At 71.1% G+C, this 113,630-nt stretch carries 100 protein-coding genes (2 of these 100 only partly in view); 52 read left to right on the forward strand and 48 right to left on the reverse strand.

Annotated elements, in window-relative coordinates; all coding sequences use genetic code 11:
• Positions 1 to 467, forward strand: partial view of a glycosyltransferase gene (locus ACXDC7_RS03235; RefSeq protein ID WP_179444850.1) — the 3' portion only. 757 nt of this gene lie to the left of the window's left edge; 467 of the gene's 1,224 nt are visible here — the last part of the coding sequence; the start codon falls outside the window, past its left edge; its stop codon occupies positions 465 to 467.
• An 18-nt stretch (positions 468 to 485) separates the two neighbouring features.
• Here ACXDC7_RS03235 and ACXDC7_RS03240 read toward each other — a convergent pair whose 3' ends face one another.
• Positions 486 to 806 (reverse strand): hypothetical protein, encoded by a 321-nt coding sequence (locus ACXDC7_RS03240; RefSeq protein WP_459221162.1) that lies wholly within the window; start codon positions 804 to 806, stop codon positions 486 to 488.
• A 128-nt stretch (positions 807 to 934) separates the two neighbouring features.
• On the opposite strand from ACXDC7_RS03240, the gene ACXDC7_RS03245 reads away from it, so the two are divergent.
• Positions 935 to 1,480 carry a mismatch-specific DNA-glycosylase gene (locus tag ACXDC7_RS03245; RefSeq protein ID WP_459221163.1) on the forward strand — a complete coding sequence of 182 codons (546 nt, stop codon included), beginning with the start codon at positions 935 to 937 and terminating at the stop codon, positions 1,478 to 1,480.
• Here the strand turns inward: ACXDC7_RS03245 and ACXDC7_RS03250 are convergent.
• Both ACXDC7_RS03250 and ACXDC7_RS03255 read right to left on the reverse strand, forming a co-directional pair.
• Complete coding sequence (locus ACXDC7_RS03250; RefSeq protein ID WP_459221164.1) at positions 1,464 to 2,537, reverse strand: SLC13 family permease; 1,074 nt, start codon at positions 2,535 to 2,537, stop codon at positions 1,464 to 1,466. The genes ACXDC7_RS03245 and ACXDC7_RS03250 overlap by 17 nt on opposite strands.
• A gap of 9 nt (positions 2,538 to 2,546) precedes the next feature.
• Positions 2,547 to 3,452 (reverse strand): LysR family transcriptional regulator, encoded by a 906-nt coding sequence (locus tag ACXDC7_RS03255; RefSeq protein WP_459221165.1) that lies wholly within the window; start codon positions 3,450 to 3,452, stop codon positions 2,547 to 2,549.
• An 85-nt stretch (positions 3,453 to 3,537) separates the two neighbouring features.
• Between ACXDC7_RS03255 and ACXDC7_RS03260 the strand changes: the two genes are divergently transcribed.
• Positions 3,538 to 4,641, forward strand: coding sequence for a TDT family transporter (locus ACXDC7_RS03260; protein WP_459221166.1), 1,104 nt, complete (start codon positions 3,538 to 3,540; stop codon positions 4,639 to 4,641).
• Positions 4,642 to 4,657: 16 nt separating this feature from the next.
• On the opposite strand, the gene ACXDC7_RS03265 is transcribed toward ACXDC7_RS03260, so the two are convergent.
• From ACXDC7_RS03265 to ACXDC7_RS03290, 6 genes are all read right to left on the reverse strand, one after another.
• Positions 4,658 to 5,953 carry an aspartate aminotransferase family protein gene (locus ACXDC7_RS03265; RefSeq protein WP_459221167.1) on the reverse strand — a complete coding sequence of 432 codons (1,296 nt, stop codon included), beginning with the start codon at positions 5,951 to 5,953 and terminating at the stop codon, positions 4,658 to 4,660.
• A 108-nt stretch (positions 5,954 to 6,061) separates the two neighbouring features.
• Positions 6,062 to 7,543, reverse strand: a complete 1,482-nt coding sequence (locus tag ACXDC7_RS03270) for a serine hydrolase domain-containing protein (RefSeq protein WP_459221168.1) — start codon at positions 7,541 to 7,543, stop codon at positions 6,062 to 6,064.
• A gap of 11 nt (positions 7,544 to 7,554) precedes the next feature.
• Positions 7,555 to 9,177, reverse strand: a complete 1,623-nt coding sequence (locus ACXDC7_RS03275; protein WP_459221169.1) for a thiamine pyrophosphate-dependent enzyme — start codon at positions 9,175 to 9,177, stop codon at positions 7,555 to 7,557.
• Positions 9,174 to 12,179, reverse strand: coding sequence for a S41 family peptidase (locus ACXDC7_RS03280; protein WP_459221170.1), 3,006 nt, complete (start codon positions 12,177 to 12,179; stop codon positions 9,174 to 9,176). Before ACXDC7_RS03280 ends, ACXDC7_RS03275 begins: the two co-directional genes overlap by 4 nt.
• The gene (locus tag ACXDC7_RS03285; protein WP_459221171.1) at positions 12,176 to 12,922 is read right to left on the reverse strand and encodes an ATP-binding cassette domain-containing protein; all 747 of its coding nucleotides are present in this window, start codon (positions 12,920 to 12,922) and stop codon (positions 12,176 to 12,178) included. Before ACXDC7_RS03285 ends, ACXDC7_RS03280 begins: the two co-directional genes overlap by 4 nt.
• Before the next feature lie 7 nt (positions 12,923 to 12,929).
• Entirely contained in the window at positions 12,930 to 14,504 is a 1,575-nt protein-coding gene (locus ACXDC7_RS03290; RefSeq protein WP_459221172.1) for an ABC transporter substrate-binding protein, read from the reverse strand.
• A 177-nt stretch (positions 14,505 to 14,681) separates the two neighbouring features.
• Between ACXDC7_RS03290 and ACXDC7_RS03295 the strand changes: the two genes are divergently transcribed.
• Genes ACXDC7_RS03295 through ACXDC7_RS03310 form a run of 4 tightly spaced genes read left to right on the forward strand, consistent with a single transcriptional unit; the run spans position 14,682 to position 20,990 of the window.
• Positions 14,682 to 16,679: an alpha/beta hydrolase family protein gene (locus ACXDC7_RS03295; RefSeq protein ID WP_459221173.1), complete on the forward strand. Its 1,998-nt coding sequence runs from the start codon at positions 14,682 to 14,684 to the stop codon at positions 16,677 to 16,679.
• Positions 16,676 to 18,082 (forward strand): aminotransferase class V-fold PLP-dependent enzyme, encoded by a 1,407-nt coding sequence (locus tag ACXDC7_RS03300; protein ID WP_459221174.1) that lies wholly within the window; start codon positions 16,676 to 16,678, stop codon positions 18,080 to 18,082. The genes ACXDC7_RS03295 and ACXDC7_RS03300 overlap by 4 nt, the downstream gene beginning before the upstream one ends.
• Entirely contained in the window at positions 18,079 to 19,098 is a 1,020-nt protein-coding gene (locus ACXDC7_RS03305; RefSeq protein WP_179444839.1) for an ABC transporter permease, read from the forward strand. The genes ACXDC7_RS03300 and ACXDC7_RS03305 overlap by 4 nt, the downstream gene beginning before the upstream one ends.
• Positions 19,095 to 20,990: a dipeptide/oligopeptide/nickel ABC transporter permease/ATP-binding protein gene (locus ACXDC7_RS03310; protein WP_459221175.1), complete on the forward strand. Its 1,896-nt coding sequence runs from the start codon at positions 19,095 to 19,097 to the stop codon at positions 20,988 to 20,990. The genes ACXDC7_RS03305 and ACXDC7_RS03310 overlap by 4 nt, the downstream gene beginning before the upstream one ends.
• On the opposite strand, the gene ACXDC7_RS03315 is transcribed toward ACXDC7_RS03310, so the two are convergent.
• On the reverse strand, positions 20,902 to 22,557 hold the full coding sequence (locus ACXDC7_RS03315; protein ID WP_459221176.1) for a PucR family transcriptional regulator: 1,656 nt from the start codon (positions 22,555 to 22,557) through the stop codon (positions 20,902 to 20,904). The genes ACXDC7_RS03310 and ACXDC7_RS03315 overlap by 89 nt on opposite strands.
• Before the next feature lie 170 nt (positions 22,558 to 22,727).
• On the opposite strand from ACXDC7_RS03315, the gene menC reads away from it, so the two are divergent.
• The 3 genes from menC to ACXDC7_RS03330 are packed head-to-tail and all read left to right on the forward strand — an operon-like array spanning position 22,728 to position 26,256.
• A complete protein-coding gene (gene menC / locus ACXDC7_RS03320) occupies positions 22,728 to 23,828 on the forward strand; it encodes an o-succinylbenzoate synthase (RefSeq protein ID WP_459221177.1) in 1,101 nt (366 codons plus the stop codon).
• Positions 23,825 to 25,144: a hypothetical protein gene (locus ACXDC7_RS03325; RefSeq protein ID WP_459221178.1), complete on the forward strand. Its 1,320-nt coding sequence runs from the start codon at positions 23,825 to 23,827 to the stop codon at positions 25,142 to 25,144. The genes menC and ACXDC7_RS03325 overlap by 4 nt, the downstream gene beginning before the upstream one ends.
• Before the next feature lie 5 nt (positions 25,145 to 25,149).
• Complete coding sequence (locus ACXDC7_RS03330; RefSeq protein WP_459221179.1) at positions 25,150 to 26,256, forward strand: amidohydrolase family protein; 1,107 nt, start codon at positions 25,150 to 25,152, stop codon at positions 26,254 to 26,256.
• Position 26,257: 1 nt separating this feature from the next.
• Here the strand turns inward: ACXDC7_RS03330 and ACXDC7_RS03335 are convergent, their stop codons facing one another.
• The 15 genes from ACXDC7_RS03335 to ACXDC7_RS03405 all read right to left on the reverse strand — a co-directional run bounded on the left by ACXDC7_RS03335 (position 26,258) and on the right by ACXDC7_RS03405 (position 44,853).
• The gene (locus ACXDC7_RS03335) at positions 26,258 to 26,968 is read right to left on the reverse strand and encodes a response regulator (RefSeq protein ID WP_459221180.1); all 711 of its coding nucleotides are present in this window, start codon (positions 26,966 to 26,968) and stop codon (positions 26,258 to 26,260) included.
• Positions 26,965 to 29,466 carry a DUF4118 domain-containing protein gene (locus ACXDC7_RS03340; protein WP_459221181.1) on the reverse strand — a complete coding sequence of 834 codons (2,502 nt, stop codon included), beginning with the start codon at positions 29,464 to 29,466 and terminating at the stop codon, positions 26,965 to 26,967. Before ACXDC7_RS03340 ends, ACXDC7_RS03335 begins: the two co-directional genes overlap by 4 nt.
• Before the next feature lie 11 nt (positions 29,467 to 29,477).
• On the reverse strand, positions 29,478 to 30,062 hold the full coding sequence (gene kdpC, locus ACXDC7_RS03345) for a potassium-transporting ATPase subunit KdpC (protein ID WP_459222797.1): 585 nt from the start codon (positions 30,060 to 30,062) through the stop codon (positions 29,478 to 29,480).
• 19 nt (positions 30,063 to 30,081) lie between these two features.
• A complete protein-coding gene (gene kdpB / locus ACXDC7_RS03350) occupies positions 30,082 to 32,202 on the reverse strand; it encodes a potassium-transporting ATPase subunit KdpB (protein ID WP_459221182.1) in 2,121 nt (706 codons plus the stop codon).
• Positions 32,199 to 33,860: a potassium-transporting ATPase subunit KdpA gene (kdpA, locus tag ACXDC7_RS03355; protein ID WP_459221183.1), complete on the reverse strand. Its 1,662-nt coding sequence runs from the start codon at positions 33,858 to 33,860 to the stop codon at positions 32,199 to 32,201. Before kdpA ends, kdpB begins: the two co-directional genes overlap by 4 nt.
• 9 nt (positions 33,861 to 33,869) lie before the next feature.
• The gene (locus tag ACXDC7_RS03360; protein ID WP_459221184.1) at positions 33,870 to 33,971 is read right to left on the reverse strand and encodes a potassium-transporting ATPase subunit F; all 102 of its coding nucleotides are present in this window, start codon (positions 33,969 to 33,971) and stop codon (positions 33,870 to 33,872) included.
• A gap of 196 nt (positions 33,972 to 34,167) precedes the next feature.
• Entirely contained in the window at positions 34,168 to 35,127 is a 960-nt protein-coding gene (locus ACXDC7_RS03365) for an ABC transporter substrate-binding protein (RefSeq protein ID WP_459221185.1), read from the reverse strand.
• A 62-nt stretch (positions 35,128 to 35,189) separates the two neighbouring features.
• Complete coding sequence (locus ACXDC7_RS03370) at positions 35,190 to 36,083, reverse strand: hypothetical protein (RefSeq protein ID WP_459221186.1); 894 nt, start codon at positions 36,081 to 36,083, stop codon at positions 35,190 to 35,192.
• 18 nt (positions 36,084 to 36,101) lie between these two features.
• Positions 36,102 to 37,811, reverse strand: coding sequence for an FAD-binding oxidoreductase (locus ACXDC7_RS03375; protein WP_459221187.1), 1,710 nt, complete (start codon positions 37,809 to 37,811; stop codon positions 36,102 to 36,104).
• Positions 37,808 to 38,599 carry a 1-acyl-sn-glycerol-3-phosphate acyltransferase gene (locus tag ACXDC7_RS03380; RefSeq protein WP_179444825.1) on the reverse strand — a complete coding sequence of 264 codons (792 nt, stop codon included), beginning with the start codon at positions 38,597 to 38,599 and terminating at the stop codon, positions 37,808 to 37,810. Before ACXDC7_RS03380 ends, ACXDC7_RS03375 begins: the two co-directional genes overlap by 4 nt.
• Before the next feature lie 64 nt (positions 38,600 to 38,663).
• Positions 38,664 to 39,446: an SDR family NAD(P)-dependent oxidoreductase gene (locus ACXDC7_RS03385; RefSeq protein ID WP_343045889.1), complete on the reverse strand. Its 783-nt coding sequence runs from the start codon at positions 39,444 to 39,446 to the stop codon at positions 38,664 to 38,666.
• A 9-nt stretch (positions 39,447 to 39,455) separates the two neighbouring features.
• Positions 39,456 to 40,190, reverse strand: coding sequence for a VOC family protein (locus ACXDC7_RS03390; protein ID WP_459221188.1), 735 nt, complete (start codon positions 40,188 to 40,190; stop codon positions 39,456 to 39,458).
• Positions 40,191 to 40,859: 669 nt separating this feature from the next.
• Positions 40,860 to 43,676: a helix-turn-helix transcriptional regulator gene (locus ACXDC7_RS03395; RefSeq protein WP_459221189.1), complete on the reverse strand. Its 2,817-nt coding sequence runs from the start codon at positions 43,674 to 43,676 to the stop codon at positions 40,860 to 40,862.
• A gap of 5 nt (positions 43,677 to 43,681) precedes the next feature.
• On the reverse strand, positions 43,682 to 43,957 hold the full coding sequence (locus ACXDC7_RS03400) for a hypothetical protein (RefSeq protein ID WP_459221190.1): 276 nt from the start codon (positions 43,955 to 43,957) through the stop codon (positions 43,682 to 43,684).
• A gap of 101 nt (positions 43,958 to 44,058) precedes the next feature.
• Positions 44,059 to 44,853, reverse strand: coding sequence for a deoxyribonuclease IV (locus ACXDC7_RS03405; RefSeq protein WP_459221191.1), 795 nt, complete (start codon positions 44,851 to 44,853; stop codon positions 44,059 to 44,061).
• Between the two features lie 107 nt (positions 44,854 to 44,960).
• Here ACXDC7_RS03405 and ACXDC7_RS03410 point away from each other — a divergent pair, with 107 nt between their 5' ends.
• Positions 44,961 to 45,383, forward strand: coding sequence for an organic hydroperoxide resistance protein (locus ACXDC7_RS03410; protein ID WP_459221192.1), 423 nt, complete (start codon positions 44,961 to 44,963; stop codon positions 45,381 to 45,383).
• Positions 45,384 to 45,507: 124 nt separating this feature from the next.
• Here the strand turns inward: ACXDC7_RS03410 and ACXDC7_RS03415 are convergent, their stop codons facing one another.
• Complete coding sequence (locus tag ACXDC7_RS03415; protein ID WP_459221193.1) at positions 45,508 to 46,104, reverse strand: DUF998 domain-containing protein; 597 nt, start codon at positions 46,102 to 46,104, stop codon at positions 45,508 to 45,510.
• A gap of 69 nt (positions 46,105 to 46,173) precedes the next feature.
• Here ACXDC7_RS03415 and ACXDC7_RS03420 point away from each other — a divergent pair, with 69 nt between their 5' ends.
• Entirely contained in the window at positions 46,174 to 46,542 is a 369-nt protein-coding gene (locus ACXDC7_RS03420) for a MerR family DNA-binding protein (protein WP_179444818.1), read from the forward strand.
• Positions 46,543 to 46,582: 40 nt separating this feature from the next.
• Positions 46,583 to 47,863, forward strand: coding sequence for an MFS transporter (locus ACXDC7_RS03425; RefSeq protein ID WP_459221194.1), 1,281 nt, complete (start codon positions 46,583 to 46,585; stop codon positions 47,861 to 47,863).
• On the opposite strand, the gene ACXDC7_RS03430 is transcribed toward ACXDC7_RS03425, so the two are convergent.
• Entirely contained in the window at positions 47,848 to 48,018 is a 171-nt protein-coding gene (locus tag ACXDC7_RS03430) for a hypothetical protein (RefSeq protein ID WP_459221195.1), read from the reverse strand. The two genes, ACXDC7_RS03425 and ACXDC7_RS03430, sit on opposite strands and share 16 nt — an antisense overlap.
• 112 nt (positions 48,019 to 48,130) lie before the next feature.
• Between ACXDC7_RS03430 and ACXDC7_RS03435 the strand changes: the two genes are divergently transcribed.
• Together ACXDC7_RS03435 and ACXDC7_RS03440 are read left to right on the forward strand one after the other, a co-directional pair.
• Positions 48,131 to 49,534, forward strand: a complete 1,404-nt coding sequence (locus ACXDC7_RS03435; RefSeq protein WP_459221196.1) for a sigma 54-interacting transcriptional regulator — start codon at positions 48,131 to 48,133, stop codon at positions 49,532 to 49,534.
• 2 nt (positions 49,535 to 49,536) lie between these two features.
• Positions 49,537 to 51,570: a hypothetical protein gene (locus tag ACXDC7_RS03440; protein ID WP_459221197.1), complete on the forward strand. Its 2,034-nt coding sequence runs from the start codon at positions 49,537 to 49,539 to the stop codon at positions 51,568 to 51,570.
• A 13-nt stretch (positions 51,571 to 51,583) separates the two neighbouring features.
• Here ACXDC7_RS03440 and ACXDC7_RS03445 read toward each other — a convergent pair whose 3' ends face one another.
• Positions 51,584 to 53,215 (reverse strand): acyl-CoA dehydrogenase family protein, encoded by a 1,632-nt coding sequence (locus ACXDC7_RS03445; protein ID WP_459221198.1) that lies wholly within the window; start codon positions 53,213 to 53,215, stop codon positions 51,584 to 51,586.
• Between the two features lie 111 nt (positions 53,216 to 53,326).
• Between ACXDC7_RS03445 and ACXDC7_RS03450 the strand changes: the two genes are divergently transcribed.
• A complete protein-coding gene (locus tag ACXDC7_RS03450; protein WP_179446482.1) occupies positions 53,327 to 53,875 on the forward strand; it encodes an N-acetylmuramoyl-L-alanine amidase in 549 nt (182 codons plus the stop codon).
• Here ACXDC7_RS03450 and ACXDC7_RS03455 read toward each other — a convergent pair whose 3' ends face one another.
• Both ACXDC7_RS03455 and ACXDC7_RS03460 read right to left on the reverse strand, forming a co-directional pair.
• A complete protein-coding gene (locus ACXDC7_RS03455) occupies positions 53,876 to 54,415 on the reverse strand; it encodes a dihydrofolate reductase family protein (protein WP_246292585.1) in 540 nt (179 codons plus the stop codon).
• Entirely contained in the window at positions 54,412 to 55,335 is a 924-nt protein-coding gene (locus ACXDC7_RS03460; RefSeq protein WP_459221199.1) for a helix-turn-helix domain-containing protein, read from the reverse strand. Before ACXDC7_RS03460 ends, ACXDC7_RS03455 begins: the two co-directional genes overlap by 4 nt.
• A gap of 97 nt (positions 55,336 to 55,432) precedes the next feature.
• Between ACXDC7_RS03460 and ACXDC7_RS03465 the strand changes: the two genes are divergently transcribed.
• The 6 genes from ACXDC7_RS03465 to ACXDC7_RS03490 all read left to right on the forward strand — a co-directional run bounded on the left by ACXDC7_RS03465 (position 55,433) and on the right by ACXDC7_RS03490 (position 59,336).
• Positions 55,433 to 55,999 (forward strand): NADPH-dependent FMN reductase, encoded by a 567-nt coding sequence (locus tag ACXDC7_RS03465; protein WP_459221200.1) that lies wholly within the window; start codon positions 55,433 to 55,435, stop codon positions 55,997 to 55,999.
• Between the two features lie 219 nt (positions 56,000 to 56,218).
• Positions 56,219 to 56,524 (forward strand): 30S ribosomal protein S6, encoded by a 306-nt coding sequence (gene rpsF / locus ACXDC7_RS03470; protein WP_179444810.1) that lies wholly within the window; start codon positions 56,219 to 56,221, stop codon positions 56,522 to 56,524.
• Between the two features lie 89 nt (positions 56,525 to 56,613).
• A complete protein-coding gene (locus tag ACXDC7_RS03475) occupies positions 56,614 to 57,141 on the forward strand; it encodes a single-stranded DNA-binding protein (RefSeq protein ID WP_179444809.1) in 528 nt (175 codons plus the stop codon).
• A gap of 62 nt (positions 57,142 to 57,203) precedes the next feature.
• Positions 57,204 to 57,437, forward strand: coding sequence for a 30S ribosomal protein S18 (gene rpsR / locus ACXDC7_RS03480; RefSeq protein ID WP_179444808.1), 234 nt, complete (start codon positions 57,204 to 57,206; stop codon positions 57,435 to 57,437).
• A 19-nt stretch (positions 57,438 to 57,456) separates the two neighbouring features.
• Positions 57,457 to 57,903, forward strand: coding sequence for a 50S ribosomal protein L9 (rplI, locus tag ACXDC7_RS03485; RefSeq protein ID WP_179444807.1), 447 nt, complete (start codon positions 57,457 to 57,459; stop codon positions 57,901 to 57,903).
• Between the two features lie 542 nt (positions 57,904 to 58,445).
• Positions 58,446 to 59,336 carry a hypothetical protein gene (locus ACXDC7_RS03490; RefSeq protein WP_459221201.1) on the forward strand — a complete coding sequence of 297 codons (891 nt, stop codon included), beginning with the start codon at positions 58,446 to 58,448 and terminating at the stop codon, positions 59,334 to 59,336.
• Positions 59,337 to 59,360: 24 nt separating this feature from the next.
• Here ACXDC7_RS03490 and ACXDC7_RS03495 read toward each other — a convergent pair whose 3' ends face one another.
• The 3 genes from ACXDC7_RS03495 to argE form a co-directional block, all read right to left on the reverse strand.
• Positions 59,361 to 60,425: an LLM class flavin-dependent oxidoreductase gene (locus ACXDC7_RS03495; protein ID WP_459221202.1), complete on the reverse strand. Its 1,065-nt coding sequence runs from the start codon at positions 60,423 to 60,425 to the stop codon at positions 59,361 to 59,363.
• 63 nt (positions 60,426 to 60,488) lie between these two features.
• The gene (locus ACXDC7_RS03500; protein ID WP_459221203.1) at positions 60,489 to 61,751 is read right to left on the reverse strand and encodes an MFS transporter; all 1,263 of its coding nucleotides are present in this window, start codon (positions 61,749 to 61,751) and stop codon (positions 60,489 to 60,491) included.
• Positions 61,748 to 62,956 carry an acetylornithine deacetylase gene (gene argE / locus ACXDC7_RS03505; protein ID WP_459221204.1) on the reverse strand — a complete coding sequence of 403 codons (1,209 nt, stop codon included), beginning with the start codon at positions 62,954 to 62,956 and terminating at the stop codon, positions 61,748 to 61,750. Before argE ends, ACXDC7_RS03500 begins: the two co-directional genes overlap by 4 nt.
• Before the next feature lie 188 nt (positions 62,957 to 63,144).
• Here argE and ACXDC7_RS03510 point away from each other — a divergent pair, with 188 nt between their 5' ends.
• Complete coding sequence (locus ACXDC7_RS03510; protein WP_459221205.1) at positions 63,145 to 66,069, forward strand: beta-galactosidase; 2,925 nt, start codon at positions 63,145 to 63,147, stop codon at positions 66,067 to 66,069.
• Positions 66,070 to 66,072: 3 nt separating this feature from the next.
• Here the strand turns inward: ACXDC7_RS03510 and ACXDC7_RS03515 are convergent, their stop codons facing one another.
• On the reverse strand, positions 66,073 to 67,398 hold the full coding sequence (locus ACXDC7_RS03515; RefSeq protein WP_459221206.1) for an MATE family efflux transporter: 1,326 nt from the start codon (positions 67,396 to 67,398) through the stop codon (positions 66,073 to 66,075).
• Between the two features lie 39 nt (positions 67,399 to 67,437).
• The gene (locus tag ACXDC7_RS03520; RefSeq protein WP_179444801.1) at positions 67,438 to 68,901 is read right to left on the reverse strand and encodes a YibE/F family protein; all 1,464 of its coding nucleotides are present in this window, start codon (positions 68,899 to 68,901) and stop codon (positions 67,438 to 67,440) included.
• Positions 68,902 to 69,119: 218 nt separating this feature from the next.
• Between ACXDC7_RS03520 and ACXDC7_RS03525 the strand changes: the two genes are divergently transcribed.
• From ACXDC7_RS03525 to ACXDC7_RS03535, 3 genes are read left to right on the forward strand one after another with little or no spacing between them, the layout of a single operon-like run.
• The gene (locus tag ACXDC7_RS03525; RefSeq protein ID WP_459221207.1) at positions 69,120 to 69,854 is read left to right on the forward strand and encodes a DUF3152 domain-containing protein; all 735 of its coding nucleotides are present in this window, start codon (positions 69,120 to 69,122) and stop codon (positions 69,852 to 69,854) included.
• The gene (locus tag ACXDC7_RS03530) at positions 69,842 to 70,762 is read left to right on the forward strand and encodes a DNA-3-methyladenine glycosylase family protein (RefSeq protein WP_459221208.1); all 921 of its coding nucleotides are present in this window, start codon (positions 69,842 to 69,844) and stop codon (positions 70,760 to 70,762) included. The genes ACXDC7_RS03525 and ACXDC7_RS03530 overlap by 13 nt, the downstream gene beginning before the upstream one ends.
• Positions 70,763 to 70,808: 46 nt before the next feature.
• The gene (locus ACXDC7_RS03535) at positions 70,809 to 71,564 is read left to right on the forward strand and encodes an enoyl-CoA hydratase family protein (protein ID WP_179444799.1); all 756 of its coding nucleotides are present in this window, start codon (positions 70,809 to 70,811) and stop codon (positions 71,562 to 71,564) included.
• Positions 71,565 to 71,715: 151 nt separating this feature from the next.
• Here the strand turns inward: ACXDC7_RS03535 and ACXDC7_RS03540 are convergent, their stop codons facing one another.
• The 3 genes from ACXDC7_RS03540 to ACXDC7_RS03550 form a co-directional block, all read right to left on the reverse strand.
• Positions 71,716 to 72,276 (reverse strand): hypothetical protein, encoded by a 561-nt coding sequence (locus tag ACXDC7_RS03540; RefSeq protein ID WP_179444798.1) that lies wholly within the window; start codon positions 72,274 to 72,276, stop codon positions 71,716 to 71,718.
• Between the two features lie 185 nt (positions 72,277 to 72,461).
• Positions 72,462 to 73,883 (reverse strand): sensor histidine kinase, encoded by a 1,422-nt coding sequence (locus tag ACXDC7_RS03545; RefSeq protein WP_179444797.1) that lies wholly within the window; start codon positions 73,881 to 73,883, stop codon positions 72,462 to 72,464.
• A gap of 5 nt (positions 73,884 to 73,888) precedes the next feature.
• On the reverse strand, positions 73,889 to 74,581 hold the full coding sequence (locus ACXDC7_RS03550; RefSeq protein ID WP_179444796.1) for a response regulator transcription factor: 693 nt from the start codon (positions 74,579 to 74,581) through the stop codon (positions 73,889 to 73,891).
• A 173-nt stretch (positions 74,582 to 74,754) separates the two neighbouring features.
• Between ACXDC7_RS03550 and ACXDC7_RS03555 the strand changes: the two genes are divergently transcribed.
• A complete protein-coding gene (locus tag ACXDC7_RS03555) occupies positions 74,755 to 75,228 on the forward strand; it encodes a hypothetical protein (RefSeq protein WP_179444795.1) in 474 nt (157 codons plus the stop codon).
• Here the strand turns inward: ACXDC7_RS03555 and ACXDC7_RS03560 are convergent.
• The gene (locus ACXDC7_RS03560; protein ID WP_459221209.1) at positions 75,206 to 75,676 is read right to left on the reverse strand and encodes a low molecular weight protein-tyrosine-phosphatase; all 471 of its coding nucleotides are present in this window, start codon (positions 75,674 to 75,676) and stop codon (positions 75,206 to 75,208) included. The two genes, ACXDC7_RS03555 and ACXDC7_RS03560, sit on opposite strands and share 23 nt — an antisense overlap.
• A 135-nt stretch (positions 75,677 to 75,811) precedes the next feature.
• On the opposite strand from ACXDC7_RS03560, the gene ACXDC7_RS03565 reads away from it, so the two are divergent.
• Entirely contained in the window at positions 75,812 to 76,714 is a 903-nt protein-coding gene (locus ACXDC7_RS03565; protein WP_459221210.1) for a hypothetical protein, read from the forward strand.
• A gap of 63 nt (positions 76,715 to 76,777) precedes the next feature.
• Here ACXDC7_RS03565 and ACXDC7_RS03570 read toward each other — a convergent pair whose 3' ends face one another.
• Positions 76,778 to 77,371: a mycothiol transferase gene (locus tag ACXDC7_RS03570; protein WP_459221211.1), complete on the reverse strand. Its 594-nt coding sequence runs from the start codon at positions 77,369 to 77,371 to the stop codon at positions 76,778 to 76,780.
• Between the two features lie 175 nt (positions 77,372 to 77,546).
• Here ACXDC7_RS03570 and ACXDC7_RS03575 point away from each other — a divergent pair, with 175 nt between their 5' ends.
• Positions 77,547 to 78,413 (forward strand): dimethylarginine dimethylaminohydrolase family protein, encoded by an 867-nt coding sequence (locus tag ACXDC7_RS03575; RefSeq protein WP_459221212.1) that lies wholly within the window; start codon positions 77,547 to 77,549, stop codon positions 78,411 to 78,413.
• A 46-nt stretch (positions 78,414 to 78,459) separates the two neighbouring features.
• On the opposite strand, the gene ACXDC7_RS03580 is transcribed toward ACXDC7_RS03575, so the two are convergent.
• Positions 78,460 to 78,864 (reverse strand): hypothetical protein, encoded by a 405-nt coding sequence (locus ACXDC7_RS03580; RefSeq protein ID WP_459221213.1) that lies wholly within the window; start codon positions 78,862 to 78,864, stop codon positions 78,460 to 78,462.
• A gap of 36 nt (positions 78,865 to 78,900) precedes the next feature.
• Between ACXDC7_RS03580 and ACXDC7_RS03585 the strand changes: the two genes are divergently transcribed.
• The 7 genes from ACXDC7_RS03585 (at position 78,901) to ACXDC7_RS03615 (ending at position 89,180) form a co-directional block, all read left to right on the forward strand.
• Entirely contained in the window at positions 78,901 to 79,272 is a 372-nt protein-coding gene (locus ACXDC7_RS03585; protein ID WP_179444789.1) for a hypothetical protein, read from the forward strand.
• A gap of 85 nt (positions 79,273 to 79,357) precedes the next feature.
• Positions 79,358 to 81,187 (forward strand): ABC transporter ATP-binding protein, encoded by a 1,830-nt coding sequence (locus ACXDC7_RS03590; RefSeq protein WP_459221214.1) that lies wholly within the window; start codon positions 79,358 to 79,360, stop codon positions 81,185 to 81,187.
• The gene (locus ACXDC7_RS03595) at positions 81,184 to 83,013 is read left to right on the forward strand and encodes an ABC transporter ATP-binding protein (RefSeq protein WP_459221215.1); all 1,830 of its coding nucleotides are present in this window, start codon (positions 81,184 to 81,186) and stop codon (positions 83,011 to 83,013) included. Before ACXDC7_RS03590 ends, ACXDC7_RS03595 begins: the two co-directional genes overlap by 4 nt.
• A gap of 242 nt (positions 83,014 to 83,255) precedes the next feature.
• Positions 83,256 to 84,299, forward strand: coding sequence for a hypothetical protein (locus tag ACXDC7_RS03600; RefSeq protein WP_459221216.1), 1,044 nt, complete (start codon positions 83,256 to 83,258; stop codon positions 84,297 to 84,299).
• Positions 84,300 to 84,498: 199 nt separating this feature from the next.
• On the forward strand, positions 84,499 to 86,229 hold the full coding sequence (locus ACXDC7_RS03605; RefSeq protein WP_459221217.1) for a hypothetical protein: 1,731 nt from the start codon (positions 84,499 to 84,501) through the stop codon (positions 86,227 to 86,229).
• A gap of 396 nt (positions 86,230 to 86,625) precedes the next feature.
• Positions 86,626 to 87,876, forward strand: a complete 1,251-nt coding sequence (locus ACXDC7_RS03610) for a hypothetical protein (RefSeq protein ID WP_459221218.1) — start codon at positions 86,626 to 86,628, stop codon at positions 87,874 to 87,876.
• A gap of 110 nt (positions 87,877 to 87,986) precedes the next feature.
• Positions 87,987 to 89,180, forward strand: coding sequence for a dipeptidase (locus ACXDC7_RS03615; RefSeq protein WP_459221219.1), 1,194 nt, complete (start codon positions 87,987 to 87,989; stop codon positions 89,178 to 89,180).
• A gap of 9 nt (positions 89,181 to 89,189) precedes the next feature.
• Here ACXDC7_RS03615 and hemG read toward each other — a convergent pair whose 3' ends face one another.
• Positions 89,190 to 90,593, reverse strand: a complete 1,404-nt coding sequence (gene hemG, locus ACXDC7_RS03620; protein WP_459221220.1) for a protoporphyrinogen oxidase — start codon at positions 90,591 to 90,593, stop codon at positions 89,190 to 89,192.
• 92 nt (positions 90,594 to 90,685) lie between these two features.
• Between hemG and ACXDC7_RS03625 the strand changes: the two genes are divergently transcribed.
• The 4 genes from ACXDC7_RS03625 to ACXDC7_RS03640 all read left to right on the forward strand — a co-directional run bounded on the left by ACXDC7_RS03625 (position 90,686) and on the right by ACXDC7_RS03640 (position 94,795).
• The gene (locus ACXDC7_RS03625; protein WP_459221221.1) at positions 90,686 to 90,967 is read left to right on the forward strand and encodes a hypothetical protein; all 282 of its coding nucleotides are present in this window, start codon (positions 90,686 to 90,688) and stop codon (positions 90,965 to 90,967) included.
• A gap of 269 nt (positions 90,968 to 91,236) precedes the next feature.
• Complete coding sequence (gene pdhA / locus ACXDC7_RS03630) at positions 91,237 to 92,331, forward strand: pyruvate dehydrogenase (acetyl-transferring) E1 component subunit alpha (RefSeq protein WP_459222798.1); 1,095 nt, start codon at positions 91,237 to 91,239, stop codon at positions 92,329 to 92,331.
• On the forward strand, positions 92,328 to 93,302 hold the full coding sequence (locus ACXDC7_RS03635) for an alpha-ketoacid dehydrogenase subunit beta (RefSeq protein ID WP_179444780.1): 975 nt from the start codon (positions 92,328 to 92,330) through the stop codon (positions 93,300 to 93,302). Before pdhA ends, ACXDC7_RS03635 begins: the two co-directional genes overlap by 4 nt.
• 11 nt (positions 93,303 to 93,313) lie before the next feature.
• Positions 93,314 to 94,795: a dihydrolipoamide acetyltransferase family protein gene (locus tag ACXDC7_RS03640; RefSeq protein WP_218843751.1), complete on the forward strand. Its 1,482-nt coding sequence runs from the start codon at positions 93,314 to 93,316 to the stop codon at positions 94,793 to 94,795.
• Positions 94,796 to 94,869: 74 nt separating this feature from the next.
• Here ACXDC7_RS03640 and ACXDC7_RS03645 read toward each other — a convergent pair whose 3' ends face one another.
• Positions 94,870 to 97,140 (reverse strand): 5'-nucleotidase C-terminal domain-containing protein, encoded by a 2,271-nt coding sequence (locus ACXDC7_RS03645; protein WP_459221222.1) that lies wholly within the window; start codon positions 97,138 to 97,140, stop codon positions 94,870 to 94,872.
• A gap of 276 nt (positions 97,141 to 97,416) precedes the next feature.
• Between ACXDC7_RS03645 and ACXDC7_RS03650 the strand changes: the two genes are divergently transcribed.
• Entirely contained in the window at positions 97,417 to 97,890 is a 474-nt protein-coding gene (locus ACXDC7_RS03650; RefSeq protein ID WP_459221223.1) for a lamin tail domain-containing protein, read from the forward strand.
• Here ACXDC7_RS03650 and ACXDC7_RS03655 read toward each other — a convergent pair whose 3' ends face one another.
• Together ACXDC7_RS03655 and ACXDC7_RS03660 are read right to left on the reverse strand one after the other, a co-directional pair.
• Positions 97,891 to 98,790, reverse strand: coding sequence for an oxygenase MpaB family protein (locus ACXDC7_RS03655; RefSeq protein WP_459221224.1), 900 nt, complete (start codon positions 98,788 to 98,790; stop codon positions 97,891 to 97,893).
• A gap of 54 nt (positions 98,791 to 98,844) precedes the next feature.
• The gene (locus ACXDC7_RS03660; RefSeq protein ID WP_459221225.1) at positions 98,845 to 100,026 is read right to left on the reverse strand and encodes an NAD(P)/FAD-dependent oxidoreductase; all 1,182 of its coding nucleotides are present in this window, start codon (positions 100,024 to 100,026) and stop codon (positions 98,845 to 98,847) included.
• A 126-nt stretch (positions 100,027 to 100,152) separates the two neighbouring features.
• On the opposite strand from ACXDC7_RS03660, the gene ACXDC7_RS03665 reads away from it, so the two are divergent.
• A complete protein-coding gene (locus ACXDC7_RS03665) occupies positions 100,153 to 102,003 on the forward strand; it encodes a vWA domain-containing protein (RefSeq protein ID WP_459221226.1) in 1,851 nt (616 codons plus the stop codon).
• Here the strand turns inward: ACXDC7_RS03665 and ACXDC7_RS03670 are convergent, their stop codons facing one another.
• The 3 genes from ACXDC7_RS03670 to ACXDC7_RS03680 all read right to left on the reverse strand — a co-directional run bounded on the left by ACXDC7_RS03670 (position 102,004) and on the right by ACXDC7_RS03680 (position 104,577).
• A complete protein-coding gene (locus ACXDC7_RS03670; RefSeq protein WP_459221227.1) occupies positions 102,004 to 102,480 on the reverse strand; it encodes a hypothetical protein in 477 nt (158 codons plus the stop codon).
• Entirely contained in the window at positions 102,465 to 103,922 is a 1,458-nt protein-coding gene (locus ACXDC7_RS03675) for a hypothetical protein (protein WP_459221228.1), read from the reverse strand. The genes ACXDC7_RS03670 and ACXDC7_RS03675 overlap by 16 nt, the downstream gene beginning before the upstream one ends.
• 124 nt (positions 103,923 to 104,046) lie before the next feature.
• Positions 104,047 to 104,577, reverse strand: coding sequence for a hypothetical protein (locus ACXDC7_RS03680; protein ID WP_459221229.1), 531 nt, complete (start codon positions 104,575 to 104,577; stop codon positions 104,047 to 104,049).
• A gap of 58 nt (positions 104,578 to 104,635) precedes the next feature.
• Here ACXDC7_RS03680 and ACXDC7_RS03685 point away from each other — a divergent pair, with 58 nt between their 5' ends.
• From ACXDC7_RS03685 to ACXDC7_RS03730, 10 genes are all read left to right on the forward strand, one after another.
• Positions 104,636 to 105,301: a prepilin peptidase gene (locus ACXDC7_RS03685; RefSeq protein WP_459221230.1), complete on the forward strand. Its 666-nt coding sequence runs from the start codon at positions 104,636 to 104,638 to the stop codon at positions 105,299 to 105,301.
• A 97-nt stretch (positions 105,302 to 105,398) separates the two neighbouring features.
• Positions 105,399 to 106,181, forward strand: coding sequence for a hypothetical protein (locus tag ACXDC7_RS03690; RefSeq protein ID WP_459221231.1), 783 nt, complete (start codon positions 105,399 to 105,401; stop codon positions 106,179 to 106,181).
• A gap of 23 nt (positions 106,182 to 106,204) precedes the next feature.
• Positions 106,205 to 106,909: a Flp pilus assembly protein CpaB gene (gene cpaB, locus ACXDC7_RS03695; protein ID WP_218843748.1), complete on the forward strand. Its 705-nt coding sequence runs from the start codon at positions 106,205 to 106,207 to the stop codon at positions 106,907 to 106,909.
• Positions 106,906 to 108,459, forward strand: a complete 1,554-nt coding sequence (locus ACXDC7_RS03700; RefSeq protein ID WP_459221232.1) for an AAA family ATPase — start codon at positions 106,906 to 106,908, stop codon at positions 108,457 to 108,459. Before cpaB ends, ACXDC7_RS03700 begins: the two co-directional genes overlap by 4 nt.
• The gene (locus tag ACXDC7_RS03705) at positions 108,456 to 108,785 is read left to right on the forward strand and encodes a TadE/TadG family type IV pilus assembly protein (protein ID WP_459221233.1); all 330 of its coding nucleotides are present in this window, start codon (positions 108,456 to 108,458) and stop codon (positions 108,783 to 108,785) included. Before ACXDC7_RS03700 ends, ACXDC7_RS03705 begins: the two co-directional genes overlap by 4 nt.
• Positions 108,782 to 110,095 carry a CpaF family protein gene (locus tag ACXDC7_RS03710; protein WP_218843746.1) on the forward strand — a complete coding sequence of 438 codons (1,314 nt, stop codon included), beginning with the start codon at positions 108,782 to 108,784 and terminating at the stop codon, positions 110,093 to 110,095. Before ACXDC7_RS03705 ends, ACXDC7_RS03710 begins: the two co-directional genes overlap by 4 nt.
• Positions 110,092 to 111,015: a type II secretion system F family protein gene (locus ACXDC7_RS03715; RefSeq protein ID WP_459221234.1), complete on the forward strand. Its 924-nt coding sequence runs from the start codon at positions 110,092 to 110,094 to the stop codon at positions 111,013 to 111,015. The genes ACXDC7_RS03710 and ACXDC7_RS03715 overlap by 4 nt, the downstream gene beginning before the upstream one ends.
• A 1-nt stretch (position 111,016) precedes the next feature.
• Positions 111,017 to 111,931 carry a type II secretion system F family protein gene (locus ACXDC7_RS03720; RefSeq protein ID WP_459221235.1) on the forward strand — a complete coding sequence of 305 codons (915 nt, stop codon included), beginning with the start codon at positions 111,017 to 111,019 and terminating at the stop codon, positions 111,929 to 111,931.
• Positions 111,928 to 113,115, forward strand: coding sequence for a sensor histidine kinase (locus tag ACXDC7_RS03725; protein WP_459221236.1), 1,188 nt, complete (start codon positions 111,928 to 111,930; stop codon positions 113,113 to 113,115). Before ACXDC7_RS03720 ends, ACXDC7_RS03725 begins: the two co-directional genes overlap by 4 nt.
• Positions 113,076 to 113,630: the 5' portion of a response regulator gene (locus tag ACXDC7_RS03730; RefSeq protein WP_179444762.1), read on the forward strand. Its footprint extends 126 nt past the window's final position; only the first 555 of its 681 coding nucleotides appear in the window; the start codon lies at positions 113,076 to 113,078; its stop codon lies beyond the right edge, outside the window. The genes ACXDC7_RS03725 and ACXDC7_RS03730 overlap by 40 nt, the downstream gene beginning before the upstream one ends.

The following is a 113,630-nucleotide window of genomic DNA, read 5'->3' on the forward strand; positions in this document are numbered from 1 at the left end:
CGATGCCGGCGGTCGACGGCCAGCGGCTCGCCGAGATCGTCGCCACCGCGTTGCGCTCGATCGGGATGCGCGGGGTGATCCAGGGCGGCTGGTCGAATCTGCGGGTACGCGGTGACGACATGATCACCGTGAGCCGGATGCCGCACGACTGGCTGTTCGCGCAGATGGCCGCGGTCGTGCACCACGGCGGCGCGGGGACCACGGCGGCGGGGCTGCGGGCCGGCGTACCGACCGTGACGGTGCCGTTCGCTGCGGATCAGCCGTTCTGGGCGGATCGGTTGATCAAGTTGGGGGTGTCGCCGGGCTCGGTCGGGGTACGCAAACTCGACGCCCGGATCCTGGCCGAGCTGATCGCCGATGCCGTCGACGATCCTTCCTATGCGGTGCGCGCCCGGAGCGTGTCCGATTCCATCGCCGCCGAGGATGGCGCCGGCGCCGTGGTCGACGAGCTGGAGAAGATCGCCTGAGTGGGTGGCCGTGCGGCGTCACGTCAGGCGGGTGATGTCCAGCTCGGTCGCGCCGCATTCTCGCAAGGCCTCCTCGACGGGAGCGGAGACGGCGAACCAGCAGTTCTGCCCGGGCGTGTGGTTCCAGACATCGGAGTCCGGCCCCGTGCCGTGCACGGCGAACCCACGGTAGCCCTCGCGCGCAATGCCCTTCCTGGCCACGACCTCGACCTCGAAGTCGTGCCAGCCGGAGAAGCCCGCTAGCGCATCGAGGAAGCGCCGCGAGGCGATCTTGGTTAGCTCGGTGGTCCAGAGCAGGTCGCCCCAGCGGTCCCCGTGGGTCTGCACGAAGCGGGGCACGAACCCGAGGCCGTCGGTCTGGCCGTTCGCGATCAGGTCATACGCATCCTCGTGTGGTGATCATGCCGCCCGGTCGGGGTCGGTGGGAAGAGCTGGGTTCGTCGGCGGGATGGTCCAGACTGACCTCCGTGCACGAATCCTCGGTCGAAGACCTGATCGGCCCGGGCTGCCGGCTGCTGTTCGTCGGGATCAACCCGGGGCTCTGGTCCGAACGCGTGGGCGCCCATTTCGCGCGCCCGGGCAACCGGTTCTGGCCGGCGTTGTACCGCGCCGGGATCACCGACCGCCTGCTGGACATGTCGGAGGGGGAGAGCGCGGCCGATCGGGCGTACCTGATCAGGCGGGGCATCGGGATCACCAACTTCGTCGCGCGACCGAGCGCCCGTGCGGACGAACTGTCCCGCGACGAGCTGCGCGTGGGCGCCGAACGCCTCACGCGCTTCGTCGCCGAGCATCGCCCGACGGTGGTCGCCTGCGCCGGGATCACGGCCTACCGGACGGCCTTCGGTCGGCCACGGGCCCGATCCGGCGAGCAGCCCGAAAGCCTGGGCGACGCCCGGCTGTGGGTGGTCCCGAACCCGAGCGGCCTGAACGCGCACGAGACGCCGGAATCGCTCGCGGCGGCGTACCGGGCGGCGGCGCTCGCCGCCGGCGTGATCACGAACCGAGGATGAGCGCCGCGACACCGAACGCCACGGTGGGAATCGCGATGATCGCACCGCGCGCGACGAACTCGGCCCATCGGACCGGTACGCCGGCCGCGCGGCACCGCCCGGCCCACAAGATCGTGGCCAGGCTGGCCCACGGCGTGATCAACGGTCCGGCATTGACCCCGATCAGCAGCGCGGCGGTCAGCCCGGGCGCGGAATGGGTCAACCCCTCCAGAGCGAGGTACGCCGGGAGGTTGTTGATCAGGTTGGCGGTCAGCGCGCCGAGGCCGGCCAGGCCGAGCAACCCGGGCAGGTCGGAGGCCGGGGACCACGTCGCGAGCAGGCCGTCGAGGAAGGCGTCCCGGGCGAGCTGCACCACGACGAACAGCGCCGCGACGCCGATGATCATCTGCCACGGTACGGGCAATCGCCGCAACAGCACCGGGTCGAGGACGGCGGTCGCGAGCAGCAGCGCCGCGGCGGCGAGCAGCGCGGCGAGCGTGACGTCGGCCCCGGCCAGGATGGCCGCCGCCAGCCCGGCCACGATCAGCGTGACGATGATCAACAGCGGCCCGCCGCGCGGCTCGTCGGCGTCGACATCAGGATCGGCCGCCGTCCGCAGCGTGTGCCGGAACATGATCGCCAGCAGCATCGCGGGCAGCACCACGCCGACGACGCCGGGCGCCCACATCAACGCCAAGAAGTCCTGTGTGGACAGAGAATGCGCGGACATGGCCAACAGATTGGTCAGGTTGGAGACGGGCAGGAAGAGCGAGCCGGTGTTGGCGAGCACGACGCAGGTGTAGGCGAACAATCGCGGATCGATCCGCAGTCGACGGGCCAGCGCCAGGACGACGGGGGTGAGCAGCACCGCCGTGGTGTCCAGGGAGAGGAACGCGGTGCATGCCGCGGCCACGACGACCAGGCCGAGCCACAGCACCGGCACCGAGCCGCGGGCGATCCGGGCCAGCCGGTGCGCGAGCGCCAGGAACAGCCCGGCCCGGTCGGCCAGCTCCGCCACCAGGGTCATCCCCAGCAGGAAACCCAGGACAGGCAGCGTGCGCTGGGCCAGTTCGAGCACCGGGGAAGCCTAGTCCTGCGCGCGGACGTCGGTCGTCGCGAGAAGCGCTTCCGCATCCGGGTGCAGCCGGCCGACCCAGACGGCGGTCAGCGGGCGGGTCAGGTCCAGGCCGATGGCCGGTACGCGCAACAGCGAACCCTCGGCGAGATCGTCGGCGACGGCGAGCTCGCTGAGCACCGACGGCGCCAACCCCGACCGGACCGCCGCGCGGATCGCGCTCCCCGTCGCCAGCTCGGCCGCGGGCGGCGCGGGCCGCAACCCCTGCTCCGCCAGCGACCTGGTCAACGTGTCGCGGGTGCCCGACCCGGCCTCCCGCAGGATCATCGGGGTCGCCGCCAGCTCGGCCGCGGTGACCGGATCCCGCCGCTCGGCCCACGGGTGCTCCGACCCGACGACCACGACCAGCCGGTCCTCGCCGAGTGCCCGGCGCGCCAACCCGTCGGGCAGGTCGGGCGTCTCCACCAGGCCCAGGTCTGCTTCCCCGGCGCGCAACCGCGCGAGCACCTGCTCGCTGTTGCCCGAGCCGAGCGCCACCGGCCCGCCACCCGTCCGGGCGTACCGATGCAACCAGCCGGGCAGCAGATACTCCGAGATGGTCTGGCTGGCCGCGACCCGCAGCGGCCCGGCTCCGGAATCGGCCAGCGTGGCGAGGCTGGCCCGCAGCCGGCGCGCGCCGTCGAGGATCGGCCGCGACCACTCGAGCAGCAACTCGCCCTGCGCGGTCAGCCGCGAGCCGGTACGCCCGCGCGACACCAGCTCGGCACCGACCAGGCGCTCGGCGGCGCGCAGCCGCTGCGAGACCGCCTGTTGGGACACGCCCACGGCGGACGCGGCGCCGCCGATGCTGCCGCGCTCGGCGATCGCCTCCAGCAGCTCCAGCGTGGTCAGGTCAGGCACCCGGTCGGTCAGCGACACCGCCCGAGCATCTCACAAGCATCGCTTGTGGCGAGCCAAGGAGCTGCCGCTTCCACGGGTACGCCGCCGCGACGAGGCTGATGCCATGCACCGCCGACTGGACGCCCGCCCCGAGCCGTTGCCCCTGGTCGGCCTCGCGCCCCGCCTGGCCAATATCGGCCCGAACTGGTTCGCCGCGGTGATGGGCACGGCCATCGTCGGCAGCGCGGCCGCTGGCCTCCCGGTGCAACTGCCCGGGCAGCGGGCCGTGGCGACGGGCTTCTGGCTGCTGGCGGCGGCCGTGCTGGTGTTGTTGATCATGGCTACGGCGGGGCATTGGGCGTACCACCCCGAACGCGCGCGCGGCCACCACCGGCATCCGGTACTCGCGCACTTCTACGGTGCGCCGCCGATGGCGCTGCTCGCGGTCGGCATCGGCACGCTGCTGCTCGGTCCCGCGCTGATCGGGATCGGTCCGGCGGTGGCGATCTCGGCGGTGCTGTGGATGCTCGGCACCATCGCCGGGTTGATCAGCGCGGTCGCCGTGCCGTGCCTGGCATTCACCGCACCGAACGCCGAGCGGGTGCCGTTCGCCGGCTGGCTGATGCCGGTCGTGCCGCCGATGGTCTCCGCGACCGGAGCCGGCCTGTTGCTGCCGCACCTGCCGGCCGGCGACGCTCGGGCGACGCTCTTCTACGCCGCGTGGGCGATGTTCGGTCTCAGCCTGATCGCGTCGATCGTGATCATCACCCAGGTCTGGGGATCCCTGCTGCACAACGGAGTCGGGCCCACCGCGATGGTCCCGACGCTGTGGATCGTGCTCGGCCCGCTCGGCCAGTCGATCACCGCCGCCGGCACCCTCGGCCGGGCGGCCGGCGGGGCCGTGCCCGCACCCCTCGCCGAGGTGTTCGCCGGGGTGGGCGTCGCCTACGGCGTGATCACCCTAGGTTTCGCGCTGCTCTGGACCGCGGTCGCGCTGATGATCACGTTCCGCACGGCGCGCGCCGGATTGCCGTTCACGCTGACCTGGTGGTCCTTCACCTTCCCGGTCGGCACCTGCGTCACCGGCCTCAGCGTGCTGTACGCCGAGACCGGGCTGGTCGTCTTCGCCGCGCTCGCCGTGGCGTACTTCGTCGGGCTGATCATCGGCTGGGCCCAGGCCGCGATCCGCACCGCACACGGTGTGGCCACCGGCGCCCTGTTGCGCTGAACGTGCGACCGCCCTGCTACGCCACGTCGGCCAGGATTGCCAGGCCCTCGTGGATCACCGACGGCGGCGAGACCAGCGGTGGCAGCATCCGCACCACGTTTCCGTCCAGGCCACCGACCAGCACCAGCACGCCGGCCGCCAGGCAGTCCCGCCCGACCCGCACCGCCCGGGCCCGGTCCGGCTCGCCGGAGACCGGATCGTGGAAGACCAACCCCCACAACGCACCGCGGCCGCGCAGCGCGACCTCCTTCGGCCGCCGCGCGGCCACCGGACCGAGGCGGCTCCGGAACACGTCGCCGATCGCGCGCGCCCGCGCCGGCAGGTCCAGCTCGCGCATCAGCCGAAGGCTGGCCAGCGCGGCCGCGCAGGACAACGGATTCCCGGCAAAGGTGCCGCCGAAGCCGCCGACCGGCACCCGGTCCATCAACTCGGTACGCCCGACCACCGCCGACAGGGGCAGCCCGGCGCCGAGCGCCTTGCCGACGGTGATCAGGTCCGGTTCGAACCCCTCCTGCTCGTGGGCGAACACCGTCCCGGTCCGGCCGAGGCCGGTCTGGATCTCGTCGGCGATCACCACGATCCCGTGCCGGGCCGCCTGCTCTGCCAGCGCCCGCAGGAATCCGCGCGGCGGCACGACCACGCCGCCCTCGCCCTGGATCGGCTCGACGACCAAGCAGCCGATCGACTCCGGTTCGCGCAGGTGCCGGTCCAGGTAGCCGCCGAAGTCCGCGGCGACGGTTGGCATCGGTAGCCGTTGAACGTCGGGAAGGAACGGCCCGAAACCGTCCTTGTACGGGACCTGTTTGGCGGTCATCGACAGGGTCAGCAACGTCCGGCCGTGGTAGGAGGCGCCCAGCACCGCGATGCCCGGTCGTCCCGTGGCCGCGCGGGCGATCTTGACCGCGTTCTCCACCGCCTCGGCGCCGGTCGTGAACAGCACCGAGCGGTACGCTCCGGCACCGGCGGGCAGCGCGTTCAGCTCGCGGCAGACATCGACGTAGCCGCGGTGGGCGACATGGGAGAAGGCCGTGTGCAGCAGCTTGTCGGCCTGTCGTTGCACGGCGCGGGCGATCACCGGATGCGTACCCCCGAATGCCGAGACGCCGATCCCGGAGGTCAGGTCGACGAGCCGGTTCCCGTCGATGTCGACCAGGTAGCCGTCGCGCCAGGTCCGCGCGAGCACCGACGTCGCCGTCGGGTATCCCGGCGGGACGACCTCTCCTCGTTCCTGCATCACCGCGACGCTGGCGGGGCCGGGCACGTCGGTCAGCAGGCGGATGCCCGGGGTTGCGATCTCGGGGCGAATGCTCACCTGCCAAGCACACTGCACCGGGATCGTGGCCGGCACCGTCGCGCGATGACAAAGGTCGCGCCCCGTCGCTGTCGGGGGATGCCAGTCGCGGTGATCACGTCGCGGTGATCACCCGGGGACCAGCGTTGTGCCCGGGCCGGGGTCGACCGACAGCCGGAGCGCACTGCCGTCGGCACTGATCCGCAGGCCGTCGGCGACCCACGAGCCGGGTGCGCGCTGCGCGAATCGGTGGGTACGCCGGCCCACGGTGGCGACCAGGTCGGTCCCCTCGGCTGTCAGGACGATGTCGACCCCCCAGCCGGGCGCTCGCCACTGTCGATGCCGTGGCGGGTTCAGCCGACGGTCACCGGCCGGCGCGAGCGGGATCCGCGCGCCGAGGTGGTTGCGCAGCGACACCTCGCCCCGTTCGGCGAACACCCCGAGCAGGGCGCCGTCCGCCGCGGCCACTCCCTGGGTCACCGGCCGCGCCGCCCGCGCGTGGCCGTCAACCTCCAGACCGGACTGGCCAACGGTGACGACGACGCCGTCGGCGGACTGCCAGGTCCCCGACACCGCTCGGGCGGCCGGGTCCCTCGGGGCTGGCCGGGCAGGGGGTCGGCCACCGGTCAGCCCGAGCAGCAGCCGGCCGGCGATGGCGTCCGCGGCGATGTCCGCGCGATTGGCCAGCACGGCCACCCCGACCCCGCTGCGCCGATCGAGCACCAGGAACGACCGGAACCCGTACGCGCTGCCGCTGTGCCCGATCACCTCGTCGCCCAGGTCGTCCAGATGCCAGATCCCGGCCCCGGTGCTGAGCGCCCGGCCGTCGGTGCGGTCACGCCGGACCAACACGTCGCGCAGTCCGCCACCGAGACCGATCCCGCCGTCCAGGAAGGACAACCAACGCCCGAGGTCGGCGAGCGTGGTGGTGATCGCGCCGTCGCCGACAACGGCCTGGTCCTGATCACGGCGGACCAGCTCGCCGCCACCGGTCCCGGCGTAGGAGCTGACGAGGTTCGTGATCACCGCCCCGGGCCGGTCCCGCAACGCCGAGTGCGACATGCCCAACGGGTCGAAGATCAACTCCTGCAGCAGCGCGGCCAATCGATCACCGCCGAGCCGCTCGGCCGCGGCGGCGAGGAGCAGATAGCCGCTGTTGCTGTAGTGCGGTTGACCGCCGGGCACGGCGACGCCGGCCAGCGCCAGCGCCAGCTCCACGGCCGCATCCATCTCGGCGGTCTCGGCCCGTCCTCGTCCGGCGGCGGTCAGCACGTCGAGATAGTCCGCGATGCCGGCGCGGTGCGTCGCGCAGCGCCCCAGGGTGAGTCCGGGGTCCAGACCGGTCGCGCCGAGGGCAGCGGCAACCGGGGTGCGCAGGTCGGCGCCGAGCCGGAGGAGGGTGGCGACGGTGAACTGCTTGGACACCGACGCGATGTCGAAGACCGAGTTCTCGTCGAGGGGCACACCGAGCTCGACGCTCGCCAGTCCGCGCGCCGCGGCGCCGATCAGTTCGCCGTGGACATAGCCGCCCACGACCGCGCCCGGACCGTGCTCGTCGACGCCGTGCTCGTCCAGAACCTGTTCGGCGAGCACGGTCGCCGACCCCGCCATCGGGCCGCCGCTCACGAGGTGGTGCGCAGCTCGATCAGGCACAGTCCGTCGCGGGTCATCGCCTCGCGCAGCGCGCCCCGGAACTCGTCGGGAGAGCCGACGGTCGCGCCCCAGCCGCCGTGCGCGAGGGCGAGGCTGACGAAGTCGGGATTCTCCAACGAGGTCGCGATCACCCGGCCGGGGAAATGGTCGTCCTGGTGTCGGCGGATCGTGCCGAACCGCTCGTTGTTGATCACCACCACGATGATCGACAGGCGGTGCTGCGCCGCGGTGGCGAGCTCCTGGGCGGTCATCTGGAAGCAGCCGTCGCCGGCGATCGCGACCGCGAGCCGGCCCGGCGCGGCGAGCTGGGCGGCGATGGCGGCCGGCAGTCCGAATCCCATCGACCCGGACTGGGTCGCGAGCAGCGAGGGGTAGCTGCGAAAGCTGTAGTAGCAGTGCAGCGCCTGGGTGTAGTCGCCCGCCCCGCAACTGATGATCGCATCGTCGGGTAACTCGTCGCTGAGTGTTCGGATCAGGTCCCGGGCACTCACCCGGTCCCACCACAGATGCTCGTCCAGCCCGGCCAGATAGCCCGCACGCAGATGCGCACCCCACGCCCGGTGATCGGCGGCCAGCTCGCGGCCGGCGAGGGCCGCCGCGAATCGGTCGCCGGCACACTGCACGGTGACGTCGGCGCGGTGGTGCCGGGCCAGCACACCGGCCGACGGGTGGACATGGACGGTGCGCTGACCGGGGTCCGGGCGCAGCAGAGTCTCACCGCCGGTGCTGCCGGCGTCGGGTCGGGTACCGATGAAGCACACCAGGTCGGCGCTGCGGACGGCATCGCCCAGCCCCGGCCAGGCGCCCGAGCCGAGTGTGCCCGCGAACGCCGGTGAGGTGTGATCGATGAGGTCCTGGTGCCGGAAGGAGGTGACCAGCGGGACCCCGGTCCGCTCGGCCCAGCCGACCACGCCGCGCCGGGCATCGTCGTCCCAGGCGCTACCTCCGACGATGATCACCGGTCGCCGGCTCCGCGCCAGCAGGTCCGTCACCCGCTCGAGTGCCCCGCCCGCCACGTCCGGCGCCCAGCGCTCGGTCGTCGCCCGCGGCGCCGGCGCCTCCACCGAGGCGAACAACACGTCCTGCGGCAACGCCAGACAAACCGGCCCGGGTTCGTCGCCGCACGCCACGGTCAGTGCCCGGCACAGGTACTCGTCCAGCCGGGCCGGATCCTCGACCTGCCACGCGGCCCTGCCGAGCGAGCCGAAGACCGTGCGGTGATCAACTTCCTGGAAGGCCTCCCGGTCGAGCTCGCGCGTACCCACCTGACCGATCAACAGGACCAGTGGAACCGCGTCCTGGGCGGCGATGTGTACGCCGATGCTGGCATTGGTGGCACCCGGGCCCCGGGTGACCAGGCACACCCCGGGCGTGCCGGTGAGCTTGGCGTGCGCGACGGCCATCATCGCCGCCCCGCCCTCGTGCCGGGCCGAGACCACCTCGATGCCGGGCTCGTCGTGCAGGCCGTCCAGCACCGGCAGGTAGCTCTCCCCGGGTACGCAGAAGACGCGGGTCACCCCTTCGGCGGCGAGCCGCCGGGCGGCGACCCGACCGGCGTGGCCGGCGATGGTGGGTGCGGTGGCAGCGATCATGATCGGCGCTCCTGGCTGTCGAGTCGGTCGGTGACCACCCGGATCGCCTCGGCGAGTTGCCGGTCCGCGCCGGGTTCGTCTCCGGGCGCGGCGGTATCGACATCGAGGTCGGGCAACACCCCGCGACCCTCGATCCCGGTGGATTCGGTAAGCGAGACCAGCGCCTCCTCCGGCACCCAGACCAGGCTGCCGTCGTGCAGCGGCTCGCGTGCCCGGATGCCGACGACCCCGCCCCAGGTACGCGCCCCGACGACCGTGCCGAGGCGTCGCGACATGAACAGGTGGGTGGTGATCTCGGCGTTGGACTTGGTCAACTCGTTGACCAGCAGCACGATCGGCCCGTTCGTGCCGTCGAAGGGGAAATCGACCTCGCGTCCCCAGCGGTAGCGGAAATGCCCCAGCGGTTCGCGGGCCAACAGGTCGAGCAGCAGGTGCCCGATGCCGCCGCCGCCGTTGAAGCGCAGGTCGACGATCAGCCCGTCCCGGGTTCGCTCCGTCGGCCAGTACCGCTGGAACTCGGCGTACCCGCGGGCACTGGTGTCCGGCAGCTTGATGTAGCCCACCCGGCCGCCGGTGATCTCGTGGACGTAGGCCCGGTTCTCCTCGACCCACTGCCGCTCCCGCAGCCACTGCTCCGAGCGCAGCGGGGTCACCTCTAGGTCGCGGCGCACACCGTGCCGAGACAGCACCAGTTGGGCCCGGGCCGGGTCGGTCGCCAGTAGCTGACCGAGGCTGACGTCGGGATGGGTGCGCACGCCGTTGACGGCGATGATCAGATCGCCTTCGCGGACGTCGAGCTCCCGCGCGGCCAGCGGCGAGGTCAGCGTCGGGGACCACTCGTCACCGGTCAGGATCCGGGTGATCTCCAGGGCGCCGTCGGCGCGGGGGACCACGTCGATCCCGAGCGAGGCGACCTCGGCGGTGCCCGGCGGGACGGGCACCGGGCGGATGTCGGCATGAGAGGTCGAGGTACAGGCCAGCAGTTCGCGCAGCACCAGCCGCGACTCGCTGTCGGTCACCGCGTGCTCCATCAGCTCGGCGTGCCGGCGTACCTGCTCCGACCACGCGGGTTCGGCCGGCGCACCGCGCCAGAAGAACCGCCGCACGTCGTTGGCGACCCGGTCGATCTCGGCCAGCCGCTCCTGGCGCAGATCCACCTCCCCACGGACCACGTCCAGGTCCAGGATCGTCTCGAACTCGGCCGCGGTGCCGAGCTCGAAGGCCACGATGGCGGAGCCGCGGCGCAGGATTCCACGGTCGCCGTCGCCCAGCGGCCGGATGTGCGCGGCCGCCTTGGGCAGCGACCAGGGAGTGTGCGGGGCGTGATCGATCGCGATCAGGTCGCGCGGCGGCGGTTCGCTGCGCGAGCCGAGCACGCCGGCCGAGTGTGCCGAGATCGCGAGCACCTGCCGCCCGATCCGGCGCAGGCCGGTGTAGGGCCCGCTCGGCGCGGTCGTCTGCCGGACCGCGCGGGTCGCCAGATTGCAGCACAGCGCGATGCTCGAGTGCAGCACCGCGAGGCCGCTGTGCAGCACCTCGTCGCGTCGCGGGTCGAAGCTGCGCCGGGACAGGAAGAACAGCGATTCGCCGTCGCGGGAGAACTGCGGCGCGAAGTCGTGGAACTCGCCGGGGGTGAGGTCCTCGTGCTGGCCGGAGTCCAGGGCGTACAGCACGATCTTGCGGTTGGTCACCGAGGTCGGACGGCTGTACGCCAGATGGGTGCCGTCCGGGTGCCAACTGAGGTCCCGGTGCCCGTCGTCGGGATTCAGCTCGCTGACATCGACCTCGGTCACCCGGCCGGAGTCCAGATCGATGATCAACAACTCCAGGCGGTGGTTGGCGATGACCACTCGGCGTTGGTCCGGACTGACCTCCAGCCGCTCGATCTGTCCGAGATCGGCGTCGACATCGACGAGCCCACCGCTGCCGCCGTTGCTGTCGACCCGCCGCAGCAGGTCGGGGCCGGCGCCGCGGGCAGAGATCTGCAGCAGCAGGAACCTGTCGTCGATCCAGTGCGCTGCTCGAACCTGTTCACCCGCATCGACGGGCAACTCGCTGGCCTCCGAGGTCGGGAGATGAACCGTGAAGACGTGCCCGCGCGCGGTCAGCGCGAGCGTGTCGCCGGCCGGGTTGGCAGTGAAGGTGCGGATGTCGCTCGCGCGGATCGGGCTGCGCCGGCGGACGGGCGCGGTCGTGTCGATGGGCAGCTCGGCGGGTTCGCCGGCGGTCAGGTCGAAGCACCACAAGGCGGCGCCGGCGGCGGCCACCGCCCGGTCGCCGTCGCAGGTCACCGAGCGCACCGGGTGCGGCCCGTCGAAGTGCCGGCGCAGGTCGGTTCCGTCCCGGGTGACGGAGTGGACGGCGGCGTTGCCGTCGGCGTCGCTGACGAACGCGATCCGCGATCCGGCCCAGACCGGTGACCACATGCGCGCGCCGAGCGGGTCGAGCTCGCGGAACGGCCCGCCCGCCTCGCCCGACCAGACCCGACCTCGCAGGCCGCCGCGGTAGCCCAGCCAGTCGGTCGCGGTGTAGAAGGTGTTGCGGCCGAGGAGCACGCCCGCATCGGACTCGCAGTAGTCGTAGGCGCGCTGCTCGGTGAGCCTGACCGGTTCACCACCGGCCGGCCCGACTTCGGCGATCTGGGTCCACCAGGGCCGGGCCAGGCCGTCCGGGCGGGGCAGGCCCCAGTGGTCGGTGGCAAACCGGATCCGGCCCTGTGGGCTCCACCCGCGCACATGTGCCAGCCGTCCGAGGAAGGTCAGCCGACGCGCGCGGCCGCCGTCGACGGGGGAGACCCATACCTCGCTGGAACCGTGTTGGCTGACCGAGTACGCCACCTTCGTGCCGTCGGGGGAGAGCTGGGGCAGATCCGCCTCGCCGTCGACCCCGTCGCTGACCCGGTGGGTGGCACCGCCGAGCTCGTGGCACCAGATGTGCCCTCCGGCGGCGAAGACGACGCGCGACCCGAGCAGGTGCGGGTTGCGGGGGATCCCGGCGCTCATGCTCCGGCCCGCCCGATCCGCAGCTCGGGGATCGCGGAGATCAACTCCCGGGTGTAGGAGTCCTCGGCCCGGGAGAAGATCGTCGTCGCGGCCAGGGATTCCACCACTCGGCCCCGGTTCATCACCATCACCTCATCGCACATGTAGCGCACCACGGCGAGGTCGTGGGTGATGAACAGATAGGTCAGCTGCTGCTCGGCCTGGAGGCGTTTGAGCAGATTCAACACCTGGGCCTGCACGGACACATCGAGCGCCGAGACCACCTCGTCCAGCACCAGCACCTTCGGTTGCGCGGCCAGCGCGCGGGTGATCGCCACCCGCTGCCGCTGCCCGCCGGACAACTGCCGCGGGAACCGGTTCGCATGCGCCGGGTCGAGCCCGACCATGATCAGTTGGTCAGCGATCCGGGATACCAGGTCGCGACGGCGATGCGGCGTCGTGCGCAACACCTCGGCAATGGATTCCCCGACCGTCAGCCGCGGATTTAGCGAGCTGCCGGGGTCCTGGAAGACCATCTGCACCGGTCGGCGGCCGCGTTCTGCTCCCGGGAACCGGATCTGTCCCGAGGTCGGCCGCAGCAACCCGACGACCGCTCGCGCGAGGGTGGTCTTGCCGGATCCGGACTCGCCGACCAGCCCGAAGCTCGCCCCCCGCGGCGTGCTGAACGAGATGTCCTGCACGACCGGGGCGGTGGTGCGCGGGTAGGTGATCGTCACCGAGTCGACGATCAGTGCGGCGTCCACGTGCGGGTCACTGATCGCCGAGCCGCAGCGACAGCGGATCGATCGTGCCGCCGGAGCCCTGGTAGTTGAAGGTCGCGCCCCTGCCGAACCAGTAGGTCAACGGCGTCTCCAACGGCAGCACATCGACCTCCTTCAGCAGCTCTGCCTCGGCGGCCACCCAGGCTGCGCAACTGTCCTCGGTCGAGGCATTGAACGCCGCGGTGCGCTTGGCCTCGAACTCGGCATTCTCGATCGAACCGACATTGCCGTCCTCATGCGAGCCGCTGAAGTACTTGCCGATCTGCGAGGCCGGCGTACCCATCAGGGTGGAGAATCCCATGATCGCCACGTCCCAGCTACCGAGTTGGTTGTAGAGCTGATCCTGCCATGCGGCCGATGCCTGCGCGCTGATCGTGCTGGCAATCCCGATCTTGGCGAACTGTGCCTGCAGGTACTCCGCGGCGGTCTTGTCGGATTCGGTGGACAGGATCCGCACCGTCAGCGCCTTGCCGCCCTTGGCGAACGTGCCGTCGGGAGTCTGCGTGTAGCCGGCGTCCTGCAGGACCTGCCGGGCCGCCGCCTCGTCGTAGGCGGGCAGCAGACCGCCGTTGCTGCTCTGACAACCCATGTTCGCCGTGATCAGCGTGGTGGCCTCCTCCGCCTGCCCGGAATAGAGCGCCTGGATGTAGTCGGCCCGGTTGATCACCATCGCGATTGCACGCCGCACCGCCGGATCGGCCGTCGGCAGATCCTTCAGATGGTTGAACATCAGACCCTCCGACCCCTGCGCCAGGGCCTGTTTGGCGGTGAGGTTCGGATCCGCCTGCAGCCGGGTCACGCTCGGCCCGTCGGACATGATCACGTTGGTCTCGCCGGCGACGATCCGGTTCGCGCGGGTGGCGCCGTCCGACACCACCTGGTAGTTGATCGCCTGCGGTGATCCGGTCCGGTCCGCAAGGGCATCGGGCGCCCATGAATACTCGGGCCGCGCGGTGACGTTGTAGTGGCTGCCCTTGACCGCGTTGGCCAGCACGAACGGGCCGCTGCCGACCGGCTGCGTGGCCAACTGGTCCGGGTTGGCCAGACCGGCCGGGCAGACCAGCGACGCGCTCGGGATGGCCAGCGCCTTCAACAGGTCGGGATTGGCCTCGGTGACCTCGATCGTGATCGTCCGGGCCGCGGCGTCGGCGGTGATCTTCGCCTTGGACCGGCCGAACATGGTCGGGCGTTCTTCGTTGGACCGCTGCAGGGATTTCGCCATGCCCTCGACGGTCAGGGGCTGACCGTCGTCACAGATCGGCTCCTTGGCGACCGTCACGGTCGCCTTGGTCGGCGTCGCCTCCCACTCCGAGGCGAGGTAGCCCTGGATCGTGCCGGCCTCATCGGCGGTCAGCAGCCGGTCGTAGAACGCCTGGATCAGTTGGAACTCGTTGGTGTAGAGAGCTTTGGCAGGGTCGAGCGTGGCCGGATCCGAGATCAGGTCGACGACCATCGGACCAGCGGCCGAGTCGGGACCGGCCGGCGTGTCACCGCCGGACCCGCCGCACGCGGACAGGCCCAGGCACAGCGCAACGGCGCCCGCCGCCAGATGGCTACGCTTCATGATCGTCTCCAGTCACTCGCCGATGGGGAGCTTTGGACGCCGACCCTAGAGCGCGGCCGCTCGGTGACCGATGTGTCGTCCGACCAACAACAACCACCCCAAGTTTGTCGGGCGGCAACATCAGCCGGGCACCGCGGCCGGACTAGCGTCTGGTCTTCCACGCCGAGAGGACGTCTCTTGCCGAACCATCCCGACAGCACGCCGGTGGGACTCGACCCCGAGGACGTACGCCTGCTCGCGATCGTGCCCCACCTGGCCGCCCGCGCCGGCAGCTACGGCGTCGCCCACGTCGCCCGCCGCGCGGACGAGGATCGCTATCGCTTCGTGCTGCACACCGTCGACGACGACGGCCCGCACAGCGTCGAGCTCGGGGAGGCCGAGGTCAGCGGTCTGCACTGGCCGGCCGGTTCGGCGGGCCCGGTGCTGGTGCTGCGCGATGGGACCGGGACCGCGCTCGTCCGGTTCGGCCCGACGCTCGCCGAGACCGGCCGGGTCGGGCTGCCGTACGAGGTGCGCCAGGCGGCCTGGTCGCTGGACGGGAGCGCCGTCGCGCTCGTTGCCCGGTACGCCGGTGTCGCGGAGGACCCGGTGATCGCGCGCCGGCTGGACGACCGCGCGGAGGGGATCGGTTGGCGCCAGAACAACCCGCACCGCCTGGTCGTCGTCGACCTGGTGACCGGCGCGCTGACCGAGCGCCCGCTGCCGGTGGCCGACGTGCTGGCCTGCTGCTGGGCGCCCGACGCGCGGGGCCTGGCGGCCGTCGTGACACCTGTCGGCGACACCGATCTGACCGGGCGGACGGCGATCTGGCTGCTACCGGACGACGCGCCGCCGCACGAGCTGACCACCGATGACGGGGAGTACGCCGCCGTCGGCTGGACCGCACGGACCCTGTTCGCGGCCCGGACGCGCCCGGTCGCCGACGGGCCCGGGCCGCACGAGCTGGTGGAGGTCGACACCGGCACGGGTGTCGTGGCGCCGGTGTCGCTCGGGGTCGACGGCACCATCGTCCGGGCGCCGCTGACGGTGCATGGTGATGCCATCGGGTTCGTGATCGAACTCGCCGGGTCCTGGGTGCCGCTGCGGGTCCACGACGAAACCGGCGCGGGTCGACGCCGCGTCGAGCCGCTGCGCCGGGAGCCGGAGGAGGTCACCGCCCTCGACTGGTCGGACTGGGGCGAGACGATCGTCTCGTCCACGCCGACCGCACCGGCCGAGGTGCTGGCGCGCCGGGCCGGTGAGGAGTGGGACCGGGTCAGTGACCTGCATGCCGAACTGCACCGCAGCCGTCGACTGGCCGCGCCCGTCCCGCTTCCGGTCACGGTCGAGGACGGCGTCGACGTGCCGGCGTGGATCATCCGGCCCGACGGCGCCTCGCGGCAGCGGCCGGTGCCGTTGCTGCTGTGCGTCCACGGTGGCCCGCACGACCAGTACGGTCACCGCTTCTTCGACGAGTTCCAGGTACTCGCCCGCGCCGGCTACGGCGTCGCCTTCGGCAACCCGCGCGGCTCGTCGGGCTACGGCGCAGCCTGGGCCCGCGCGATCGCCCACCCACGGGTCGACCCGGCCGGACGGGGCTGGGGCGATGCCGATCTGGCCGACCTGCTGGCGATCGTCGAGTCGGCCACCGCCCGGCACGATTGGATCGACCCGGATCGGGTCGCGATCCTCGGCGGCTCCTACGGCGGCTACCTCACCGCCTGGGCGATCGGTCGTACCCGGCGCTTCGCGGCCGCGGTGATGGAGCGCGGGGTCAGCAACCTGGTGTCGATGAGCGGGACCACCGACATCCCGTTGCACCGGGTCCGCTACTTCGGCGCGACGCATCTGCAGGACCACGACTCCTACTGGGACCGGTCACCGCTGCGCAATGCCGATCAGGTCGCGACCCCGACGCTGATCGTGCATTCGGGCGGCGACCTGCGCTGCCCCGTCGGGCAGGCCCAGGAGTTCTTCACCGCGCTTCGGATGCGCGGCGTACCGAGCGAGCTGGTGATCTTCCGCGACGGCAATCACGCGCTCTCGCGTGCCGGCCGCCCCGACCTGCGGACGCGGCGGTTCGAGATCATCCTGGACTGGCTGCAGCGCCACCTGCGCCCGCGCGGGGCCGCGCCTGCCCGGGTGCGCCTCTCCGCGGCGGCCGACGTGGCCGCGACCGGGGTCGTGCCGGGATGAGCGAGCGGCACGTGGTGGGTGGTGGCGTCGATCGGCCGGGTTCGGATGTCCGCCCCGATCGGGCCGCGCGGCTGGCCCACGAACGGTTTGTTGCCGACATCGACGCGGGCCACGCCGGGCGCGACGGGCGGGAGATCGCCGCGGGCGTCGCGGCGCTGCTGACCTCGACCGCGGGCGAGCGGCGGGCGAACACGCTCAGCCTGTTGGCCTCCGACAACACCTCCAGCGCGATGTCGCGCAGCCTGCTCGGGTCCGATCTGTCGACCCGGGTCGCGGAGGGGCTGCCGGGTGCGCGGTTCTTCCCACCCGGCCCGATCAATGCCGGCGTGGACGAACTGGAGGCCACCCTCGCGCACCTGGCCAAGCGGCTGTTCCGGGCCGGATTCGCCGAGGTACGCCCGCTGACCACCAGCATGGCCAACGAGTCCGTGCTGGTCGCGCTGACCCGGCCCGGCGACGCGATCATGGTGCATGCCATGTCCTCGGGCGGCAACATGAGCTACCAGGCCTTCGGCATCGCCGGCCGGCTCGGGCTCGTCGTGCACGATCTTCCGGCCGACGACTGGTTCGGCATCGACACCGAACGCGCGGTTGCGGCGATCGAGCGTACCCGGCCCAGGTTGATCATCGTCGGCGGCGGGAAGTCGCTGTTCCCGGTCGATCTGACCCCGCTGGCCGAGGCCGCGCACCGCGTCGGCGCCCTCGTCCAGCTCGACGCCGCCCATGTCGGGCCGCTGATCGCCTTCGGCGAGCACCCCGACCCGTTCGCCCAGGGTGCGGACCTGATCACCACGGGCACCCACAAGATGATGGGCGGCCCGGTCGGCGGGTTGGTGCTGACCGAGCAGCCCGGACTGCACGCCGAGCTCAGCGCCGTCGTGCACCCCTCCCTGCTGCAGACCCGCGACCCCGCCCGATTCGCCGCCGCCGCGGTCAGCCTGGCCGAGATGGTCGAGTTCGGCGCCGGCTATGCCGCGCAGTGCGTGGCCAATGCCCGGCGGCTCGCGGCCGGGCTGGGCGAGCGCGGCATCGGGGTCTTCGGCGCCGAACGCCGCTTCACGCAGACACATCAGTTGTTCCCGCACCTGCCGAGCACCGATCAGACCGGGGCTGCGGCCGAGCGGGCGCGACGTTCCGGCCTGCTGGTGCACCGCTCCGGACTGCCCGGCCAGACACCGCAGTCCGCGACCGGGATGCGGCTGTCGGTGCAGGAGGCGACGCGGCGCGGCATGGCGGAGGCCGAGATGGACCGCATCGCCGACCTGCTCCTGGGCGCCTTCGGTGCCGCCGCGATCACCGCGGTACGCGACGGTGTCCGCGAACTGTTGGCAGAGTTCGCCGGGGTCGCCTACAGCTTCGACGACGAGACCTCACCCGACGGCGAAGGAGGCGACGGTCGATGACCCAGCTTCTCCCGGCGGCCGGGCCCGAGGACCCGGTCACCCCCGGTCGGTCGCGGCGCGGCACCGGCGCGGCATGGGCGATGTTCGTCCTGCGCCGGCTGGTGTCGATGGCGGTGACCCTGGTGATCCTGGTGATCGCCACCTTCGCGATGGTGCAACTCATCCCCGGCGATCCCGCGCGACGGATCGCTGGTCAGGAGGCCTCGGCGGAGACGGTACGCGAGATCCGGACCCGCCTCGGCCTCGACCGGCCGGTGCCCGAGCAGTTCCAGGCCTACGTCGCCAATCTCCTGCAGGGCGATCTCGGCCGATCCTTCGTGTCCAACCAGCCGGTGGGGGAGTTGATCGGCCAACGGGTCGGCGCGTCGGCCTCGCTCGCCGGGGTCTGTGTGATCATCGTCCTGGTGATCAGCCTGGGCGCCGGGATCGGGCTCGCCAGCCTGACCTACGGCCACCGGCGCCCGTGGCTGGAGAGTGCGTTCCAGTGGACCTCCAGCCTGATGGGCAGCGTCCCGTCCTTCCTCAGCGCGACCCTGTTGATCTTCGTCTTCGCGGTCACCCTGCGCGCCCTGCCGGTGTCCGGCGACAATCAGGGCCTGGTCTCCTATGTGTTGCCGTGTGCGGCGCTGTCGATCGCGCCGATCGCCTTCCTCACCAGGGTTGTCCGGTTGGAGGCCCTCGATGTGTTGGCGCAGGACTACATGCGTACCGCCCGCGGCAAGCGGCTGGTGCCGCGTACCTTCTACCTGCGCCACCTGCTGCCGAACGTGCTGACCACCTCGCTGACCGTCAGCGGGATGATGCTGGCCGGCCTGATCGGCGGAGCGGTGGTGGTCGAGAACGTCTTCGCCTGGCCCGGCCTCGGCAGCGCCCTGGTCAAGGGCGTGATCGTCAAGGACTACCCCGTCGTGCAGGGCATCACCATCGTGCTCGGCGTTGCGGTGGTGACGATCAACGCGATCGTCGACGTGGTGCTGGGGCTGGTCGACCGCCGATCGGTGGTGACCGACTCATGATCTCCAGGCTGGGACGGTCCCGCGCCGGCTGGCCGGCGTTCATCGGCGTCTGCTTGTTGATCATGCTCGCCGTGACGGGGCCGATCATCTGGGGCGAACGGGCGCTTGCCCAGGACCCGAGCAGCGCCCTGCTGCCACCGAGCCCCGATCACTGGTTCGGCACCGACTCGCTCGGCCGCGACCTGTTCGCGCGGGTGATGACTGCGAGCCGGCTGTCGCTGCTGATGGCGCTGGCCGCCAATGCCATCGGTGCCGCCGTCGGCCTCGGCCTCGGCATCGTCGCCGCCTTCTCCCGCGGCTGGCTGCGCCGCCTGCTCGGCCGGGCGATCGATGTGGCCCTGAGCTTCCCCGACATCCTCCTCGCGGTCATCGTGATCACGATCGTCGGGATGGGAGTCACCGGCCCGGTGGTCGCCGTCGGCGTGGCGATGATTCCCGGCTATGCCCGGCTGGCGCTGACCCTGGGTGCGTCGGTCGCGGGCCGCGACTATGTGGATTCGGCTCGGCTGCTGGGGCTGAGCGGGCCGCGGATCCTGGTGCACTATGTGCTCCGCAATGTGGCCGAACCGCTGCTGACCTCCGTCTGCACGAGTGTCGGCGTGGCGCTGTTGTCGGTCTCCTCGCTCAGCTTCCTCGGCCTCGGCGTGCAGCCGCCCGACTTCGACTGGGGCGCGATGCTGACCGAGGGCGTGCGGTACTTCTACCTGTCGCCGGCCTGGGCGCTGTCCTCGGCTGCGCTGATCGCCCTCTCCGGCCTCACCTTCGGTCTGCTCGGTGAGGCGCTCGCCCACGGCGCCAGCACCCGGAACGGCCGACGCCGGCGCCGGGCCACCGCCCCGCAGGCCGCCGGGGCCGGTGCCGCGCCCCGGCCCGGCGCGCTGGTCGATGCCGCAGACCTGACGGTGACCGTGCACGAGGCCGCCGAACCGTTCGACGCGGTGAAATCGGTCTCCCTGCAGGTGGCACCCGGCGAAGCGGTCGGCATCGTCGGCGAGTCCAGCAGCGGCAAGTCGTTGACGGCAGCCGCGATCGCCGATCTGCTGCCTCCCGGCATCGGGGTGCGCGCCGAGCGGCTGGCCCTCGACGGCCAGCCGCTGGTCGGCCTGCCCGCAGCGGGCCGCGGCCGGTTCCTGTTCGAGAAGGTCGCCATGATCTATCAGGACCCGATGGCCGCGTTGAATCCCGCGCTGCGGATCGGTACGCAACTGACCGAGGGCGCGATCCAGCACCGGCGCATCTCTCGCGCCCGGGCCGAGCAGCGGGCGAGGGAACTGCTGGCGGAGGCGCGGCTGCCCGATCCCGAGCGGGTCATGCAGAGCTATCCGCACGAACTGAGCGGCGGAATGCGCCAGCGCGTGATGATCGCGATGGCGCTGATGTCCGAGCCGAAGGTGATCATCGCCGACGAGCCCACGACGGCCCTGGACGTGACGACCCAGGCCGCCGTGCTGCAGGTGCTCGACGACGCCCGGGCACGGCGCGACTCCTCCCTCGTGCTGATCTCGCACAATCTGGCGGTGGTTGCCAACCACGTCGACCGGATCGTCGTGATGTACGCGGGATCGGTGATGGAGGTGATCGGCGCCTCGGCGCTCGCCGAGCACGGGCCGGCGCATCCCTACACGCTGGCGCTGCTGCGCAGCGTGGTGCGTACCGATCAGGACCGCGACCAGCCGCTGCCGTCGATCCCGGGCAGTCCGGCATCGGCTCCGACCGCTCCGGGAGCGGCCGGAGCCGGCGGCTGTCCGTTCGTGGACCGCTGCCCGGAGGCCTTCGAGCCCTGCCACACCGTGCCGCCGCTGATCACTCTGGCGGTCGATCATTCCTCGCGTTGCTGGCTGCATCTGCAGGATCGCCCGGACGGGGTGGCGCCGGTCGCGGCCCAGCGATGAGGTAGGTCTGCAGGTGCGCGATCAACCGCTGCACCGGGTCGTCCAGATCCAGCCCGGTGATCTCCTGGATCCGGCGCAGCCGGTAGCGGACCGTGTTGGGATGCACGAAGAGCTGGCCCGCCGCCGTGGGGATGCCCATCGGCTGGACATCGAGATAGGTACGCAGGGTGGCGACGTAGTCGGTGTCGTTCTCCTCGTCATGGGCCCGGAGTTGGCGTACCGGACCCGCGAGCAGCGCGTCGCGACCCAGCGCAAGGTCGCGGAGCTGGTTCAGGACCACCTCGTGCACGACGGTCGCGAACGGGGTCAGCGACAACCGATTCCCCGTCGCGGCGGGGGTCACCCGCATGGCCTGCTCTGCCTCCCAGCGGGCCCGCGGGACCTGGGCCCAGGTGGCGACGGGCGTGCCGATGCCCGCGCGCAGGTCGGCGGCGAGGATCTCCCGCAGGAACGTCCCGGTGCTCCGCGCAAGCTCCAACACCCGGTCCTGGTCGTCACCTGCCGGAACCGACAGGCAGGCGTAGAGCACCTGATCGGTCGAGTGCACCACCGACGGCACCGACTTCGCCGCCAGATGCACCCGCAGCAGTCGCGCTGCCCGGTCCGCCCGCGACTCCCAGTCCTGCTGGTCCGGTCGGCCGAACGCGATCACGCTCAGCGGCCGCGCGGCGCTCGCCGGGACCCGGTCGAGAACCGACGGCGCGATCTCGCCGTCGAACAACAGCGCAGCGACATCGGATGCCGAGGCCGAGATCTCCGATGCCTCGCTGAACAGGATGCCGGCGATCCTGGCGGCCTCCTGGGCGATCTCCAGGTCGGCTGCGGACTCGCGGTTGTCACGCCGGATCACCGAGATGAAGCCGACCACCTGGTCGCCGAGCCGGATCCTGGCCTGCAGTCGCGCGTGCAGGTCGCGGTGCGGGACGGCGGGGTAGTAGAACGTGTCGGCGGCGATCGTCCGGGCCGGCGGCCAGACTCCCGCGACATCGGGTGGCAGCTCGGCGCTGGTCCGGCCGCGCAGCGACGCCGAGCGGATCTCGTCGAGGTCTTCCAGCTCGTGGTTGGAGTACGCCGCGAGCCGGCCCTCCCAGTCGACGATGGTGACGGCGCCGTCCAGTGCCCCCGCGAGGGCATCGGCCAACGCGTACAGCGAGCCGATATTGCCCTCGGGCAGCCGTGCTCGCTGGTCGCCGGCGCGGCTGGTCCAGAGCCGCTCGGTCAGCCCGGCGTACAGCCGTCCCCAGTCCGTGCCGGCGGGAACCAGCCCGACCCAGGCCTCGGCATCGAAGGGCTCAACGTAACCGGACCGGCGAAAGATCACGCCGCTGCTACGCGCCACCAGGGCGGCGGCCTCGGGTGAGTCCGGTCCGACGCCCACGGCCAGCACCAGGGCGCCGGGCGGGATGGTTGTGTCGTCATGGCGATCAACGATGTGCAGCCCCGAACAGCCGCGGCAGACGCCGCTCAGCGTGCGGATGTGCAGGGCCCGGGCCGCCGCGGCGAGCGTCTCGGCGCTGAACAGCGGCGCGGCGGCATCGGGCTCGACCGCCGCCTGATCCGCGCCCATGGCGTTCCGTCCTGTCCGATCCGCGCGCCCTGCACGGGTTCGCACCATCCTGCCAGTCACGGCCCGCCGGGCAATGGATCGGCGCACAATCACCGGGGCCCCCGCGTTGTCGGGACGCGCCATGCCCGGATCCGGCGTGCATAAGGAAGGCTGTGCCCGGGAGGACATCCATGCGCATCGTGAATGCCGAGCTTCATCAGGTCGAGCTGCCGCTGCGGTCGGCGTTCCGGACCTCGTTCGGGCACGAGGTGACCCACGCCCTCGGCCTGCTCCGAATCGAGACCGAGGATGCGGTCGGCTGGGGCGAGTGTGTCGCCCCGGCGCTGCCGCACTACTCCAGTGAGTACCTCGGGGCCGAGCTGGACGTCATCGAGCGGCACCTGTTGCCGCTGATCGGCGAGCGCGAGCTGCGCGCCGCCACCATCGCCGAGGATCTGCATCGGATCCGCGGCCATCGGATGGCCAAGTCGTGCGTGGAGACGGCCGTGCTCGATGCGGAGCTGCGCGGCCGGGGCGACTCGCTGTCCACCGAGCTGGGCGGGGTGCGCGAGCGCGTACCGTGCGGCGTCAGTGTCGGGATCCAACCCTCGATCGGCGAACTGCTCGACATCGTTGCGGGCTACCTGGCTGCCGGCTACCTGCGGATCAAGCTGAAGATCGAGCCCGGCTGGGACCTGGAGCCCGTCGCCGCGGTCCGGGAGAAGTTCGGGCCCGACCTGATCCTGCAGGCCGATGCCAATGCGGCCTACGAGCTGTCCGATCTGCCACATCTGCGCCGCCTCGACCGCCATGAAATGATCATGTTGGAACAGCCACTGGCCTCCGACGAGCTGCTCGGACATGCCGAACTGGCGGCCGCGATGACGACCCCGATCTGCCTGGACGAGTCGATCACCTCCGCGCGCGCCGCGCTCACCGCGCTGCGGCTGGGCGCCTGTTCGGTGATCAACATCAAGCCGGGCCGGGTCGGTGGCTACCTGGAGTCGCGGCGGATCCATGATCTGTGCCGGAGCTGGGGAGTGCAGGTCTGGTGCGGTGGGATGCTGGAGTCCGGGGTCGGCCGGGCGGCCAATCTGGCGCTCGCCAGCCTGCCCGGATTCACGCTGCCGAACGACATCTCGGCCTCCGAGCGCTACTACGAACGCGACCTGACCGAGCCGTTCACCATCGCCGACGGGCAGATGGCGGTGCCGACCGGGTCGGGCATCGGCATCGATCCGGATCCCGCCGCGCTCGCGGACTTCACCGTCCGGACGAGCACGATCCGATGACCGGTACGCCGACGGACGAGCGCCTGCGCGGGATGCGCACCCTGACCGCCGTGATCAGCGACACCGGCGGCGTGTTGCGCGCCAAGACCGCGCCGGCGCACCGGATCGAGGCACTGGCGACGTCGGGCTTCGGGGCCTCGGCGACCTGGTCGGTCTTCTGCGTCGACGGTTGCGTCGCCGAGACCGAGGCGATCAGCCCGGTCGGCGACAACCGGCTCACCGCCGATCTCGCCAGCGCCGTGCTGTTGCCCGGCGGGTTCGGCTGGGCGGCTGCCGACCTGCGCGATCAGGACGGTGCCATCTCTGCCTACTGCTGGCGTGACGTCGTGCGCCGCCAGGTCACGCGGTTGGAACGGATCGGCGTCGCCGCACGGCTCGGACACGAGTTGGAGTTCACCCTGTACGCCGCCGACGGGGGCCCGGTCAGCCCGGTCACGGGTTGGCCGCCCTATGGCGCCCAGCAGCACTTCGCCCACGCGGGATTCGCCGCCGATGTCTGCGCGGCGCTCGCCCGGGTCGGTGCGCCGGTCGAGCAGTTCCACGCCGAGTTCGGGGGCGGCCAGGTCGAGCTGTCGCTGCCGCCTGCCGACCCGCTGACCGCCGCCGACCGGGTGATCCTGGCCCGTACCGTGATCGGCCGGGTCGCGCGCGAGCACGGCCTGCTGACCAGCTTCTCCCCACAGCCCGCCCCCGGTGGCAGCGGCAACGGCGCGCACCTGCATCTGTCGCTGGCCCGCGACAAGACGCCCCTGTTCGCCGGCGACGGCACCGGCGTACCGGCCGACGGCCTGGCCGCGATTGCCGGGATCGTCACCGAACTGCCCGCCGCGATCGCCGTGCTCGCCGGCACCGTCGTCTCCGGCGAACGGCTGCAACCGGGCAGTTGGTCGGGCGCGTGGGCCGCGTGGGGTGTGGAGAACCGGGAGGCCGCGGTGCGCTACATCGCCGGTGGCCCGGGCAACCCGCGCGGGGCCAATGTCGAGGTCAAGTGCATCGACGGCGGCGCGAATCCCTGGCTGGCGACCGGGCTGGTGCTGGGTCTGGCCGCGCACGGCCTGGAATCGGCGGTGTCCGACGTCGCGCCGGTCCAGGTCGACCCACAGACCCTGGCCGAGACCGAGCGCCACGGCCGTGGCATCGTCGCCCTGCCCACCGACCCGCAGGAGCGGATCAACGCGTTCGCGGCCAGCGCGGTGGTCAGGTCGATCCTCGGGGACGAGCTGCACGAGGCCGTGCTGGCGGTGCGCCGGCACGAGGCCCGCCATGTCGATCCCGACGGGGTGCACGAGCGGGTGCGCTACGCCTGGTCGGGCTGATGATCATGAACGCCGCCGAAATGCTGGCCGAGTACGCGGAGAGCCTGCCGCTGGTCGATCATCATGTGCACGGTGCGCTGCGGAAGGCTCCGGACCGCGCGGAGTTCGAGGAGCTGCTGACCGAGCGGGCCGGCGGCAACGGGTTCGACACACAACTGGGCTTCGCGGTTCGTCGGTGGTGCGCGCCGCTGCTCGGGCTGGAGCCGTCGGCGGATGCCGAGGCGTACCTCGCCGCGCGGGTGGCGCTCGGCGAGACCGAGGTGGCCCGGCGGCTGCTTGCCGCCGCCGGGACCGACACGCTGCTGATCGACACCGGCTTCGCCGCCGCCGGCCTGTTGGGCATCGAGGAGATGGCGGCGCTGACCGGGCAGCGGGTGGCCGAGGTGCTGCGGCTGGAGGCCCTGGCCGAGGACCTGCTCGCGGAGGACCCGAGCCCGAGCGACTTCCTGGATCGCTTTCCGGCGGCGCTGGCCGAGACGGATGCGATCGCGTTCAAGAGCGTGATGGCGTACCGCTCGGGCTTCGACGTGCCCGCCGAGCGCCCGTCGCGCGCGGCATTGCTGGCCGCCCTGGACCGGTACGCCGCGGCCGGCGCCGGGCGGCTGACGGACCCGGTCCTGCTGCGGCAGTTGCAGTGGTGGGCGATCGATGCGGGCCGGCCGTTGCAACTGCACTGCGGCTACGGCGATGCCGATCTTGATCTTCGGCTGGCCGACCCGTTGCTGCTGACTCCGTGGCTGCGAGCGGTCGAGGGATCGGGCGTACCGATCATGTTGCTGCACAACTACCCTTATCACCGGCAGGCGGGCTATCTGGCCGAGGTCTTCGGATCGGTCTACTTCGATGTCGGGTTGGCGATCACCCACTCCGGTGCGGCGAGCCGGGCCGTGATCGCGGAATCGCTCGAGGTGGCACCGTTCGGCAAGCAGCTCTATTCCTCCGATGCCTTCGGGCTGCCCGAGTTGCACCTGTTGGGTGCGCGGTTGTGGCGGCGCGGGATGGCGGCCGTGCTCGCGGGATTCGTCGACGCGGGGGAGTGGGAGCTCGCCGACGCCCGACGGGTGCTGGCGTTGATCGGCCGGGAGAATGCCGTGGCCGTCTACGGCCTGTGACTCACGCGTCGCCTGCGGCCGCGCTCCCGGTGATCAGCCGGTAGCCGAGCCCGGGCTCGGTGATCAGGTGCACGGGACGGGCGGGGTCGGCCTCGAGCTTGCGGCGCAGGGTGGCGAAGTAGGTACGCAGGTAGTGCGTCTCCTTCTCATACCCCGGGCCCCAGACCTCGGCGAGCAGCCGCGCCTGGCTGACCAGCGTGTCGGGGTGCCGGGCCAAGATCTCCAGCAGCCGCCACTCGGTCGGGGTGAGCCGCACGGGCGTACCCGACCGCTCGACGATCGAGCGGGCCAGGTCGATCCGCAGCTCGCCCGCGCTCAGTACTGGTTCGGCGGGCGCCTCGCGGCGGTGGCGCAGCCCGGCCCGGATCCGGGCCAGCAGCTCGGTCAGCTCGAACGGCTTCGTCACATAGTCGTCGGCGCCGGCGTCCAGCGCCTCGACCTTGTCGTCCGCCGCCTGCCGCGCGGACAACACGATGATCGGTACGCTCGACCAGCCCCGGATGCCCGCGAGCACCTCCATCCCGTCGGCATCGGGCAGGCCGAGATCGAGCAGCACCAGATCAACGTGCGCATCGGCCATCGCGCGCAGCGCGGCGCCCGCGTCGGCGGCCGTGATCACCTGATAGCCACGGGCGGAGAGGTTGATCTTCAGTGCCCGGCTGAGCGACGGCTCGTCGTCGACCACCAGGATCCTCGGGGTGGGCTCCGTCATCGGGCCTGCCCTGCCGGGAACGAGATGATCATCGTCAGCCCGCCGCCCGGTGTGTCCTCGGCCTGGATCCGGGCGCCGACCGCGTCGGCGAACCCGGCGGCGACAGCCAACCCGAGCCCGAGGCCCGACCCGGCCGGCGCATCGCCGGCGCGCTGGAATGCCCGGAACATCCGTCCGCGGACATCGGCGCTGACGCCCGGACCATGATCGATCACCCGCACCTCCACGCGATCTTGTTCGGGCAGCGCGGCGATGTCGACGCGGATCGGCTGCCCGGGTGGCTGATGGCGTACCGCATTGTCCACCACATTGGCGAGGATCCGCTCGGCGAGCCCCCGGTCGGTGTCGATCAGCAGCAACTGCCCGCGCTGGTCCACCGAGACCGCATCCGCATCCGCGCCGGCGAGCGCGCCGCGCAACACCTCGTCGACCAGTACGCGGCGGCGCTGCACCGCCATCTCCTGGGTCTGCAGGCGGGTCATGTCGAGCAGGTTCCCGATCAACCGCGACAGTCGGTCCGCGCTCTCGTCGGCCATGATCAACAACTCGCGGCGGTGGTGTTCGGGCAGGTTCACGTCCTCGGCCAGGACGCCACCGAGGCTCGCCTTGATCGAGGCCAGCGGGGTCCGCAGATCGTGTGAGACCGCGGCCAGCAGCGAGGTCTGGAAGGCGTTCCGGGCGGCCAGCTCGCGGGCCTGGCCGGCCTCGGCGGCGAGGTCGTGGCGCTCCAACTGGGCCATCACCTGGTTGCCGAAGGCGGTCAGCACCCGCTGCTCGGCCGGGGTCAACCCGCGGCCGTGCAGCGCGAACGAGCGCCGGTCGTCCAGTGCCAGCTCGGTGTCCGGCGCCCCCTCGGCGGTTCCGCCCGCCCGCGCCTCCACCACCCAGGGTGCGGTGTCGCTGTCGCGATGGCGCAACAGCACGACCCGCTGCCGGAAGGTCTCCTGGATCCGGGCCAGCACCGAGGAGACCGACGCCTCGGGTCGCAGGGTGTCGGTGGTCAGCGCCAGCAGCGTGTCGGCCTCGGCCCTGGCCTCGGCGGCCTGCCGGGCCCGTCGCGCCGCACCGCCGACCACCAGCGAGACCGCGACCGCCACCACGACGAAGATGATCAGCCCGGCCACATTCAACGGATCGGCGATGGTCAGGGTGTAGCGCGGATCGGTGAAGAAGAAGTTGATCAACACGCTGCTCAGCAGCGCCGCGACGATCGCCGGCACCAGCCCGCCGACCAGCGCGACCAGCACCGTCGCGGCGAGGAAGCTGACCAGCGACACCTGGTGGCCCTGCAGCGCGGGGGAGGCGGCGAAGAAGGCCGTCAGCAGCACCGGCAGGACCACGGCAAGCACGGCGCCGATCAACCGCCGCCGCAGGCTGAGCTGGCGGGGCGTGGGATTCGCCCCGCTGCCCACCCAGTCGTGGGTGACAATCTGACAGTCGATGTCGCCCGAGCCGCCGACGATGCGGGCACTGACCGGCGTCCGGACGAGCCGCTGCCAGGACCGGCGGCGCGACTGTCCGACCACGATCGAGGTGGCGTTCACGCTCCGGGCGTACTCCAGCACCGCCTCGGCCGGGTCGTCGCCGGTCAAGGTGTGGAAGGTGCCGGCGAGGTCCTCGACCAGCGCCCGCTGATCATGCAGGGCCCGGGAATCGCGGTGGGCCAGCCCGTCGCTGCGGGCAACGTAGACGGCGTGCAGCTCGCCGCCCACGCCCTTCCCCGCGGTACGCGCGCCGCGGCGGATCAGCGCCGCGCCCTCGGGTCCGCCGGAGAGCGCGACGACCACCCGGTCCCGGGTCGGCCAGGGCGCGTCGATCCGGTGCTCGGTCCGGTAGCGGGCCAGCCCGGCATCGACCCGATCGGCCACCCAGAGCAGCGCCAGCTCCCGCAGCGCGGCCAGGTTGCCCGGCCGGAAATAGTTGTGCAGCGCGGCATCGACGCGCTCGGCCGGGTAGACATTGCCGTGCGCCATCCGGCGGCGCAGCGCCTCCGGCGCCATGTCGACGAGCTCGATCTGGTCGGCGGCCCGGACCACGGCATCCGGCACGGTCTCGTTCTGTCGGATGCCGGTGATCGACTCGACCACATCGTTCAGGGACTCCAGGTGCTGCACGTTCACGGTGGTGATCACGTCGATGCCCGCCGCGAGCAGTTCCTCGACATCGGCACACCGGCGCGCATGCCGCGACCCGGGCACATTCGTGTGGGCCAGCTCGTCGACCAGCACCACCTGCGGCTCGCGGGCGAGGATCGCGTCGACATCCATCTCGGTGAACTCCGCGCTGCGGTGGGTGACGGTCCGGCGCGCGATCACCTCCAGCCCCGCCACCTGCTCGGCCGTGCGGGCCCGGCCATGGGTCTCGACGAACCCGACCACCACGTCGGTGCCGCGGGCGGCGCGCCGCCGGCCCTCGTTCAGCATCGCGTAGGTCTTGCCCACACCCGGGGCGGCCCCGAGCAGGACCCGCAGCTCGCCCCGGCGGTCGCCTCCCGTCACAAGGAGCCAGCCTAGGACAGCCGGTCCAGCGCCAGATTGGCCTGCACCACGTTGACCGTGGGCTGACCGAGGAAGCCGAGCAGCCGGTCATCGGTCGCCTCGGCGATCGCCGCCCGCACCTGCAGCCCGGTCACCCCGCGGGCGCGGGCGATCCGCTCGACCTGGATCTCGGCGTAGGCGGGGGAGATGTGCGGGTCGAGCCCCGAGCCGGAGGCGGTCACGGCGTCGGCGGGGACCTGCTCGGGCAGCACCCCGTTGACCTCGGCGAGGTACGCCCGGCGCGTCGCGATCTCCTCGGTCAGGCCGGCGTCGTTCGGGCCGAGATTGCTGCCGCCGGAGGACTGGGCGTCATAGCCGTCGCCGGCGGCCGAGGGCCGGCCCCACAGTTGTCCCGGCTGGTCGAAGTTCTGCCCGATCAGCGCCGAACCGACCGGGCGGCCGCCGGCGCTGACCAGCGACCCGCCCGCCTGCCAGGGGGCGGCGATCTGGCCGATGCCGAAGACCAGCAACGGGTAGCCGATGCCGAGCAGCAGCGTGAAGACGGCCAGCGCGCGGAGCCCGGCGAAGGTGTGGCGAGAAAGGGCAGACATGATCAGTTCCTTGGCGGTGTGGGGATCAGACGAGGAGCGAGACGACGAGATCGATCAGCTTGATCCCGATGAACGGGGCGATCAGGCCGCCGACGCCATAGATCAGCAGATTGCGCCGTAGCAGATCGGCGGCCGAGCGGGCGCGCGAGCGTACCCCCTTGAGCGCCAACGGGATCAGGGCCACGATGATCAGCGCGTTGAAGATCACCGCGGACAGGATCGCCGAGCTCGGCGAGGACAACCGCATGATGTTCAGCACGGCGAGCTGGGGAAACACGGCGGCGAACATGGCGGGGATGATCGCGAAGTACTTCGCGACATCGTTGGCGATGGAGAAGGTCGTCAGGGCGCCCCGGGTCATCAGCAACTGCTTGCCGATCTCGACCGTCTCGATCAGCTTGGTCGGGTCGGAATCGAGATCGACCATGTTGCCGGCCTCCTTGGCCGCGGTGGTGCCGGTGTTCATCGCGACACCGACATCGGCCCGGGCCAGCGCCGGCGCGTCGTTGGTGCCGTCACCGGCCATCGCCACCAGATGCCCCTTGGCCTGTTCGGCGGTGATCAGGGCCACCTTGTCCTCCGGCCTGGCCTCGGCGAGGAAGTCGTCGACTCCCGCCTCGGCGGCGATGTGGGCGGCCGTGCGGCGGTTGTCGCCGGTGATCATCACCGTCCGGATGCCCATCGCGCGGAGCGCGTCGAAGCGCTCGGAGATGCCGTCCTTGACCACATCGGCGAGGAAGATCACGCCCAGGCAGCGGGCCGGCCCGTCGGCGGGCTGTTCGGCGACCACCAGCGGCGTACCGCCGACAGCAGCGACCCGGTCGACCGCCTCGGTGATGTCGTCGCCCACGGTGCCGCCGGTGGCGCGTACCCATGCGACGCAGGCGCTCGCCGCGCCCTTGCGGATGCCCCCCCCGCCGGGGAGGTCGACCCCGCTCATCCGGGTCTCCGCGGTGAAGGCGACGAACGCGCAGCCGGGCGGCGCATCGCCGAGCGCGCCGTGGTCGGCGGCGACCAGGTCGACGATCGAGCGGCCCTCGGGCGTCTCGTCCGCCAGCGACGACAACCGTGCCGCCGCGGCCAGGTCGGCGACCTCGACGCCGCGGGCGGGGGTGATCTCGCGGGCCTGCCGGTTGCCGTGCGTGATGGTGCCGGTCTTGTCCAGCAGCAGTACGCCGACATCGCCGGCGGCCTCGACGGCACGGCCGGACATGGCGAGCACATTGCGACGGACCAGCCGGTCCATGCCGGCGATGCCGATGGCCGACAGCAGGGCGCCGATGGTGGTCGGGATGAGGCAGACCAGCAGCGCCACCAGCACGATCACCTGCTGCTGCCCGCCGGAGTAGACGGCGAACGCCTGCAGGGTGACGACGGCCAGCAAGAAGATGATGGTCAGCGCCGACAACACGATGGTCAGCGCGACCTCGTTGGGAGTACGCCGCCGATCGGCCCCCTCGACCAGGGCGATCATCTTGTCCAGGAAGGATTCCCCGGGCTGCTGGGTGATCTTGACCACGATCCGGTCCGAGAGCACCCGGGTGCCGCCGGTGACCGCGGAACGGTCGCCGCCGGACTCGCGGATCACCGGGGCCGACTCGCCGGTGATCGCGGACTCGTCGACGCTGGCGACGCCCTCGACGACATCGCCGTCGCCCGGGATCACCTCGCCGGCCTCGACGACGACCAGGTCGCCGCGCGACAGCGCGGAAGCGGGCACCGATTCCTCGATGCCGCCGGTCAGCCGGCGCGCTACGGCATCGGTCCGGGCGGCGCGCAGGCTGGCCGCCTGGGCCTTCCCGCGGCCCTCGGCGATCGCCTCGGCGAGATTGGCGAACAGCACGGTCGCCCACAGCCAGATCACCAGGCCGACCGAGAACACGCTCGGGTGCAGCACGGTGAGGACGGTGGCGAGCACCGAGCCCACCCAGACCACGAACAGCACCGGTTGGCGCAGAAGGTGTCGCGGGTCGAGCCGACGGAACGCCCCCGGGATGGCCGCGATGATCACCTCGGAGCCGAACCCGCCGCGGGTCGGACCCTGCGCGCCCGCCCGGGCGCCGCCGGCCGGTTCGGGCAGCGAGGCGCGCGGGCCGGTGCGGGTGGGGCCGGTGCGGGTGGAGCCGGTGTCGGTACGGGTGTTCATGCGAGTGCCTCCGCGATCGGGCCCAGCGCGAGCGCCGGGAAGAAGGTGAGCCCGGCGACGACGATCACCACGAACGTCGCCAGCGAGACGAACAGCGGGCCGTGGGTCGGGAACGTCCCGGCATTGGCCTCGGCACGCGGCTGGGCGGCCAGCCGGCCGGCCAGCAACAGCACGCAGGCGATCGGCACGAACCGCCCGATCAGCATGGCCAGACCGAGGCCCGTGTTCAGCAGCGGCGTGCCCGCGCTCAGGCCGGCGAAGGCCGAGCCGTTGTTGTTGGCGGCCGAGGCGTACCCGTAGAGCATCTCCGACAGGCCGTGCGGCCCGGTATTGGCCAGCGAGTCCAGGCCGCTCGGGTTCATGATCGAGATCGCCGCGCCGACCAGCAGCGCGAACGGCATCGCCAACATGGCAGGCGCGACCAGGGTGATCTCGTCGCGGCCGATCCGCTTGCCGAGGTACTCCGGGCTGCGGCCGACCATCAGGCCCGCCAGGAAGACGGTCAGCACCGCGATCATCAGCATCGAGTACAGGCCGGTGCCGACGCCGCCGGGGGAGACCTCGCCGAGCATCATGTTCAGCATGGCCATCCCGCCGCCCGCGGCGGTGAACGAGTCGTGCATCGCGTTCACGGCGCCGGTCGACGTGCCGGTGGTGGAGGCGGCGTAGAGCGCGGAGGCCCATTCGCCGAAGCGGGCCTCCTTGCCCTCCAGCGCGCCACCGGCGGCGACGGGTGCCGTGCCGCGGCCGGCGATCTCGGAGGCGGTGATGATGATCACCGAGCCGAGCCAGAGCATACCCATGATCGCGGTGATCGCGATCCCCTGGCGGCGGTCGCCGACCATCTTGCCGAAGGCATGGGGCAGCGAGAACGGGATCACCAGCAGCGCCCAGATCGACAGCAGGTTGGTCGCCGGATTGGGATTCTCGAAGGGATGTGCGGCATTGGCGTTGTAGAAGCCGCCGCCATTGGTGCCGAGCTGCTTGATCGCCTCCTGGGACGCGACCGGGCCGCCGGGGATGAGCTGCTGGCCGCCGTTCAGGGTGTCGACCGGTACCGGCGCGGCGAAGTTCTGCACCGCGCCGCCCAGCAGGAAGAGCACGGCGACGATGATCGACAGCGGCAGCAGCACGCGCAGCGTGACCCGGGTCAGGTCTACCCAGAAATTGCCGAGCTGCTCGGTGCCGCCCCGGGCGAATCCGCGTACCAGTACGAACGCGACGCAGATGCCGACCGCGCCGGAGAGGAAGTTCTGGACCGCGAGGCCCGCCATCTGCACCGTGTGTCCGAGGGCGGAGTCGCCCGAGTACCACTGCCAGTTGGTATTGGTGACGAACGAGATCGCGGTGTTGAAAGCGCCGTCGGGTTCGAAGCCGGGACGGTCCAGGCTCATCGGCAGGTACGCCTGGAGCCGCAGCATGGTGTACAGCAGCAGGACGCCCGCGAGGCTGAAGCCGAGCACGGCCAGCAGGTAGTTGCGGGCATTCTGCTCGGCCCGCGGATCGACGCCGATCAGGCGGTAGATCACCCGCTCGACGCGGAGGTGGCGCTCGCCGGTGGCGGTGGCGTACAGCAGTCGGCCCACCGGGACGTGACAGGCGGCGATGAGCATGATCAAGAGGCCGGCTTGCAGCGCGCCGGCGGCGGTCGGGGTCATGGTCGGTCCTCAGTAGCGGTCGGGGAAGACCAGTGAATGGAGCAGGTAGCACAAGAGCACCGCGGCGATCACCAGGCCCGCGATGTTCTCGATGGCGAGCAGGTCGGTCACGGCCGGGCTCCACGAACCGTGGCGAGGGTGGCGACGGTGGCGAAGAACGCGATCAGGATGATCAGGAACAGTGCATCGAACACGTCCGTCAGGACACACCCGCGTGGACCGTTACGCGGGGGTTCTTGACGGGTTCTTGGCGACCGGCGCCGTGATCTTGACGAAATCTTGACGCGGGCGGCGTGCGCCCGTCTGATCAGGTCAGGGGACGGGCGGCGGTGTAGGCGTCGGCGAACTGGTTGAGCCAGGCGGCGTAGTTCGCGTGGTGATAGGGCCGCTTGTCGTTCCAGGGGGTACGCTGCCCCGCCCGGATCGCCGCCAGATCGCCGAAGACCGGATTCTTCTCCGCCTCCGCCGGGTAGCCGTCGAGCACCATGATCAGGTCGGACTCGTCGCCGGCGAGATTCTCCCAGCTCACCTCCGCCCACGCGCTGTCGCCCTCGACCGGGTACTCGGTGAACCGCACGCCGCACGCACCGAGCAGTTGGAGCTGGGCCTGGTTCACGCCGACATAGTTGGTGTCGGCGCCGATCGACAGCGGCAGGACCGTGAGTTGCTTGTCGGCGGTGAGGCCGCGGATCCGCTCCTGGGCGGCGGCGTAGTCGTCGCGGGCGCGGGCGAGCTCGGGGGTGTCGACGGCGCCGCCCAGGGAGCGCGCCAGTTCGGCGTACTCCCCGATCAGCTCGTCCACACCGCGTCCACGCATCTCGATCGGCATGAAGGGCGCGATGGCGGTGGCCTGCTCCGCGACGGGCTCCTCCCACCACGTCCACCCGGTGCCGTCGGCATTGCCGAATCCGATCAGTACGTCCGGGGTGAGGCTGGCCAGCGTCTCGAGGTTGAACTCGGCGTCCTTGCCGACGATCTGCACGCCCTCGATCGATGCCCCGCCGAGCGAGGTGTCGTCGTCGAGCCCGTAGCCCCAGGCCCCGACCGGCCGGATCCCGTACGGCGCCAGGGCCGCGAGCGAGTAGAAGTCCGTGACCACCCGCTGCGGTGCGCGCGGCAGCGTGACGGTCTTGCCGCCGTATCCGGCCAGCGTGTGCGAGTAGCTGTCGTCGGCGGGCGCGGCGGGCGCCGGGGCCGAGCACCCGGCGGTGCCGGCTGCGACGGCGGCCAGGCCGAGCGAGAACAACAACGAGCGACGATTCAGCATGCCGCGAAGGTTAGCCACACCTAAGAAGATCTGTCGAGTCGGGCCCGCCGGTCGGGCAGCGGTCAGTCGCTGCGCCCGGCGAGGCGTTCCAACGTCGCGCGGGCGTCGTCGGCGGCCGCCTCGGCGGACGCGACCGCCGCGCTCGCCTGGTCGGCGGCATCACTCGCGCGGGTACGCCGCCTGCCCGCGTCCTTGCGGCCGGCGCGGGCCCGGGTGAGCTCGGCCTCCGCGGCCTCGACCGCCTCGTCCGCGGCAGCCACGGCGCCCTCGGCCGCGGCCAGCTCGGCCGCCGCCTCCTGCGCGCGCTCCCGCGCTGCCGCCAGCTCGGCCATGACGCGATCGGCCGCCTCCTGCGCCTCGGCGAGCGCCCGCTGCCGGGCCTGCTCGGCCGCCCTCGCCTGCGCATCGGCCGTGTCGTCTGCCCGCCCACGCCGGGCCCCACCGGCCTTCCGCTCGGTCCGGGGCCGCAGCGGGATCACCCGCGCGTCGCCGCCGAGATCCAGCGTCCCGAAGCCGGAGGCGGGCACCGCCTGCAGCACGGTGCCGGTGCGCAACCGGTCGGCCAGCGCGGCGTCGGTCAGCGCGCCGGTCAGGATCTGCCCGATCTCGGCCTGGATCGCGGCGGAGACCGCGCCGCCGGCGATCTTGCGCGTCTGCGCGTTGATCAACTGGTTGCGCTGCCGGGTCAGCGCGCGAAGATCATCCGGGGCCAGGGTGCGGTGCGCCTGCGCCAGCAGCTCGGCGAGCCCGGCCAGCTCGTCGACCTCCTCCGGGGCGGCCCGCGCCCACCGGTTCACCAGCCAGGCCGACCGGGTCGGCTTGCGCAGCGCCTTGATCGATGTCGCCAGCTCGCGCTCGCCGTCGGCCCGGGCCTGCCTGGCCAGCGCGTCGCGTACCCCGACGAAGTCGGTCAGCTCCGCGCCGTAGACCCGGTCCACCGCCTCCGCGAGGTCCATGATCGATCGATCCGGCGCTCAGTCCTCCGGCTGCTTCGAGAGCACCGAGACGCCCGGCCGGCCGGTGTGCACGACCTTGCCCGGATTGAGGTTCTGCTTGGGATCCACGCCGGCGAACAGCTCCCCGATGATCTTCATGCCGGCCGGGGAGAGATCTTGTTCCATCCACGGCGAGTGCTCGACACCGACGCCGTGGTGGTGGGAGAGCGTACCGCCGGACTCGATGAAGGTCTGTTGGATGGCGCGCTTGACCACGTCATAGCGCTCCAGCACCTCGGGGGAGTCGTCGGCGATGGCGAAGGTGAAGTACAAACACGCGCCCGCGTGGTAGGAGTGCGACAGGTGGCACATGATGTAGCCGGAACGGTCGACCTCGGCGAGCGCGTTCTCCGCGGCCTCGATCACGTTGTCATACAGGGGCTTCAGCTTCGACCACGGTGCCGCCGTCTCCGACACGTCGGCGGCCGCGCCGCGATCGAGCAGGAAGTCGCGGATGTAGGGGGTGTCGAACTTCTTCTGGTCATAGAGCTGACCCGGGCCGGTGCCGACGTTCATTCCGCCGTGCTCGGAGATGATCTCCTTGACGATGCCCTTCTGGCGGGCGACATGGCCCTTGGAGCCCTCGAATCCGACGAACGACAGGCAGATCTGATCAAGGTCCCAGCCACGCGCCTTCAGCACCCGCATCAGCCCGGCCGTGACCAGTTTCGACACCCCGCCGGACTTCTTCTGGGTGGCGAAGGAGAACGCCGTCTCGCGCTCATCGGAGACCCGGGAGACGGTGACATTCGCCTCGGACCGGGTGATGTCGTGCATGGCCTTCAGCCCGGCGGCGAAGGAGGGGAAGAAGTACGCCTGGATCTCGCGCACCTCGGGCAGGCGGTGCACCTGCACCGTGGCCTCGGTGATCACGCCGAGCCGGCCCTCGGAGCCCAGCACCATCTCCCGCACGCTCGGCCCGGTGGAGGTGCTCGGCAGCGGCCGCAACTCCAGCGTCTCGCCGGGCATCGCCATCTTCAGGCCGCGGGTGATCTCGGCGATGTCGCCGTACTTGTCCGACTGCATCCCCGACGAGCGGGTCGCGATCCAGCCGCCCAGGGTGGAGTGGGAGAACGAGTCCGGGAAGTGCCCGAGGGTCCAACCGCGCCGGCCCAACTGCTCCTCCAGGTCCGGCCCGAGCGCGCCGGCCTGGATGGTCGCCAGCCCCGCCTCGTCGTCGATCGACAAGACCTTGTTCAGCCGGCCGAGGTCGACCGAGACGATCTGCCGATTCTCCTCCAGCGGCACCTCCAGCGACCCGGCGATGTTCGAGCCGCCGCCGAACGGGATCAGCACCGCATCGGCGTCGACGCATGCATCGACGATCTCCTGGACCTCCTCGTGGCTCCCCGGGTAGACGATCACGTCCGGCACCCGGCCGAGCTCGCCGCGGCGTACCCGGATCAGGTCGCGCACGCTCTTGCCCTTGGTGTGCACCACGCGATCAAGATCGTCGTCGACCACATTCGCCTGGCCGACGATCTTGGTCAGCGTCGCGCGGAGTTGATCACTGAGCCGGCTCGGCGGGATGGTCAGATCCTCGAGCTGCAGCGAGCGCCGGCCCGGGGTGGTGATGTCGAGCCCGACCTTGTCCAGCACGAACGGGGCCAGTCGAGGCTTGTCCTCGTGGTGGAAGGCGATGCCGTCGACACCCCAGCCCCACCACTTCATGTGCTTGACGCCGGTCATGTCAGCTCTCCTGGATTGATCGGTTCCTCGTTCTCGCTGTCCGGTGAGGCGACCGCCTTCGGCGGCTGCTCCTCGCGCAGCGACACTTCCCCGCGAGCGTACGCCTCCAGCGTCGGTTTCCCGACCTCGAGCGCCTTCGCGTCGTGCAGTTCGGCCACCGCCGCGCGGACCCGCTCGCTGAACTGACGCGCGCTCTCGCCGGGCCCGGGGAGCATCGGCGTACCGAAGACCACATCGATGGACGGCCGGCCGCGTTTGGGCCAACTGGTCCCGCGCGGCATTGCGGCGCCCGCACCGACCAGCGCGGTCGGGATCACCGGCACGTCATTGCTGATCGCGAGGCTGGCCGCGCCCGGCAGAAAACGCGCCATCCGGCCGGTCTTCGACCGGGTTCCCTCGGGAAAGATCAACAGCGGTACGCCGTCGCCGAGCAGCTCGCCCGACAGGCCCCGGTGGGCGCCGCTGCCGGAGCGGTCGATCGGGTAGGAGTTGAACACCAGCGCCGTCGGCAACTGGCGGATCTTGGAGGAGTAGAAGTAGTCCATCGCCACGCCGGTCGCCAGCAGCCGCGACAGCCGGTAGGGCAGGCTCGTGATCAGCAGTGGCGCGTCGAGGTGGCTGGAGTGGTTGGACACCACGATGTAGGCCCCCTGCAGTCCGCTGAGCCGCTCGCGCCCGTGGATGCGTACCTTCGTCAACGCGCGCAGCACCGGCTTGAGCAGCAGGTGTTGGCCGACGAAACGGGAGGCAGCATGGAGGCTCGAGGTGTAGCGCTGCCGGGATTGCACGGCCCAACACTAGCGAGATCGCTGCGCCGGGCCGACCGCGGACACGAACGGCCTGTGCCCGCCCTCAGTCCCGGCCGGAACTGAGCTGGCGCGACACCCAGCGGACCACGGGGCGGGGGAGCAGGCGCGCGAGCTGGATCGCGGCCGCCCACTGTGGCGTCGGGATCGAGACCACCTTGCCTGCGGCGGCATCGCGCAGGCATTCGGTGACCAGGCGGTCGACGTCGATCCAGACCGCATCGGGCAGCTTCGAGGCATTCAGCCCGGCGCGCTCGTGGAACTCGGTACGCACCCAGCCCGGTGCCAGCGCGGTCGCGGTCACCCCGGTCCCGCGCAACTGGTTGGCGAGCGCCTCGGTGTAGGTCGTCACCCACGCCTTGATCGCGGAGTAGTTGCCCAGCGTGATCCAGCCGGCGGTCGAGGAGACGTTGACGATCACGCCGCCGCCGTTCGTCCGGAGCTGGCGGGCTGCGGCGCCGCTGAGCACCATCACCGCGCGGATCATCACCTCGAAGGCCTCGTCGTGCAACTGCTGGTCGGGGGTGATCAGATCACCCGCCAGCCCGAAGCCGGCGTTGTTCACCAGCATGTCCACGGGACTGGTGCTGGTGTCCTCGATCCGGTCGGCCACCGCGCTGACCGCGCGCCGGTCCGTCAGGTCGGCGGGCAGCGCCTCCACCTCGACCCCGAACTCGGCCGACAGCTCCTCCTGCATCGCGACCAGCCGCTTCACGTCGCGGGCGACGAGCACCAGGTTGACGCCGCGGGCGGCGAGGATGCGGGCGAAGGCGGCGCCGATGCCGGAGGTGCCGCCGGTGATCAGGGCGCGCTTGACGGGGAGACTCACCCCCCAACGTTAACCAACGCGCGGCGGCCGATCGGTCAGGCAGTACTCGTGTCCGCCCGGCGCGGTCAGCACGGTCCAGTGTTCGGTGCGCCGGACCAGCTTCGCGCCGAGCCGCAGGTGCCGGGCGGTCTCGGCCTCGACATCGGAGCAGCCGAGGTCGAGATGCGCGCGGGTGAGCGGCGTGGGTTCGTCGAGGCGCTGCAGCAGCAGTTGCAGCGGCTGGTCCGGCGACGCCAGCCGGGAGAACTCGGGCCGGACGCGGCCCGGGGTGTGCGCCCAGCCGGTCAGGCCTGCCCAGAACGCCGACTCGGCCTCGTGCAGCTCGGGCGCGATGTCGATGCACACCTGGTCCACCGCGCTGCTGTGCCCGCCCCAGTCCCGGGCGGGCGGCGCCACCGCCGCGCCGGCGGGCTCGACCAGGCAGAAGCGCATCCCGCCGGGCGAGGTCATCACCAACACGTCGCCGTAGTCGGTGTGCTCGCGCCCGCCCAGTTCGACCGCCCGCGAGACCGCGGCCGAGCGGTCGGCGACCTGCAGGTCGAGGTGTACGCCGAGTCCGCCGGTGCCGGTGTTCTGCACCCGCAGGTACGCATCGCCCTGCGCGGGCTCGATGGTCGCGAACTGCCCGTGATCGCCGCGCGCCGGGGACAGCTCCCCGCCCGTCACGGCGCACCAGAAACCGGCCGCCCGCTGGTGCGCGGCAGCCGGGACATCGACGAACGCCGAGATCCAGTCGATCTGCATGGGCCGAACCCTAGCGGGCGACCATCCGCAGTCGGGTTCGCACTTCTTGGCATTCGAGATTGATTTGCCAAGACGGCGGGTCGCCAAGTTCCAAGTTATCGCAGTGTTTGCGACGTGGCAGGGCTCTTGACTCTAATGGCGCGGCGTGACAAAATGACGTGTCAAATTGAGATCGATTCTTTTTGATAGTCGCCGCATCCCGTTGGCAAGGCACTGGCCATTTGGGGTGCACGACTATCGTCGCGATAAGTGCCAGCCAACTCTCCGGCGACCGTTGTCTGAGCGTGCACGTTGCGGGTGTCGGGCTGCCCCTCGCGGCGTGGTGGCCAACATTTCCGAAGTGTTGACACCTGTTTGGGCACACGATGAGAGGAGTTTCGCAATGTTTGTGGCTCTGTCGTGCTTGGTAGGCGTGGCGGCTGGGGTCGGTGTTAATATCCTCCCCCTTCGGCCAGGTTTCGCCCTGGGGGCGCTCTGGGGAATTTCGATGCTCGTTCTGGCGATCGTCTTCGGAACTATAGGTGGTGCGTCGCAGAGCTATGCTCTTTACGGGGCCATCTTGCTCGGAGGGATCGTTGGTTTCGCTGCGGGAATGGCACTGCCAGGGATCATTCGTTCCTTGCGAAAGTTGCGCGCCCGCTCCTGAACTGCGAGCACGGGTGGAGCCGGTCAACCGGCGAGCAGCGATTCCCGGTGGGCGACGGCGGCGGCCTCGCCGCGCGAGGAGACGCCGAGCTTGGCGAGGATGTTCGACACGTGCACGCTGGCGGTCTTGGTGGAGATGAAGAGCTCGCGCCCGATCTGGCCGTTGGAGCGGCCGTCGGCGACCAGCCGCAGCACCTCCAGCTCGCGGCCGGTCAGCCCGACCGTGGCGCGGGATCCGTTGCCGGCGAGGAATCCCGAACGGGTACGCAGCCGCGCGATCCGCTCGGTCAGGACGCTCGCCCCCATCTGCTCGGCGAGCTGAGCCGCCTCGGCCAGCACCCCGCGGGCCTCCTCGCGGGTCTTGTCGGCAATCAGCCGCTCACCGAGGACCAGGCCCGCATGACAGCGCAGAACGGCGGGCCCCGCGGTCAGCGCCTTGACCGCCAGTCGCCACGACTCGGTCTCGTCGGCCAACTCGGCATCGATCAGGGGCCGCAACACCGGGGTCAGCCCGACCTGCGGCAGGTCGCCGATCCAGCCCAGCAGCGGCGCGGGATCGGGATCGGCGCCGCCGGCGCGCAGCTCGCGGATCGCGGCCGCCGCGACCGCGGCGATCAGGAGCTGTCGGCTCGGGTGGTGCTGATCTGACTGCGCGGTGGCCGCAGCGGTGGCCAGCGCCCCCGCGGCATCCCTGCGTAGCAGGCGCAGCCGGGCGTCGACCAGCGTGAACATCTGGTGGTACTGCGGGTGGCTCGCGCCGGCGATCGACCGGAACTCCGCGAGATTGCGGTCAGCGGAGTCGAAGTCGCCGCGCCAGGTGTCCAACTCCGCACGCAGCAGTCGGAGCTGGATCCAGTACTGCTTCGGTGGGCGCAACTCCAGCGCCCGGTTGATCAACTTCTCCGCACGCTGCCACTCGCCGAGGGCGAGCAGCGGTTCGGCGGCATTGCCGGCCAGCATCGCGCCCTTGGTGCGCTGCGTCCCCTCGCGGCTGGTGTGGGCGATGCCCTGCATGGCCTCATCGACCGCCTCGGCGTACCGCCCGGCGAGATGCAGATTGTCGGACAGGTTCACCCAGTAGCGCGCCAGCCCGGAGTCGTTGCGGATCAGGGCGCGGCTCTCCCGCAGCGCGGCGATGCCGCGATCCTCCTCGCCGCGGATGGTCAGGTGGCAGGCCCAGGTGTTCACCGCGTGGGCCTCGATGTCGGTGTCGCCGATCTCGCGGGCGGCGGCGATGGCCTGGACGATGATCTCGTCGCCGAGCCGGGCGCGCGGGTCGCGCAACATCAGGTGCCCGGCCATCCGCATCAGCGCCTGCGCCCGCGCCTGCGTCATCGGGTGTTCGGGGGTGAGCGCGAGGGCCTCGGCGATCAGCTCGCCGTCGCCGGCGCGCATCTGTACGCCGAGCGCCCAGGACTTCATCAACAGCAGCCGCGACCGGACCAGCGGCTCGGCCGCCCCGGGATCGTCGAGTGCCTCGTCCACCAGCGCCAGCGTCCGGTCGCCCTCGCCGGCCTCGTGCGAGGCGAGCGCCGCGGCGTGCAGCACCTCCACCCGGGGGCCGGCCACCGCCTCCGGGTCCGGCACCCGCTCCCAGATGCCGAGCGCGCGCTCGTAGAGGCGCAGCGTCTCGTGCGGGGCGGTACGCGCCTCGCGGGCGGCGGTCAGTGCGGCCGCGAAAGCCCGCTCCAGGTCGTGGGCGGCGAAGTAGTGGTGGGCGATCTCGACCGCCGCCGCCGCCGACAGCTCCGGGCGTGCGGTGAACGCCTCGGCATACGCGTGGTGTGCCCGGACCTGTTCGCCGGGCAGCAGATCCTCGTTGATCACCTCGTGCAGCAGCGCATGCCGGAAGCAGTACGCGTCGTCGTCGATGATCAGTACGCCCGCGTCGATCGCCTCGCGCAGGCAGCGCTCGATCGCCTCCGGTTCGGCCCCACTGACGGCGGCCAGCAGCTCGTCGCCGATCCGGAACCCGGCGACGCTGGCCAGCCGCAGCAGCCGCTGGGTCTCGTCGCCGAGCAACTGGATCCGCTGCTGCAGGGCCTCGCGCAGCGTCCACGGCAAGGTGTCGCAGGAGCCGCCGCAGCGGGCGAGCTCCACCACGAAGAACGGGATGCCCTCGCTGCGCTCGGCCAGCACATCGATCGCGTAGTCGGTGGCATCGGGCTCGGCCCGGTGGACCAGCTCGGCCACCTCGTCGCGGGTCAGCCGGGGCAGGTCGATGCGGCGTACCGCCGGAATGCGCTGCAGCTCGGCCAGGAACGGCCGCAGCGGGTGGCGGCGGGTCAGCTCGTCGGTGCGGAAGGTGCCGATCAGCAGCACCGGGGCATCGGCGACGGCGCTGGTCAGGAAGTTCAACAGGTGCCGGCTGGACTCATCGGACCAGTGCAGGTCCTCCAGCACCACGAGCAGCGGGGTCTCCCGGGCCGCCCCCTCCCAGATCCGGGCGATGGCCTCGAACATCCGCAGCCGCTCGGTCGTGGAGGGTTCCGGCGTCGCGCCGAGCTCGGGCAGCAGCGGCGCCAGCGACGGCCAGCCGGCGCCGGCCCAGTCGATGATCCGGTCGCGGCCGTAGCGGGCGAAGAGCTCCCGCATCACCTGCAGCACGGGCGCATAAGGCAGGCCCTCGCCGCCCAGCGGTACGCACTGGCCACGGACCAGTTGGGCACCGGACAGCGAAGCCGCGAAGGCGCCGGCCAGGGTGGTCTTGCCCCCGCCGGCCTCGCCGCCGAGCAGCACGAGACGCGGTTCGTGCTGCAGCGCCTGTGCCCACATGGTCTGCAGCTCGGCCAGTTCGCGGGCGCGCCCGACCATCCGGTCGGAGTCGGCGCCGATACCCATAACAGTCATCGTGCCACGGGCAGGTGACCACGCAGCGGGGTTTTCGCGGTGCGAGCATCGGTACGCGAGGCGGCGGCGTCAGCGCGCGAGGGGCGGGCTTCGGTGCGCGCGGCGCGGGCGGTCGGCGTACCGCCCGTCGCGGAGGCGAGCGCGTCGGCGAAATGCCGCCACCAGGTCCGCCGCCCACGGGTGGCCTCACGGGCCAGGCGATCGTCGGCCGCCTCGGTCAGGAAGTCGTTGATCCGGGCCTCGGTGAGGAGCTTGGCTTCGAAATCGTTCATGTCCCCAAGCCTCGTGCTGAGGCAGGGGGCCGCACATCGGGCAGATGCCCACAGTTGCCGGGGTGCGGCTACCTCAGAACGGGCGGGGGTGCCTTAGTACCTCAGGCGGCGCGCTCGCGCAGCCACGCCAGATCGGCGACGTGGCTCTCGACTCCGCCCGGGGTCTCCACGACGATGGGCGCGCCGGCGGTCAGCGCGGTCTCGGCGAGGCCGTCGGGGTCGCAGTGCCCGGCGCCGAGGTTGGTGTGCCGGTCCGCGCCGGAGTCGAAGGCGTCGCGGGAATCGTTGGCATGGATCAGGTCGATCCGCCCGGTGATCGCCATGATCCGCTCGACCAGCCCGGCCAGCTCGTTGCCGCCGGCGTGGGCGTGGCAGGTGTCCAGGCAGAACCCGACCCGGCCCGTGTCGTCGGCCGCCGCGACCGTCTCCCAGAGTCGCGCGATCCGGTCCAGGCGGCGGGCCATCGCGTTGTCGCCGCCGGCGGTGTTCTCGATCAGCATCGGGACCGGCAGCTCCATCCGCTCGACGGCCTTGCGCCAGTTGTCGAAGCCGGCCTCGGGGTCGTCGTCGTTGCCGACGTGGCCGGCGTGCACGATCACCCCGGCGGCGCCGATCGAGGCCGCCGCCTGCATCGTCTGGTCGAGCAGCTTGCGGCTCGGGATGCGGATCCGGTTGTTGGTCGAGGCGACGTTGATCCGGTACGGCGCGTGCACGTAGAGCGCCACCCCGGCTGCCTCGGCGGCGGCGCGCAGGGCGTCGGCGCCGCCGGCGTACCTGACTTCCGGTTTCTTGTAGGACTGCGGGTCGCCCAGGAAGAACTGCGACAGTTGCGCCTCGCGGGCCTGCGCCTCCGCCACCGGGTCGGTCTGGTCGACGTGGGCGCCCATGCTGGTCATGGATCCAACCTAGCGGCGGGCGGAGACGGGTCGCGTGATCGCTCCGGCTAGCGTGGAAGCCGATCACCCCCCACCGGGCGATCACCACCGATCAGAGAGGGAGCGCCATGCCGCTCGAGGAAGTCACCGAAGTCGTCTACACCACCGCCGCCACCGCCAAGGGCGGCCGCGAGGGACGGGTCACCAGCGAGGATCAGGTGATCGACCTGCCGCTGGGCAAGCCCGGCAGCACGAGCGACCCGAAGGCCAACCCCGAGACGCTGTTCGCGGCCGGGTACGCCTCCTGCTTCTCCGGCGCCCTGAACGCCGTCGCCAAGGCCGATGGGCTCGATGTCAGCGAGTCGACCGTGACCGCCAAGGTCAGCTTCGGCAAGACCGACAGCGGCTTCGGGCTCGCGGTCGACCTGGTCGCAGACATTCCGGGCGTCGAGGAGGATGTCGCCCGCGAGCTGGTGGAGAAGGCGCACCAGCTGTGCCCGTACTCCAAGGCGACCCGCGGCAACATCGCCGTCTCGGTCAACCCGTCCTGACTGACGCTCCTGCGGATCGCACTTTTCTGGCTCGGAGCGCCAGGGCCGCCCGGCCGGCGCCCGCCATCACGCGGCGGTGCGCGACCCGGTCCGCGCTCCGAGCCAGAAAAGTGCGCCGGGCCCATCAGTCGCGGCCTCCGGCCAGCGCTGCGACGACGAACCACACCTTGGCCGGATAGCTGATCGCCCGCTCGACCAGGCCGGGGTACGCCCCGAGGGGCGCGCCGGCCTGGATCGCCACGAAGAGCACCGTTCCGACCAGGCCCAGGACGCCAGCAGCCACCGCCGTGGCCCCGAGCCCCGGGCGGCCGCCCCGCAGCAGCCCGGCGCCGATCAGTAGCAGGCCGATGCCGGCGAGCGGGAGGTTCAGCGCGCCGATGCTGTGCAGGGCGAGATTCGCGTCCTCGGGTACCGCCGCCACCAGCAGTCCCAACGCGCCCGCGATCGCGATCAGCACCGAGCCGGCGCGGACCGGGCCGCGTCCCGCGAGCGCCAGCACGATCCCGCCGCCCGCGAGCGCGAGGGCGTTGATCACGAATCCCGCATTGACCAGCGCGTGCCACGGCGAGGCCGCCGTGCCCAGGGAACTGATGGTCCGGGCCAGCGGGTCGTAGCCCGGCCAGGCGGCCGCGGCTAGCGCCTGCGTACCGATCCCGACGACCGCGCCGGCGGCGATCACTGCTGTGCCGGGTCGGGAGATGGTTGCTCGTGAGATGTCCATGCCGGGGACGCTAGAGCTTGTAACAATTGCAAGGTCAAGCGGCGACTTCGCGGGCTAAGGAGGATGCGGATGCAGATCGGCGAGCTGGCCCGCCGGCACGGGATGTCGACGGCGATGATCCGGCACTACGAGCGCCTCGACCTGTTCGATCCCGATCATGTGGTGCGCGCGCCGAACGGCTATCGCGAGTTCACCGAGGGCGCGTCCGCGCGAATCCGGCTGATCCGGATCGGCCAGCAGGCGGGGTTCTCGCTGCGGCAGATGCGCACCGAACTCGCGCACTGGGCCGACGGCACCATGGCGCCCGAGGAGCGGGCCGCGCTGCTGCGCCGCCAGTTGGCGACGATCGAGGCGAAGTTGCGTGAGCTGCGCGCCTCCCGGCGCTTGATCCGCGCCCGCCTCACCGAGCTGGACGGCGCCGAACGGGCCGCGCGATAAGGGATTGTGTCGCCCCGAACCGTGGTCGTAGGTTCCGGGCATGACCTCGGCGCCGGCGACCACGCGGGTACGCCGGCGCGCGATGGGCGCGTTGATCACGGGCCAGGTGCTCGGCGGGGTGGGCGTGGCGACGGGCGTCTCGGTGGGTGGCGTGCTTGCCCAGCAGCTCGCGGGCACCAGCGCGGCCGGCGGGCTGGCCTCGACCGCCTCCATCGTCGGCGCCGGGATCGCGGCCGGACCGCTGGCCGGGCTGTCGGCGCGGCGGGGCCGGCGCGCCGGGCTCGCCGGTGGGCTGGCGATCGCGGCGGTCGGCGCCGCACTCGTGCTGGCGGCGGCCTTCGCCGGCTGGTTCTGGCTGCTGCTGATCGGGATGATCGGATTCGGCGCGGCCACCGCCGCCGGTCTCCAGGCGCGCTACGCCGCCGGTGATCATGCCCGGCCCGGTCACGAGAGCCGCGCGCTGTCCATCGTGGTCTGGGCGACCACGATCGGCGCCGTGCTCGGGCCCAACCTCGCCGAGCCGGCGGCCGCGCTCGGCGTGCGGCTCGGCATCCCGGACCCCGCGGGCCCGTTCGCCCTCGCGCTGCTGGCATTCGCCGCCGCGGCGGCGATCATCGCGACCAGCCTGCCCGCCGACCACCCGGCCGCCGCGGATGATCAGAACGGCGAGCGGGTGTCGTCGTGGCGCCTGCTCGCCGAGGCGTGGCGCGATCGACTTGTCCGATTGGGAATCACGGCCGCCATCGCCGGGCACTCGATGATGGTCGCGGTGATGGTGATGACCCCGGTGCACATGTACGACCGCGGCATGACCCTGACGATCATCGGGCTGACGATCAGCATCCACGTGCTCGGGATGTACGCGGCCAGCCCCCTGTTCGGCATCCTCGCCGACCGGCTGGGCGCCCCCGCCGTGGTCGGCGTCGGCATGATCATCTTCCTGGCGGCCTTCCTCACCGGTGCGTTCGCGCCGACCGAGGGCGCGGCGCCCGTGCAACTGATGATCGCGCTCGGCCTGCTCGGCCTCGGCTGGTCGGCCTGCCTGATCGGCGGGTCCGCGCTGGTCAGCGCCGGGGCGAGCGGCGAGCGCCGGGTACGCCTGCAGGGCGCGGTCGACTCGGTGATGTCGCTCGGCGCCGCGCTGCTCGCCGCGCTGGCGGGCCCCGTGCTCGGCGCCGCCGGCTACCCGGGCGTCAACCTGCTGGGCGCGCTCGCCCTCGCCGCCCTGATCGGCGTCGCCGCCAACGCGTGGCTCGGGCGTACCGCCGGTCGATCGCAACCGCTCGGGGGAAAGCGCGTGTCAGGTCATCGATCGCGATGATCGTCGACCGGTTCTTCGCGATCCTCGTCCCTGCTCGGCAGGATCGCGAAATCACTCGGGTCGCTGATGAACCGGTCGTGCCGAATCTCGTCGCGCTGCGCCGGATCACGCTCCGGTCCTGGCGGTTCGCCGTCGATCCACTCGTTCTCGCTCATCCCACGCACCTTTCATCCCCGCCGACATCACGAGACGTTAGCGACGTGAGTCGCTGATCGACAGGTCCGGCCATCCGGACCTGCCCCTTGACCGGGGGAGTTGGATGGTGTCATGGCCGAAACCACCACCCGGCCCGATGCCACCACCGTTGGTGAGCTGCGTGCCTCGGGCCACACCGCCAAGTCCCTGCGTACCGAACTCCGCGACAACCTGCTCGCCGCGCTCGCCCGCGGCGACGATCCCTGGCCCGGCCTGCACGGCTTCGCCGGCACCGTCATCCCCCAGGTCGAGCGGGCGATCCTCGCCGGCCACGACATCGTGTTGCTCGGCGAGCGCGGCCAGGGCAAGACCCGGCTGCTCCGCACGCTCGGCAACCTGCTCGACGAGTGGACGCCGGTGATCGACGGCTCCGAGCTGGGCGAGCACCCCTTCGAGCCGATCACCGCCGCCTCGATCCGGCGCGCGGCCGCGCTCGGCGACGACCTGCCGGTCGTCTGGCGTCACCGCTCGGAGCGGTACGCCGAGAAGCTGGCGACCCCCGACACCTCCGTGGCCGACCTGGTCGGCGATGTTGACCCGATGAAGGTCGCCGAGGGCCGCTCGCTGGGCGATCCGGAGACGATCCACTACGGGCTGATCCCGCGCTCCCACCGCGGCATCGTCGCGATCAACGAGCTGCCCGACCTGGCCGAGCGGATCCAGGTGGCGATGCTGAACGTGATGGAGGAGCGCGACATCCAGATCCGCGGCTATCTGGTCCGGCTGCCGCTGGACGTGCTCGTGGTGGCGAGCGCCAACCCCGAGGACTACACCAACCGCGGCCGGATCATCACCCCGCTCAAGGACCGCTTCGGCGCCGAGGTGCGCACCCACTACCCGGTCGAGCTGGCCGAGGAGGTCGCGGTGGTACGCCAGGAGGCCGAGCTGGTCGCCGAGGTGCCCGAGTCGCTGATCGAGATCATCGCCCGGTTCACCCGCGAGCTGCGCGACTCCAGTTCGGTTGACCAGCGCTCCGGGGTATCGGCGCGGTTCTCCATTGCCGCCGCGGAGACCGTGGCCGCAGCCGCGCTGCACCGCGCCACCGTCCTCGGCGAGGAGGCGGCGGTGGCCCGCGTCGTCGATCTTGGAACCGTGCTCGACGTGCTCGGCGGCAAGGTCGAGTTCGAGAGCGGCGAGGAGGGGCGCGAGCGGGTCATCCTGGAGCACCTGCTGCGTACCGCCACCGCCGAGACCGCCCGGGAAACCTTTCGTGGGTTGGACTTCCGGCTGCTCGTGGACGCGATCTCCGACGGCGCGACGATCACCACCGGCGACCGGGTCTCGGGCGCCGACCTGCTGGCCGGGCTGCCCGTGCTCGGGGAGTCCGAGCTCTACGACGAGATCGCCGAGCGCGCCGGCGCGACCGGGCCGGGCGAGCGTGCCTCGGCGATCGAGCTGGCGCTGGAGGGCCTGTATCTCGCCCGCCGGATCTCCAAGGACAGCGACGGTCGGACCACCCTGTACGGGGAGGCGTGATCATGCCCGGCCCGCGCTCGCGGCCCGATCCGCACCGCGCCCGCTACGGTCGGTACGCCGGGGGCCCGGATCCGCTGGCGCCACCCGTGGACCTCGGCGAGGCGCTGGCGGCCGTCGGCGAGGACGTGATGGCCGGCTACTCGCCGGAGCACGCGCTGCGCGAGTTCCTCCGCCGCGGCGGCGCCGACCAGCGCGGCCTGGATGATCTTGCCGCCCAGGTCGCCCGGCGGCGCTCCGAGCTGCTGCGCCGCAACAATCTCGACGGCACGATGCGCCAGGTACGTCAACTGCTGGACTCCGCGGTGCTGAACGAGCGCAAGCAGCTCGCCCGCGATCTTGACGACGACGCCCGGTTCGCCGAGTTGCAGTTGGAGAACCTGCCCGGCCAGACCGCCGCCGCGGTGAACGAGCTGGCCGACTATGACTGGCGCAGCTCCGACGCCCGCGCCGACTACGCCAAGATCAAGGACCTGCTCGGGCGGGAGGCTCTTGATCAACGCTTCGCCGGGATGAAGCAGGCGCTGGAGAATGCCACCGACGCCGACCGGGCGGCCGTGCAGGAGATGCTGCGCGACCTGAACGAGCTGCTCGACGCGCACCGGCGCGGGGAGCCCACCGACGAGCTGTTCGCCGACTTCATGGACAAGCACGGGCACCACTTCGCTGAGAACCCGCGCACCATCGACGAGCTGATCGACGCCCTCGCCGCCCGGGCCGCGGCCGCGCAGCGGATGCGCAACTCGCTCACCGAGGAGCAGCGCGCCGAGCTGGATGCCCTTGCCCAGCAGGCCTTCGGCTCGCCCGAGCTGGCCGACCAGCTCTCCCGACTCGACCAGAATCTGCAGTCGCTGCGGCCGGGCCAGGACTGGTCGGGGCGGGAGTCGTTCGACGGCGAGCAGTCGATGGGGCTCGGCGAGGCGACGGGCGCGATGCAGCAGCTCGCCGACCTCGACGCGCTGTCCGAACAGCTCGCCCAGGCTCATCCCGGCGCGCGGCTGGATGATCTTGATCTTGACCTGCTGGCGCGCGAGCTCGGCGCGGAGGCCGCGGCGGACGCGCGTACCCTGCAACGGATCGAGGCGGAGCTGCGCGATGCGGGGATGCTTCGGCGTACCCCCGACGGTGACCTGCGGCTCTCCCCGCGCGCGATGCGCCAGCTCGGCCGCTCGCTGCTCCGCGACGTCGCCGAGCGGCTGGCCGGGCGCTCGGGGCAGCGCGACACCCGGCAGGCCGGCGCGGCGGGCGAGCCGAGCGGCGCGAGCCGGGAGTGGCGGTTCGGCGACACCGAGCCGTGGGACGTCACGCGTACCGTCGGCAATGCCGTGCTGCGCACCGCCGGCGAGGGCCGCGACGCGTCGACGGGGGTACGCCTGGACGTGCGCGACATCGAGATCGCCGAGACCGAGGCCCGCACCCAGGCGGCCGTCGCGCTGCTGGTCGACACCAGCTTCTCGATGGCGATGGAGGGCCGCTGGGTGCCGATGAAGCGGACGGCGCTGGCGCTGCATCACCTGGTGTCGACGCGGTTTCGCGGCGACCGGATGGAGCTGATCGGCTTCGGCCGGTACGCGCAGCGGATCGGCATCGAGGAGCTGACCGGCCTGGACGCGCTGTGGGACAAGGGCACCAACCTGCACCATGCGCTGCTGCTCGCGAACCGCTTCTTCCGCAGGCATCCGAGCGCCCAGCCCGTGCTGTTGATCGTCACCGACGGCGAGCCGACCGCGCATCTGGAGGGCGACGGGCAGGTGTTGTTCGACTACCCGCCGCATCCGGTGACCATCGCGCGTACCGTCGCCGAATTGGACGCGTCCGGCCGGCTCGGCGCGCAGGTCAGCTTCTTCCGGCTGGGCCAGGACCCGGGGCTGGAGCGGTTCATCGGCCAGCTCGCCCGGCGGGTCGGGGGTCGGGTCGTCTCGCCCGAGCTGGACGACCTGGGTGCCGCCGTGGTCGGGTCCTATCTCGGCGCCCGGACCCCGGATGCTCCGGCGTCCTTCCGCGACCTGTTCGGCGAGCGGGGCTTCTGGGCCGGCTGAGGCGCCGGCCGGGTCAGACCGGTGACGAGGTTCCGACGATCGCCCGGTCGATGATCGGGTCGAGGTCGATCCCCGGCGGGAGGGTGCCGAAGGCGCCGCCCCAGTCCCGATCCAGGCGGGTCGCGCAGAAGGCGTCGGCGACGGCCGGCGGGGCGTAGCGCAACAACAGCGATCCCTGCAGAACCAACGCCAACTGCTCGACCACTCGTCGCGCCCGCAGCTCAAGATCGTCGACGGAGGTGAACTCCTTCTTCAGTCGGCTGAGCGCGTCGTCGAAGCGGCCATCGCCAGTGGCCTGTTCGACCTCGGCGAAGTACGCGTCGAGCGTCTGCGGCTCCTTCGCCAGCGCTCGCAGGGCGTCGAGCGCGGCCACATTGCCCGAGCCCTCCCAGATCGACAGCAGCGGCATCTCGCGATAGAGCCGCGGCATGCCGGATTCCTCGACATAGCCGTTGCCGCCCAGGCATTCCAGCGCCTCCCCGACCTGCGCCGGGCCGCGCTTGCAGATGTAGTACTTGCTCACGGCCAGGCCGATCCGCCGGAGCGCGGCCTCCTGCTCGTCGCCACGGATCGCGCGGTCGTTGGCACCGGCGAGGCGCAGCATCGCTGTGGTCGCGGCCTCCGACTCGACCGCGAGGTCGGCGAGCACATTGCGCATCAGCGGTTGATCGGCCAGCGCCTTGCCGAACGCCGCCCGGTGCCTGGTGTGGTGCACGGCCTGCACCAGGGCCGCCCGCATGCCGGCGGCCGTGCCGATCACGCAGTCGAGCCGGGTCATGTTGACCATCTCGACGATGGTCCGTACGCCGCGACCGGGCTCGCCGACCAGCCAGCCGAGCGCGCCGTCGTACTCGATCTCGGAGGAGGCGTTGGAGCGGTTGCCGAGCTTGTCCTTCAACCGCATCAGGCGCAGCGCGTTGCGCTCGCCACCCGGCAGGACGCGGGGCACCAGGAAGCAGGACAGCCCGCCGGGCGCCTGCGCCAGCGTCAGGAACAGATCCGACATCGGCGCCGATGTGAACCACTTGTGGCCGGTCAGGGCGTACCCGCCCGAACCGTCCGGCGTGGCGCGGGTGCTGTTGGCACGGACATCCGACCCGCCCTGCTTCTCGGTCATCGACATGCCGGCGATCAAGCCGCGCTTGGTTGCCGGATCGCGCAGTCCGAAGTCGTAGTCCCGGCTGGTCAGCAGCGGCTCGAAGGTCCGCGCGAGATCCGGATTGGCGCGCAGCGCGGGCACCGAGGCGTAGGTCATCGAGATCGGACAGCCGTGCCCGGGGTCCACCGACCAGACCATGAACTTCGCGGCCCGCGCGACATGCGCGCCGGGCCGGTCGTCGGCCCACGGCGCCGCGTGCAGCCCGTTGTCGACCGCGGTCTGCATCAACAAGTGGTACGCCGGGGCGTACTCGACCTCGTCGATGCGGTGGCCGAAGCGGTCATGCGTCAGCAGTCGCGGCGGATGACGCTCGGCCAACGCCGCCCACTCCTGACCCTGCGCGCTCCCGGCCAGCCGCCCGAGCGCGTCGATCTCCGGCAGCGCCCACGCCGCGCCCTCGCGCTGCACGCCCTCGCGCAGGGCCGGATCGTCGGCGGTGTTGTGGCCGACCAGCGGGGGCGCCTGATTCACCACCTCGTGAGTCATGCGCCCGACGCTACCAGCGAGTAACCTGCCGGGCCAGGGTCGCCGGATCCCCGATCAAGCCCAGTGCTTAATCCATTCCCGCCCGCGGGTTCGCCTGCCTAGCGTCGTGTCATGCACCTCACACGACGAAAGTTCTTCGGCCTGACCGGTGCAGCCACCGCGGTGGCGGCAACCGGCCTGGTTCTCCCGGAGATTGCCCATGCAGACACCAAGGCTCTGAATCCGGTCTGGATCGAGTCCCCCAACTTCACTGCCGGCCGTGGCGGCGCCGCGGTCGACAAGATCGTCATCCACCACATGGCCGGCACCCGGGCCGCGACCGACTCCTGGTTCCAGCAGACCGAGGCCCAGGTCAGCGCGCACTACGGGATCGGCGAAGGCCAGCTCAGCCAGTACGTCGCGGAGGAGAACACCGCCTGGCATGCCGGCGATTCCGCGGCCAACCGCTCCAGCATCGGCATCGAGCACTCCGCCGACATCGGCCGGCCGCCGGACGACTACACCTACAACACCTCCATCGAGCTGTGCACCGACCTGTGCCGTCGCTACGGCATCGACCCGAACACCGGAATCCTTCCGCACAAGCAGTTCTCGTCGACCGACTGCCCGGGCGAGATCAACCTGCAGCGGATCATCGACGGTGTGAACGCCGCGCTCTGATCAACGTTCGACCGCGTACCGGACGGCCGCGAACGCACCATTGCGGGCCACCTCGACGGTACGCAGATCCAACCGGCGGGGCAGCAGCGGGCGACCCGAACCGAGCGTCACCGGCGCGATGCTGACGATGATCTCGTCCAGCAGTCCCGCATCGGCGAACTGACCGGCAAGATCACCGCCGCCGACGATCCAGACATCGCGATCGCCGGCGGCGGTGATCATCTGCGCATGTACCGGAGCGACATCGCCGGTCGCGTACCGGATGTCCGCGCCGTCCGGTACGCCGCCCGGCCGAGTGGTGAAGACCCAGGTCGGCTGGGTGTACTCCCAGGCGCCACCGGATCGGGCGAGATGATCGAGCACCCACCGATAGGTGGTGCCGCCCATCACGATCGCGCCCACCCGCTCGATGAACGCCGGATAGCCGAAGGCCCCGGCGTCGTCGTGCTCCTGCACGAACAGCCAGTCCAGCGAGTCCTCGTCATCGGCGAGATAGCCGTCGAGCGTGGTCGCCGTGTAGTAGATCGTCGCCATGATCATTGCCTCTCGTTGGTGGTGCGCAGCCAGCTGATCGGATCGGGATCCGGTGTCGCCGCGCCGGTCTCGGCGAGCATCCAGCGCAGCAGCATCCGACGATGTGCGTCGAAGGTGATCACATGCGCGACGATGCTGGAGATCACAAAGCTTTCCGGGGGATCGCAGATCGCGTCGACGATCCGGTCCTGCCAGGCGCCCCGCCGGTCGATCTCGGCGAGCGCGGATCGCCAACGTGTCGCCGCGGCGTCGTGCCGGGCGAGCAGGTCCAGCCCCGGAGTGGGCGCCGGAGGTTCGGTGCCCTCGATCGCGGCGAGCCACTGCTCCAGCGTGTCGACCAGGTGCTCGGCGAGTTGGGCGATCGTCTCGTCGGGCCCGTGCCAGGGGAGGGCCGACGAGCCGGGTAGGCGTACCCGATCCGGCTCCGCCGCCGGCAGATCGACGACCACCCGGAGCAGGGCCCGGGTGTCGGCCAGGTCGTGCTCGATCAGCAACCAGGTGGGCCGGTCGCGGCCGCCGGGACCGCCGCTGTCGATCCACAGCGAGATCGGGGGGTGGAAGTGGATGCCGTTCGGGGCGGCCAGCCAGTGGGTGTGGTCACCGCCGAATGCGCTCGGCGGCACACCGTGGGCGCGCGCGAACGCCCGACCGAATCCCTCCACCGATTCATAGCCGGCCTCGAGCGCCGCATCGGTCACCGAGGCGCCCGAGCGCAGCCGCCAGGCCGCGCGCTCCAGCATGACGCGTCGGCGCATGGCGACCGGCGGCTCGCCGGCGAGTTCGCGCAGTTGCCGGGAGAAGTGGAAGGGCGAGGAGTACGCCCGGGCGGCCATCGCGTCCAGTTGCCCGTCGTCTCCGTCGAGGACCGCGTCGAGCAACTCGCGGAGTCGATCGCGGCCGGTGCCCCGGCGTACCGCATCAGTCATCTGTCCACTCTCGCCGATCCGCGACCGACACCGCCCGACCGATCTTGCTGAGGCATGATTGGCGCGGCCCACGTACCCGAATCGAGGAGCACATCCGATGACCGAGCCCGTCCTCCAGGTGATCATCGCCAGCACGCGCCCGGGGCGCGTCGGGAGGGCCTTCGGCGAATGGTTCGCCGAGATTGCGCGCGAGCACGGCGGCTTCCGGGTCGAGCTGATCGACCTCGCCGAGGTCGGGCTGCCGTTCCTCGACGAGCCGAAGCATCCGCGGCTCGGCGACTACCAGCATCAACACACCCGGGACTGGAGCGCCACCATCGCCCGCGGCGATGCCTATGTCTTCGTCACCCCGGAGTACAACTACGGCTACAACGCGGTGTTGAAGAACGCGATCGACTTCCTGCACAACGAGTGGCACGACAAGGCGGTCGGGTTCGTCGGCTACGGCGGGATCGGCGCCGGTACGCGAGCCATCCAGCAGCTCAAGCAGGTCGTGACCACGCTGCGGATGGTGCCCGTGTTCGAGGCCGTGAACGTGCCCTTCGCCGCGAAGTCCCTCGACGCCGAGGGGAGGGTCGCCCCCGATCCCGAGCGCACGGCCGCGGCGAACGCCATGCTGGACGAGCTGGCCCGGGTCACCGCCAAGCTGCGCCCCACGAGCTGACTCCCCGTTGTTTCCGCAGTTGAGCCCGCTCAGCGAGCCCGATGGCGGGCTCAACTGCGGAAACAAATCTGACGGGCGGCGCAGATTCGCCGCGGCGGCGGGGGTGGCGTACCATGTCACGCGGCCCGGACGGCACCTGTCGCCCCGGGCCAGGCATTCGCCCTCCTGTCACGGGACCGTCCCGTGGCCGCTCGAGACCAGAGGAGGTGGAGTTCGCGCATGCGCAAGTACGAAGTCATGGTCATCCTGCAGTCCGAGACCGACGATCGTCAGGTCACTCCGATCCTGGAGAAGCACCTGTCCGTGATCACCAAGGCCGGCGGCACCGTCGACAATGTCGATGTCTGGGGCCGGCGCCGGTTCGCCTACGAGATCCAGAAGAAGTCCGAGGGGATCTACGCGGTCATCGATCTGACCGCCACCCCGGACGCCGTTAAGGAGATGGATCGGCAGTTCGGCATCAACGAGCAGATCGTCCGCACCAAGGTGATCCGCCCGGAGCTGCACGCCAAGAAGATGCGCTGAGTCATCACAGATCCACCCGCCCCGGCCCGATTGTCGGCGGCAGGTGGCAGGCTGGGCCCGATACCGCTCACCCGATCGAGAGACGAGACATGGCAGGCGAAACGATCATCACCCTCGTCGGCAACCTGACGGCCGACCCGGAGCTCCGGTTCACCCCGTCGGGGGCCGCCGTGGCCAACTTCACCGTGGCCTCGACGCCGCGGACCTTCGACCGGCAGACCCAGGAGTGGCGCGACGGCGAAGCGATGTTCATCAACTGCTCCGTGTGGCGTCAGGCGGCCGAGAACGTGGCCTCGTCCCTGCAGAAGGGGATGCGGGTCGTCGTCCAGGGCCGGCTGAAGTCGCGCAGCTTCGAGACCCGCGAGGGCGAGAAGCGTACCGTCTTCGAGATCGACGTGGACGAGATCGGCCCGTCGCTGCGCTATGCGACCGCCGATGTCACCAAGACCAGCGGCGGCGGTGGCGGTGGCGGGGGCCAGCGCGGCGGTGGCTACGGCGGCCAGCAGTCCCAGGGCGGCGGCAATGACCCGTGGGGCGGCGGTGGCGGTGGCCAGCAGCGGCCCCAGGGCGGCAATGACCCGTGGGCCGGCGCCCAGAGCGACGAGCCCCCGTTCTGACCAAATATCCAGATCAGGCACATTCCGGCGCGAGCCGGGCTTCATAAGGAGGAAGCACCACAATGGCCTCACGCAAGCCAATCCAGAAGAAGAAGGTCGTCCCGACCAAGACCGTTCGCATCGGTCAGGTCGACTACAAGGACACGCAGTTGCTGCGGAAGTTCATCTCCGAGCGGGGCAAGATCCGTGCCCGCCGGGTGACCGGGCTGTCCGTGCAGGATCAGCGCAAGGTCGCGATGGCGATCAAGAACGCCCGCGAGATGGCGCTGCTCCCGTACGCCACGACGGCCCGCTGAGCAAGGAAGGACGACGCAGATGAAGCTCATCCTCACCAGCCCCGTCGACAACCTCGGCATCGCCGGGGACGTCGTCGAGGTCAAGGACGGCTACGGCCGCAACTTCCTGCTCCCGCAGGGGTACGCCATTGCGTGGACCCGGGGCGCGGAGAAGCAGATCGACGGCATCAAGCGGGCGCGCGATGCCCGCCAGGTCCGCGACGCCGAGCACGCCCAGGAGCTGCGCGAGCAGATCGAGGGCCTGTCCGTGTCGCTGGCGGTGCGCGCCGGCGACAACGGCCAGTTGTTCGGCGGCATCACCCCGGCCACCATCGCCACGGCGATCAAGAAGGCCGGTGGCCCGAACGTCGACAAGCGCTCCGTCGAGATCGCCAAGCCGATCAAGACCGTCGGCAAGCACACCGTCGGCGTGAAGCTGCACGACGCCGTCACCGCGCACCTGCCGGTGCAGGTCGACGCCGAGTGATCACTCCTCGCTGACCGACACGTCGGCCCGGGCCCCCAAGGGGCCCGGGCCTTCGTGTTCTCGAAGCTGGCTGATCCGGCAGGCGCCTGCCAGGGCAGGTTGGTGTCATCGCCAATCGTTGTGCACCTGAACCGTGGCTGGTACGTGTAGCGAGAGCAGAAGAGTGGCTGTGGCTCGAGCGAACGGAGTAGCGATGCGTCCTTACCTGATCGGGGCATTGCTCGGCATCGTGGCCGCAGTCGGCTGCGTTGCTGTCGGGTCGGCGCTCAGCGAAGCCGGTGTCGCTGGAGTGTGGGCGCCGAGCACATGGGTTGCGGCAGCAGTCGGGGGCGTGCTGGGCGTCGTCGTTGCGCGACGAGTGACCGTGTCGTCAGCACGTCGCAAGTAGGTGGCCGGGCTGACGAAGATCATGCACAACGCGGCACATCTTCCGCCCTTTGCATAATCCTCGCGCGCGGGATGACCCTCCAGCCGAACCGGTCTGTGGACAACGTGCCGAGCGGCTGGCCGGGCACCGCAAGGGCTCGCCAGCATCGGTGCGCATGGAACGACGACGGCGTGCGGATCTCGTTCGCGGGCTCGCCGATGATCATGATGGCGTCGCGCACCGCCGTGACCTGCGAAGGCTCGGGATCACCCGGGAGGATGTTCGCGGTGAGGTGCGCGCCGGCAGGTGGTCAACGCTCGGTCGACACACCGTCGCCATCGCCGGACCGCCCGCTGGCCGCGCCCTGCTCTGGTGGGCGGTCTGGGAGTCGGGTCCCGGGGCGCTGCTCGACGGCGTCAGTGCTCTGCTTGCCGATGGGCTGCGCGGTTACACCCCGGACGCGATCCACGTCAGCGTGCCGTCCCGGAACCGTGCCCACCGGCTGCCCGGTGTCGTCCTGCACCGGCCGGCCCGCGTCGCACGGGCAACGCGCGTCGGTTTCCCGCGGGTACCGCTCGGCGTTGCGGCGATCAATGCCGCCCGATGGGCCACCTCGGACCGCCAGGCCGCGTTGTTGCTGTGCCTTCCCGTGCAACAGCGCCTGATCACGCCCGCTCACCTCGAGCAGGCGTGGCGCGACACGGGTCGCGTGTCCAACCGCAAGCGCCTCGATCGCTTCATTCCGGACATCTGTAACGGGGCGCACTCCCTCGGCGAACTCGACTTCGCGGCGATGTGTCGCACCCGCGGGCTCCCGGAACCGACCCGGCAGGTGCGCCGGGCAGGCCGCCACGGCAGCTACTACCTCGACGCGTACTTCGATGGCCCCGGGGTGGTCGTCGAGATCAACGGCGCCCAGCACGGTTGGGGACTGGCGACGATCGAAGACGACCTGCGCGCCAACGACCTCACCCTCGACGCCGACCGGGTGCTGCAGATCTCGCTTCTCGGCCTGCGCCTGGAGCCCGACGCGTTCTTCGTCCAGCTCGCCGCCGCACTGGGGTGAGCGCGCCGGTCGCGGCCTGACCGATCAGCCTTCGGCCAGCAGCTCCCGGACGCGGGGCACCACCTGGGTGGCGTACCGCTCGATGGAGCCCATCAGTTGATCATGGCCGACCGCGCCGTCGTACTTCAGGTCGAACCGGTCCGCCTGCAGCAGCGAGATCGTGCGCGCGATCCGGCGGGCGACGGTCTCCGGCGAGCCGACGTACTGGCTGCCGGTCCGCGTCTCCTCGTCGAACTCCTCCCGGGTCGGCGGCGGCCAGCCGCGCTGGCGGCCGATCCGCTCGCGCATCCGCGCGTACCCGGGCCAGTACGCCTCCCGCGCCGACTCGTCGTCGTCGCCGACGAACCCCGGCGAGTGCACCCCGAGCGGCAGCCGCTCCGGCGCCGAGGCATCGACCTGCTCGCGGTACGCCGCCTGCGCCCGCTCGTAGAGATCGACATAGGGCACGAAGCGCTCGGAGTCGCCGCCGATGATCGCCAGCATCATCGGGATCTGGTAGTTCACGGTGCGCACCACCGACTCCGGGCTGCCACCCACGCCGATCCACGCGCCGAGCCGTCCCGATTCGGTCTTGGGGAAGACGTCCGCGCCCTCCAGCGGCCGCCGGTGGCTGCCGGACCAGGTGACCGGCCGCTCCTTGATCAACTCCGCGAACAGGTCGAGCTTCTCGGAGAACAACATGTCGTAGTCGGCCAGATCGAAGCCGAACAGCGGGAACGACTCGGTGAACGACCCGCGCCCCAAGATCACCTCCGCGCGACCGCGGGAGATCGCATCGATGGTGGAGAACCGCTCGAACACCCGGACCGGGTCGTCGGAGCTGAGCACCGTCACCGCGGAACCGAGCTTCACCTTCGAGGTACGCCCGGCCAGCGCGGCGAGCACGATGTCCGGCGCGCTGACGGCCATGTCGGGCCGGTGGTGCTCGCCGACGTCGAAGGCATCCAGGCCCAGCTCGTCGGCCAGAACACCTTCCTCGACGACCTGCCGGATCACCTCCGCGCCGCTCGGCTCTTTGCCTTGCTCATCGGGCACGACCGTGCCGAAGGTGTTCAGCCCGAACTTCACCGCTGCCGGATCAACTGCCATCTCGTCCTCCCACGACTCGAGTTGATGATTGAACAGTCAATCTTCGGCCGGTATTCCGGCGGATCAGGGCTGGTGGTACACCCGGCGCGCGAGCGCCAGCCCGATCAGCGAGATCACGCCCACGATGATGTAGTAGAAGCCCGGCGCCAGCGGGGTGGACTGCACCCAGTTGGCCAGGATTGCCGGCGCGAAGCTGCCCATCGCGGTCACCCCGATGTTGTAGCCCACCGACAGCCCGGTCGCCCGCACCTGCACGGGAAAGAGCTGCGCCATCAGCGACGGCAGGGGGGCGAAGTACGTCGCCATCAACAGCCCGAGCACCACCTCGACCACCAGCAGCGCCCAGACCGCCCCGGTGGAGATGATCAACTGCACCATCGGCACCACGGCGACGATCCCGACGACGGCCGCGACGATCATGATCCGGGTCTGCCCGATCCGATCCGCCAGCATCCCGACGAAGGGCGACAACACGAGCGCGACCAACCCGGCGAGGAACGCCCCCGCGTACCCCGACCAGTTCGGCAGACCGAGCTTCATCGCGAACGCAGGCAGGTAGGTGATCAGGTACACGCTCATGGTCGCGACCCCGACGCACATCGCGGCGACCAGGATCCGGCCGATGTACTTGCTGAATGCCGCGCGCAGCGGGAACGACTCCGGCGACGCCGCAGCGAACTCGGCGGTGTCGGGCAACTGGCTGCGGATCCACAGCCCGACCGGGCCGATCAGCAGCCCGAAGATGAACGGCACCCGCCAACCCCAGGAGTCCAGCGCGGCCGGGTCGAGGAAGCTGAACAGGAGCCAGCCGGCGAGCCCGGCGAGCAGCAACGACGCGCCCTGGGTCGCGACCTGCCAGCTCGCGTAGAACGCCTTGCGCGACCCGCTGTTCTCCGTCATGAAGGCCGTCGCCGAGCCGAACTCGCCGCCCGCGGAGAAGCCCTGCACCAGGCGGGAGATCAGCAACACCACGGGGGCGCCGATCCCGATCATCGCGTACGTCGGCGCGAAGGCCATGATCGCCACCCCGAGCGTCATCAGCCCGATGGTCAGGGTCAGGGCCGCCTTGCGGCCGTGCCGATCGCCGTAGTTGCCGATGATCACCGCGCCCAGCGGACGGATCAGATAGCTGACGCCGATGCCGAGGTACGCGCTGATCAGCTTGACGGTCTCGTCCTCGCCCGGGAAGAACAACCGAGCGATCACCGGGGCCATGAAGGCGTAGACGATGATGTCGAACCACTCCAGCACGTTGCCCAGGCTGGCGGCGACCACCGCCCGTCGGGCGCGGGCGGGATCGTAGGCGGTCGGTGCGGTGGTGCTCATCGGGTCTCCTCCCGGGCCGATTCCTCGGCAGACTCCCCGGACAATACCTTGATCAGCTTCTCGACGAAGCGTTCACAGGCCACGAGTTGGTCGAGCGCGACGTACTCGTTCGCGGCGTGCGCCTGCGCGATGTCGCCCGGACCGCAGACCACCGTCTCGATGCCGGAGCCGGCGAACTGCCCGGCCTCGGTGCCGTAGGTGACCTTCTCCTCGCTCGGGATCGCGCCCAATTGATCACCCAGCGCGATCGCCGCGGAGTCGCCGGGGGTCTCCAGGCCGGGCACCTTGGCCAGCACCTTCACCTCGATGCCGGCGGCGGGATTCTCCGCGCGCATCCGCTCGGCCAGCTCGTCGGCCTTGCCGCGGATCCGGTCGATGATCTCGTCGGGGTCGATCTCGGCGATGCCGCGGAACTCCAGCTCCACGAAGCATTCCTCGGGCACGGTGTTGGAGGCGATCCCGCCGCGGATCAGATTCACGCTGGCGGTGGAGTAGGCCAGCGGGTACGCCTCGTCGAACGGGCCGTCGGCTCGCCAGGCATCGGCGATCGAGCGGACGAAAGTGATCAACTCCGCGGCGTACTCGATCGCGTTCACCCCGGAGCTGGTCAGCGACGAATGCGCCGCCACCCCGGTGAACTCGACGCGGATCAGGTTGATCGACTTGTGCCCCCTGATCACCCGCATCGAGGTCGGCTCGCCGACGATCGCCGCGCGCGGTGCCAGGCCGAGGTCGGCGATCTGCTTGACGATCTCCTCCCCGCCGAGGCAGCCGACCTCCTCGTCATAGGTCAGGGCGAAATGAATCGGCTCGCGCAGCTCGGCGGCGACCATCTCGGGCAGGTAGGTCAGCCCGACCGCGGTGAAGCTCTTCATGTCGGCGGTCCCGCGGCCATAGACCCGGCCGTCGCGGACCTCGGGTACGAACGGGTCGGAGTCCCAGTCCTGGTCGTCGACCGGGACCACGTCGGTGTGCCCGGACAGCACGACGCCGCCAGCGGTGGTGCCATCGGCCGCCGGCACTGTGGCCACCAGATTGGCCTTGCTGCCGTCCGCGTTCGGGAACACGTGCGGTTCGATGCCGTGGCGCCGGAACTCCGCGCTCACCGTCTCGATCAGCGGAAGGTTGGAGTCTCGGCTGGTGGTGTCCATGCTGACCAGGCGTTCGATCCAGGGCAGCGACCTGGGTGTGTTGTCATCGCTCACGGGTCCATGTCAGCACGAGCCGCCCGGCCGCGCATGCCGCCCACCATGCGGATGGCACGGAAGTCTTGACATCCGACCATTGATACGGGAATCTCCCAGAAACCTCGCATTATCACGGGGATTCGCCATATTGGTCGGATCAGTCTGATCCAATCAGTGGCGGTCCACGGCAAAGGAGCCCCCCGGCCATGATGAAGCGCATCGTTGCAATCGTCGTCTCCGTGCTGTGTGCCGTGGTGGCCCTGCCACAGCTCGCCAGCGCCGAGCCCGTGCTGCCACCGGTGGTCGACGGCCGCACGGTCTCCTACGACGGTGACTCGATGATCATCGACGGCAAGCGGGAGTACATCTACGCCGCGGAGTATCACTACTTCCGCGACCCGAGTCCGGGGGTGTGGCGGGACAAGCTGGAGAAGGTGCGAGCGGGCGGTTACAACGCGGTGTCGCTCTACGTGGCCTGGAATCAGGTCTCGGCGCGGGCTGGGGAGTTCGACTGGTCAGGAGTCCGCGACCTCGGTGCGGTGATCGACTACGCAGGCGAGCTCGGCCTCTTCGTGATCGTTCGCCCCGGGCCGTTCATCGGCGCGGAGACGAGCGCGGGCGGCCTGCCCGGCTGGATCAAGGCCTCGGAGGACCCGGGCCGCGGCGCGACCCGGACCATGTTGGATGCCGGGCGGGAGTACTTGGCATCCGTCGACGAGATCATCGCACCCCGGCAGTGGCAGTTCGGCGGTCCGGTGATCGGCTACCAGGTCGACAACGAGTACTGCCGGGACAACCTGCAGCGCGAGCCCGACCGCGCGTACATGGCGGCGATGGTCGACCAGGTCACCGAGGACGGGATCACCGTGCCGCTGACCGCGAACAACTGCGGCACCTGGGACGACCTGGTCGACATCTCGGGCAAGGACACCTACCCGATCGGCTGGGACTGCAAGGCGCCCCAGGGTCGCGTCCCGGACCTCTTCGAGGACTTCTGGGACTACAAGCCGGGGACCCCGCGCTACATGGTCGAGTACCAGGGCGGGATGTTCGACTACTGGGGCGGTGGCGGGTACGCCAACTGCACCGAACGCTACGTCGACGGGAAGGCCGAGATCGCGCTGCGCAATGTCGCGCTTGCCAGCGGTTACACCATGCAGGGCATCTACATGGCGGTCGGGGGCACCAACTGGGGCTGGTCGGCCAGCCCGCCGCTCTACACCTCCTACGACTACGGCGCGGGCGTACCCGAGGATCGCGTACTGCCGGCCAAGTACTACGAGTCGAAGGCGCGGGCCTACTTCATGTCGACCTTCGAGCCACTGCGCCGGACCGACGCCGCGCCAGCCCCCGCGGTGACCGACGCGGACGTGCGGGTCGAGGCGCGCCGCAATCCCGAGACCGGCACCCAGTTCAACTTCGTGCACCACCGCGGCGACTGGAACGCCCGCGCCGACCGCTCCGTGCGGGTCACCGTGCCCACCCGAACGGGCGAGCGGACGATCCCGGCGGAGGGTACGCCGGAGTTGCGCGTCGGGCCGCGTGAGTCGCGCACGGTGCTCACCGACTACATCTTCGGTAGCGGCGACGGGGGCAATCCCGGAGCCGAACTGGCCTACACCACCTCGGACCTGATGGTCGATGCGCCCGGTCGTGGCCGGGGGCGGCTCGGCGTCCTGTACGGGACGAAGGGCGATGCCGGACAGACCGTGCTGCGTTACCGCGGCACCCGGCAGCCGAAGGTCTCGGTCGACGGCGGCGAGGTCAGCACCACCTGGGATCGGGCCACCGGCGAGCTGCGCCTGGACTACCGCCATGACGGCGTCGCCACGGTGACCATCGACGGCGGCGGCTATCGCGACCTGACCCTGGTCATCGCCGACAGCGAACGCGCGCAGCGCTTCTGGGTGCTGCCCGCCGACGACGGGCCCCTGGTGATCGAGGGCCCGGACCTGGTGCGCAGCGCGACGCTGTCCGCGGGGCGGCTCACACTGACCGGCGACACCACCGGCGCCGGCCGGACCGTCACGGCGCACGGGCGCGCCGCGAACGCCACGGCGATCACCTGGAACGGCGACGGCATCCGCGCCGGGGCTGAACTGCCGGCCCCCGCGGAGCTCACGTTGCCGGAGCTGACCGACTGGCGGCGCTCACCGGTCGACCCGCAGACCGCGCCGGGCTTCGACGACTCCGGTTGGGTCCGGGCGGACAGGACCACCACCAACTACCAGGTGGTGCCCCAGACGCCCGTGTCGCTGTACGCCGACGACTACGGCTTCCACACCGGCGACATCTTCTATCGCGGGCGCTTCAGCACCGACCGGATCCCGACCAGGCTCGACCTGACGGCCCACTTCTCCTCCGACGGATCGGGCGGGGACTACTCGGTCTGGCTCAACGGTGTCTTCCTGGGCAGCCATGGCACCACCGGTCAGCAGAACGCCGTCGAAAAGTCCTTCGCCATCCCGGCCGGGACGGTACGCCCGAATCGGCCGAACGTCCTCGCCATCCAGTTGCAGGGCCAGGGTCAGTACCAACTGACCATCCCCGGTCGCTGGAAGGTGCCGATCGGGATCAGCAAGGTCGCGCTCAGCGGCCGCTCCGGTGCGCTGAACCCGGCGATCGACTGGCGCCTGCAGGGCAATGCGGGCGGTGAGGATCATGCCGACCGAACGCGGGGACCGCTGAACAACGGCGGCCTGTGGGGCGAGCAGCAGGGTTGGGGTCTGCCCGGCTTCGACGACTCGGCCTGGCGGCCGGCACAGGTGCCGAACGACGACCAGCGCACCCCGGGCGTCACCTGGTACCGCACCACGGCCACTCTCGACGTACCGGACGGCCTCGATGCCTCGATCGGGTTGACGATCACCGAGCCGGGCGCCGGGGTGCACCGGCGAGCGCTGATCTTCGTCAACGGCTGGCAACTCGGACGCTATGTGGCCGACACCGGGCCGCAGCGTACCTTCCCGATCCCGCGGGGCATCCTGGACGAGAACGGGGAGAACACCATCGCCATCGCGTCGTGGAACACCGACGCGACGACCGGCGGGATCGGCGAGGTCTCCTTCACCGAACTCGGGCGCGCGAACAGCCCGCTGGAGGTGCCGCTGGTCGACAGCCCGGGGCGGTGATCCTCAGATCCCCAGCCGCAGCCAGCCCTCGCCGCGGGCGCGTACCCCCAGCGTGACCAGCCGCGCCACCAGGTAGCCCGCCCAGGCCGCCCACAGCCACGCGATCCCGGCGTCGAGCCCGGCGACGACGAGCGCCAGCGGCAGGTACGCCGCCAGCGCGCAGACGCCCGCCACCGCGAGGTAGCGCGCGTCACCGGCGCCGATCAGCACCCCGTCGAGCACGAACACCAGCCCGGCGACCGGCTGGGCCAGGGCCAACACGATGAGCGTCGCCCCGAGCAGCGCCTGGACCTGCGGGTCCGGCGTGAACAGGCCCGCCAGCGCCCCGCGTCCCAGCGCCAGCGCCGCCCCGAAGATCACGCCTGCGCCGGCGCCCCACCAGAGCAGGGTTCGCAGCAGCGCCCGCGCCCGAGCCGCATCGCCCGCGCCCAGGGTCTTGCCGACGATGGCCTGGGCCGCGATCGCCAGGGCGTCCAGCGCGAAGGCCAGGAAGATGAAGATGGCGCCGGTCACCTGATGGGCGGCCAGCGACGGCGCGCCGAACCGGGTCGCGATCACCGTGCCGATCACGGTGGCGGCCTGCAGGCTGAGCGTGCGCAGGAACAGCCAGCCGCCGGCCCGCGCCGCGACCAGCACCCGGACGGGATGCGGCCGGAGCGGGGCGCCGGCCCGGGCAGCGCCGCGCAGCACCACCCCGACCAGCACGAGTGCCCCGAGTGACTGCGCGATCACCGTGCCGAGCGCGGCGCCGGCGATGCCCAGGCCGGCGCCGTAGACCAGCGCGAAGTTCAGCCCGATGTTCGCGAGATTGATGGTCACCGCCACGTACAGCGGCGTCCGGGTGTCCTGCAGCCCGCGCAACACCCCGGTCGCCGCCAGGATCGCGAGCAGCGGCAGCAGCCCGAGCGAGGCGATCCGGAAGTAGGCGAGGCCCTGGTCCAGCACGGCGGCCGGTGGGGCGTACCAGCCGAGGACGGTACGCCCGGCCACCTGCGCGACCACGACCAGCGCGATCCCGAGCACTCCGGCCAGCACCAGCCCGTCGACACCGGCGCCGAGCGCCCCGGTCCGGTCGCCGGCGCCGAGCCGACGGGCGACGGTCGCGGTGGTGGCATAGGCGAGGAACACGCACAGGCCGACGGTGACGTTGAGCACGCTGCCGGCCAGGCCGAGCCCGGCGAGCTGGGTGGTGCCGAGGTGGCCGACGATCGCCGAGTCGGCCAGCAGCATCAGCGGCTCGGAGACGAGCGTCGCGAACGCCGGGATCGCCAGCGCGAGGATCTCCCGGCCGACGGGGCGCGGCGGCGTACCCGCGCGCGAGTTATCCACAGGGCTTTTCCACAGTGGGGATAACTACACCGGTGTGATTCAGGCCTGGCGGCGCGGCTTCGGGCCCTCCGGCTCGTCGCCGCCCTCACCGCGCGAAGGACGCGGCAGCGACGGCCGCGGCAGCTTGGGCAGCCGCCGCCCGCGCTGGCTCGGCGCGCTCGGCACCCAGTCCGGGTGGCTGGTGTCGAGGTCGAGCAGCTCGTCGTCGGGGTGCCCACCGGGCGTACCGCCCTCGGTCGCGGGCTTCAGGTCGCCGATCCGGCCGCGGGTGGCGCTGACCACGGCAACGCCGATGGCGGTGGTCAGCGGCATCGCCAAGATCACCGAGATTGCGCCGACCATCGTCGCGATGATCTCCATCGAGAACTGCTCCAGCCCGATCACGTCGAGCAGCGGCCGGTTGTAGACCACCAGCATCAGGTAGGTGGCGAGCGAGGCGCCGGTGGTCGCGAAGGCGATGGTGTAGACGGTCGAGGCGATGTGGTCGCGGCCGATCCGCATGGCGCGACTGAACAGCCGCTTGCCCTCGGGGTCGACGCTGGACAGCTCCCAGACCGCCGAGGCCTGGGTGATCGTCACGTCGTTCAGCACCCCGACCGAGGCGATGATGATCGCGCAGATCACCACCCCGGTGAGCTGCATGTCCGGCGCCGAGGCCCACAGCAGCGAGTCGTCCTCGCTGCCCACGCCGGTCAGGTGCGCCCAGGTGCTCGCCAGCCAGCCGAGGAACGTCGCCACATACATGCCGAACAGGGTGCCGAGCAGGGCCGTCGTCGTGCGGACGGAGAATCCGTGGGTGACATAGAGCACCACGAACAAGATCGCCGACCCGCCGAACAGCGCGACCAGCACCGGACTGGAGCCCGAGATCAGCGCCGGCAACATGAACTTCACGATGATGAACGCGGAGAACGCCAGCCCGACCAGGGCCAGCGCGCCGCGTTTGCGCGCGATCGCCACCAGCGCCACCGCGAACAGGAGCGCCATCGTGATCAGCGGCACCGTCCGTTCGAAGTCGGTGAACTGGTAGGACGCCGGGGCGCCCTCGATGGGCACGCGATAGACGGTGACGGTCTGCCCGACCGCGACCCCGGAGGAATAGACGGCCGGCTGCATGCTGATCTGGGTCTGCTGGCCTGCCTCGGGCCCGTCGAGCAGCTCGACGGTCAGATCGGCGGCCGGGCGCGGGTCGTTGGTGCCGTCGCTGCCGACCTGGCCCGAGCTGCTGATCTCGCGTACCTCGAGGATCCGCGCGCGCTGCACGCTGACATCGGCCTGGGAGTACGCCGTATTGCCCCGCAGGTGGTCGCTGACATTGCCGGGCCACATCACGATCAGTCCCACCAGCGTCCACAACGCGATCGGGATCAGCACCAGGATCATGATCCGGGTGGCCCGCCGCTGGCGCGCGATGTCCTCCTCGGACAGCGGTGCCGGGTCGTCGTGCAGCGCGATGTGCGAGTGCGCGGTCATGCCGCGGTTGCGTACTGGGTTCTCGCTCACGGGTTCGCCTAGTCTGAGTCGTCGTGACAGGTCATTCGGGTCGGGGGGCTCATCCGGACCCACGGCAAGATACCTCGCCGCGCCGCGATGCCCGACATCCGCGGCGCGCGGCCGCCTCCGGTCCGCGCCGCGCGCGCGGCACCGACGAGGGTACGCGCGGTGGGCGCGAGCTGCGGCCCGGTGGCGCCCCGCTGGCCCGTCCGATCACCATCGCCTGTGTGGTTCTGGCGCTCACCGTGCCGGTCGCGATGGCCGTGCGCGCCGCGACCCCGCAGGACCAGGCAACCATCGCGATCCCCGACGCCGTCGTCGAACCGACGCCGACGCCGTCGGTCACGCCGACCGTCGAGGTCGAGGAGGACGAGGGTCCGGAGCCGACCCCCGAGCAGCGGCAGGACCCGAAGAAGAAGGCCGAGCCGCCCAGGATCCCCGAGCGCGGGCCCGGCACCTGGCAGACGTCGAAGTTCGCCGCCGAGTCCGACCGCCGCGACGGGCGTACCGTCCGGGTCCGGGTCCGGGTGGAGAAGACCCTGCCGATCAAGGCCGACGATGCGGCCAAGGAGGCGGCGGAGATCCTGCACGACGACCGCAGCTGGCAGCGCTCGGAGAATCTTCGATTCGATTTCGTCGGGTCCGGCGAGAGCGCCGACCTGACGATCAACATCGCCACCCCCGCGACCACCGACAAGAACTGCCTACCGGCCCGCACCGGCGGCGAGCTGAGCTGCCGCAACGGGAACGAGGTCAATCTGAACGCCAAGCGCTGGCTGCTCGGGGCCCGGGCCTACGGCGATGACATGGAGAACTATCGGCGCTATCTGGTCAACCACGAGGTGGGGCACTTCCTCGGGCACGGCCACGAGGGCTGCCCGGCCGCCGGCGAGCGCGCCCCGCTGATGATGCAGCAGACCAAGGGCGTCGGGAAGTGCAAGCCCTACCCGTGGCCGAACTGACCCGCCGGATCCGCACCCCGGTCGACCTGGGGCAGGCGATCGGCCGGCTGCGCCGCGGTGCGGGCGATCCGACCCACCGGCGTGCGAGCGACGGCTGGTGGCGCGCCAGCCGGACGCCGGAGGGCCCGGCGCTGCTGCGGCTGCACCGCGAGGGGGAGGCGATCCTCGCGCGGGCATGGGGCAGCGGCGCCGACTGGGTGCTGGAGCAGGTGCCCGAGTTGCTCGGGCTGCACGACGATGCCGCCGGGTTCGAGCCGCGGCACCCGCTGCTGGTCGATCTGGCCCGCCGCAACCCGTGGCTGCGGATCGGGCGCACCCGGGCGGTGCTGGAGGCCTTCGCGCCGACGGTGATCGAGCAGAAGGTGACCGGCCGCGAGGCCTTCGGGGCCTTCCGGCGGCTGGTCCGGCGGTTCGGCGAGCCGGCGCCCGGCCCCGCGCGGGACCCGGCCTCGCCGGCGCACGGGATGTGCGTCCAGCCCGACGGCGCCGGGTGGGCCGCGATCCCGAGTTGGGAGTGGCTGCGGGCGATGGTGGACGGCAAGCGGTCGGCGGCGCTGGTCCGCGGGGCGCGCCGGGCCGCGGCGCTGGAGCGTACCCTCGAATCGGCCGACGCCGACGCCGACGCGGCGCTGCGCTCGCTGCCGGGGGTCGGCGCCTGGACCTCGGCGGAGGTCCGCGCGGTCGCCCACGGCGATCCCGATGCCTGGTCGGTCGGCGACTACCACGTGCCGCGGATGATCATCTTCGCGCTGACCGGTGAGGATCTGACCTCCGACGAGGTGGCCACCGAGCTGCTGGAGCCGTGGCGCGGCCACCGGCTTCGGGTGCAACTGTTGATCATGAGCGCCGGCCTGGGACCCGAGCGGCGCGGTCCGCGCCGCTCGCTGCCCACCCATCTGCCCCGCTGAGCCCTGCGGCAGGATGGCCCCCGGATTCGACGGCGAAAGGGACCGGATGAGCAGGGTACGCACGGAGCTGCGCGGCAACGCGTACTGGGTGATCTTCGACTCGCCCGAGAACCGCAACGCCCTGTCCGGGCAGTTGATCGCCGAGGCCCGCGAGGCGCTGGCCGGCGCGAGCGCCGAACCGGCCGCGCGCGCGGTGGTGCTCTCCCACACCGGCAACACCTTCTGCGCCGGTGTCGACCTGGCCGAGGCGCGCCGGGCGGCGCCGGAGGACCAGCCGGCGCGGCTGATGCTGCCGCTGATGCGCGACCTGATCACCCACGAGCTGCCGGTGATCGCCGCGGTGGACGGGCATGTGCGCGCCGGCGGTGTGGGGCTGGTCGGCGCCTGTGATCTTGCCGTCGCGACGGATGCGGCGAGCTTCGCGCTGACGGAGGTACGCCTCGGCCTGGCCGCGTCGGTGATCTCCGTCGTGGTGCTGCCGCGGCTGCGCGATCGCGATGCGGCCCGGCTGATGCTCGGCGGCGCCCGGCATGACACGGCGCAGATGGTGGAGATGGGCTTCCTGAACGCGCGGGTGGACGACCTCGGCGCGGCCGTCGACGAGTTGCTGGCCGAGCTGGTGAAGGGATCGCCGCAGGGGCTGCGGGAAACCAAGCGGACCCTGAACGCGGCGCTGCTCGCCGACTTCGACGCCCGGATCGACGGGCTGGCCGATCACTCGGAGTCGCTGTTCGTCAGCGAGGAGGCCCGGGAGGGGATGGCCGCCTTCCTCGCCAAGCGGCCGCCGCGCTGGGCGCAATGAGTGCGCCGGCGCGACCCCGTCGCCTGCCTCAGCGAACGGGGCAATGGTGCTCTCCGACGAACACGAGGCATTCCGGCGAAGTGTCGGAGCGTTCATCGAGCGGGAGTTCGCAGGCCGGAACATCCGACCGGCGTGCGGTTCGTTCAGTCGCTCACTGTGGCGGCGTCCGTGCCGACTTGAGTTCGCGCTCGCGTCGGCCGTAGAGCTCGGCGAGGATCCTCAGCCTGCGCACGGCCTTGAGCCCGCGCCAGCTGGCGAGGACCGCGCCGAGCCAGACGATCATGACCACGAGAATGGCCACAACCGTTGGCCAGGCCGATTGCTCGAACGACAACACGACGGCCCCGGCGACCCCTGCAATCAAGGCCGAGGGCACGGCCGACACTCTGATTTGCCACTCGAGCGCTGCGCCGCTTGAGATCTCGTCGATCTCGCCTTCGGCCCGCGCCTGCCAGTCCTGACACTGTCGCTCGGTCCGTAGTTGGGATGGGTTCGGGTAGTGGCTGATTCGGCCTTTGCGATCATGCTCGATCGCGATCGGCGCGTGCGGGTCCTTCGGTAGCCACGAAGGTACGTAGAGCACCGGCAGGTCGTTGTGCGCTTCGTCGTCACCTGACGTCGGGTGACGCGCGACCTGTTTCCGGGTGGTCCCTGCCGTCCACCGAGTCGAGCCGCTATCACTCGGCTGACGCTGCGCCCTGGTCGGCTTCATTCCTCGACCTTCCTCGCGCCGATCGGAGAGGCCAAACCCCGACCTCCTCGATCACGGCCCCGAATCCGCGGTCCGCGCCGGCGCGGGTTGCTGCCGCGACCGCGATACCGGCGCACGCTACCCGCACGCCGCAGTCTGCGCACCCACGCCGGGGTCGAAGCGCCTGGTCATGAGGGCCCGGGCCCTCAGATGAGCTGTTGCGGGGCCGGCTCGGCGGGCTCGTCCAGCGGGGTGGTCGAGCCGGGCAGCCGGAGCGTGAACTCGGCGCCGCCCTGCGCCGACCGGGAGGCCCGCACCCAGCCGCCGTGCCGGGCGACGGTCTGCGCGACGATCGACAGGCCGAGGCCGGTGCCGGGGGTGTTGCGCGCCGCATCGGCGCGATAGAACCGGTCGAAGACGTGCGGCAGGTCCTCCTCGGCGATGCCGGGGCCCTCGTCGGCGATGCGTAGTTGATCACCGTCCAGGTAGACCCGCACGGTGCCGCCCGGCGGGGAGAACTTCACCGCATTGTCGAGCAGGTTGGTCACCGCCCGCTCCAGGGTGTCCGGCTCGCCGATCAGGTAGAGCGGATTCAGCTCGACATCGAAGTGCAGCCCGGGGCCGCGTCGGCGTACCCGCTCCAGGGCGTGGGTGACGATGTCGCGCAGGTCGATCTCCTCGCGCGTGGGCTCGATCCGGTCCTCGCGGGCGAGCTGTACCAGGTCCTGGATCAAAGTGGTGAACTCGGCAAGCTGGGCGGAGATGTCGCCGAGGATCTCCTCGCGTGCGGAGTCGGGCAGCATGTGGGATCGCTGGTCGGCGACGAGCAGTTCGATATTGGTCCGCAACGAGGTGAGCGGCGTCCGCAGTTCGTGGCCCGCGTCGGCGATCAGGCGGCGCTGCCGCGCGCGAGAACTGCCGAGGGAGTACAGCATCGTGTTGAACGAGCGCGTCAGCCGGGACAGTTCGTCGTCGCCGTGCACCTCGATCGGGTCGAGGGCGTCGGTCCGGGTGATCCGGGTGACCGCTGCCGACAGCTCGCGCAGCGGCCGCAGGGTGGATCGGGCGACCAGCGCGCCGACCACCGCGGCGGCCAGCGCCAGCAGCGCGCCGACCAGAATCACCGTGATCAACAAGGTGGCCAGCGCGCTGGTGGTCGGCCCCAGGTCGCGGCCGATCACCAGGGCATACGGGTGGCCGTTGACCTGCATCGGGACGGCCACGATCCGGTAGGGCGTACCGTCATCGGCCCGGCCGGTACGCGCCGAGGAACCCTCCTGCAGGCGCGCCACGGCCAGCTCGGGCGTGCCCCACTGCAGGGTGCGCGGGGCGCTCTGGATGGTGATCGGCTGCCGGTCCGCACCGACCACGACGAGCGTGACGTTGACGGCGTTCAGCGCCTCGGCGTTCAGCCCGCCCATGGTGTTCAGATCGGCGGCGACCGTGCGCGAGGCCGTGGTGGCGACGGAGATCAGCTCGCGGTCGAGCTGGTCGAACAGGACGAGCCGGGTGACGAAGTACGCCGAGAGGCCGGCGATCCAGACGCCCGCCGCCACCACGATGGTGGTCAGCCAGGTGATCCGGCGGGGGAGCGACGGGGCCCCGAAGATCCGGCGCAGCAGCCGCATCGGGTTCAGGAGTTGGTCTCGCGCAGGACGTAGCCGACGCCCCGCACGGTGTGGATCAGGCGCTCCTCGCCCTCGGCCTCGGTCTTGCGGCGCAGGTAGCCGATGTAGACCTCCAGCGAGTTCGCCGTGGTCGGGAAGTCGAAGCCCCACACCTCGTTCAGCAGCCAGGACCGCTCCAGCACCCGGCGCGGATTGCGCAGGAAGGTCTCCAGCAGCGCGAACTCCGTGCGGGTCAGGTTGATGTGCCGTCCGGCGCGCAACACCTCGCGGGTGTGCACATTGAGGCTGAGGTCGGCAAAGGTCAGGGTCTCCTTGTCCTCCTCGCTCTCCTCGCCCGCGCCCGCCCGCCGGACCAGCGCCCGCAGCCGGGCCAGCAGCTCGTCGAGGCTGAACGGCTTGGCCATGTAGTCGTCGCCGCCGGCGTCCAACCCGTCGACACGGTCGTTCACGGCATCGCGCGCCGTGAGCACCAGGATCGGCACGTCATTGCCCATCTGGCGCAGCATCCGGGTGGCCTCCAGGCCGTCCAGCCGGGGCATCATCACGTCCATGATCACCGCATCGGGACGGTCGGCGGACAGGCTGGCCAGCGCCTCGACACCGTCGGAGGCGGTGCTCACCTCATAGCCGTTGTACTGCAACGACCGGGCGAGCGAATCGCGTACCGCCTGATCGTCGTCCACCACCAGGATCTGCATGGCGGACAGTGTGTCACGACCGCGCCCGGTCGCTGGCATGTCGCGCCGCGCCCTGACGTTCGTCACGTCGTCGCGATGAGGCGTACCCGCAAGCCCGTGATCACCAACACTGCCCGCGGCGCCGACCGGCCGATTGGATGGTGTGGACCGCAAGCGATCAGAAGGAGAAGGAAATGCTCGACGCGATCAGAGGCTTCGCCGAGACGACGCCCGAGGCGGTGCAGTGGCTGGCCGTGATCGCGGTCAGCGCGATCCCGTTCGTGGAGTCCTATTTCGGTTCGGTGATCGGAGTGGTGATCGGACTGCCGCCCGTCGTGGCGATCGGCGCCGCGGTGGTCGGCAACTTCATCAGCATGGCGGTGCTGGTGCTGGGCGCCGCGAAGGTGCGTGGCGCGGTCCGCGGCGGACGGACGGAGACCACGCCGAAGCGGGCCCGGCTGAAGCGGATGTTCGACCGGTTCGGGGTGCCGGGGGTGAGCCTGCTCGGGCAGACCGTGCTGCCGAGTCAGATCACCTCGATGGCGATGGTCTCCTTCGGCGCCTCGCGGGATCAGGTCCTGATCTGGCAGACCATCTCCATCGTGCTCTGGGGCATCGTCTTCGGCACGCTGGCCACCTTCGGGATCAATCTGCTCGGCATGCGGTGACGATGCCGGGCATCGCCGCCTCGATCGTGGCGAGGGTGCTCTCGAAGCCGTCCTGACCGCCGTACCAGGGGTCGGGTACGCCGGAGCCCGGCTCGGCGGCCGGGTCGAAGTCGGTGAGCAGCCGGCCCTTGTCGCCGAGCGGCTCGCCGAGGATGCGGGCCATCCGGTCGAGGTGGATGTCCTCCATGGCGATGACCAGGTCGGCGTCGCGGATCTCCGCGGCGTCGATCTGGTGTGCGGTGTGGTCGTCGACGGGGTAGTCGTGCTCGCGCAGTGTCCGGGCCGCGCGGGGGTCGATGGGATTGCCCAGTTCCTCCGCGCTGACCCCGGCCGAGCTGATCGCGATGTCGACGCCGGCGTCGTCGGCGTACCTCCGGGCGACCTGGGCCGCCATCGGCGAGCGGCAGATATTGCCCCAGCAGACGAAGATCACATGCGGTCGTGTCACGCTCCGGGAGCCTACCGAGCGTGCGTACCGACGTTTGCGTCAATAGTGACGCAAACGTCGGTACGCACGATCTGCCCTGTGGACAACCCTCGGCTCGGCGAGCGGAGCGGGGTGACGCCCCGACAGGCTGGTGGCATGAATCGCGCCACCCGCCGCCGGCTCGCCGCCGAGCTGGCGGACGATCACGATGGGGTGGTCCATCGGCGGGCGCTGCTTGCGGCCGGCGTCGGCCGCCACGAGCTGCGCACCGAGCTGCGATGCGGCTACTGGAGCGCCGTCGGTCGCAACACCATCTCCCCCGACGGCAGCGAGCTGCGCGGCCGCGCCCCGCTCTGGCGCGCCGTATGGGAGGCCGGTCCGCGAGCCATCCTCGACGGGGCCGCAGCCCTGATCGGTGCCGGGATGAGGCAGTTCGACGCCTCGGTGATCGACGTGTGGGTGCCGCCGAATGCCCGCGCACACCGCGGGCCGGGTGTCCGGCTGCATCGCCGTCGCATCCGAGGCGCCCTGGACGGTGCCGGCGTCCCGCGGCTGGCGCGCGAACTGGCTGTGCTCAATGCCGCGCGGTGGGCCGTCTCGGACACTCAGGCCGCGCTGCTGGTCTGCCTGCCGGTCCAGCAACGGCTGATCCACCCGGAGGCGCTGCTCGCCGCCTGGCTCGAATCCGGCAGGCGGCCGATGCGGCTCGACCTGATCATCACCACGGTCTGCGCCGGCGCCGAGTCGCTGGGCGAGCTCGACTTCGCCCGGTTGTGCGTTCGTGCCGGGCTGCCGGCCCCGAGCCGGCAGGTGCCGCGCGCGGGGCCTCGCGGCGCGGTCTACCTCGACTGCCATTTCGACGAGCACAACCTTGTGGTCGAGATCGACGGCGCCCAGCACGGCTGGGGCCTCAATCCACTGCAGGATCAGCTGCGCAGCAACGAGCTGGTGCTGCAGTCCGACCGCGTGCTCCGGATTCCCCTGCTCGGGCTGCGGCTGGACCCGGCGCCGTGGCTGGAACAGGTGCGTCGGGCCCTCGACCTGCGCGAGGCGAGCTGAGGGCAGATCGTGCGTCCCGACGTTTGCGTCACTATTGACGCAAACGTCGGTACGCACGATGCCTCAGGCGCCGATGGTGCCCGGGGCGGGCTGATAGTCGCCGATGAACTCGTTCGCGGGTACGCCCGCCGCGCGCAGTTCCAGGCTCGGCACCTGCACGCCGTCGAGCTGTTCGCGGATGATGTCGGCATGCCCGGCGTGCCGGGCAATCTCTTCGATCAGATGCACCAGGTAGAAGCGCTGCCGGATGGGCCGGGCGTCGAGGATGCCGAACCAGGGCGCCGGTGCATCGTGGGTCGGCTGATCGGGATCGCTGGCGAGGATTGCCTCCCGCAGCTCGCCGCGCGCCGCGGCAAGCTCGGCCAGGATGCCCGCGGTGGTCTCCTCGGGGCCGACCACGAACTGCTCCTCATGCGCGGCGATCTGGTCCGCGGTGATCTCTTCGGTCGGGGCGCCGTCCCGAATCCGGCCGGGAGCCGTGCGGACGATCGCCGTGATGTGCTTGGCGATCCCGCCAATCGACAGCCCGCTGCGCAGCGGCGTCTCCCGGGCCTGATCCTCGGTGAGCCCGGTCGCCGCCGCGGCAATCGCGTCGAGCTGGCTGTCCACATAGTTGGCGAGCCCGGTGACCTCGTCGTGTTCGGCCGGTGCGTACATGTCTGTCCTCCTGGTTGTGCCGTGACCTGCACCGACACCCTGACCCCCTATCCGGACAGCTTCGGTCCGCACGAGGCCGGCGCCGGTGGGTGGACAATGGACCCGACGAGACGGCGCGACGACGACGCCAGATTCTGTTATGAATACGTCGAGTCGCGACGAAAGGTGGTGTCAGATGGACTGGGGGCGGAATTATCTACTGGTCGACCCGGAGCATTTCCGGATCGACTACCGGATCAACCCGTACATGGATCCGACCCAGCAGCCTGACCTCGCCCGGGCTCGCGCCCAGTGGCAGTCGCTGATCGAGGCGATCGATGCCGCCGGCGGCTCCGTCGAGGTGCTCGACCAGAGCCCCGACTGCCCCGACATGGTCTATGCGATGAACCTCGCGCAGGTCTGGACCCGCGCCGGCCAGCGGCACGCCCTGCTCAGCCACATGCGCTACCCGCAGCGCCGCCTGGAGACCCCGGCCGTCGCCGAGTGGCTGACCGAGCACGGCTACCAACTGCACTGGATCGGTACGCCGGAGCTCGCCGACACCACCCAGCTCGATACCGACGGTTCCCCCGCGCCGCACTTCGAGTCGGGCGACGCGTTCTGGTGGCGGGACGAGTTGATCATCGGCCACGGGCCGCGCAGCCAGGCCGCGGCCGTCGACCGGGTCGGCGCGATCATGGGCGTACCCACCGTCGGCATCGCGATCACCCACCCGGCGATGTTCCACCTCGATCTTTCCTTCTGCCCGCTGACCGAGACCGCCGCGCTGGTCTGCCCGGGGGCCTTCGATCCGGCCGACGCCGACGCGCTCCTGGCCCGCGTACCCGATCCGATCACCCTCGGCGTGGACGAGGCACTGGATTTCGCCGCCAACTGCATCGTGGTCGGCGACACCGTGCTCGGGCCCAGACTGGACGATCGGTTGATCAAGGAGCTCGACAGTCGCGGCCTGCGCCATGTCGCGCTCGACCTGTCGGAGTTCCAGCTCTCCGGCGGCTCGGCGCGCTGCCTGAGCAACCCGCTGGACATCACCTTCCCCTGATCACCACCGACCCGATGATCACGAATCGATGATCACGAATCGATGATCACCGGCCCACCCGGCGCAGCCACCACATCCCGACGATCGGCAGCACCAGCGGAATGAACAGATAGCCCATCCCGAACCGGGACCACACCGTGTCGCGGGCGAACAGCTCGGGGTGGGTCAGGCTGGCAATGCCGATGGTCAGCACGCCGATCAGCTCGACGGTGATGGTCAGCCAGGAGATCAGGTACGCCAACCGCCCGCGCCTGGCCAGCGCGACCGTGGCGACCAGGTAGATCACCCCGGAGAATGCCGACAGCCCATAGGCCAGCGGTGCCTCGCCGCCGCGGGTGATCAACTGCACCGCCGAGCGCGCGGTCGCGGCGAGCGCGAAGATCGCATAGACGGCGATCAGCGCGCGGCCGAATCCGGACGAGCGCTCGGGGTGGGGCGCGGGTTGGCTCACCGGCCCAGCCTAGGTGCGCGGCGCTACGCTGCGGCGGTGCTCGTCCTGCCGTACGCCCTGGGTGTCGTCGCGCTGCTGCTCGCGCTGTTCGCCGGGTACCACGCCTGGCGCGAGCTGCGGGTCAGCAATCTGCTGATCTACGGCATCGGGCTGCTGGAGCTGGGCGTCCTCGTCCAGCTCGGCGTGTTCGCCGCCGCGCTCGTCGCCACCGGCCGCGTGGTCGACGGGCCGGTGCTCGTGGCGTACCTGATTGCCGCCGTGGTCGTGCCCCCGGCCGCCACGATCTGGGGCATCGCCGACGCCTCGCGCTGGGGCCCCGGCGTGCTCGCCATCGGTCTGGTCGCCGTCGCGGTGCTCTGCCTGCGCGTCGCGTCGATCTGGTCAGCGGTGCCGGCCGCCGGCGGCTGAGGGGCGCGCCGGATATCCGGTTGACCTCGACGACGGTTGAGGGAGCAGGATGGCAGACGTTCCCGCGCTCACCCGAAGGAGATCCATGTCGTCCGACCCGGCCCGCCCGCTCGGCGAGCAGGACGTCCTGGCGCCACCGCCGCGCGGCCGCCGGCACAACTGGACCTCGATGTGGCGGTTCCGTCGGGCGATCGTGCCGTGGCGCGGCCGGTTCGCGATCAGCTACCTGGCCACCCTGGGCGCCGTGCTCGCCACGCTGGCCATTCCGCTGCTCACCCGCTGGGTGATCGACGGCCCGGTCGCGCGTTCGGACTACATCGGCCTGTACGCCCTCGGCGCACTCGTCCTCGCGCTGGGCATCGTCGAGCCGCTGCTGCTGTTCCTGCGCCGCTGGCTCGCCTCTCGCGCGGGCCTGGCCACGGAGAACCGGATCCGCACCACGCTCTATCACCGGCTGCAGCGGTTGCCGATGAGCTTCCACGGCCAGTGGGAATCCGGCCAGTTGTTGTCCCGGATCATGACCGACCTCGGCTACCTGCGCCGCTTCCTCGGCTTCGGCCTCAACTTCCTGGTGGTCAACATCGTCCAGATCGCCATCGTGGTGATCTTGCTGATCCAGCTCTACTGGCCGCTCGGCATCATCGTGGCCATCTCGGTCGTCCCGATCGTCTGGCTCTGCCTGCACATGGAGCGCCAGTACACCCGGCTGTCCCGGCAGGTCCAGGACCAGACCGGCGATGTGGCCTCCTCGATCGAGGAGGGTGTGCATGGGCTGCGGGTGATCAAGGCCTTCGGCCGCAATGCGTACGCGTTCGACAAGATGAACCGCCGCGCCACCCTGCTCTACGAGACCTCCGTCGCCCGCACCAGGCTGTCCGCCCGGTTCTGGACCTTCCTCGAGGTGATCCCCACCCTGACGCTGATCATCGTGCTCGGGATCGGCGCGTACGCCGCGGCGACCGGCGCGGTCACGCTCGGTACGCTGATCGCCTTCGTCACCTTGCTGCTGTCGCTGATCTGGCCGGTCGCGGCCCTGGGCTTCCTGCTGGCGATGGCGCAGGAGACCTTCACCGCCGCGGACCGGGTGGCCGAGATCCTCGACACCGAGAACCTGATCACCGACGGCCCGCGGGAGCTGACCGCTGCCGCCGGTCGGGTCGAGTTGCGCGATGTCGCCTTCCGCTTCCCCGACGGCGATGTCGACGTCCTGGACGGCGTGGACCTGGTCGTCGAGCCCGGCGAGACCCTCGCGCTGGTCGGCGGTACCGGCTCGGGCAAGACCACGCTGACCGCCCTGATCCCGCGGCTGCTCGATGTCACCGGCGGGCAGGTGCTGCTCGACGGCGTCGACGTCCGGGACCTGCGGCTGGACAATCTGCGCACGCTGGTGGCGACCGCCTTCGAGGACCCGACCCTGTTCTCGATGTCGGCCCGGGAGAACCTGACGCTGGGCCGGCCCGACGCCACCGAGGCCGAGATCGACGCGGCGCTCGACCTCGCCCAGGCCGGCTTCGTGCGCGACCTGCCGTGGGGCCTCGACACCCGGATCGGGGAGCAGGGGATGAGCCTGTCCGGCGGCCAGCGGCAACGGCTGGCACTGGCCCGCGCGGTGCTTGCCCGGCCCGCCGTGCTGGTCCTCGACGACACCCTGTCCGCCCTCGACATCCACACCGAGGCGCTGGTCGAGGAGGCGCTGCGTACCGTGCTCGGGCGGGGGCGTACCACCGGCATCATCGTCGCCCACCGGGCCTCCACCGTCCTGCTCGCCGATCGGGTCGCGCTGCTGCAGGAGGGCCGGATCGCCGCCGTCGGTACGCATGCGGAGCTGCTGGCCGGCGTACCCGCCTATCGCGAACTGCTGTCCGCGGAGTTCGACTGCGAGGCCGAGCTGGACGAGTTGGAGGCCGCCCGATGACGGTCGAGACCACCGACGCCTGGCGCGGCGTCGCCGCCGAGGGAGCGCAGGACATCACCGAGGCCGGCTCCGTCTTCCTGCGCCGGCGCAGCCGGCGACTGCTCGGCGAGCTGCTGCGCCCCTACCGCCGGATCGCCTGGCTGCTGCTGCTCGCCGTGCTGATCGAGAATGCCGCCCGGCTGTCCATCCCCTGGTTGGTCCAGCGCGGGATCGACCTCGGCATCCCGCCGCTGGCCGAGAGCGGCTCGCCGACCGTGCTGATCGAGATCATCGCGGTGATGGTGGTCGCGGTGATCTGCCAGGCGCTCGCGCGGATCTGGTTCCTGCGCGAGTCCGGCCGGATCGGCCAGCGGATCTTGTTGACCATCCGGCGCCGGCTGTTCGGGCACTTCCAGAAGCTCGATGTGGCGTTCCATGATCGCTACACCTCCGGGCGGGTGGTCTCGCGGCTGACCAGCGATGTCGAGGCCATCGCGGAGATGGTCAATGCGGGCGTCGACTCGTTGATCACCGCGGTGCTGACCATGGTCGGCGTCGGTGTGTTGTTGCTCGTCCTCGACTTCGAGCTCGGTCTGATCTGCCTGCTCACGTTCGTCCCGTTGATGCTGCTGGTCCGCTGGTTCGCGCGGCAGAGCTCCCGGATCTATCGCCGGGTACGCGAGCTGTCGGCCCTGGTCATCGTGCAGTTCGTGGAGTCGATGACGGGCATCCGCGCCGTCCAGGCGTACCGCCGGCAGGGCCGCAACGACGAGATCTTCTCCGGGCTGTCCCGCCGGTACGCCGATGCGAACCTCGACGCCTTCCGGCTGGTCGCGATCTTCATGCCGGCCGTCGGGCTGGTCGGGAACCTGGCGATCTGCGCCGTCGTGGTGTTCGGCGGCGCGCAGGTGCTCGAGCGCGAGATCTCCCTCGGCGTGCTCGCGGCCTTCCTGCTCTATCTGCGGATGTTCTTCGCGCCGATGCAGGAGATCAGCCAGTTCTACAACACCTTCCAGTCCGCGATCTCGGCGCTGGAGAAGTTGTCCGGGGTGCTGGAGGAGCGCCCGGGCGTGGCCGAGCCGGCCGATCCGGTACGCCCCGCCGCCGCCCGCGGCGAGCTGCGCCTGGATCACGTCGGCTTCTCCTATGTCGACGGCGTACCCGTGCTGCCCGACCTCGACCTGACCATCCCCGCCGGACAGACCGTCGCCCTGGTCGGCACGACCGGCGCGGGCAAGACGACGATCGCGAAGCTGTTCGCGCGGTTCTACGACCCGACCAGCGGGCGGGTGCTGCTGGACGGTGTGGACGTGCGCGGGCTCGCCGACGACGAGCTGCGCGAGCGGGTGCTGCTGGTCACCCAGGAGAACTTCATGTTCGAGGGGACGATCGGCGACAACATCGCCTTCGGCCGGCCCGGGGCATCGGCGGAGGAGATCCGCGCGGCCGCGCGCGCCGTCGGGGTGGACGCGTTCATCGATTCGCTGCCCGACGGGTACGCCACCGACGTCGGCAAGCGCGGCGGCCGACTGTCGGCCGGGCAGCGGCAACTGATCGCGTTCGCCCGGGCGTTCCTGGCCGATCCGGCGGTGCTGATCCTCGACGAGGCGACGTCGAGCCTGGACATTCCCAGCGAGCGGTTGGTCCAGCGGGCCCTGCGTACCGTGCTGGCCGACCGGACCGCGGTGATCATCGCGCACCGGTTGAGTACCGTCGAGATCGCCGATCGGGTGCTGGTGCTGGAGCACGGCCAGGTGTTGGAGGACGGCAGCCCGGCGGAGTTGATGAACCGGCGCGACGGGCGCTACGCCCGGCTGTACGAGGCGTGGGCGGGCTCGTTGGCGTGACTCGCCGGGGTAACCGTCTCGCATGTTGGAGTGATTTTCTCGCAGTGTTGGGGTGACACGATGGGTGGGTGATCGGACGCTGAGCCAGTGCTGGCGCGGGTCAGCGGCGGGTAGCCCCGGGCCCGGGCGGTGTCCGGAGGGGGCGCCCGGGGTTGCGCAAACATATGAATTCTCTAAGGTTCCCGTCAGGGCTTGATGGGAGCCCTGTCCGATTCTTCGACAACGTGGGGAAGAGAACACACATGACCAAGACCTTTGCGCGGCGCTCCGCCGCCGGGCTCGCCGGCGTGGCGCTGGCCGCCTCGGGCCTTGCCTTCTACGGCTTCGCCGGCACCGCCTCGGCAGATCCCAGTGACGTCACCGTTGCTAACGCCGTCTTCGACCCGGAGCGGGTCAAGGTGGGCGAGTCGTTCACCGCTACCTGGGAAGTCACCGTTGCTGACGGTGTCGAGGCCAGCACGCCGATCACGCTGAACCTGTCCGACGCGCAGAACCTCGAGTGCGACCCGCTGACGCGCAGCCTGCCCACCGGCACCACCGGCACCAAGTCGGTCTCCGTGACCTGCACGCCGAAGACCGACGACAACGCCCAGATTCACTACTCGTTCGTCTACGAGGGCACCGAGATCCACCAGGGCAACTTCGGATTCGATCCGGACCCGGTGGATCCGAGCTCGTCGCCGACCCCCGAGCCGTCCTCGCCGACCACCGAGCCGTCCTCGCCGACCACCGAGCCGACGACCACGACGCCGCCGAGCAGCACGGCGACCCCGTCGCCGTCGGCGACCCCCACGGTCAAGGCGCCGAAGGTCGAGGTCAAGCAGGGCACCTTCAACCCGACCCGCGCCAAGGTGGTGGCCGGTGGCAAGTTCACCTTCACCAAGCAGGTCGTGATCTCCGACGGCCCGCTGACCGATGACCTGGTCATCAAGCTGTCGGACTACAAGAACCTCAAGTGCGAGCCGACCGAGGACAAGCTCGCCGCGGGGACCAAGCCCGGCACCTACGAGTTCGTCTTCAACTGCCAGTTCGTGAAGGACGGCGAGCAGGCCCAGGCCACCTACACGATCAGCGGTGACGACATCAAGACGATCACCTCGCAGTTCGGCTACGGCTCGCTCGACACCGACGACGATTCGGACAAGGGCAACGGCAAGTCCGACAAGGGCACCAGCACCAAGGGCGGCCTGGCCGACACCGGTGCTCCGGCGCTCGGCGTCGTGCTCGCCGGTGGCGTCGCCGCCGCCACCGCCGGCGGCCTGATGCTGCGCCGTCGCAACAAGTGATCGCAGGCTGATCACCCGGGTACAGTGATCTGACCCCACGAGAAGGCGGGTCCGGCTTCGGCCGGGCCCGCCTTTCGCGTACCCGAGCTGAGGACGGTTCGCCGACAAAGGCACCGCCGGGGTCTTCCGGGGAGCCTGTGAATTGTCTATGGTCAGCGTGGGACGGGTCCCGCCGCCCGCTGACCCCAGGGGATCTGACATGACGAATCTCTTCGCCCGCCGTGCCGCCGCCGGCCTCGCCGCGATCGCTCTCGCGGGCTCCGGTCTCGCTTTCGGCAGCGCCGGCTGGGCCAGCGCCGACGACTCGACCGCCAAGACGGAGACCGCCACCAGCGCGCAGGCCGAGAAGGAGGCCGCGGCGAAGGCGAAGGCCAAGAAGGAGGCCGCCGCGAAGGCCAAGGCGAAGAAGGAGGCCGCGGCGAAGGCGAAGGCGAAGAAGGAGGCTGCGGCGAAGGCGAAGGCCGAGGAGGAAGCGGCGGCCAAGGCCAAGGCCAAGAAGGAGGCGGCGGCAAAGAAGCAGGCCGACGCCGACCAGGCACAGGCCGCCCAGGCCGATGCCACCGCGAAGGCGGAGCAGGAGGCTGCGGCGAAGGCGAAGGCCGAGGAGGAAGCGGCGGCCAAGGCCAAGGCCGAGCAGGAGGCCGCGGCCAAGGCGAAGGCCGACAAGGAGGCTGCGGCCAAGGCCAAGGCCGAGCAGGAGGCCGCGGCCAAGGCGAAGGCCGAGCAGGCAGCGCCGCCGGAGGTCACCGCGGGCGAGCCGTCGGCCAGCCCGACCGACGTCGCCAAGGCGGGGCAGAAGGTGGTCATCACCTTCCCGTTCACGGTGGGCGACGGCGATTTCAGCGACCCGCCCACCCTGCATGCCGTGGTGACCGACCTGCAGAACCTGACCTGCGAGCCGGCCTCGGCCACGAAGCGGGTGGACTCCGCCGGCACGTACGCGTTGACGATCACCTGCACGATCACCGAGGACGACAAGGCGACCTCCGTTCGATTCGCGAGCGAGGTCAGCGGAGACGAGCTGATGTCCGGCGCGCTCCCGATCGCCGACCCGACGCAACTGGACATCACCGCGGGCGATCCGACGATCGACCCGTCCCGGCTGCCGCTGCAGGCGGGTGCGACGTTCCGGCTCGGCTTCCCGTTCGAGGTCTCGGGTCGTGACGCCGAGGGCTTCACGGTCGCGGTCGAACTGAGCGACACCGACAACGTCCGCTGCGAGCCCGAAAGCCCGAGCCAGACCGATCCCAAGCTCGGCAAGCACACCCTGACCATCGACTGCACGCTGCTGCGGGACAACACGAAGGCGCGCGGCAAGTACCGGATGGTCGCCCGCGGCGGGAGCGACCCGATCGTCCTCGCCACCGGCAGCTTCGCCGTTGGTGAGCCGGTCGACGACGGCAACACCCCGCCGCCCGCGCCGAAGCCGGTCGTCAAGGTGGGCGAGGGCACGTTCAACCCGAAGCAGGCTGTCGTCAGGAAGGGCGGGAAGTTCACCTTCACCAAGACCGTGACGATCAGCAAGGCCCCGCTCACCGAGGACCTGGTGATGAAGCTCTCGGACTTCCGCAACCTGGTCTGCGAACCCGCCGGGGCGAAGCTGCCGAAGGGCACCAAGCCGGGCACCTACGAGCTCGTGTTCAACTGCCGGTTCGCCAAGGACGGGACCCGCGCCAAGGCCACCTACACGATCACCGGCAACGGCGTGAAGGAGAAGGCCGAGTTCGGCTTCGGCGATCTCTCCGACAAGCCCGACAAGCCCGCCAAGCCACACAAGAACAACGATGCTGCGGGCCGGCACGACGATCGCTACACCGACACCAGCGGCGGCCTCGCCGACACCGGCGCCCCGGCGCTCGGCGTGGTCCTGGCCGGCGCCCTGACGGCGCTGACCGCCGGCGTGCTGGTGCTGCGGCGCCGCGTCTCCTGACCGATCGACCGAGCGGGCCCGGCTTCGTGCCGGGCCCGCTTCGCGTGTGCCCGTCGGATCGGGGTGAGCGCACCGATCTGGCGCTGAGCCGCGGTCCTCGTTCCGGAAACCGCGTCATTGCGGGGCGCCGATCCGGTCGGCCGATGTTCCCGGTCAGAAAGGTGCGGGAGCCGCCTCAACCCTCAAGCGTTACGTGAGCCTGAGGTGATTTATGAGGTTGATGTGAAGCATGTGATTTGGCTGTCGAGCCCGCCATGGCGCGCCGTGCCGCGGTCTCGGGACGACTCCGGCGCTGTCAACCCCATCGAGGCGCGCTTCACAGCGGCCGACCCGCCTGCCTAATCTCGCGCCCGGCGTCACCTCCGGGCGCCGGACCCGACTTCCCAGGGAGCAGAGATGACCGCGTCCCGCACGAACCTGCGGCTGGCGTCCGCCGCCGTGGCCGGCATGGCGCTGATGACGACATCGCTGGCCGCCGTCGTGATTCCCGGTCTGGCGAGTGCCGACCAGAACGGGCCGAAGCAGGCGTCCGCGAGCGCGAGCAGCACCGCGCAGCCGAAGGCGGATCGGTCCGCGGACAGCACCCGTGCGCCGAAGGCCAGCACCGCGCCGAAGGCGAGCACCGCGACCAGCTCCGGCTCGAACGACGACTCGGGCCCGAGCGCGAGCCCGCGGGTCACCACGACCAACGCGCCGGGCTCGACCGCCTCCTTCGGGCCGACCCAGGAGTGGGACGTCCTCGACCCGCGATTCAACAAGAACAAGCTCAATCTGCTGGCCGGCGAGACCTTCGTTGTCTACGCCGATGTGCTGCACTCCCAGCCGCTGGAACAGGACCTGTCGATCCGCGTCGACAAGCTCGTCAACCTCAAGTGCGAGCCGAAGAACGAGACCGCCGAGGCGGGCGCGGACTCCGGTCTGGAGACGTTCGCGGTGGAGTGCATGATCACCAAGGGCAACAGCCGGGTGAGCGGCTACTACCAGCTCGTCCAGGCCGACGGCACCGTGATCGGCGAGGGTGTCTTCGCCGCCAGCCCGAACGCCGACCCGAGCAACCCGAGCGCGTCCAGCACGGCGGCCACGCCGGGCGGCACCAGCGACAACAAGCCGACCGCGTCGCCGACCAGCACCACCAGCAAGCCGGCGTCCACCGCGGGCGCGAAGTCGGAGATCGCGATCGCCAAGGCCCGCTTCGAGCCGGCCAGCTTCCCGCTGCGGGTCGGGCAGAAGTTCGTGGTGAACAAGGACGTCACGATCTCCGGCGTACCGCTGCACAGTGCGCTGACCATGCAGATCACCAAGCAGCAGAACCTCGACTGCACCCCGACCAGCGCCAAGATCCCCGAGGGTGCCGAGGGGACGAAGACGCTGACGTTCAGTTGCGAGATCACCGGGGTCGACCGGGCGCCCGGCGCCTGGTACTCGATCACCCTGGCCGATGGCACCAAGCTGGTCACCGATGCCTACTTCGGTCTCGACTCCTCCGGTGGCATGGCCGAGGGCGAGCGGGACAACGGCAAGCAGACCAAGATCGACACCTCCGGCGGCCTGGCCGACACCGGTGCGCCGGCCGTCGGGGTCTTCCTCGCCGGAGCGCTCGTCAGCACCGTCGCCGGTGCCCAACTGATCCGGCGCCGCCGGGGCTGACCGGGACGGAGCTGATCAAGGGAAGTTGATCAAGTAGGGCCAAGCGCCCGGCCGGAGAAATCCGGCCGGGCGCTCGGCGTGTTGTCGCGCAGGATCGGTACGCTCCTGCCATGGCAAAGGCCGGTCGCAGGCGTCGGTGGGTTAAGGGCGTGCTGCTGGGGTTGCTGGGGCTCTTGTTGATCATCGTGGCGGCATTCTTCGTGGTCGCACCCGGGGAGCTCGAGAATCGGATGAACAGGGTCGAACCGGCCGTGCTGCCGGCGGTCAGCCCGCAGACGCAGCAACTGCACGATTCGCTGCAGGTGGTCGACATGCACTCCGACACCCTGATGTGGAAGCGCGACCTGCTCACCCGGTCCGATCGCGGTCACGTGGACCTGCCGCGGCTGGAGGAGGGCAATGTCGCCGTCCAGGTGTTCTCATCGGTCTCGAAGGCCTCCGGCAGTCTCAACCCCGACATCAACACCGGCGAGCCCGATGACATCACGATGCTCAGCGTCGTCCAGTTGCAGCCGCCGCGTACCTGGAACTCCCTGCTGCAGCGCTCCCTGTACCACGGCCAGAAGCTGGAGCGGTTTGCCGCCGACTCGAACGGTGCGCTGCGGCTGATCCGGACCCGCGGCGACCTCGACCGGCTGTTGGTCGACCGCGCGGCCGGCCAACAGGTGACCGGCGCGATGTTCTCCGTCGAGGGGCTGCAGAACCTCGAGGGCGACATCGAGAACTTCGACAAGCTGTACGGGGCGGGGATGCGGATGGCCGGGTTCACCCACTTCTTCGACAATGAGGCCGCCGGCTCCATGCACGGAGTGCAGAAGGGCGGCCTGACCGATCTCGGGCGGGCGGCGTTCCTCCGCGCGCAGCAGCGCGGCGTGATCGTCGATGTCACCCACTCCAGCAGCCAGACGATCGACGACATGCTGGAGCTGGCGACCGGGCCGATCGTGCAGAGCCACGGCGGGGTCAAGGCGACATGTGAGAACAACCGCAATCTCACCGACGAGCAGATCCGCGGCATCGCCGAGACCGGGGGCGTGATCGGGATCGCGTACTTCGACTGGGCGATCTGTCAGCCCACCACGAAGGCGGTGGTCGATGCGATCGATCATGTGGTCGAGGTCGGCGGGATCGGGGCGGCGGCGCTGGGCAGCGACTACGACGGAAGCGTGACGACCGGTTGGGACACGGCCCAGCTCGCCGCGATCACCCAGGAGCTGGTCGACCGGGGCTACGACGACCAGGAGATCGCCGCGATCATGGGCGGCAACACGATCCGGGTGATGCGGGCCGTGCTGCGCGCGTAGCGGGCGCTCTCACGCTGCGCTGATGGCCTCGGCGGCGGCGAGCGCGGAGCGTACCGTCGCGGAGAGCCCGAGCCCGTCGACGGCCGCACCCGCCAGGTGTAGCCCCGAGCCGGCCAATCGGGCCCGCACCGCGGCCATCCGCGCGGCGTGACCGACCTCCAGTTGCGGGAACGCTCCCGGCCAGCGGGTGACCAGCGAGCCGACCGGCTCGGCCGCCAGCCCGGTCACCTCGGCAAGATCGCGATGGATCCGCCCGGCCAGCCCGGCATCGTCGAACCCCGACAGCTCATCCACGCCGGCTCGCCCGGCGGATGCCCGCACCAGGAACAGCTCCGGATCGCGCAGCCGCGCCCACTTGCGTGACAGCCAGGTCGCCGCCTTCAACACGCGCCCGCTGTCGGTACGCAACAAGACGCCATTGCCCGACAATCGGCCCTCCGCGGCCGCGCGCGGGTAGGCCAGCACGATGGTCGCCACGTCGGCGGTACGCCCGACCGTCAGCTCTGCGCCCAGTCCCGGGAACTCCGGCTCCAGCAGCGCCGCAGCCACCGCGCCCGGCACCGCCAGCACCACCTCTCCCGCCGCGCTCTCGCCCGCGTCGGTGAGCACCGTCCAGCCGTCATCGCCGCGCCGAAGGCCGCGCACGGGCGTACCGGTCCGCACGGTGCCGGCGGGCAGGCCCTCGGCCAGCGCCGACGGCAGTCGCGACAGCCCGTCGGGCCAGCTCGCGAAGACCGGCCCGGGCGTACCGCCGGGCCGGCGGCGCCGCAGCACCAGCGAGCGCCCGGTCGCCGCGGCCGGCGCGAGCTGCGGCGCCACGGACGACAGGGACAACCGGTCGATGTCGCCGGCGTGCAGATTCCCCAGCAGCGGGTCGACGAAGGTCTCGGCGACCTCGTCGCCGAAGCGAGCCCGGACGAACTCCCCGACCGACACGTCGCGCGCGAAGCGTCGCCGCGCGGTCAGCGGCTCCAGCCCGGCACGCGCCAGCCCGGCCGGTGACAAGATGCCCGAGCGCAGCACCGGCCACAGCCGGGTCGGGCCGGTCGGGGCGATCCCGGCGGGCAGCGGTCGCAGCCCGCGGGCCGTGACCAGCCGCGAGGCGCCCGGTTCGGCCCCGACGACCGAGTCGCGCAGCCCGAGCTCGTCGACCAGGCGCGCCAGTTGTGGCGTACCGAGGTGGATCGACTCCGCACCGACATCCACCAGACCGCCGCCCAGCGCGGCCGGAAGCCGCTCGGTGCGGATCTGACCGCCGACGCGGCCGGCGGCCTCGAACACCAGCACCGACCGGCCGGCCCGGTGCAGCGCCCAGGCGGTCGCCAGCCCGGTGATCCCCCCGCCGATCACGATGACCGCCGAGTCCTGATGAGCCGGCTCCGCGGCATTCTGGCGGGGTTGGTGGTCGGCCACGACCGGCAAGCGTACGCTGACGAACGGCGGCCGCCGCACCCCGATCGGGCGCGGTGGGGGACAGCCGCCGCAATTGGGAGGGCACTCACACCATGATCAACCACCTGAACCGCGGGCTCGCCGTCACCGGCCCTCTGGTTTTTGCCGCCGGGGCGCTGATCGCGATGCTGGCGAAGTCCGGCGGCGCGGCGCCAGGCCACCTCGCGGCGACCGGTTCGAGCCTGGGCCCGGCGCTGCTCGTCGTGCTGGCCGTGCTGCTCGTCGGCGGGATCGTCCTGCTCCTGCTCGGCCGCCGCGGCAAGGTCGTCGACGGCGCCGACCCGGGCTCGTCGGGGACGAGTTCGTCCGAGAGCGGGGACCGCCCCGGCGAGTGACCCGCGCCGACGGTCGTAGACGCAAACAGGTACCCGGACCCGATCCCGGCGTACCCGGCTGCGGGGACCATTAGCGCCCACGTGCGGCGCGGGCTACGGTGATGCCACCGGCCCGGCGATCCCGGGCCTCGGCACTGTCGCCGGACCGCCCGCCCCACCCGACGGCGGCGACTCCCGGAGGCGGACGATGAGCGTGCGGATACCCCGCACCGGGAGGAGAGGACGGCGTGACTGACCTTGGTCAAGGCACCGCGAGCGGTGGCGACGACATGATCCAGTTGCTGACCCCCGAGGGTCAGCGCGTGACGCATCCGGATTTCGAGTTCTCCGGAGACGACGAGGCCATCGCGGGCCTGCTCCGCGACATGGTCCTCACCCGGCGCATCGATGCCGAGGCGACCGCCCTGCAACGGCAGGGCGAGCTCGGGCTGTGGGCGCCGCTCCTCGGCCAGGAGGCCGCCCAGGTCGGCTCCGGCCGCGCGCTCGGCCCCAACGACGTGGTCTTCCCGACCTACCGCGAACACGGTGTGGCCTGGACGATGGGCATTCCGCCGGTCACGCTGCTCGGACTGTTCCGCGGCGTCAGCCTCGGCGGCTGGGACCCCGCGGAGCTGCGGTTCAATCTCTACACCGTGGTGATCGGCGCGCAGGCGCTGCATGCCACCGGGTACGCGATGGGCATCCAGCGCGACGGCCGGGTCGGCAACAATGACGGCACCGATGCCGGGGTGGTGGCCTACTTCGGCGACGGCGCGACCAGCCAGGGTGATGTCAACGAGGCGTTCATCTTTGCCTCCTCCTACAACGCGCCCGTGGTGTTCTTCTGCCAGAACAACCAGTGGGCGATCTCCGAGCCGACCACGCGGCAGTCCCGCGTACCGCTCTACCAGCGCGCGCACGGATTCGGGTTCCCCGGGGTACGCGTGGACGGCAACGACGTCCTCGCCGTGCAGGCCGTCACCGAGTGGGCGATGCGGCGCGCCCACGCCGGCGAGGGCCCGACCTTCATCGAGGCCTTCACCTACCGGATGGGCGCGCACACCACGTCGGACGATCCGACCAAGTACCGGCTCGCCGACGAGCTGGAGCACTGGAAGCTGAAGGACCCGATCGAGCGGGTACGCGCGCTGCTGCAGCGCTCCGGAGCCGTCGACCAGAAGTGGTTCGATGATCTTGGCGTCGAGGCTGATGATCTTGCCGCCGAGCTGCGCCGGGATTGCCTCGCCCTGCCCGATCCGGAGCTCGCCGAGAGCTTTGCCCATACCTATGCCGATGCGCATCCGCCGCTGGCCGCGCAGGGGGAGGCGTACGCCGAGTACGCTGCCTCGTTCGATGTTGATCAGCAGCCGGAGGCCGCGCGATGACGAAGTTGACCATGGCCAAGGCGCTGAATGCGGGGCTTCGCCGCGCCCTGGAGGCCGACCCGAAGGTGGTGCTCGCGGGCGAGGACATCGGCCGGCTCGGTGGTGTCTTCCGCGTCACCGAGGGTCTGCAGAAGGACTTCGGCGAGGATCGGGTGATCGATTCCCCGCTCGCCGAGTCCGGGATCGTCGGCACGGCGGTCGGGATGGCGCTGCGCGGCTACCGACCGGTGGTGGAGATCCAGTTCGACGGGTTCGTCTTCCCCGCCTACGACCAGATCGTCACCCAGGTGGCGAAGTTCCGGCACCGCTCCGGCGGGCGGGTACCGATGCCGATCGTGATCAGGATCCCGTTCGGCGGGGGTATCGGCGCGGTCGAGCACCACAGCGAGTCGCCCGAGGCGTACTTCTCCCACACCCCGGGGCTGAAGGTGGTGGCCTGCGCCAACCCTTCCGATGCCTACTGGATGCTGCAGCAGTCGATCGCCTCCGACGACCCGGTGATCTTCTTCGAGCCGAAGCGGCGCTATCACGAGAAGGGCGAGGTCGACGAGGCCGGCACCCCGGACCCGTTGCACAGCGCCCGGGTGGTGCGCGACGGCACCGACGTGACGTTGCTGACCTACGGGCCGATGGTGAAGACGTGCCTGGATGCCGCTGCCGCGGCACAGGAGGAGGGGCGCAGCGTCGGTGTTGTCGATCTTCGCACGCTGAGCCCGCTGGACCTGCCGACGATCTTCGACGCGGTACGCCGCAGCGGTCGCGTCGTCACGGTGCACGAGGCCCAGTTGACGCTCGGTCTCGGCGCGGAGCTGGCGGCGCGGATCAGCGAGGAATGCTTCTACGAGCTGGAGGCGCCGGTGCTGCGGGTCGCCGGCTACGACACCCCCTACCCGCCGAGCCGGGTCGAGCACGAGTATCTTCCCGATCTTGATCGGGTGCTCGACATGGTCGACCGGTCGCTGGCGTACTGAGGAGGGTGGGGATGAAGGAGTTCAAGCTGCCCGACCCGGGCGAGGGCCTGGTCGAGGCGGAGATCATCAGTTGGCACGTCGCCGAGGGTGACGAGGTCAAGATCAACGACATCCTGGTCGAGGTGGAGACCTCGAAGTCGATCGTCGAGCTGCCCAGCCCGTTCGCGGGCACGGTCGCGAAGCTGCTCGTCGACGAGGGCCAGATGGTCGACGTCGGTACGCCGATCATCGCGATTGACGACGGCACCGGCGACGACGGCTCCGGCGACGCCGATCGGCCGGGCGAGCCCAGCGCCGCGGCGCCGAGCGAGCCCGCGCCGAGCGCCGACGAGGCCGCCGAACGCACCCCCAACCTGGTCGGCTACGGCGCCATTGCCGGGTCGACCCGGCGGCGGGCGCGCCGGGCCGCCACCCCGGTGGCCGAGGAGTCCGCGGCCGAGACCCACGAGCAGCTCAGCGCGGCATTCGACACGTCCGTGCCGGTGTCGCGGCGTGCCGACGAGCGCGATCCGATCAAGGGCGTACCGGCCGAGCCGTCCGGCGAGCCGCTGCCCCCGCCGAAGGAGCCGCCGTCGCTCGCCGGCGCCACCGGGAACGGGCAGCGGCCCAAGGCCAAGCCGCCGGTGCGCAAGCTTGCCAAGGACCGCGGCGTTGATCTTGCCCAGGTCCCCGCGACCGGGCCCGGCGGGGTGATCACCCGCGATGACGTGCTCGCGTTCGCCGGCGGAGCCGATCAGGGTGCTGCGGCGCAGCCCGCCGCGATCGCCCCGCAGCCGGCCGGGCTGGAGGCGCGTCGCGTACCGATCAAGGGAGTCCGCAAGGCAACCGCCACCGCCATGGTCAGCTCGGCATTCACCGCGCCGCATGTCACCGAGTGGGTCGAGGTCGACGTGACCGCGAGCGTGGAGTTCCTGGAGCGGCTGCGGCAGCGTCGGGAGTTCCGCGAGGTGAAGGTGTCGCCGACCCTGCTCGCCGCGAAGGCGGTCTGTCTGGCGGCCGCGCGTACCCCGGAGGTCAACTCCAGTTGGGACGAGGCGGCGCAGGAGATCATCTTCCACGGCGACGTGAACCTCGGCATCGCCGCTGCGACCCCGCGCGGACTGATCGTGCCGAACATCAAGGGCGCCCAGCGGCTCGGGCTGCTCGGCCTGGCCGAGGCGCTCGGCGAGTTGATCGGCACGGCCCGCGCCGGGCGTACCCAACCGGCGCAGATGTCCGGCGGGACGATCACGATCACCAATATCGGTGTGTTCGGCATCGACGGCGGTACGCCGATCCTGAACCCCGGCGAGGCCGCGATCCTCGCCATGGGCGCGATCGCGCGTCGCCCGTGGGTCGTCGGCTCGGGTGCCGACGAGCGGATCGAGCCACGGTCGGTGATGACCCTCGCGCTGAGCTTCGATCATCGGCTGGTCGACGGCGAACAGGGGTCGACCTTCCTCGCCGATGTCGCCGCGCTGCTGTCCGACCCCGCGACCGCGCTGTTGTACTGAGCTCGGCTGTCCGCGCCCCGACACGCACAGCGCCCCCGACCGACCGGCCGGGGGCGCTCTGCGTTACCGCTGGATCAGCCGCGGCGGCGCGACGCCATGGCGATGCCGGCGGTGGCGGCTCCGAGGCCGATCAGCGCGATCAGGCCCGCGGGGCCACCGGTGTCGGCCAGCGGCGGGCGCGGGCCCGAGCCGTCGCCGTCACCCGGGCCGGGGTTCGGCGAGGCGGTGCCGGTCGGGCCGGGCGTAGCGGTGGGGCTGGGCGACGCGGTCGGCTCGCCGGTCGGGCTGGGCTCGCCGGTGGGCGTCACGGCCGAACCGCCGCTCACGGTGACGGGGATCGACACGGTGGTGCCGGAGTCCGGCGCGGTGAGCACGAGCTGCTGCTCGCCGTTCGGCACCGACGCGGGCAGGTTCAGGGTCAGGGCGGCGACCGAACCGTCGGCCACGGCGGCCCTGCCGACCTCGACATCGCCGATCGTGGCGATCAGCTCGGTGTTCTGCACCGGGAAGCCGCCGGTGAAGTCGAGCTGATCGACCCTGATCGTCGTGGGCTCGCCGACCTTCAGCTCGGTCGGGGTCGGGGTGACCGCCAGACCGCGCTTGACGAAGGACGGGGCGATCGGATCGTCCTCGGTTCCGCGCAGCCAGGAGACCCACGCATCAAGATCAACCAGGCCGGAGTCGACCGGCGTGGTCTCGGTGAAGACATGGAAGTTGTCGCCGCCGCCGAGCAGGAAGTTGCCCGAACCCACGACATATTCACCAGCCGGGTCGATCGGCTTGCCGTCGATGGTGATCGAGGTGATCCGGTCGCCCAACTCGCGCGATTCGTCGTAGGTGTATGAGACACCGTCCGACAGGCCGAGGCGCAGGAACGATCCCGTCACGTTGCCGTCCTCGTCGACCGACCACTGCTGCTCCAGCATCGTCTTGAACTGCTCGCCGGTCAGCGTCGTGGTCATCAGCGTGTTCGCGAACGGCAGGATCGAGGCCGCCTGCCCGTAGGTGATCGTGAACGCCTCGTCGGCGCACGGGTTGTTCTGATCACCCGACGGGGCGCACAGATCGGCACGCGTACCGCCCGGGTTCTGGACGCCGATCACGGTCTGGCCGGTACGCTCGCTCAACTCGTCGCTGAACATGTTCGCCACGGCGTTGGTGATCGTCGACTCACCGCTGCGGTCGTCGATGTAGCGGCCCTCGGCGGGGTCGTAGCGACCCGGCCTGGCCAGCGCGCCGGCGGCCTTGCCGATCGGCTCCTCGCCGATCTCGGCCGCCTCGGCGAGGGCATCGGTGACGATCTGCTGCACCTGCGCCACGCGCGGGTACTCGGCCACCAGGTCATCGACCGGGGTGTCGGTCAGCTCGAGGTTCTCCGCGGTGTAGCTGCAGGTCTCGCCGGTGGTGGGGTCCACATTGAGCTGGACCCGGGTGACGAGGCCCGCGTAGCTGCCGGCCTGGGTCACGGGACGGGTCTGGTCGGTGCCCGGCACCGGCCCGTCGAAGACGTAGGCCTGGTGGGTGTGCGCGGTGAAGACCGCCTGCACCTTGGGGCTCAGGTCCTGCACGAGCGAGGCGAAGGCCGGGCGGGCCTGCTCGTTCTCGGCCAGCGAACCGCCGCCGTCCGGGCCGCCCTCGTGGATCTCGGCGACGATCACATCGGCCTCGCCGTTGGCGTCGTCGCCATCGGTGAGCTTGTCGGCGACCCGATTCACGGCGGCGACGGGATCGCCGAAGTCGAGATCGGCGACGCCCTCCTTGACCACGATGTCGGGCGTCTCCTGGGTGACGGCGCCGATCACGGCGACGCGCAGGCCCGCGCGCTCGAAGATCTCGTACTCCTCCAGCGCCGGGTTCTCGGTGCCCTTGTCGTAGACATTGGCGCCGAGATAGCTGAAGTCGGCCGCCGGGATGACCCGTCCGGTCAGATCGTCGAAGCCCTTGTCGAACTCGTGGTTGCCCACGGCCGCGGTGTCCACGCCGGCGGCGTTGAAGGCGTCGATCGTCGGCTGGTCACGCTGGGAGGCGGATGCGAACAGCGACCCGCCGATCGAGTCGCCGGCGGCGGCGACGATCGTGTTCTCCTCGCCGGCCTCGGCGCGCAGCTCCTCGATGGTGCCGAAGAACTGCACGGTGTCCGGGCGGCTCGACGCGATGCGGCCGTGGAAGTCGTTGAAGTTCAGCAAGGTGAGCTGGGCCGGAGCGGCGCAGTCGGCGGCCGCCGCCCGCTCCTGCGGGTTCGGCGTCTCGGACGGGGCGGCCTGCGCCACCGAGGCGCCGGCGCCGCCGATCAGGCCGACGGCGCAGACGGAGGCCGCAATCCGCAGCCAACCGGACTTGTGCATGGGGAATCCTTTGTGAATCGGGCGTGAGACCCCCACTCTTCGATGCCCGCCGCCTCGCTGGCAAGAGGTGTCGCCGAAGTTTCCGGAGTGTTCACCGCAACGGCCGGCGACAGCGAAGTTGCACGCGACAGTTAAGAGGGCTAACTTATGCTCGCCCTGCGGCGACGGCCTCTCCGAACGTGCGGGCAAACCCTCCTCATCCCTCGATCGGAGCCCGCGCGGGCGCCGACCGGCGGGTGACCCTGCCGTCAGCACCCCGCGTACAAGGAAGTCGCCATGCCCCTGCCTCGCCTCGCCCGCATCCTCGCCCCCGCCATGATCTGTGCCCTGCTGTCAGCCGGCGCCCTGCTCGGCTCCGCCGCGCCGGCCCACGCCGCCTCGCCGCTGCGGTTCGGCAGCTTCGTCGCCGACCCCTCCGGCCCCGACCACAACACCAACCGGCAACTGGTCCGCGAGACCATCGAGCTGCGCAACACCGGCTCGAAGTCGATCAACCTCACCGGCTACCGGATCAAGGACAAGCAGAACCACGTGTACGCCTTCCCGCGGGGCTTCACGCTGAAGCCGCGGACGTCCGTGATCGTGCACACCGGGAAGGGCCGCAACGGATCGCGCGATCTCTACTGGGGCAAGACCAGCTACGTCTGGAACAACACCGGGGACACGGCCTACCTGCTCGCCCCGGGTGGCAGCAGGGTCGTCACCAGTTGCGCGTACCAGAAGAACGCGACCGGCACGAAGCGCTGTTGATCATCGGTGCGGGGGCGCGCCCGTGAGCGCCCACCGGGTGAGCCGGGTCGCGCCCGACCCGGCCAACCGCCCGCCGCGCGAGGGCCGCAGCCCCAGCTCGCGCCGCGCCCAGCCGGGCAGCAGCGCGACCGCGCCCGCCGCCAGCCCGGCGTAGACGGGCCGGGCCGCGGCCGGCAGCGGCGGCTCGCGGAGCAGGAAGGCCGCGGTGTCGCGCGCCGCCGGGGTGACCTGCAGCTCCGAGCGGTACGCCTCGATCACCGCGTGCAGCGACCGGGTGTCGCCCGGCGGGTCGATCACCCCGAGCCGGGCGGCGATCCCGCCGAGCTGGGCGACATAGCGGTCCGCGTCGGCCGGCGTCAGCGGCGCGGGCCCGAACGTCTGGTAGGCCGCGAGGAAGGCCGTCCCCTCGGCGGCATGCACCCAGGCCAGCAGGTGCGGATCGCTGGCCCGGTAGGCGATCCCGCGCGGGTCGCGGCCGCGTACCCGATCATGGATGGCCCGCACGCGGGCGATCGCCCGGTCGGCCTCCTCGACGGTGCCGTAGGTGGTTGCGGCGATGTAGTCGCTGGTGCGCTGCAGCCGGCCCCACGGATCGCCCCGGTAGCCGCTGTGCCCCGCCACGCCGGCCATCGCCAGCGGGTGCAGCGACTGCAGCAGCAGCGCGGCCAGGCCACCCGTGAACATCGCCGGGTCGTTGTGCACCCGCCAGATCGGATCCTCGGGGGCGAACCGACGCGGGCCCGGCGTGGCCCAGATCTCCCGGGCCCGCTCGCGCCGATCCGCACCGGCGATCCGGTCCCGGATGGCGTCGGCCGTGGCCACCCGCGCCCTCCGGACGCTGCCGCGGGCGAACGCGGCGATCTCGCCGCGGGGGATCGCTGGCCGGGGGATCGGTGGCATCTCGCCACGCTAGCTCGCCCCGGCGCGCGCCGAGGTCGCGCGGGCCGCGACCAGTTACGGGAGGGTCGAGCGGAACCAGCCGCCGATCGGCTCGCCCGCCAGCGCGTGCGCGACCGCGGCCCGCGCGGCCACCGGGCCGACCAGGTTCCCGTGGCCGGAGTAGCCGCCGACCGCGACCACCCCTTCGTCGACCGGTACGCACAGCGCCCGCTGATCTTCGGTGTAGCCGACGGAGGCGGCCCACCGGTGGGTGATCGGTACGCCCGGACCGGCGACGCGCCCCACGACTGTCTCGATCCAGTCCTGCACCGGTGCCGTCGGCCGGTCATCGGGGGTTTGCTCGTCGGTGGCGTGCCGGTCCCGGCCGCCGCCGAGCAGCAGCCGTCCCGCGGCATCTTGCTGCAACCACTCATAGCCGCTCCGCGCGCTGACGACCGCCCGGGGCAGGACCCTTCGGCGAAGCGGCGCGGTCGCCAGCATCTGCAGCCGATGGGTACGCACCAGCGGCGCGAGCTGCGGCACCAGCAGGTCGAGCCGCCCGTCGACCGCGACGATGATGATCGCGGCCTCGATCGCTCCGTCCGCCAGTGTCACCCGGCCGGGCCCGATCACCTTGGCCCGGCTGTGCTCGAACAACCTCGCGCCCCGCTGGACGACCAGCTCGGCCAGCCGCAGCGCACGCTCGGCGGGATTCATCCGCGCCTGCTCGGGCACCGCGAACCCCCGGCCGAGCGGGTCGGCGTGCTCGACCGCGCGGATCCCGATCCGCCGCAGTGCCCGACGATCGGCGTCGAGGCGTGCATACTCCGCGGCCTCCCAGGCCTCCTCCTCGGCGCTGCGCGGGCCGCCGATCATGCCGGCGATGTTGATCCACGGGCAGCGCGCGATGATCGTCGACCCGAGTACCGACTCCAGATGATCAAGCTCGACCCGGGTGCGCCGCCACAATTCGATCTTGTCCGACAGATCCCAGCCGGGCGTCTCGGCGGCGAGCGGGACGGCCGGCCCGCCGATCAGGAAACCGCCGTTGCGGCCGGCCGCGCCCGCGGCGACGCGCCCGGCATCGATGCCGATCACCGAGGCGCCGCGGTCGAGCAGCTCCTCGATCGCCGCCAGCCCCGAACCGCCGAGCCCGATCACGCACGCGTCGGCGCGCAGCGTACCCGTCACGGCCGGCAGGCCCGGCCACTCGCGCACCCGCGCCGAGTCGTCCCAGCCGGGCAGATTGTCGATCACCCCGCCCACTATGGCAGGACGGTCGCACGCGCCGGACGAGCCTGCGCCGGGTGTGCCGAGCAACCTCCACCGCGCGCATGGAAGCTGGCATAGTGCAGCCTGACCCACGGAAGGAAGGTGCGATCGGTGTTCACGAAATCGCGCGCGTCCGTCGTTCGCATGCTGATCGCGCCGCTGGCGGTGCTGTCGCTGATCTTCGCGCCCGGCACGGTGCGGGCCGCCGGGCCGGACGATGCCGCGCGCGTGATGCTGCTGCTCGACGTGTCGGGCTCGATGAACGAGAAGCTGCCGTCCGGCGAGACGCGCCTGGCCGCCGCCCGCAGCGCACTGCGCCAGGTCGCCGACGCCCTGCCGGCCGGCACCCAGGTCGGGCTGCGGGTCTACGGCTCCGAGATCGCCGAGCCGAAGGAGGAGAACCCCAAGGCCTGCCAGGACAGCAAGGTCGTGATGCCGCTCGGCCCGCTGGACAAGCAGAAGATGTACGCCGCCGCGGACTCCTTCGACGCCAAGGGCGAGACGCCGATGGCCTACGCGCTGGAGCAGACGGTCGGCGATCTCGGTGACAGCGGCAAGCGGATGGTGGTGCTGATCTCCGACGGCGAGGAGAACTGCGTACCCGATCCCTGCGCCTCGGCCAAGAAGCTGGCCGATGCCGGGGTCGACCTGCAGTTCAATGCGGTCGGATTCGGCGTGAACGCCAAGGCCCGCGAGCAGTTGCGGTGCATCGCCGACGCCGGCAACGGCTCCTACTACGACGCCGACGACGCCGAGGACCTGGCCGAGTCCATCCGCCGCCTGGCGCGCCGCGCCCTGCGACCGTTCGGGCTGAACGGGCAGCCGGTGTCCGGAGCGAGCGCCCCGGACGGAGCGCCGCCGCTGGCCGCCGGACAATACCTCGACACCATCGCCCGCCCCGGGGAGAAGAAGTACTACCGGATCGAGCGATCCCCGGGCGGCACGATCAGCGCCGGCTTCGCCGCGATCACCGCGGCGCCGACCGCCGACGGGATGAACCAGGACATCTGGGGCATCGATCTGCAGACCCCCGGCGGGGACTCCTGTGACAGCTCGAGCACGGCTCAGGCGGCCTATCAGGCGGCGGCCGTGGTGGGTCTTGGGGTGCGCAGCGACCGGACCAGCAATCCGGACTGTGCCGCCGGCCCGTTGGTGCTGGAGGTGAGCCGGCAGGCCGGCGCGTTCAACAACGACACGGCGACCGACATCGAGCTGATGATCGACGACGAGCCGGCGATCACCAATCTCGACCGGCTGCCGCCACCGGAGGACGGCGTACCGCAGGCACGCGCGGTGAGCGGCGGCAAGGTCGAGGAGGTCGACGGCGGGACCGCGTTCAGCGACGCGCCCGATGTCGGCACGGGAAGCTGGGACGACACCATCACCGTCGGCGAGACCCGGGTCTACCGGGTGCCGCTCGAGCCGGGCCAGCAGTTGCGGGCGTCGCTCACGGTGCCGAGGCCGGGCGCCAAGAACGGCATGGCCACCCCGGCGGAGGTCGTGACCAGCAAGATCGGGCTGTTCGCCCCGGGCCGCGCGGCCCTCGGCGAGGGGGCGTCCGCCGTGATCCAGGCGGGCAACGCCCAGACGGTCAGCGTCGCGACCCCGGAGATTCGCGTGCGCAACCGGGAGAGCGAGAGCCGCACGGTCGCCGCGGCGTCCCAGGGCGGGGACTACTTCATCGCGGTGGAGGTGGCCTCGGTCGGGCCCGATCAGGTCGGCCGCCCGCTGGACATCCGCCTCGACGTGGCCGTCGACGGCCAGCCGGACGGCTTGCCCGAGTACGCCGAGCCGGTGCCGAGCACGCAGCCGTCGGCCGGCGCACCGGGCGAATCGCCCGAGGGCCCAGAAGCGTCGGCCCCGGGCTTCGGTTTCCCGATCTGGGGCGCGGTGCTGGGCGGAGTTCTGCTGCTGGTCGCCGCGGCCGGTGCCGGGTTGCTGGCGTTGCGTCGCCGGCGCTGATCAGCGGCCGCGGGTACGCCAGACCAGGGCCGAGACCACCGCGTGCCCGACGATGATCATCAGCACGGTGCCGATGGAGGCAAGGGGCTCCGGCCGGGCGTACCACGGCGCGCGGAACGCGGTCACCATCATGAAGCAGGTCGCGATCAGGGCGCACAGTCCGGTGCTGATGGCCGGCAGCAACCACACCGGCCCGCGCCGCGGGACCAACAGTGCCGCTGCCGCCCCGGACACCGCGCCACCGGCGGCCGCGATGGCCACCCCGGAGAAGGTCGGCGCCTGGCGCGGGGCGTCGGCGAGATCGAGGATCAGGCCGCTCGCGACCACGCCGAGGAAGAGCCCGACGGTGCAGCCGATGAACAACCGGCACACGGCCATCGGCCAGGTCAGCCCTCGACGCGTGCGGGTCGACGGCTCGGCGGTGCGGTACGCCGAGCCGCCCGGCGGCTGCCGGAGCCCGCTCACTTGCTCACGCATTCGGGGTTGTCGACGGGCTGCCGAACACCCCCCGCATCCGGCAGCCCGAGATAGGAGGCCGAGACGGCGCGCGAGGTGGCGGTCTCGAGGGAGAAGTCGACGCCGAGGGTCAGCCCCAGCTTGACCTCGGCGGCGAAGCCGGTCGTATCGGTGATGTTGTTGTACTGCACGGTGCTGACCTGCGCGTTGTTGTAGAGCAGCATCTGGAAGGGGTCGCTGCTGTCCGGGCGATCGGGGTTGAGTCGGGCGTCGTTGAGCCGGCCGTCGTTGTTGATCCAGTCATCGACCACTGCCCGCTGCGCGTCGGTCTCGACGTTGAGCGTGGTCGTCACGACCTCGGCGTTGGCGTTCTTCTTCGACCCGGAAGCATTGCCCTTGCCGGTGCCGATCTTGCCCTTGCCGTTCAGGCTCGACTCGCGGGTGGTGGTGAATTCGATCTTGACCACCTTGCCGTTCTTGTCCCGGGTGATCGACACGTCCTGGCCGTAGAGCGCGCGGCCCTCGCCGTCGACCGGGCCGAGCTGTCCGACGAACGATCCGTAACCCTCGCCGCTGGTGGTGTAGGTGGTGTTGCCCGTGGTGGAGTCGTGCACGGTCGTCCACTTGCCGGAACCACCGAACTTGAGGCCGCCATTCGCCAGATTGATGTTGGGCTTGGTGCCCGGCTTCGGAGGCGGGTCTCCCTCCTTGGGCTTCTTGGCCCACGGCGGCACGATGCCGACGCGTGCGCCGATGTCCCCCTCGAGGGTCACGGTGCTGACCGACTGGTTCGGCGGCTTGGGCGGATCGACCCACTTGTCGAACAGCGTCAGGTAGAGGGCATAACCCCCGCTGTCGTCGCGCTTGAGTGTCTGCTGCTGGAGCAGATAGTCGTCCAACTGCGTGCGCATGGCATCGGCCTCGTCCTGGTTGGCGAAGGTCCAGGTGCTGCCGTAGTCGAACTTCAGCCCCCCGCCGAAGTCAACCTTGGCCCCCGCCTTGACCTTGCCGATGTCGAACTTGCCTCCGAAACCGGTCTCCAGCCCGATCGTCGCCCCGTCGGTCACCGTGTACGTCACAGTGCCGTCGCTGTAGACGGTTTCGACGAAGCCGGCATTCTCGCCGAACTTGAAGATCCCGACCTTGACGACGCTGTTGACCTTCTCCGACTTCCGGGAGACCCGGCACTTCGGCGGCTTCGGATCGAGCGGCGGATTCGTGCTCGGCGGAGTGGTCGGTGTCGGGGCGGTGCAACTGCCGAACTTCGCTGCCTTCTGCACCTGGCACACGGCCTCGGGGATCACCGCCCCGATCTGGCCGTTGTTCGCCGTGAGCGCCACCGAGCCGACCATGACCGCGGCCAGCGCCGTCGCCGCGGCGTACTCCAGCGCGCCCGCGCCCCGCTCGCGTCCGGCGTCGCGCAGCCGTTGCCACCGGTCCGAGACCACGCTCCTGATGCCCACAGTCATTCCTCCACGCGCGCTACCGCTGATCGTCACTCGTCCGGAACGCTACTGGGGAACAGGTCATCGACCGTAGGTCCGCGGGCCCAATCGCGGGCCCCATTGCCGCGTGCCGCGCGACCGGTCACTCCCGGGTCGGCGAGACCACGATCGAGTCGAGCACGCGGCGCTCCAGCTCCGCATCGTGCCGAGGCGTCAGGATCGACACCGCCACCGATTGCGGATACGGCCAGACGGCGCCGATGATCCACGTCCCGAAGACCTGATTGCCTTGGGGATCATCGATCGTGTAGCGGACGAGCTGGCCGGTGGTCGCGCCCTTCAGCTCGACATCGCGGGTCTCCACGATCTCGAAGCCCTCCAGCGACACCTGGGCCTGGGCGATCAGCGAGGCCATCGCCTCGGCGGCGGACGTGTACTCCCCGAAGTCGCCCGACACCTGGATCTGCTCCACCGAGTCCGGGGCGAGTGCATAGCCGACCGTCCAGGGCGCCTCGACCTGGAGCGGGGACTGCCAGGCGCTCGGTCGTACCACTTTGATCTTGCCGATCTCGTCCTCGACGTAGGCCGGATCGTCCGCAGCCGTGCACGCGCCCAGCACCATCGCGCAGGCGGCCAGCAGGGCGGCGATCATGGTCGCGGATCGTCGGAACATGTGGTCAGCGTAGCCACTCGCCGTTGTGGTGGCCCCGCTCCTGTGCTTGGCTGCCCCGGTGCCAGCACCCGTTGTGACGCTCGCGTTGGTCGGCCTCGGCGCCGTCGGCGGGATTGTCGCCGCGATCTGGCTGCGCGGGCGCGGCTATCGCCGTGACGATGACGAACTGCACCACTCGCTCCCGGTGGCCGCCGTACCGATCCTCAGCACGCTGCTGTCCGTTCCGGTCGCCGTGCTGCGCGCCGACGAGCCGATCGTCGCCGGGCTGCTGGTGGTGGCGGTGGTGTGGTTCGTGGTGCTCGGCTTCATCGACATCGAGGTGCGTCGGCTGCCGGACCGGCTGGTCCTGCCGGGGTACGCCGTGGCGTTGGCCGGCCTGGCGGCCGCGGCTTGGTCGTCAGGCGCCGGCGAGGCCCTCGTGCGCAGCATCGCCTGCGGCGCGATTGCCTTCGCCTGCTACCTGGTGCTGGCGCTGATCGGCGCGGGCCGCTCCGGCCTCGGCCTGGGCGACGTCAAGCTCGCCGGGGTGCTGGGTCTCCTGCTCGGCTGGTCCGGCTGGCTGGTCGCGGCGCTCGGGATGTTGACGGGATTCGTCGTCGGCGGACTGGTCGCCGGGTTTCTGCTCGTGGCCCGGCGTTCGGACCGCCGCTCCCACATGCCGTTCGGGCCCGCGATGCTGATCGGGGCGTACCTGTGGCTGTGCCTGCCGAACCTGTCCGCCTGACGAGACCGGCGGCTTCCGGCCGGGAGGGGGCGACACGCTGCTCTGCTACCGTCCGGCCGGGATCGCGCAACAGCGCTCGAATGGGGGAGAGGCCCGGATGCTCGTTGTGGTGAAGGGATGCCCGGATTTCGGTTCGGTACCGGGGCTGATGGGCGACGCGCCGTCGGCACTGTTCGACCTGGTACGCCGGCGCCAGTCGAGCGGACACGTACTGGTCCTCGCTCCCGAGTACGCCGAGATCGAGACCGCCCGCCAGAAGCACGTGTTGGCGTCGGCTATGCCCGAAGTCGCGTGCGCGGTCCTCGCGTTGCCGCACCACGCCTTCGGGCTGATGGCGTTCGCCGTCACCGTCGACTCCGGCCGCGGCCGGCTCTGGCACGACCCCGGACAGGCGGTGGCCATCGTCCAGGATCTGTCCGACCGGAGCCGCAGCGTCGTCTGGCACCCGCGGCTCGGCGGCCTCGCCGATCCGCGCCCGAATGCGTTGCAGACGATCGGGGGACTGGTCGGTCAGGGCTGGTTCGCCACGGTCGGCGAGCCGGGGCTGAGCAGGCAGCCGCCGCAGCCGGAGGGCGGGCTGCACTGGAGCGTGGCGGGAGCGCCGCCGGCGAAGTTGCGTCAGGCCCTCGGCGGGCTCTCGGTGACCGAGGTCGACTTCCCCGACGAGCAGGGCGCCCCGTACTGCACCCGCGGTTCGGTTCAATTGGGCGGGCTGGCGGCCGTCCGGCCCGCGGCCGAGGGCGCGGGGTGCCGTGTGTGCGGGGCGATGATCGTCGACGAGCACTGCCGGTTCTGCCTGCAGCGACCGACCGAGAGTCGTTCGAGACAAGGATTCCCGTTCGATTCGGGAAGCACTGAGTTGATGGAGGTTGCCAGGTGAATCCACGACAGCGACGGGGGGTCATGCTGATGATCCTCGCGGGCCTGGTGGCGATCTTGGTGTTCGTCGGGGTGTCCCGGTTCGTCAGCGATGTGAACTCCCGGGTCGGGCCGATGGTCACCGTCTACCAGGTCACCCAGGACCTGGAGCCGTTCACACCGCTGTCACAGGAGAACACCACGCCGGTCGAGATCCCGGAGCGCTGGGCCGCGCCGAACACGGTCCTGCAGGGCCAGGAGATCGACGGTCGGGTGACGGCGATCCCGCTCACGGCCGGCTCGACCGTCAGCCTCGATGCACTGGTCCCGCCGAGCAATCTGGATCCCACCGAGCGCGAGATCGCGGTCAATGTCGACGCGGTGACGGGCCTGGCCGGTCGGGTGCGGCCCGGCGACCGGGTGGACGTGTACGCCGTCTTCGCCGACGTGCCGGGCCTGCCCAAGCAGGCTCGCATCCTGGTCGAGAACGTGCGCATCGTCTCCGTCGAGGGCCAACAGCAGGTGCCATCGGCCGACGCCAGGTCCGTGCAGAACGTGATCCCGGTGACGCTCGCCCTGCCGCCCGACGATGCGCTGTCGGTCACCTACGCCAACGCCTTCGCCCAGGAGGTACGCTTGGTGGGCCTCCCGCCGGGCGTCGCGCAGGACCGGACCTCTGAGCAGAAGACCTATGACGCGGAAGAGCTGGGCGGGACCGCGGTGCCCGAGGGCGAGGAGGGCAACCGATGACCAAGGCAGTGGTCGCAGTCGCCGACCAGATCCTGTTGCAGGAACTGCGCTCCCGGCTGGAACAGATCGACACCCCGGTCGAGATCGCCTCGGTGGCCGAATCCACCCACGAGCTCGCGTCGGTGTTGACCAGGGAGCAGCCCACGCTGCTGTTCGTGCACGACCGGATCGGTCCGGGGGCGGTGTTGCCCATGATCCGCGATCTGACGATGCGCAATCCCGCGCTGGCGGTGTTGATGATCACCTCCTCGCACGGGCAGGACGCCTATCAGCGGGCGATCGAGATGGGCGCGCGTGGCGTACTGGTCAATCCCTTCGGTCTGGAGGAGCTCGAACAGCGGATCGGTACCGCGCTCGAATGGGCGCGGGCCGGCCGCAGCGTGCCGCTGCTGGAGGCCACCGCCGGGCGCGGATCGGGCCGCGTGGTCACCGTCACCGGCGCGAAGGGTGGTGTCGGCGTCAGCGTGATCGCCAGTCACCTGGCCTGGGACATCGCCACCCAGGAACGCGACATGCGCGTCTGCCTGGTCGATCTCGATGTCGAGAAGGGCGATGTGCCGAGCTACCTCGACGTCGCCCATCGGGTCTCCATCGCCGATCTGGCCAAGATCAGCGAGGACCTTTCGCCGCGGGCCGTCGCCGATACGGTGCTGAGCCACGCATCCGGGCTGAACCTGCTGCTCGCGCCGATCGAGATCCGCGACTCCGAGTACGTCACCGCCGAGGCGGTACGCCGGATCGTGGAGCAACTGCGCTCGATGTATCACCTGGTGATCATCGACGCGGGAGCGGCGGTCACGGCGGCCCAGGCCGCGGCCGTCCAGTCCGCCGATGTGGTGCAGCAGGTGGTCACCGCCGATGTTCCGGCGCTGCGCGCCGCGCGGCGGCAGGTGCTCGCGTGGGAATCCCTCGGAGTGGTCAACCCCGGCGAGGTGCGGATCGTGGTCAACCGGTTCGACCGGCGCAGCGAGATCCAGCAGGACACGATCGACACGCTGGTCCTGGGCGAGCGTTCGCAGGTGCTGATCCCCGACCTCGACCAGGGGTTGGCGCGCGCGAGCAATACGCGTACCCCGTCCGAGGTGCGCAACGGTCGCTGGTGGAAGAGCCTGCGAGCGATCGGGCAGGAGTTGGACGTCGTGCGGGCGTACCGGGAATCGGCCGCCGATGTGACAGACGGCGACCCGGGCCAGCAGCCAGTCGCCGCCGGGCGGCGCGCCCACGATGCCGGTCAGATCACGCTCGAGACGGCTGCGCTGATCCCGCTCGCGCTGGTGGCGCTCGTCGTCTGCATCCAGATGATCCTGCTCGGGATGGCCTTCGTCTGGTCGGGGGTCGCCTCGAGTGCCGCGGCCCGGGCGGTCTCGGTCGGCGACCGCCCGCCGCAGGTCGCGGCCCAAGCGACCCTGCCGCCCGGATTCGACGCCGAGGTGACGCAGTCGGGCAATCGGGTCAGCGTTCGCGTGGATTCGCCGCTGTTGCTGGGCACCGGGGTGCAGCGCGAGATCGGCATCGAGACAGATCACACCGTCCAGGAGGAACCGCGATGAGGGCACGCCGGGGGGAGGCGGGCGCGGCATCCGTCGAGTTCGTGGCGCTGCTGCCGCTGTTGATGATCTTCGCGATGATGCTGTTGCAGCTCTTCTTCGTGGTCAACACCAGCTTCGCGGCGGATCAGGCGGCACGCGATGCCGCGCGTGCCTATTCGCTCGGCCGCTCACCACACGACGCGGCGCGGCAGAGCCTGCCGCAGGGGGTGTCGCTGATCGGCGTCCAGACCTTCGGGCCCGACTCCGGTGTCCGCGTCGAGGTCGAGGGCCCGCACTTCCTGCCCGCGGTGGACGGCCGGGTCGTCCGGGAGGTGGTGATGCCGTGAGGACCTCGTTCAGCACCGGCTTCGCGCGCCGGGACCTGCCGGCGGCCGATTCCACCTCGGCCGCCGACGACGCGCAGGTCGCCAGGTTCAAGCAACTCCTGTTGGACGAGGTCGACCTGCAGGAGCTCTCCCGGATGCCGAGCGACGAGCGCCGGATCCGACTGGAGCGGGTGCTGGCGCACCTGATCTCGCGGGAGGGCGTGATCTTGTCGACCCGGGAGCGGGCGATCCTGGTCCGCCGGGTCGTCGACGAGGCGGTCGGGCTCGGCGTCCTGGAACCGCTGCTGGCCGACGACTCGATCTCCGAGATCATGATCAACGGCCATGACACCGTCTATGTCGAACGCTACGGCCGGTTGGAACGGATTCCCTCGGGTTTCACCTCCGAGGCCCAGTTGCTGCAGACCATCGACCGGATCGTCTCGGCCGTGAACCGGCGCGTCGACGAGGCCAGCCCGATGGTCGACGCGCGTCTGCCGGCCGACGCCCGGTTGCCGCGCGGCGCCCGCGTCAACGTGGTGCTGCCGCCGCTGTCGCTGAACGGGCCTGCGGTCACCATCCGGCTGTTCCCCAAGGCCTACGGGCTGGACGAGCTGATCCGCCGCGGCACGATTGACGAGGCGAGCGCGGAACTGCTGCGGGCCTGCGTCCGGGCGCGGCTGAATGTGGTCGTCTCGGGCGGCACCGCCTCGGGCAAGACCACACTGCTGAATGCGCTGTCGCAGTTCGTGCCCGAGCACGAGCGGATCGTCACCGTCGAGGATGCGGCGGAGCTGTCGCTCTACCAGGAGCACGTGATCCGGCTGGAGACCCGGCCGCCGAATGTCGACGGCCGCGGCGGGATCACCATCCGCGAGCTGGTTCGCAATGCATTGCGCATGCGCCCGGACCGGATCATCGTCGGCGAGGTACGCGGCGGCGAGGCGCTCGACATGTTGCAGGCGATGAACACCGGCCACGACGGATCGCTGTCCACGGTGCACGCGAACAGCCCGTTCGACGCGCTGTCGAGGATCGAGACGCTGTCCACGATGAGCGACATCGAGGTGCCGTTCGCCGCCATCCGCGACCAGGTGAACAACGCCATGCACCTCGTGGTCCAGTTGACCAGGCACGCCGACGGGACGAGGCGGGTGACCGAGATCGGCGCCGTCGTCTCCGAGCGCCGCAGCGACTACGAGATCGAGACGATGTTGCGCTGGAACGGCGCGTCGCGCGAGTTCGAGCGATTCTCGATGCCGCCGCGCCTGCGGCAGTTGCTGGAACTCGGCGGTGAGACACTGCCGGAGCGCTGGGAGACCCTGCGATGACGCTGATCTACCTCGGGCTGGTCGTCGCGACGGTGCTGTTCTTCGTCGGCATGGGCCAGCTCGGGGCCTCGATCCGCGACCGGCGCCGGCTGGCCCGGGGCGTGGTGGAGGGGATGGAGCGCGAGGTCGCGCCCGGCAGCCCGTTCACCCGGGCCGATCGCCGCTTTACACGGACCCGCGTCGGCCGCTACCTGCAGCGGGAGCTGAGCACCGCCGGCCTGAACTATCCGCCGCTCGGCGTCGCGGCGGTGCTGCTGGTGGTCGGCATCGTGTTGCCCTACCTGCTGTCGGTGCTGTTTGCGCCGGTCTTCGCCGTGTTCGGGGTGCTGGTGGTGTTCCTGATCCTGCGGCTGTGGCTGAGCCGACAGCGCGAACGCCGGCTGGAGCGGCTGGTGCAGCAGATCCCCGAGCTGGCGCGCGTGCTGTCGAACGGCACCAACGCCGGGCTGAGCATCGCCACCGCGTGGACGGTCGCCGAGCGCGAGATGTACGAGCCGGCCAAGTCGGAGATCCGTCGCCTGAACGACTCCGTCCGGTTCGGCTCCTCGCTGGAGACCGCGATGCTCGAGCTGTACGAGCGACATCCGGCGCGGGAGATCCGGGTGCTGATGTCGACCCTGGTGGTGAGCGCGCGGTCGGGCGGCTCGCTGGTCAAGGCGCTGCGCGACATCTCGCGTACCCTCGACGACCGCAAGGAGGTACGCCGGGAGATCCGCACCACCCTCGCGCAGGCGCGCGTCACCAGTTGGCTCGTCGCCGCGATGGCCGTCGGGATGCTGGTGATGTTGAACGCCGTGCAGCCGGGCACCGTGGAGAAGATGACCGGGAACCTGATCGGTCAGATCGCGCTCGTGGTCGGCTTCGGCCTGATCGCCGTGGGCCTGCTGATCGTCCGGCGGCTGACCAGGATCGACGTCTGAGGTGGGCGGCTTCTCGGCCTTCTGGCCCGCGCTCGCCGCCACCGGCGCGCTCGTGCTCTTCCTGCTCGGCTACCGGATGCTGCGCTCCGATGTCGGGAGCTATCTGGACGCCGAGGACCTGATCCTGCTCAAGGACGAGCGGCGGCGCGAGGAGGCGCGGCGCAACTCGCCGCTGAGTCGGCTGGCCGGGCGACTGGTGCCGTCGGTCAGGCGGCTGATCGGGCCGTCGGGCATCTTGTACCTGCAGCGCACGATCAACCGGGCGGGCCGCCCCGACGGGGTGTCGGTGGAAACGGTGCTGCGCCGGATCGTGTTCTGGTTGCTCCTGCTGGCGCCCGTCGGCCTGCTCTTCATCGTCCAGGGCCAGCCGTTCGCGCTGCCGCTGTTGCTGATCTGCGCGCTCTGGCTGCCGCTGGCCGGGATCCTGCGCCGCGCGCGCACCCGGCGCGCCCGGATCGACCGCGATCTGCCCGACTTCCTCGACATCTTGGCGGTCACGGTGAGCGCTGGCATCGCCTTCCGGGCGGCCCTCGCCCGCGTGTCCGACCGCTTCGACGGCCCCCTGGCCGAGGAGGTACGGATCACTCTGGACCAGTTGACCCACGGCGCGAGCCTGCGGTCGGCATTTCTGGGCCTGCAGGAGCGTACCGGCTCGGTCCCGATGCGCAGCTTCGTCACGGCATTCCTGCAGGCCGAGGAGCTCGGCGCACCGCTGGCGGAGACCCTGAACCAGATCGCGGTCGACATGCGCCGCGACAGCGCCCAGGCGATGCGCCGGCTGGCCGGCGAGACGGCGCCGCGGATCACCCTGGTGACGACGCTCTTCCTGGTGCCGGCCGCGCTGATCTTCACCGTCGTCGGCCTGGTGATCGGTGCCGATCTCAACCTCGACGAGCTGCTCGGGGCCCTGCGGTGAGCGACGCCGGGGGGCAGGCACTGATCGAGGATGCGCAGTTCACGCACCTCGTTCGCTGGGTCGTCACGGCGCGGCTGATCTGCCTGGTGCTCGCGGCGCCATTCGCCTTCTGGGGAGAGTCTGGCCTCGTCGGCGCCGTCGCCGTGGCGGTGCTCGCGCTGTTCAGCCTGGTGCTCGGGCGCAGCGACCGCCTGCTCGGCCGGATGGTACGCCACCCGCTGCTCGGCTCGCTCGACCTGGCGCTCACCGTGGTGGTGCTGCTCGCGGTGCCGGCGGGCGACCCGGCGAGCCTGGCCGCGGTCTGTTCCGCCCTGTTGGCCGGGTTGTTGTTTCCGCCGCGGATCCTCGTGCTGCTGATCGTGCCGCTGATGCTGGCCGGGGCGACCGCCGCGCTGCAGGGCGCCGCGCGCCAGCTCGACCCGCGGCTGTGGCTCGGCGGTGCGCTGGCGTTGCCGATCCTGATGCTCGGCCTGGCCATGATCGGCGTGGTCATCCGGCAGATCGTGGGCCGGCTGGTCGAGGCGCGCGACCAGACCGCCGAGGCGGTCGCGGCGCGCAGCGCCGCCGAGGAGCGGGCCAGGCTGGCGCGAGACATGCACGACTCGGTCGGCAAATCCCTGTACGGGATCTCGCTGGCGGCCCAGTCGTTGCCGGGTGCGGTCGAGCGCGACCCCGCGCTGGCGGCGAGCACCGCCCAGGGCCTGTCGGAGGCCGCGGAGCAGGCGGCGCGGCAGGCCCGCGAGTTGCTGGTCTCGTTGCGGCGCAGCGAGATCGACCGTCCGACGATCGAGGTGGTCTCGGAACTGACGCGGGCCTGGGGCGAGGCCACCGGGATCGCCGTCGAGATCGACGGCGTCACCGCCGTCGATGTCTCCGCGCCGGTCGCCGAGGAGATGGCCGCCGCCCTCGGCGAGATGTTGCACAACATCGCCAAACATGCCGAGGCATCCCGGGTCACCGTCCGGCTGGCCGACGAGGGCGAGCGGGTTGCGCTGGTCGTGATCGACGACGGGGTCGGGTTCGCGCTCGACCGGGCGGCGCGGAAGGCCGGACACTTCGGGCTGCGCGGGCTGGCCGAGCGGGCGGACCGCGTCGCGGGGGAGCTCGAGATCGACTCGAGTCCGGGAGAAGGAACGAGGATCAGATGGACGGCACTGCGCGACCCGGCACCGACGCCGGGCTGAGCATCAACGTCGACGGGCCTTGCCGCGTCGTGATCGCCGACGACAATGCGGTGATCCGGATGGGCGTGCGCAGCCTGTTGGCCGGGGCGGACGACATCGAGGTGGTCGGCGAGGCGGGCGACGGGCGGGCGGCCATCGAGCAGGTCCGGCTCCACCATCCCGATGTGTTGTTGCTCGATGTCCGGATGCCACGCCAGGACGGGGTGTCCACGGTCAACGAGGTGGCCGCCGACACCGCGGTGATCATGCTCACCTACTCCGATGCGCCGGAGGTGATCAACGCGGCCGTGCGCGGCGGCGCCCGGAGTTACCTGGTGCACGGCCAGTTCTCCGCCGACGAGCTGATCGGCGCGGTGCGGATGGCACGCCGAGGCATGGGCACGTTCTCGCCCCAGGCCGTGGCGCAACTGGCGAGCGTGGGCAGGCCGGCGCACGGCGAACTGATCGAACGCCACGGCCTGTCCGAGCGCGAGGTCGAGGTGATGGAGCTGATCGCCAAGGGCGCACCCAATGCC

It is taken from the genome of Naumannella huperziae (assembly GCF_054073625.1).

What these genes read in the sequence shown, in the direction of transcription:
- ACXDC7_RS03260 (WP_459221166.1), top strand. Translation starts at nt 3,538, where the DNA reads ATGCACCGCCGACTGGACGCCCGCCCCGAGCCGTTGCCCCTGGTCGGC.
- ACXDC7_RS03270 (WP_459221168.1), bottom strand. Translation starts at nt 7,543, where the DNA reads ATGGCGGGGTCGGCGACCGTGCTCGCCGAACAGGTTCTGGACGAGCAC.
- ACXDC7_RS03275 (WP_459221169.1), bottom strand. Translation starts at nt 9,177, where the DNA reads ATGATCGCTGCCACCGCACCCACCATCGCCGGCCACGCCGGTCGGGTC.
- ACXDC7_RS03280 (WP_459221170.1), bottom strand. Translation starts at nt 12,179, where the DNA reads ATGAGCGCCGGGATCCCCCGCAACCCGCACCTGCTCGGGTCGCGCGTC.
- ACXDC7_RS03290 (WP_459221172.1), bottom strand. Translation starts at nt 14,504, where the DNA reads ATGAAGCGTAGCCATCTGGCGGCGGGCGCCGTTGCGCTGTGCCTGGGC.
- ACXDC7_RS03300 (WP_459221174.1), top strand. Translation starts at nt 16,676, where the DNA reads ATGAGCGAGCGGCACGTGGTGGGTGGTGGCGTCGATCGGCCGGGTTCG.
- ACXDC7_RS03305 (WP_179444839.1), top strand. Translation starts at nt 18,079, where the DNA reads ATGACCCAGCTTCTCCCGGCGGCCGGGCCCGAGGACCCGGTCACCCCC.
- ACXDC7_RS03310 (WP_459221175.1), top strand. Translation starts at nt 19,095, where the DNA reads ATGATCTCCAGGCTGGGACGGTCCCGCGCCGGCTGGCCGGCGTTCATC.
- ACXDC7_RS03315 (WP_459221176.1), bottom strand. Translation starts at nt 22,557, where the DNA reads ATGGGCGCGGATCAGGCGGCGGTCGAGCCCGATGCCGCCGCGCCGCTG.
- menC (WP_459221177.1), top strand. Translation starts at nt 22,728, where the DNA reads ATGCGCATCGTGAATGCCGAGCTTCATCAGGTCGAGCTGCCGCTGCGG.
- ACXDC7_RS03325 (WP_459221178.1), top strand. Translation starts at nt 23,825, where the DNA reads ATGACCGGTACGCCGACGGACGAGCGCCTGCGCGGGATGCGCACCCTG.
- ACXDC7_RS03330 (WP_459221179.1), top strand. Translation starts at nt 25,150, where the DNA reads ATGAACGCCGCCGAAATGCTGGCCGAGTACGCGGAGAGCCTGCCGCTG.
- ACXDC7_RS03335 (WP_459221180.1), bottom strand. Translation starts at nt 26,968, where the DNA reads ATGACGGAGCCCACCCCGAGGATCCTGGTGGTCGACGACGAGCCGTCG.
- kdpB (WP_459221182.1), bottom strand. Translation starts at nt 32,202, where the DNA reads ATGAACACCCGTACCGACACCGGCTCCACCCGCACCGGCCCCACCCGC.
- kdpA (WP_459221183.1), bottom strand. Translation starts at nt 33,860, where the DNA reads ATGACCCCGACCGCCGCCGGCGCGCTGCAAGCCGGCCTCTTGATCATG.
- ACXDC7_RS03365 (WP_459221185.1), bottom strand. Translation starts at nt 35,127, where the DNA reads ATGCTGAATCGTCGCTCGTTGTTGTTCTCGCTCGGCCTGGCCGCCGTC.
- ACXDC7_RS03370 (WP_459221186.1), bottom strand. Translation starts at nt 36,083, where the DNA reads ATGGACCTCGCGGAGGCGGTGGACCGGGTCTACGGCGCGGAGCTGACC.
- ACXDC7_RS03375 (WP_459221187.1), bottom strand. Translation starts at nt 37,811, where the DNA reads ATGACCGGCGTCAAGCACATGAAGTGGTGGGGCTGGGGTGTCGACGGC.
- ACXDC7_RS03390 (WP_459221188.1), bottom strand. Translation starts at nt 40,190, where the DNA reads ATGCAGATCGACTGGATCTCGGCGTTCGTCGATGTCCCGGCTGCCGCG.
- ACXDC7_RS03395 (WP_459221189.1), bottom strand. Translation starts at nt 43,676, where the DNA reads ATGGGTATCGGCGCCGACTCCGACCGGATGGTCGGGCGCGCCCGCGAA.
- ACXDC7_RS03400 (WP_459221190.1), bottom strand. Translation starts at nt 43,957, where the DNA reads ATGAACGATTTCGAAGCCAAGCTCCTCACCGAGGCCCGGATCAACGAC.
- ACXDC7_RS03405 (WP_459221191.1), bottom strand. Translation starts at nt 44,853, where the DNA reads ATGACCAGCATGGGCGCCCACGTCGACCAGACCGACCCGGTGGCGGAG.
- ACXDC7_RS03410 (WP_459221192.1), top strand. Translation starts at nt 44,961, where the DNA reads ATGCCGCTCGAGGAAGTCACCGAAGTCGTCTACACCACCGCCGCCACC.
- ACXDC7_RS03415 (WP_459221193.1), bottom strand. Translation starts at nt 46,104, where the DNA reads ATGGACATCTCACGAGCAACCATCTCCCGACCCGGCACAGCAGTGATC.
- ACXDC7_RS03420 (WP_179444818.1), top strand. Translation starts at nt 46,174, where the DNA reads ATGCAGATCGGCGAGCTGGCCCGCCGGCACGGGATGTCGACGGCGATG.
- ACXDC7_RS03425 (WP_459221194.1), top strand. Translation starts at nt 46,583, where the DNA reads ATGACCTCGGCGCCGGCGACCACGCGGGTACGCCGGCGCGCGATGGGC.
- ACXDC7_RS03430 (WP_459221195.1), bottom strand. Translation starts at nt 48,018, where the DNA reads ATGAGCGAGAACGAGTGGATCGACGGCGAACCGCCAGGACCGGAGCGT.
- ACXDC7_RS03435 (WP_459221196.1), top strand. Translation starts at nt 48,131, where the DNA reads ATGGCCGAAACCACCACCCGGCCCGATGCCACCACCGTTGGTGAGCTG.
- ACXDC7_RS03440 (WP_459221197.1), top strand. Translation starts at nt 49,537, where the DNA reads ATGCCCGGCCCGCGCTCGCGGCCCGATCCGCACCGCGCCCGCTACGGT.
- ACXDC7_RS03445 (WP_459221198.1), bottom strand. Translation starts at nt 53,215, where the DNA reads ATGACTCACGAGGTGGTGAATCAGGCGCCCCCGCTGGTCGGCCACAAC.
- ACXDC7_RS03450 (WP_179446482.1), top strand. Translation starts at nt 53,327, where the DNA reads ATGCACCTCACACGACGAAAGTTCTTCGGCCTGACCGGTGCAGCCACC.
- ACXDC7_RS03455 (WP_246292585.1), bottom strand. Translation starts at nt 54,415, where the DNA reads ATGATCATGGCGACGATCTACTACACGGCGACCACGCTCGACGGCTAT.
- ACXDC7_RS03460 (WP_459221199.1), bottom strand. Translation starts at nt 55,335, where the DNA reads ATGACTGATGCGGTACGCCGGGGCACCGGCCGCGATCGACTCCGCGAG.
- ACXDC7_RS03465 (WP_459221200.1), top strand. Translation starts at nt 55,433, where the DNA reads ATGACCGAGCCCGTCCTCCAGGTGATCATCGCCAGCACGCGCCCGGGG.
- rpsF (WP_179444810.1), top strand. Translation starts at nt 56,219, where the DNA reads ATGCGCAAGTACGAAGTCATGGTCATCCTGCAGTCCGAGACCGACGAT.
- ACXDC7_RS03475 (WP_179444809.1), top strand. Translation starts at nt 56,614, where the DNA reads ATGGCAGGCGAAACGATCATCACCCTCGTCGGCAACCTGACGGCCGAC.
- rpsR (WP_179444808.1), top strand. Translation starts at nt 57,204, where the DNA reads ATGGCCTCACGCAAGCCAATCCAGAAGAAGAAGGTCGTCCCGACCAAG.
- rplI (WP_179444807.1), top strand. Translation starts at nt 57,457, where the DNA reads ATGAAGCTCATCCTCACCAGCCCCGTCGACAACCTCGGCATCGCCGGG.
- ACXDC7_RS03490 (WP_459221201.1), top strand. Translation starts at nt 58,446, where the DNA reads ATGGAACGACGACGGCGTGCGGATCTCGTTCGCGGGCTCGCCGATGAT.
- ACXDC7_RS03495 (WP_459221202.1), bottom strand. Translation starts at nt 60,425, where the DNA reads ATGGCAGTTGATCCGGCAGCGGTGAAGTTCGGGCTGAACACCTTCGGC.
- ACXDC7_RS03500 (WP_459221203.1), bottom strand. Translation starts at nt 61,751, where the DNA reads ATGAGCACCACCGCACCGACCGCCTACGATCCCGCCCGCGCCCGACGG.
- ACXDC7_RS03510 (WP_459221205.1), top strand. Translation starts at nt 63,145, where the DNA reads ATGATGAAGCGCATCGTTGCAATCGTCGTCTCCGTGCTGTGTGCCGTG.
- ACXDC7_RS03535 (WP_179444799.1), top strand. Translation starts at nt 70,809, where the DNA reads ATGAGCAGGGTACGCACGGAGCTGCGCGGCAACGCGTACTGGGTGATC.
- ACXDC7_RS03540 (WP_179444798.1), bottom strand. Translation starts at nt 72,276, where the DNA reads ATGAAGCCGACCAGGGCGCAGCGTCAGCCGAGTGATAGCGGCTCGACT.
- ACXDC7_RS03545 (WP_179444797.1), bottom strand. Translation starts at nt 73,883, where the DNA reads ATGCGGCTGCTGCGCCGGATCTTCGGGGCCCCGTCGCTCCCCCGCCGG.
- ACXDC7_RS03550 (WP_179444796.1), bottom strand. Translation starts at nt 74,581, where the DNA reads ATGCAGATCCTGGTGGTGGACGACGATCAGGCGGTACGCGATTCGCTC.
- ACXDC7_RS03555 (WP_179444795.1), top strand. Translation starts at nt 74,755, where the DNA reads ATGCTCGACGCGATCAGAGGCTTCGCCGAGACGACGCCCGAGGCGGTG.
- ACXDC7_RS03565 (WP_459221210.1), top strand. Translation starts at nt 75,812, where the DNA reads ATGAATCGCGCCACCCGCCGCCGGCTCGCCGCCGAGCTGGCGGACGAT.
- ACXDC7_RS03570 (WP_459221211.1), bottom strand. Translation starts at nt 77,371, where the DNA reads ATGTACGCACCGGCCGAACACGACGAGGTCACCGGGCTCGCCAACTAT.
- ACXDC7_RS03575 (WP_459221212.1), top strand. Translation starts at nt 77,547, where the DNA reads ATGGACTGGGGGCGGAATTATCTACTGGTCGACCCGGAGCATTTCCGG.
- ACXDC7_RS03590 (WP_459221214.1), top strand. Translation starts at nt 79,358, where the DNA reads ATGTCGTCCGACCCGGCCCGCCCGCTCGGCGAGCAGGACGTCCTGGCG.
- ACXDC7_RS03595 (WP_459221215.1), top strand. Translation starts at nt 81,184, where the DNA reads ATGACGGTCGAGACCACCGACGCCTGGCGCGGCGTCGCCGCCGAGGGA.
- ACXDC7_RS03600 (WP_459221216.1), top strand. Translation starts at nt 83,256, where the DNA reads ATGACCAAGACCTTTGCGCGGCGCTCCGCCGCCGGGCTCGCCGGCGTG.
- ACXDC7_RS03605 (WP_459221217.1), top strand. Translation starts at nt 84,499, where the DNA reads ATGACGAATCTCTTCGCCCGCCGTGCCGCCGCCGGCCTCGCCGCGATC.
- ACXDC7_RS03610 (WP_459221218.1), top strand. Translation starts at nt 86,626, where the DNA reads ATGACCGCGTCCCGCACGAACCTGCGGCTGGCGTCCGCCGCCGTGGCC.
- ACXDC7_RS03615 (WP_459221219.1), top strand. Translation starts at nt 87,987, where the DNA reads ATGGCAAAGGCCGGTCGCAGGCGTCGGTGGGTTAAGGGCGTGCTGCTG.
- ACXDC7_RS03625 (WP_459221221.1), top strand. Translation starts at nt 90,686, where the DNA reads ATGATCAACCACCTGAACCGCGGGCTCGCCGTCACCGGCCCTCTGGTT.
- pdhA (WP_459222798.1), top strand. Translation starts at nt 91,237, where the DNA reads ATGATCCAGTTGCTGACCCCCGAGGGTCAGCGCGTGACGCATCCGGAT.
- ACXDC7_RS03635 (WP_179444780.1), top strand. Translation starts at nt 92,328, where the DNA reads ATGACGAAGTTGACCATGGCCAAGGCGCTGAATGCGGGGCTTCGCCGC.
- ACXDC7_RS03640 (WP_218843751.1), top strand. Translation starts at nt 93,314, where the DNA reads ATGAAGGAGTTCAAGCTGCCCGACCCGGGCGAGGGCCTGGTCGAGGCG.
- ACXDC7_RS03645 (WP_459221222.1), bottom strand. Translation starts at nt 97,140, where the DNA reads ATGCACAAGTCCGGTTGGCTGCGGATTGCGGCCTCCGTCTGCGCCGTC.
- ACXDC7_RS03650 (WP_459221223.1), top strand. Translation starts at nt 97,417, where the DNA reads ATGCCCCTGCCTCGCCTCGCCCGCATCCTCGCCCCCGCCATGATCTGT.
- ACXDC7_RS03655 (WP_459221224.1), bottom strand. Translation starts at nt 98,790, where the DNA reads ATGCCACCGATCCCCCGGCCAGCGATCCCCCGCGGCGAGATCGCCGCG.
- ACXDC7_RS03670 (WP_459221227.1), bottom strand. Translation starts at nt 102,480, where the DNA reads ATGCGTGAGCAAGTGAGCGGGCTCCGGCAGCCGCCGGGCGGCTCGGCG.
- ACXDC7_RS03680 (WP_459221229.1), bottom strand. Translation starts at nt 104,577, where the DNA reads ATGTTCCGACGATCCGCGACCATGATCGCCGCCCTGCTGGCCGCCTGC.
- ACXDC7_RS03690 (WP_459221231.1), top strand. Translation starts at nt 105,399, where the DNA reads ATGCTCGTTGTGGTGAAGGGATGCCCGGATTTCGGTTCGGTACCGGGG.
- cpaB (WP_218843748.1), top strand. Translation starts at nt 106,205, where the DNA reads ATGCTGATGATCCTCGCGGGCCTGGTGGCGATCTTGGTGTTCGTCGGG.
- ACXDC7_RS03700 (WP_459221232.1), top strand. Translation starts at nt 106,906, where the DNA reads ATGACCAAGGCAGTGGTCGCAGTCGCCGACCAGATCCTGTTGCAGGAA.
- ACXDC7_RS03705 (WP_459221233.1), top strand. Translation starts at nt 108,456, where the DNA reads ATGAGGGCACGCCGGGGGGAGGCGGGCGCGGCATCCGTCGAGTTCGTG.
- ACXDC7_RS03715 (WP_459221234.1), top strand. Translation starts at nt 110,092, where the DNA reads ATGACGCTGATCTACCTCGGGCTGGTCGTCGCGACGGTGCTGTTCTTC.